This window comes from Streptomyces sp. cmx-18-6 (genome assembly GCF_046548915.1).
Lineage (GTDB): Bacteria > Actinomycetota > Actinomycetes > Streptomycetales > Streptomycetaceae > Streptomyces.
Window position 1 is genome coordinate 170,165 of the sequence record NZ_JAEBEP010000004.1, and the last position, 112,645, is coordinate 282,809.

99 protein-coding genes, 5 tRNA genes and 3 pseudogenes (2 of these 107 cut by a window edge) are annotated in these 112,645 nt (G+C 71.4%); 31 read left to right on the forward strand and 76 right to left on the reverse strand.

Features of this window, described 5'->3' with window-relative positions; all coding sequences use genetic code 11:
• Positions 1 to 26 carry the final stretch of a hypothetical protein gene (locus ACLJPL_RS11465; RefSeq protein ID WP_018509660.1) on the forward strand. 178 nt of this gene lie to the left of the window's left edge, so 26 of the gene's 204 nt are visible here — the last part of the coding sequence; its start codon lies off the left edge, out of view; its stop codon occupies positions 24 to 26.
• A 122-nt stretch (positions 27 to 148) separates the two neighbouring features.
• Here the strand turns inward: ACLJPL_RS11465 and ACLJPL_RS11470 are convergent, their stop codons facing one another.
• The 4 genes from ACLJPL_RS11470 to leuC form a co-directional block, all read right to left on the reverse strand.
• Entirely contained in the window at positions 149 to 793 is a 645-nt protein-coding gene (locus ACLJPL_RS11470; protein WP_411080667.1) for an HU family DNA-binding protein, read from the reverse strand.
• A gap of 142 nt (positions 794 to 935) precedes the next feature.
• Positions 936 to 1,163, reverse strand: a complete 228-nt coding sequence (locus tag ACLJPL_RS11475; protein WP_015611645.1) for a hypothetical protein — start codon at positions 1,161 to 1,163, stop codon at positions 936 to 938.
• 104 nt (positions 1,164 to 1,267) lie between these two features.
• Positions 1,268 to 1,861 (reverse strand): 3-isopropylmalate dehydratase small subunit, encoded by a 594-nt coding sequence (gene leuD / locus ACLJPL_RS11480; RefSeq protein ID WP_411080668.1) that lies wholly within the window; start codon positions 1,859 to 1,861, stop codon positions 1,268 to 1,270.
• A gap of 2 nt (positions 1,862 to 1,863) precedes the next feature.
• Positions 1,864 to 3,291: a 3-isopropylmalate dehydratase large subunit gene (gene leuC, locus ACLJPL_RS11485; RefSeq protein ID WP_411080669.1), complete on the reverse strand. Its 1,428-nt coding sequence runs from the start codon at positions 3,289 to 3,291 to the stop codon at positions 1,864 to 1,866.
• A 174-nt stretch (positions 3,292 to 3,465) separates the two neighbouring features.
• Here leuC and ndgR point away from each other — a divergent pair, with 174 nt between their 5' ends.
• The gene (ndgR, locus tag ACLJPL_RS11490) at positions 3,466 to 4,182 is read left to right on the forward strand and encodes an IclR family transcriptional regulator NdgR (protein WP_003966003.1); all 717 of its coding nucleotides are present in this window, start codon (positions 3,466 to 3,468) and stop codon (positions 4,180 to 4,182) included.
• Positions 4,183 to 4,362: 180 nt separating this feature from the next.
• Here the strand turns inward: ndgR and ACLJPL_RS11495 are convergent.
• The 9 genes from ACLJPL_RS11495 to ACLJPL_RS11535 form a co-directional block, all read right to left on the reverse strand.
• Positions 4,363 to 4,435 (reverse strand) — tRNA-Glu (locus ACLJPL_RS11495).
• Positions 4,436 to 4,455: 20 nt separating this feature from the next.
• Positions 4,456 to 4,527, reverse strand: a tRNA-Gln gene (locus ACLJPL_RS11500).
• A 12-nt stretch (positions 4,528 to 4,539) separates the two neighbouring features.
• Positions 4,540 to 4,612 (reverse strand) — tRNA-Glu (locus tag ACLJPL_RS11505).
• Positions 4,613 to 4,672: 60 nt separating this feature from the next.
• Positions 4,673 to 4,745: transfer RNA gene (locus tag ACLJPL_RS11510), tRNA-Glu, on the reverse strand.
• 38 nt (positions 4,746 to 4,783) lie between these two features.
• A tRNA-Gln gene (locus ACLJPL_RS11515) sits at positions 4,784 to 4,855 on the reverse strand.
• Positions 4,856 to 4,943: 88 nt separating this feature from the next.
• Positions 4,944 to 5,663 (reverse strand): HAD family hydrolase, encoded by a 720-nt coding sequence (locus tag ACLJPL_RS11520; protein WP_411080670.1) that lies wholly within the window; start codon positions 5,661 to 5,663, stop codon positions 4,944 to 4,946.
• A 101-nt stretch (positions 5,664 to 5,764) separates the two neighbouring features.
• Positions 5,765 to 7,249, reverse strand: coding sequence for a glutamate--tRNA ligase (gltX, locus tag ACLJPL_RS11525; protein WP_411080671.1), 1,485 nt, complete (start codon positions 7,247 to 7,249; stop codon positions 5,765 to 5,767).
• Positions 7,242 to 8,027: a fumarylacetoacetate hydrolase family protein gene (locus ACLJPL_RS11530; protein ID WP_097910920.1), complete on the reverse strand. Its 786-nt coding sequence runs from the start codon at positions 8,025 to 8,027 to the stop codon at positions 7,242 to 7,244. The genes gltX and ACLJPL_RS11530 overlap by 8 nt, the downstream gene beginning before the upstream one ends.
• Before the next feature lie 94 nt (positions 8,028 to 8,121).
• Positions 8,122 to 8,304 carry a hypothetical protein gene (locus ACLJPL_RS11535; protein ID WP_411080672.1) on the reverse strand — a complete coding sequence of 61 codons (183 nt, stop codon included), beginning with the start codon at positions 8,302 to 8,304 and terminating at the stop codon, positions 8,122 to 8,124.
• A gap of 588 nt (positions 8,305 to 8,892) precedes the next feature.
• Here ACLJPL_RS11535 and ACLJPL_RS11540 point away from each other — a divergent pair.
• The 8 genes from ACLJPL_RS11540 (at position 8,893) to ACLJPL_RS11575 (ending at position 19,569) form a co-directional block, all read left to right on the forward strand.
• Positions 8,893 to 12,678 carry a nitrate- and nitrite sensing domain-containing protein gene (locus ACLJPL_RS11540; RefSeq protein WP_411080673.1) on the forward strand — a complete coding sequence of 1,262 codons (3,786 nt, stop codon included), beginning with the start codon at positions 8,893 to 8,895 and terminating at the stop codon, positions 12,676 to 12,678.
• A 9-nt stretch (positions 12,679 to 12,687) separates the two neighbouring features.
• A complete protein-coding gene (locus ACLJPL_RS11545) occupies positions 12,688 to 13,101 on the forward strand; it encodes a roadblock/LC7 domain-containing protein (RefSeq protein WP_006127850.1) in 414 nt (137 codons plus the stop codon).
• Positions 13,102 to 13,236: 135 nt separating this feature from the next.
• Positions 13,237 to 13,644, forward strand: coding sequence for a DUF742 domain-containing protein (locus ACLJPL_RS11550; RefSeq protein ID WP_015611637.1), 408 nt, complete (start codon positions 13,237 to 13,239; stop codon positions 13,642 to 13,644).
• Positions 13,625 to 14,206 (forward strand): GTP-binding protein, encoded by a 582-nt coding sequence (locus ACLJPL_RS11555; RefSeq protein WP_003966011.1) that lies wholly within the window; start codon positions 13,625 to 13,627, stop codon positions 14,204 to 14,206. Before ACLJPL_RS11550 ends, ACLJPL_RS11555 begins: the two co-directional genes overlap by 20 nt.
• Before the next feature lie 362 nt (positions 14,207 to 14,568).
• Positions 14,569 to 17,862, forward strand: coding sequence for a nitrate- and nitrite sensing domain-containing protein (locus ACLJPL_RS11560; protein ID WP_411080674.1), 3,294 nt, complete (start codon positions 14,569 to 14,571; stop codon positions 17,860 to 17,862).
• Positions 17,863 to 17,872: 10 nt separating this feature from the next.
• Positions 17,873 to 18,286 carry a roadblock/LC7 domain-containing protein gene (locus ACLJPL_RS11565; protein WP_030125847.1) on the forward strand — a complete coding sequence of 138 codons (414 nt, stop codon included), beginning with the start codon at positions 17,873 to 17,875 and terminating at the stop codon, positions 18,284 to 18,286.
• A 91-nt stretch (positions 18,287 to 18,377) separates the two neighbouring features.
• Positions 18,378 to 19,007, forward strand: coding sequence for a DUF742 domain-containing protein (locus ACLJPL_RS11570; RefSeq protein WP_411080675.1), 630 nt, complete (start codon positions 18,378 to 18,380; stop codon positions 19,005 to 19,007).
• Complete coding sequence (locus tag ACLJPL_RS11575) at positions 18,988 to 19,569, forward strand: GTP-binding protein (RefSeq protein ID WP_014048542.1); 582 nt, start codon at positions 18,988 to 18,990, stop codon at positions 19,567 to 19,569. The genes ACLJPL_RS11570 and ACLJPL_RS11575 overlap by 20 nt, the downstream gene beginning before the upstream one ends.
• An 85-nt stretch (positions 19,570 to 19,654) precedes the next feature.
• On the opposite strand, the gene ACLJPL_RS11580 is transcribed toward ACLJPL_RS11575, so the two are convergent.
• The 3 genes and pseudogenes from ACLJPL_RS11580 to ACLJPL_RS11590 form a co-directional block, all read right to left on the reverse strand.
• A complete protein-coding gene (locus ACLJPL_RS11580) occupies positions 19,655 to 19,858 on the reverse strand; it encodes an acyl-CoA carboxylase subunit epsilon (RefSeq protein WP_411080676.1) in 204 nt (67 codons plus the stop codon).
• Between the two features lie 71 nt (positions 19,859 to 19,929).
• Positions 19,930 to 21,513 (reverse strand): acyl-CoA carboxylase subunit beta, encoded by a 1,584-nt coding sequence (locus ACLJPL_RS11585; RefSeq protein ID WP_411080677.1) that lies wholly within the window; start codon positions 21,511 to 21,513, stop codon positions 19,930 to 19,932.
• A gap of 327 nt (positions 21,514 to 21,840) precedes the next feature.
• A pseudogene (locus ACLJPL_RS11590) lies at positions 21,841 to 25,020 on the reverse strand (endo-alpha-N-acetylgalactosaminidase family protein); the annotation flags it as partial.
• Positions 25,021 to 25,407: 387 nt separating this feature from the next.
• Here ACLJPL_RS11590 and ACLJPL_RS11595 point away from each other — a divergent pair.
• The 4 genes from ACLJPL_RS11595 (at position 25,408) to ACLJPL_RS11610 (ending at position 29,061) form a co-directional block, all read left to right on the forward strand.
• Positions 25,408 to 26,619, forward strand: a complete 1,212-nt coding sequence (locus ACLJPL_RS11595) for a glycoside hydrolase family 64 protein (RefSeq protein WP_411080978.1) — start codon at positions 25,408 to 25,410, stop codon at positions 26,617 to 26,619.
• A gap of 154 nt (positions 26,620 to 26,773) precedes the next feature.
• Positions 26,774 to 27,328: a hypothetical protein gene (locus tag ACLJPL_RS11600; protein WP_411080678.1), complete on the forward strand. Its 555-nt coding sequence runs from the start codon at positions 26,774 to 26,776 to the stop codon at positions 27,326 to 27,328.
• A gap of 119 nt (positions 27,329 to 27,447) precedes the next feature.
• Positions 27,448 to 28,164, forward strand: coding sequence for a peptidoglycan-binding domain-containing protein (locus ACLJPL_RS11605; protein WP_411080679.1), 717 nt, complete (start codon positions 27,448 to 27,450; stop codon positions 28,162 to 28,164).
• 270 nt (positions 28,165 to 28,434) lie between these two features.
• Positions 28,435 to 29,061, forward strand: a complete 627-nt coding sequence (locus tag ACLJPL_RS11610) for a YceI family protein (protein ID WP_411080680.1) — start codon at positions 28,435 to 28,437, stop codon at positions 29,059 to 29,061.
• 189 nt (positions 29,062 to 29,250) lie between these two features.
• Here the strand turns inward: ACLJPL_RS11610 and ACLJPL_RS11615 are convergent, their stop codons facing one another.
• The 7 genes from ACLJPL_RS11615 to ACLJPL_RS11645 all read right to left on the reverse strand — a co-directional run bounded on the left by ACLJPL_RS11615 (position 29,251) and on the right by ACLJPL_RS11645 (position 35,945).
• Positions 29,251 to 30,270, reverse strand: coding sequence for an ABC transporter permease subunit (locus ACLJPL_RS11615; protein WP_411080681.1), 1,020 nt, complete (start codon positions 30,268 to 30,270; stop codon positions 29,251 to 29,253).
• A complete protein-coding gene (locus ACLJPL_RS11620) occupies positions 30,267 to 31,172 on the reverse strand; it encodes an ABC transporter ATP-binding protein (RefSeq protein WP_411080682.1) in 906 nt (301 codons plus the stop codon). Before ACLJPL_RS11620 ends, ACLJPL_RS11615 begins: the two co-directional genes overlap by 4 nt.
• Positions 31,173 to 31,179: 7 nt before the next feature.
• The gene (locus ACLJPL_RS11625; RefSeq protein WP_411080683.1) at positions 31,180 to 31,584 is read right to left on the reverse strand and encodes a GntR family transcriptional regulator; all 405 of its coding nucleotides are present in this window, start codon (positions 31,582 to 31,584) and stop codon (positions 31,180 to 31,182) included.
• 169 nt (positions 31,585 to 31,753) lie between these two features.
• Positions 31,754 to 32,794, reverse strand: a complete 1,041-nt coding sequence (locus ACLJPL_RS11630; RefSeq protein ID WP_411080684.1) for an iron-siderophore ABC transporter substrate-binding protein — start codon at positions 32,792 to 32,794, stop codon at positions 31,754 to 31,756.
• A gap of 124 nt (positions 32,795 to 32,918) precedes the next feature.
• A complete protein-coding gene (locus ACLJPL_RS11635; RefSeq protein ID WP_411080685.1) occupies positions 32,919 to 33,785 on the reverse strand; it encodes an ABC transporter ATP-binding protein in 867 nt (288 codons plus the stop codon).
• 1 nt (position 33,786) lies between these two features.
• The gene (locus ACLJPL_RS11640; RefSeq protein WP_411080686.1) at positions 33,787 to 34,863 is read right to left on the reverse strand and encodes a FecCD family ABC transporter permease; all 1,077 of its coding nucleotides are present in this window, start codon (positions 34,861 to 34,863) and stop codon (positions 33,787 to 33,789) included.
• Entirely contained in the window at positions 34,860 to 35,945 is a 1,086-nt protein-coding gene (locus ACLJPL_RS11645) for a FecCD family ABC transporter permease (protein WP_411080687.1), read from the reverse strand. The genes ACLJPL_RS11640 and ACLJPL_RS11645 overlap by 4 nt, the downstream gene beginning before the upstream one ends.
• Positions 35,946 to 36,193: 248 nt before the next feature.
• Between ACLJPL_RS11645 and ACLJPL_RS11650 the strand changes: the two genes are divergently transcribed.
• Positions 36,194 to 36,766, forward strand: a complete 573-nt coding sequence (locus ACLJPL_RS11650) for an MSMEG_1061 family FMN-dependent PPOX-type flavoprotein (RefSeq protein WP_411080688.1) — start codon at positions 36,194 to 36,196, stop codon at positions 36,764 to 36,766.
• A 47-nt stretch (positions 36,767 to 36,813) separates the two neighbouring features.
• Here the strand turns inward: ACLJPL_RS11650 and ACLJPL_RS11655 are convergent, their stop codons facing one another.
• The 3 genes from ACLJPL_RS11655 to ACLJPL_RS11665 form a co-directional block, all read right to left on the reverse strand.
• Entirely contained in the window at positions 36,814 to 37,305 is a 492-nt protein-coding gene (locus ACLJPL_RS11655; protein ID WP_411080689.1) for a GNAT family N-acetyltransferase, read from the reverse strand.
• A gap of 69 nt (positions 37,306 to 37,374) precedes the next feature.
• Complete coding sequence (locus ACLJPL_RS11660) at positions 37,375 to 37,809, reverse strand: VOC family protein (RefSeq protein ID WP_411080690.1); 435 nt, start codon at positions 37,807 to 37,809, stop codon at positions 37,375 to 37,377.
• A 102-nt stretch (positions 37,810 to 37,911) separates the two neighbouring features.
• On the reverse strand, positions 37,912 to 38,694 hold the full coding sequence (locus ACLJPL_RS11665) for a phosphotransferase enzyme family protein (RefSeq protein ID WP_411080691.1): 783 nt from the start codon (positions 38,692 to 38,694) through the stop codon (positions 37,912 to 37,914).
• A gap of 271 nt (positions 38,695 to 38,965) precedes the next feature.
• On the opposite strand from ACLJPL_RS11665, the gene ACLJPL_RS11670 reads away from it, so the two are divergent.
• On the forward strand, positions 38,966 to 39,448 hold the full coding sequence (locus ACLJPL_RS11670; protein WP_411080692.1) for a hypothetical protein: 483 nt from the start codon (positions 38,966 to 38,968) through the stop codon (positions 39,446 to 39,448).
• Here ACLJPL_RS11670 and ACLJPL_RS11675 read toward each other — a convergent pair.
• Positions 39,425 to 40,015: a TlpA family protein disulfide reductase gene (locus ACLJPL_RS11675; RefSeq protein ID WP_411080693.1), complete on the reverse strand. Its 591-nt coding sequence runs from the start codon at positions 40,013 to 40,015 to the stop codon at positions 39,425 to 39,427. The two genes, ACLJPL_RS11670 and ACLJPL_RS11675, sit on opposite strands and share 24 nt — an antisense overlap.
• Positions 40,016 to 40,162: 147 nt before the next feature.
• On the opposite strand from ACLJPL_RS11675, the pseudogene ACLJPL_RS11680 reads away from it, so the two are divergent.
• Positions 40,163 to 40,390: pseudogene (locus ACLJPL_RS11680) on the forward strand (hypothetical protein); the annotation flags it as partial.
• A 192-nt stretch (positions 40,391 to 40,582) separates the two neighbouring features.
• Positions 40,583 to 41,119, forward strand: a complete 537-nt coding sequence (locus ACLJPL_RS11685; RefSeq protein WP_411080694.1) for a hypothetical protein — start codon at positions 40,583 to 40,585, stop codon at positions 41,117 to 41,119.
• A gap of 12 nt (positions 41,120 to 41,131) precedes the next feature.
• Here ACLJPL_RS11685 and ACLJPL_RS11690 read toward each other — a convergent pair whose 3' ends face one another.
• Positions 41,132 to 41,503 carry a cupin domain-containing protein gene (locus ACLJPL_RS11690; RefSeq protein ID WP_411080695.1) on the reverse strand — a complete coding sequence of 124 codons (372 nt, stop codon included), beginning with the start codon at positions 41,501 to 41,503 and terminating at the stop codon, positions 41,132 to 41,134.
• Between the two features lie 144 nt (positions 41,504 to 41,647).
• On the opposite strand from ACLJPL_RS11690, the gene ACLJPL_RS11695 reads away from it, so the two are divergent.
• Positions 41,648 to 42,478, forward strand: coding sequence for an AraC family transcriptional regulator (locus ACLJPL_RS11695; protein ID WP_411080696.1), 831 nt, complete (start codon positions 41,648 to 41,650; stop codon positions 42,476 to 42,478).
• Between the two features lie 8 nt (positions 42,479 to 42,486).
• Here ACLJPL_RS11695 and ACLJPL_RS11700 read toward each other — a convergent pair whose 3' ends face one another.
• A complete protein-coding gene (locus ACLJPL_RS11700; RefSeq protein WP_411080697.1) occupies positions 42,487 to 43,197 on the reverse strand; it encodes a haloacid dehalogenase type II in 711 nt (236 codons plus the stop codon).
• 158 nt (positions 43,198 to 43,355) lie between these two features.
• Here ACLJPL_RS11700 and ACLJPL_RS11705 point away from each other — a divergent pair, with 158 nt between their 5' ends.
• On the forward strand, positions 43,356 to 43,967 hold the full coding sequence (locus ACLJPL_RS11705; RefSeq protein WP_411080698.1) for a CGNR zinc finger domain-containing protein: 612 nt from the start codon (positions 43,356 to 43,358) through the stop codon (positions 43,965 to 43,967).
• Positions 43,968 to 44,018: 51 nt separating this feature from the next.
• Here ACLJPL_RS11705 and ACLJPL_RS11710 read toward each other — a convergent pair whose 3' ends face one another.
• Positions 44,019 to 45,008 (reverse strand): NAD(P)/FAD-dependent oxidoreductase, encoded by a 990-nt coding sequence (locus tag ACLJPL_RS11710; protein WP_411080699.1) that lies wholly within the window; start codon positions 45,006 to 45,008, stop codon positions 44,019 to 44,021.
• A gap of 80 nt (positions 45,009 to 45,088) precedes the next feature.
• Complete coding sequence (locus ACLJPL_RS11715; protein WP_411080700.1) at positions 45,089 to 45,502, reverse strand: ATP-binding protein; 414 nt, start codon at positions 45,500 to 45,502, stop codon at positions 45,089 to 45,091.
• Positions 45,503 to 45,615: 113 nt separating this feature from the next.
• Between ACLJPL_RS11715 and ACLJPL_RS11720 the strand changes: the two genes are divergently transcribed.
• Entirely contained in the window at positions 45,616 to 46,455 is an 840-nt protein-coding gene (locus ACLJPL_RS11720) for a helix-turn-helix domain-containing protein (RefSeq protein WP_411080701.1), read from the forward strand.
• Positions 46,452 to 46,724 (forward strand): DUF397 domain-containing protein, encoded by a 273-nt coding sequence (locus tag ACLJPL_RS11725; protein WP_411080702.1) that lies wholly within the window; start codon positions 46,452 to 46,454, stop codon positions 46,722 to 46,724. Before ACLJPL_RS11720 ends, ACLJPL_RS11725 begins: the two co-directional genes overlap by 4 nt.
• An 87-nt stretch (positions 46,725 to 46,811) precedes the next feature.
• Here the strand turns inward: ACLJPL_RS11725 and ACLJPL_RS11730 are convergent, their stop codons facing one another.
• The gene (locus ACLJPL_RS11730; protein ID WP_411080703.1) at positions 46,812 to 47,054 is read right to left on the reverse strand and encodes a hypothetical protein; all 243 of its coding nucleotides are present in this window, start codon (positions 47,052 to 47,054) and stop codon (positions 46,812 to 46,814) included.
• A gap of 211 nt (positions 47,055 to 47,265) precedes the next feature.
• Positions 47,266 to 48,150: an NAD(P)-dependent oxidoreductase gene (locus ACLJPL_RS11735; protein WP_411080704.1), complete on the reverse strand. Its 885-nt coding sequence runs from the start codon at positions 48,148 to 48,150 to the stop codon at positions 47,266 to 47,268.
• 163 nt (positions 48,151 to 48,313) lie between these two features.
• Between ACLJPL_RS11735 and ACLJPL_RS11740 the strand changes: the two genes are divergently transcribed.
• Positions 48,314 to 48,931, forward strand: a complete 618-nt coding sequence (locus tag ACLJPL_RS11740) for a TetR/AcrR family transcriptional regulator (protein ID WP_411080705.1) — start codon at positions 48,314 to 48,316, stop codon at positions 48,929 to 48,931.
• Positions 48,932 to 49,016: 85 nt separating this feature from the next.
• On the opposite strand, the gene ACLJPL_RS11745 is transcribed toward ACLJPL_RS11740, so the two are convergent.
• Both ACLJPL_RS11745 and ACLJPL_RS11750 read right to left on the reverse strand, forming a co-directional pair.
• Entirely contained in the window at positions 49,017 to 49,544 is a 528-nt protein-coding gene (locus ACLJPL_RS11745) for a hypothetical protein (RefSeq protein ID WP_411080706.1), read from the reverse strand.
• A 255-nt stretch (positions 49,545 to 49,799) separates the two neighbouring features.
• Positions 49,800 to 50,033, reverse strand: a complete 234-nt coding sequence (locus tag ACLJPL_RS11750; protein WP_411080707.1) for a hypothetical protein — start codon at positions 50,031 to 50,033, stop codon at positions 49,800 to 49,802.
• Between the two features lie 183 nt (positions 50,034 to 50,216).
• On the opposite strand from ACLJPL_RS11750, the gene ACLJPL_RS11755 reads away from it, so the two are divergent.
• On the forward strand, positions 50,217 to 51,224 hold the full coding sequence (locus ACLJPL_RS11755; RefSeq protein WP_411080708.1) for a YdcF family protein: 1,008 nt from the start codon (positions 50,217 to 50,219) through the stop codon (positions 51,222 to 51,224).
• 19 nt (positions 51,225 to 51,243) lie between these two features.
• Here ACLJPL_RS11755 and ACLJPL_RS11760 read toward each other — a convergent pair whose 3' ends face one another.
• The 9 genes from ACLJPL_RS11760 to ACLJPL_RS11800 all read right to left on the reverse strand — a co-directional run bounded on the left by ACLJPL_RS11760 (position 51,244) and on the right by ACLJPL_RS11800 (position 63,174).
• Positions 51,244 to 52,641: a hypothetical protein gene (locus ACLJPL_RS11760; protein ID WP_411080709.1), complete on the reverse strand. Its 1,398-nt coding sequence runs from the start codon at positions 52,639 to 52,641 to the stop codon at positions 51,244 to 51,246.
• 58 nt (positions 52,642 to 52,699) lie between these two features.
• A complete protein-coding gene (locus ACLJPL_RS11765; protein WP_411080710.1) occupies positions 52,700 to 55,258 on the reverse strand; it encodes a glycoside hydrolase family 3 N-terminal domain-containing protein in 2,559 nt (852 codons plus the stop codon).
• Between the two features lie 340 nt (positions 55,259 to 55,598).
• Positions 55,599 to 57,206 (reverse strand): citramalate synthase, encoded by a 1,608-nt coding sequence (gene cimA, locus ACLJPL_RS11770; RefSeq protein WP_411080711.1) that lies wholly within the window; start codon positions 57,204 to 57,206, stop codon positions 55,599 to 55,601.
• 306 nt (positions 57,207 to 57,512) lie between these two features.
• Complete coding sequence (locus tag ACLJPL_RS11775) at positions 57,513 to 58,127, reverse strand: TetR/AcrR family transcriptional regulator (protein ID WP_411080712.1); 615 nt, start codon at positions 58,125 to 58,127, stop codon at positions 57,513 to 57,515.
• A 23-nt stretch (positions 58,128 to 58,150) separates the two neighbouring features.
• Positions 58,151 to 59,182, reverse strand: a complete 1,032-nt coding sequence (locus ACLJPL_RS11780; RefSeq protein ID WP_411080713.1) for an agmatine/peptidylarginine deiminase — start codon at positions 59,180 to 59,182, stop codon at positions 58,151 to 58,153.
• Positions 59,183 to 59,342: 160 nt separating this feature from the next.
• Positions 59,343 to 60,446 carry a branched-chain amino acid aminotransferase gene (locus tag ACLJPL_RS11785; protein WP_411080714.1) on the reverse strand — a complete coding sequence of 368 codons (1,104 nt, stop codon included), beginning with the start codon at positions 60,444 to 60,446 and terminating at the stop codon, positions 59,343 to 59,345.
• 256 nt (positions 60,447 to 60,702) lie between these two features.
• A complete protein-coding gene (locus ACLJPL_RS11790; protein WP_411080715.1) occupies positions 60,703 to 61,749 on the reverse strand; it encodes a 3-isopropylmalate dehydrogenase in 1,047 nt (348 codons plus the stop codon).
• Positions 61,750 to 61,862: 113 nt separating this feature from the next.
• Positions 61,863 to 61,991, reverse strand: a complete 129-nt coding sequence (locus ACLJPL_RS11795; RefSeq protein WP_411080716.1) for a hypothetical protein — start codon at positions 61,989 to 61,991, stop codon at positions 61,863 to 61,865.
• Between the two features lie 265 nt (positions 61,992 to 62,256).
• On the reverse strand, positions 62,257 to 63,174 hold the full coding sequence (locus tag ACLJPL_RS11800) for a LysR family transcriptional regulator (RefSeq protein WP_411080979.1): 918 nt from the start codon (positions 63,172 to 63,174) through the stop codon (positions 62,257 to 62,259).
• Positions 63,175 to 63,293: 119 nt separating this feature from the next.
• Between ACLJPL_RS11800 and ACLJPL_RS11805 the strand changes: the two genes are divergently transcribed.
• Complete coding sequence (locus tag ACLJPL_RS11805; protein ID WP_411080717.1) at positions 63,294 to 64,337, forward strand: NADP-dependent oxidoreductase; 1,044 nt, start codon at positions 63,294 to 63,296, stop codon at positions 64,335 to 64,337.
• A 69-nt stretch (positions 64,338 to 64,406) separates the two neighbouring features.
• Here the strand turns inward: ACLJPL_RS11805 and ACLJPL_RS11810 are convergent, their stop codons facing one another.
• The 4 genes from ACLJPL_RS11810 to ACLJPL_RS11825 all read right to left on the reverse strand — a co-directional run bounded on the left by ACLJPL_RS11810 (position 64,407) and on the right by ACLJPL_RS11825 (position 69,101).
• A complete protein-coding gene (locus tag ACLJPL_RS11810) occupies positions 64,407 to 64,958 on the reverse strand; it encodes a GNAT family N-acetyltransferase (RefSeq protein ID WP_411080718.1) in 552 nt (183 codons plus the stop codon).
• Between the two features lie 147 nt (positions 64,959 to 65,105).
• Positions 65,106 to 66,194 (reverse strand): S1 family peptidase, encoded by a 1,089-nt coding sequence (locus ACLJPL_RS11815; protein ID WP_411080719.1) that lies wholly within the window; start codon positions 66,192 to 66,194, stop codon positions 65,106 to 65,108.
• A gap of 224 nt (positions 66,195 to 66,418) precedes the next feature.
• Positions 66,419 to 68,050: an L-glutamate gamma-semialdehyde dehydrogenase gene (gene pruA / locus ACLJPL_RS11820; RefSeq protein ID WP_411080720.1), complete on the reverse strand. Its 1,632-nt coding sequence runs from the start codon at positions 68,048 to 68,050 to the stop codon at positions 66,419 to 66,421.
• Between the two features lie 70 nt (positions 68,051 to 68,120).
• Entirely contained in the window at positions 68,121 to 69,101 is a 981-nt protein-coding gene (locus tag ACLJPL_RS11825) for a proline dehydrogenase family protein (RefSeq protein ID WP_411080721.1), read from the reverse strand.
• 232 nt (positions 69,102 to 69,333) lie between these two features.
• On the opposite strand from ACLJPL_RS11825, the gene ACLJPL_RS11830 reads away from it, so the two are divergent.
• Complete coding sequence (locus ACLJPL_RS11830) at positions 69,334 to 70,485, forward strand: PucR family transcriptional regulator (protein WP_411080722.1); 1,152 nt, start codon at positions 69,334 to 69,336, stop codon at positions 70,483 to 70,485.
• Between the two features lie 61 nt (positions 70,486 to 70,546).
• Here the strand turns inward: ACLJPL_RS11830 and ACLJPL_RS11835 are convergent, their stop codons facing one another.
• From ACLJPL_RS11835 to ACLJPL_RS11880, 10 genes are all read right to left on the reverse strand, one after another.
• Positions 70,547 to 71,638, reverse strand: a complete 1,092-nt coding sequence (locus tag ACLJPL_RS11835; RefSeq protein WP_411080723.1) for a S1 family peptidase — start codon at positions 71,636 to 71,638, stop codon at positions 70,547 to 70,549.
• 264 nt (positions 71,639 to 71,902) lie between these two features.
• On the reverse strand, positions 71,903 to 72,685 hold the full coding sequence (locus ACLJPL_RS11840; RefSeq protein ID WP_411080724.1) for an isoprenyl transferase: 783 nt from the start codon (positions 72,683 to 72,685) through the stop codon (positions 71,903 to 71,905).
• A gap of 447 nt (positions 72,686 to 73,132) precedes the next feature.
• Entirely contained in the window at positions 73,133 to 73,660 is a 528-nt protein-coding gene (locus ACLJPL_RS11845) for a hypothetical protein (RefSeq protein ID WP_411080725.1), read from the reverse strand.
• A gap of 37 nt (positions 73,661 to 73,697) precedes the next feature.
• On the reverse strand, positions 73,698 to 74,396 hold the full coding sequence (locus ACLJPL_RS11850; protein ID WP_411080726.1) for a hypothetical protein: 699 nt from the start codon (positions 74,394 to 74,396) through the stop codon (positions 73,698 to 73,700).
• A gap of 222 nt (positions 74,397 to 74,618) precedes the next feature.
• On the reverse strand, positions 74,619 to 76,211 hold the full coding sequence (gene serA, locus ACLJPL_RS11855; protein ID WP_411080727.1) for a phosphoglycerate dehydrogenase: 1,593 nt from the start codon (positions 76,209 to 76,211) through the stop codon (positions 74,619 to 74,621).
• Positions 76,212 to 76,528: 317 nt separating this feature from the next.
• Positions 76,529 to 77,530 carry a ketol-acid reductoisomerase gene (ilvC, locus tag ACLJPL_RS11860; RefSeq protein ID WP_411080728.1) on the reverse strand — a complete coding sequence of 334 codons (1,002 nt, stop codon included), beginning with the start codon at positions 77,528 to 77,530 and terminating at the stop codon, positions 76,529 to 76,531.
• 134 nt (positions 77,531 to 77,664) lie between these two features.
• The gene (gene ilvN / locus ACLJPL_RS11865) at positions 77,665 to 78,192 is read right to left on the reverse strand and encodes an acetolactate synthase small subunit (protein WP_096626687.1); all 528 of its coding nucleotides are present in this window, start codon (positions 78,190 to 78,192) and stop codon (positions 77,665 to 77,667) included.
• Between the two features lie 23 nt (positions 78,193 to 78,215).
• The gene (locus ACLJPL_RS11870; RefSeq protein WP_411080729.1) at positions 78,216 to 80,072 is read right to left on the reverse strand and encodes an acetolactate synthase large subunit; all 1,857 of its coding nucleotides are present in this window, start codon (positions 80,070 to 80,072) and stop codon (positions 78,216 to 78,218) included.
• 231 nt (positions 80,073 to 80,303) lie between these two features.
• Positions 80,304 to 83,120, reverse strand: coding sequence for a putative bifunctional diguanylate cyclase/phosphodiesterase (locus ACLJPL_RS11875; RefSeq protein WP_411080730.1), 2,817 nt, complete (start codon positions 83,118 to 83,120; stop codon positions 80,304 to 80,306).
• Positions 83,121 to 83,576: 456 nt separating this feature from the next.
• Entirely contained in the window at positions 83,577 to 84,539 is a 963-nt protein-coding gene (locus tag ACLJPL_RS11880) for a 2-hydroxyacid dehydrogenase (protein WP_411080731.1), read from the reverse strand.
• 325 nt (positions 84,540 to 84,864) lie between these two features.
• On the opposite strand from ACLJPL_RS11880, the gene ACLJPL_RS11885 reads away from it, so the two are divergent.
• Together ACLJPL_RS11885 and ACLJPL_RS11890 are read left to right on the forward strand one after the other, a co-directional pair.
• Positions 84,865 to 85,821 (forward strand): aldo/keto reductase, encoded by a 957-nt coding sequence (locus ACLJPL_RS11885; protein ID WP_411080980.1) that lies wholly within the window; start codon positions 84,865 to 84,867, stop codon positions 85,819 to 85,821.
• Between the two features lie 224 nt (positions 85,822 to 86,045).
• A complete protein-coding gene (locus ACLJPL_RS11890; RefSeq protein ID WP_411080732.1) occupies positions 86,046 to 87,218 on the forward strand; it encodes a PQQ-dependent sugar dehydrogenase in 1,173 nt (390 codons plus the stop codon).
• A 152-nt stretch (positions 87,219 to 87,370) separates the two neighbouring features.
• Here the strand turns inward: ACLJPL_RS11890 and ACLJPL_RS11895 are convergent, their stop codons facing one another.
• From ACLJPL_RS11895 to ACLJPL_RS11925, 7 genes are all read right to left on the reverse strand, one after another.
• Positions 87,371 to 90,532 (reverse strand): helix-turn-helix transcriptional regulator, encoded by a 3,162-nt coding sequence (locus ACLJPL_RS11895; RefSeq protein WP_411080981.1) that lies wholly within the window; start codon positions 90,530 to 90,532, stop codon positions 87,371 to 87,373.
• A gap of 167 nt (positions 90,533 to 90,699) precedes the next feature.
• On the reverse strand, positions 90,700 to 90,888 hold the full coding sequence (locus tag ACLJPL_RS11900; protein WP_411080733.1) for a hypothetical protein: 189 nt from the start codon (positions 90,886 to 90,888) through the stop codon (positions 90,700 to 90,702).
• Positions 90,889 to 91,224: 336 nt separating this feature from the next.
• The gene (locus tag ACLJPL_RS11905) at positions 91,225 to 91,851 is read right to left on the reverse strand and encodes a hypothetical protein (RefSeq protein WP_411080734.1); all 627 of its coding nucleotides are present in this window, start codon (positions 91,849 to 91,851) and stop codon (positions 91,225 to 91,227) included.
• A gap of 48 nt (positions 91,852 to 91,899) precedes the next feature.
• Entirely contained in the window at positions 91,900 to 92,457 is a 558-nt protein-coding gene (locus ACLJPL_RS11910) for a GNAT family N-acetyltransferase (protein ID WP_411080735.1), read from the reverse strand.
• A complete protein-coding gene (locus tag ACLJPL_RS11915; RefSeq protein ID WP_411080736.1) occupies positions 92,435 to 94,675 on the reverse strand; it encodes an MMPL family transporter in 2,241 nt (746 codons plus the stop codon). The genes ACLJPL_RS11910 and ACLJPL_RS11915 overlap by 23 nt, the downstream gene beginning before the upstream one ends.
• A gap of 219 nt (positions 94,676 to 94,894) precedes the next feature.
• Positions 94,895 to 97,000 carry a phosphocholine-specific phospholipase C gene (locus ACLJPL_RS11920; RefSeq protein ID WP_411080737.1) on the reverse strand — a complete coding sequence of 702 codons (2,106 nt, stop codon included), beginning with the start codon at positions 96,998 to 97,000 and terminating at the stop codon, positions 94,895 to 94,897.
• A 118-nt stretch (positions 97,001 to 97,118) separates the two neighbouring features.
• Entirely contained in the window at positions 97,119 to 97,772 is a 654-nt protein-coding gene (locus tag ACLJPL_RS11925; protein ID WP_411080738.1) for a TetR/AcrR family transcriptional regulator, read from the reverse strand.
• A 128-nt stretch (positions 97,773 to 97,900) separates the two neighbouring features.
• Here ACLJPL_RS11925 and ACLJPL_RS11930 point away from each other — a divergent pair.
• Together ACLJPL_RS11930 and ACLJPL_RS11935 are read left to right on the forward strand one after the other, a co-directional pair.
• Positions 97,901 to 98,289, forward strand: a pseudogene (locus tag ACLJPL_RS11930) (VOC family protein).
• 83 nt (positions 98,290 to 98,372) lie between these two features.
• Positions 98,373 to 98,990 (forward strand): dihydrofolate reductase family protein, encoded by a 618-nt coding sequence (locus tag ACLJPL_RS11935; protein ID WP_411080739.1) that lies wholly within the window; start codon positions 98,373 to 98,375, stop codon positions 98,988 to 98,990.
• 93 nt (positions 98,991 to 99,083) lie between these two features.
• Here ACLJPL_RS11935 and ACLJPL_RS11940 read toward each other — a convergent pair whose 3' ends face one another.
• The 10 genes from ACLJPL_RS11940 to ACLJPL_RS11985 form a co-directional block, all read right to left on the reverse strand.
• Complete coding sequence (locus ACLJPL_RS11940) at positions 99,084 to 100,343, reverse strand: SLC13 family permease (protein ID WP_411080982.1); 1,260 nt, start codon at positions 100,341 to 100,343, stop codon at positions 99,084 to 99,086.
• A gap of 241 nt (positions 100,344 to 100,584) precedes the next feature.
• On the reverse strand, positions 100,585 to 102,093 hold the full coding sequence (gene gatB, locus ACLJPL_RS11945; protein WP_411080740.1) for an Asp-tRNA(Asn)/Glu-tRNA(Gln) amidotransferase subunit GatB: 1,509 nt from the start codon (positions 102,091 to 102,093) through the stop codon (positions 100,585 to 100,587).
• 16 nt (positions 102,094 to 102,109) lie between these two features.
• Complete coding sequence (locus ACLJPL_RS11950; RefSeq protein WP_411080983.1) at positions 102,110 to 102,343, reverse strand: hypothetical protein; 234 nt, start codon at positions 102,341 to 102,343, stop codon at positions 102,110 to 102,112.
• A gap of 5 nt (positions 102,344 to 102,348) precedes the next feature.
• Entirely contained in the window at positions 102,349 to 103,851 is a 1,503-nt protein-coding gene (gene gatA, locus ACLJPL_RS11955; protein ID WP_411080741.1) for an Asp-tRNA(Asn)/Glu-tRNA(Gln) amidotransferase subunit GatA, read from the reverse strand.
• Between the two features lie 5 nt (positions 103,852 to 103,856).
• Positions 103,857 to 104,153 (reverse strand): Asp-tRNA(Asn)/Glu-tRNA(Gln) amidotransferase subunit GatC, encoded by a 297-nt coding sequence (gatC, locus tag ACLJPL_RS11960; RefSeq protein ID WP_003966094.1) that lies wholly within the window; start codon positions 104,151 to 104,153, stop codon positions 103,857 to 103,859.
• Between the two features lie 246 nt (positions 104,154 to 104,399).
• Positions 104,400 to 106,559: a putative bifunctional diguanylate cyclase/phosphodiesterase gene (locus ACLJPL_RS11965; RefSeq protein ID WP_411080742.1), complete on the reverse strand. Its 2,160-nt coding sequence runs from the start codon at positions 106,557 to 106,559 to the stop codon at positions 104,400 to 104,402.
• Positions 106,560 to 106,930: 371 nt separating this feature from the next.
• The gene (gene ligA, locus ACLJPL_RS11970; protein WP_411080743.1) at positions 106,931 to 109,243 is read right to left on the reverse strand and encodes an NAD-dependent DNA ligase LigA; all 2,313 of its coding nucleotides are present in this window, start codon (positions 109,241 to 109,243) and stop codon (positions 106,931 to 106,933) included.
• A gap of 40 nt (positions 109,244 to 109,283) precedes the next feature.
• On the reverse strand, positions 109,284 to 110,312 hold the full coding sequence (locus ACLJPL_RS11975; protein WP_411080744.1) for a methionine synthase: 1,029 nt from the start codon (positions 110,310 to 110,312) through the stop codon (positions 109,284 to 109,286).
• Between the two features lie 87 nt (positions 110,313 to 110,399).
• A complete protein-coding gene (locus ACLJPL_RS11980; protein ID WP_411080745.1) occupies positions 110,400 to 111,089 on the reverse strand; it encodes an SDR family oxidoreductase in 690 nt (229 codons plus the stop codon).
• A 64-nt stretch (positions 111,090 to 111,153) separates the two neighbouring features.
• On the reverse strand, positions 111,154 to 111,693 hold the full coding sequence (locus ACLJPL_RS11985; RefSeq protein ID WP_411080746.1) for a TIGR00730 family Rossman fold protein: 540 nt from the start codon (positions 111,691 to 111,693) through the stop codon (positions 111,154 to 111,156).
• Positions 111,694 to 111,788: 95 nt separating this feature from the next.
• Here ACLJPL_RS11985 and ACLJPL_RS11990 point away from each other — a divergent pair, with 95 nt between their 5' ends.
• On the forward strand, positions 111,789 to 112,124 hold the full coding sequence (locus ACLJPL_RS11990) for a DUF427 domain-containing protein (protein ID WP_411080747.1): 336 nt from the start codon (positions 111,789 to 111,791) through the stop codon (positions 112,122 to 112,124).
• A 58-nt stretch (positions 112,125 to 112,182) separates the two neighbouring features.
• Here the strand turns inward: ACLJPL_RS11990 and mnmA are convergent, their stop codons facing one another.
• Positions 112,183 to 112,645, reverse strand: partial view of a tRNA 2-thiouridine(34) synthase MnmA gene (gene mnmA, locus ACLJPL_RS11995; RefSeq protein WP_411080748.1) — the end only. 671 nt of this gene lie beyond the right edge of the window; 463 of the gene's 1,134 nt are visible here — the last part of the coding sequence; the start codon falls outside the window, past its right edge — the gene reads right to left on this strand; its stop codon occupies positions 112,183 to 112,185.

A 112,645-nucleotide genomic window follows, 5' to 3' on the forward strand; every position in this document is an offset into this window, starting at 1 on the left:
CGCTGGTGACGCTCCAGACGTTCTGAGACGTGCCGGCGTTCTGAGACGTGCCGGGTGGGCCGAACGGGGCCCCGGAAAGCCCGCGGGCCGGGCTCCCCCAGAGGGGAGCCCGGCCCGGCGCGTGTGAGGAGCGAGCGGGTGCCCGGTCTCACTTCTTGCGTGCGGTGGCCTTCTTGGCCGTGGTGGTGCGCGCCGTGGTCTTCTTCGCGGGCGCCTTCTTGGCCGTGGCCTTCTTGGCGGGCGCGGTCTTCTTGGCGGTCGCGGTGGCCTTCTTCGCCGGGGTCGCCTTCTTCGCGGCCGGCGTGGCCTTCTTCGCCGTGGCCGTCGTCTTCTTGGCGGTGGCCTTCTTGGCCGCGGCGGTGGTCTTCTTCGCCGGGGCCGTCTTCTTGGCGGTGGCCTTCTTGGCGGCCGACTTCTTGGCGGCGGCGGCCTTGACCGTCGTACGGGCGGCGGAAGATCCGCCCGAGAGGCTGCCCTTGGGGGCCTTCTTCACGGCCACGTCGTTCTTGGGGAGCTTCTTGGAGCCGCTCACCAGGTCCTTGAACCCCTGGCCCGCGCGGAAGCGGGGGACCGAGGTCTTCTTGACCCGGACGCGCTCACCCGTCTGCGGGTTGCGGGCGTACCGGGCCGGGCGGTCGACCTTCTCGAACGAGCCGAAGCCGGTGACCGAGACACGGTCACCGGCGACAACGGCACGGACGATCGCGTCGAGTACCGCGTCGACGGCGTCTGCGGCCTGCTGGCGGCCGCCGACCTTGTCGGCAATCGCTTCTACGAGCTGCGCCTTGTTCACGTCTTCCCCTTCGGAGACATTGCCGGAACGAAACTGTTCAGGCTTTTTCGCACGTTAGGCAGATATATACCGCAAATCAAACACGAAACGGGCTAATCACCCTAGTGCCGCAACGAAGTCGACCGATGCGCAGTTCCACGTGTCAGTCACCTTCGGGGAATCGGCCCTCATCGAGGTCCTTCATCAACCGGTCCAGACGCCTTGCCGCGTCCGGAAGATCGTGCTTCGCCGCGGCCGTGACGACCAGCAGCTTCCGGGACAGCGCCATCCGTACGCTCTCCGGGACTTGCAGTGCACGCACCTTCGCGTGCGCTTCCTTCAATCGGTCGGCGACTTGGCCATAGAGCTTGAGTTGGCTGTCGCGTTCCATGCACCGATTGTGCCATCTGGGGCGAGTTGTCGCCCGAGGGGGGCTCAACAAGCGACTGCGCCCCCTACCCGGAGGCAGGGGGCGCAGTCATGGAAAAGCGCTGCTCAGGCGTCAATTGTACGTGGTTTGTGGGTCGGCCTGGCCGCCTCGTAAGCCGCGATGTCCGCTTCGTTCTGAAGGGTGAGGCTGATGTCGTCGAGGCCGTTGAGCAGTCGCCAGCGGGCGTTCTCGTCCAGCTCGAAGTCGGCGGTGACGCCCTCGGCGCGGACCTGGCGGGACTCCAGGTCGACGGTGATCTCGGCGGTCGGGTCGGCCTCGCTCAGCTCCCACAGGGCGTCGACGACCTTCTGGTCCAGGACGACCGTGAGCAGCCCGTTCTTCAGCGAGTTGCCCCGGAAGATGTCGGCGAAGCGGGAGGAGACGACGGCCTTGAAGCCGAAGTTCTGGAGGGCCCAGACGGCGTGTTCGCGGGAGGATCCCGTACCGAAGTCGGGTCCGGCCACCAGCACCGTGGCGCCCTGGCGCTCGGGGCGGTTGAGGACGAAGTCGGCGTCCTTGCGCCAGGCTTCGAAGAGCCCGTCCTCGAACCCGTCGCGGGTGACCTTCTTCAGCCAGTGGGCGGGGATGATCTGGTCGGTGTCGACGTTGCTGCGGCGCAGCGGGACGGCCCGGCCGGTGTGCGTGGTGAAGGCTTCCATGGCTATCGGACTCCGGCGGGGGTACGGGTGTCGGACAGGTCGGCGGGCGAGGCCAGATGGCCCAGTACGGCGGTGGCGGCGGCGACCTGGGGCGAGACCAGGTGGGTGCGGCCGCCCTTGCCCTGCCGGCCCTCGAAGTTGCGGTTCGAGGTGGAGGCGGAGCGCTCGCCGGGGGCCAGCTGGTCGGGGTTCATGCCGAGGCACATCGAGCACCCCGCGTGCCGCCATTCGGCGCCGGCCGCGGTGAAGACCTTGTCCAGGCCCTCCGAGACGGCCTGGAGCGCGACCCGGACGGAGCCGGGGACGACCAGCATCCGTACGCCCTCGGCGACTTTGCGGCCGTCCAGGATCGAGGCGGCGTTGCGCAGGTCCTCGATGCGGCCGTTGGTGCACGAACCTACGAAGACGGTGTCCACGTTGATCTCGCGCAGCGGCTGGCCGGCGGTCAACCCCATGTACTCCAGGGCCTTTTCGGCGGCGTGGCGCTCCGAGGCGTCCTCGTACGAAGCCGGGTCGGGGACGTCGGCCGACAGCGGCGCGCCCTGGCCGGGGTTGGTGCCCCAGGTGACGAACGGGGCCAGCTCGGCGGCGTCGATGACGACCTCGGCGTCGAACACCGCGTCGTCGTCGGTGCGCAGGGTCTTCCAGTACGCGACGGCGGCGTCCCAGTCCTCGCCCCTGGGGGCGGCGTCGCGGCCCTCCAGATAGGCGAAGGTGGTCTCGTCGGGGGCGATCATGCCCGCACGCGCGCCGGCCTCGATCGACATGTTGCAGATGGTCATGCGGGCTTCCATCGAGAGGTTCTCGATGGCGGAGCCGCGGTATTCGAGGATGTAGCCCTGGCCGCCGCCGGTGCCGATGCGGGTGATGATCGCCAGGATCAGGTCCTTGGCCGTGACGTCCTCGGGCAGTTCGCCGTCGACCGTGATGGCCATGGTCTTCGGGCGGGCCAGCGGCAGCGTCTGGGTGGCCAGGACGTGCTCCACCTGGCTGGTGCCGATGCCGAACGCCAGCGCGCCGAACGCCCCGTGCGTGGAGGTGTGGGAGTCGCCGCAGACCACGGTGGTGCCGGGCTGGGTCAGACCCAGCTGCGGGCCGACCACGTGCACGACGCCCTGCTCGACGTCGCCGAGGGGGTGCAGCCGCACGCCGAAGTCGGCGCAGTTCTTGCGCAGGGTCTCCAGCTGGACGCGGGAGACGGGGTCGGCGATCGGCTTGTCGATGTCGAGGGTCGGGGTGTTGTGGTCCTCGGTGGCGATGGTGAGGTCGAGGCGTCGCACCGGGCGGCCGGCCTGGCGCAGACCATCGAACGCCTGCGGGCTGGTCACCTCGTGCAGGAGGTGCAGATCGATGAAGAGGAGGTCGGGCTCGCCCTCCGCGCGCCGGACAACATGGTCGTCCCAGACCTTCTCCGCGAGTGTCCTACCCATCGCTTTCCCTCCGGCCGGCGTCTTCGCCGGCCCAACTAGAGATTCGGTGCGCCGCCGTCCGGATCCCCGTGCGGGGCGGTGGCTGCGAGCCGTTGTGCGGCCGCCCCTACAGGTTCGCAACTTCCGCCGGAAATTGAACTTGCGTTTCACAGAGTGAGACGCGAGTATCGTCGTATGGACAACTCTAGCGGCGTCGGCGTTCTCGACAAGGCGGCTCTGGTATTGAGCGCCCTGGAGTCCGGTCCGGCCACCCTCGCCGGGCTGGTCGCGGCGACCGGGCTCGCACGACCCACGGCCCATCGACTGGCCGTGGCACTGGAACACCACCGGATGGTGGCGAGGGACATGCAGGGCCGGTTCATTCTCGGCCCCCGGCTGTCGGAACTGGCCGCCGCGGCGGGCGAGGACCGGCTGCTGGCCACGGCCGGACCGGTGCTCACCCACCTGCGCGACATCACCGGCGAGAGCGCCCAGCTCTACCGCCGGCAGGGCGACATGCGGATCTGCGTGGCGGCGGCGGAACGGCTGTCCGGACTCCGGGACACGGTGCCGGTCGGCTCCACGCTCACCATGAAGGCGGGCTCCTCCGCGCAGATCCTGATGGCCTGGGAGGAGCCGGAGCGCCTGCACCGCGGCCTCCAGGGCGCCAGGTTCACGGCGACGGCGCTCTCCGGCGTACGGCGGCGGGGCTGGGCCCAGTCGATCGGCGAGCGGGAACCGGGCGTCGCCTCGGTCTCGGCCCCGGTGCGCGGCCCCTCGAACCGGGTGGTCGCGGCCGTCTCGGTCTCCGGGCCGATCGAGCGGCTGACCCGTCACCCGGGCCGGATGCACGCCCAGGCGGTCATCGACTCGGCCGCCCGCCTGAGCGAGGCCCTGCGCCGCACGGGCTGACCCGTCCGCCCCCGCTCTCTTCTCCCTCTTCCCGGAAGGCCGCCCCAGCGCCGTGGCGGCCCTTTTTCTTACCCCCGCCAACAGCGGTGCGACGCGGGCCACTTGGCCCGGGAAGCCCTGGCCCGGACAAGCGACAAGGCCCTCCACCGAAGTGAAGGGCCTTGTCGTGCCGCTCTGTTGTACCCCCGACCGGATTCGAACCGGCGCTACTGCCGTGAGAGGGCAGCGTGCTAGGCCGCTACACAACGGGGGCGTGGTTACTGCTGACTTGCGCTGGGCTACCAGGACTCGAACCTAGAATGACGGTACCAGAAACCGTAGTGTTGCCAATTACACCATAGCCCATGGTGTGACAAGTACCCCCGACCGGATTCGAACCGGCGCTACTGCCGTGAGAGGGCAGCGTGCTAGGCCGCTACACAACGGGGGCCCTAGCGATCCTGCATCGAGAACGTGGGTGCGACCCAGGTGTTCTCGCGGGAAGGATCTGTACCCCCGACCGGATTCGAACCGGCGCTACTGCCGTGAGAGGGCAGCGTGCTAGGCCGCTACACAACGGGGGCTTGTCCTGCTGGTCTTGCTCGTACTGCTTGGTCTTGCGCTGGGCTACCAGGACTCGAACCTAGAATGACGGTACCAGAAACCGTAGTGTTGCCAATTACACCATAGCCCACTGAAATGCAACCCCTGGAGGGAGTTTCACTTCTGTCCGCGCTTCCCGGCCGGATCTTTCGGCCCGCTCGGGCGGCGCAGAAAGAACATTACCCGAAGGTGTCCGGCGCTCCAAAACGGGTATGGCCCGCCAGCACACCGGGAAGCTGGTCGAGACCGGTGATCGTCACGAGATCGGAGCGCCCGGCCCTGCCCCGCCGGTCGAGCCAGATCCCGGTCAGCCCGGCGGCCACGGCCCCGCTCGCGTCGATGTCCGGCTCGTCCCCCACGTACGCCACCTCGTGCGGCTCCAGCGCGAGCGCCTCGCAGGCCGCGTGGAAGGCGCCGGCCTCCGGTTTGGAGACGCCCAGCTCGACGGCGCAGACCATCGCCTCGAAGCGGTCCCGGATGCCGAGCGTGGTGAGCTTGCGGTGCTGGTGGTCGGTGCTGGAGTTGGAGAGGATCGCGTGCCGGTAGTCGGCCGCCAGCCGGTCGAGGACCGGCAGGACGTCCGGGAAGAGCGTCCAGGCGGCCTCGTAATGCGTCAGATGACCGGCGAACCAGGCGTCGGCCTCGGCGTCCTCCATGGCCCGCGACAGGAACTCCCGCACCCGGTCCCGGCGCTGCCCGAGGAAGTCCGTCTCCCCGGCGGCGACGCGCGCCCAGTGCCGGACGGTGATCGCCGTCCAGGCGTCGAGGGCCTCGTCGACGGTCGCGTACGTATCGGGGAGCCCTTCGCCCTCCAGGTGCTGCCGCATACCGGTGCGGTCGGCGCCCGCGTAGTCGAAGATCGTGTCGTCGATGTCCCAGAGCACGGCTCGGATCGGCATGGACGTCACGGTAGCCGCCCGCGGGCTGCCATGGGAGGCGAAACAGCCGAGGAGGGCCGCAAGCCGGTCGGCCGCGGCCCTCCTCGGGGGTGCTTCGGCGCTTACGCGGCCAGCTTCGCCAGCGCGGCGTCCACGCGGGCCAGGCTCTTCTCCCGGCCCAGGATCTCCAGGGACTCGAAGAGCGGCAGGCCGACCGTGCGGCCGGTCACGGCGACCCGGACCGGGGCCTGGGCCTTGCCGAGCTTGAGGCCGTGCGCCTCGCCGGCGGTGAGGACGGCGTTCTTCAGGGACTCCGGGTCGCTCCAGTCCGCCGCCTCCAGGTTGGCGCGGGCCGTGGTCAGGAGGGGGGCAGGGTCGCCCTTCATCGCCTTGGCCCAGGACGCCTCGTCCTCCACCGGCTCGTCGAGGAACAGGAAGTCGACGTTGTCGGTGATGTCGGAGAGCACCGTGACCCGGGTCTGGGCGTACGGGGCGATCCGCGTCCACTTCTCGGCGTCGAACGCCTCCGGGGCCCAGGGCGCGAACGGGGCCTTCAGCCAGGGGCCGCACGCCTCGGCGAACGCCTTCACGTCGAGCATGCGGATGTGCTCGGCGTTGATGTGCTCGCACTTCTTGAGGTCGAAGCGGGCCGGGTTGGCGTTGACGTCCTTGATGTCGAAGGCCGCGATCAGCTCGTCCACCGAGAAGATGTCGCGGTCCTCGGCGATCGACCAGCCGAGCAGCGAGAGGTAGTTGAGCAGGCCCTCGGGGAGGAAGCCGCGCTCCCGGTAGAGGTTGAGGGAAGCCTGCGGGTCGCGCTTGGAGAGCTTCTTGTTGCCCTCGCCCATGACGTACGGCAGGTGGCCGAAGGCGGGGGTCTCCTTGGCGATGCCCAGCTCGATGAGCGCCCGGTACAGGGCGATCTGGCGCGGGGTGGAGGAGAGCAGGTCCTCGCCGCGCAGGACGTGGGTGATCTCCATCAGCGCGTCGTCGACCGGGTTGACCAGGGTGTAGAGCGGGGCCCCGTTGGCGCGGACGATGCCGTAGTCCGGGACGTTCTCCGGCTGGACGGTGATGTCTCCGCGGACCAGGTCGGTGAAGGTGATCGACTCGTCGGGCATCCGGAAGCGGACGATCGAGCTGCGGCCCTCGGCCTCGTACGCCGCCTTCTGCTCGGCGGTGAGGTCGCGGCAGTGGCCGTCGTAGCCGGAGGGCTTGCCGGCGGCGCGGGCGGCGTCGCGGCGGGCGTCCAGCTCCTCGGTGGTGCAGTAGCAGGGGTAGGCGTACCCGGCGGCGAGCAGCTTCTCGGCGACGTCCTTGTACAGGTCCATCCGCTGCGACTGGCGGTAGGGGGCGTGCGGGCCGCCGATCTCGGGGCCTTCGTCCCAGTCCAGGCCCAGCCAGCGCATCGAGTCGAGCAGCTGGCGGTAGGAGTCCTCGGAGTCGCGCGCGGCGTCGGTGTCCTCGATCCGGAAGACCAGGGCGCCCTGGTGGTGCCGGGCGAAGGCCCAGTTGAACAGGGCCGTCCGGACCAGGCCCACGTGGGGGTTGCCGGTCGGGGAGGGACAGAAACGGACGCGGACCGGAGCCGCTGGTGCGTTAACCACGCTTGATCACCTTGTTGGTGAGAGTGCCGATGCCTTCGATGGTGACGGCGACCTCGTCGCCGACGTGCAGGGGGCCGACCCCTGCGGGGGTGCCCGTGAGGATCACGTCGCCCGGGAGCAGCGTCATGGCCTCCGTGATGTGGACGATCAGGTCCTCGACGGAGCGGACCATGTCGCTCGTGCGGCCGAGCTGCCGCTGCTCGCCGTTGACCGTCGCCTGGATGGTGAGGTCGTGGGGGTCCACGTCGGTCTCCACCCAGGGGCCCAGCGGGCAGGAGGTGTCGAAGCCCTTGGCGCGGGCCCACTGCTTCTCGCGCTGCTGCACGTCGCGGGCGGTGACGTCGTTGGCGCAGGTGTAGCCGAGGATGACGTCCTTGACCCGCTCGCGGGGGACCTCGCGGCACATGCGGCCGATCACGACGGCGAGCTCGGCCTCGTGGTGCAGGTCGTTGGAGAAGGAGGGGTACTCGATCGCGTCGCCGGAGCCGATCACCGAGGTGGTGGGCTTGAAGAAGGTGATGGGCGCGTCGGGGACCTCGTGGCCGAGTTCGGCGGCGTGCTCCGCGTAGTTGCGGCCGATGGCCACGACCTTGTTGGGGAGCACGGGGGGCAGCAGCCGGACCTTGTTCAGCGGGACCTTGGTGCCGGAGAGCTCGAAGTCGGCGTACGGAATGCCCTTGATGATGTCGAGGACGAGGTCACCGGATTCCACGGTGCCCTGCCCCTCGACGGCGCCGAAGGCGACATTGCCGTCGATGGAGAACCTGGCGATGCGCACGGGATGCTGTCGCCCCTCACTTGCTGGCTGACTGAAGACTGACGCTCCAGGCTAACGCCGCGGGAGGGGCACAGCTCGCGTATCCCGGCGGTGGCTACTGGGCCGCCGCGACCGGGGCTTCCATGAGGATGGTGCGGCGCGGGTTGGCCGTGACGGTGGGCAGTTCGGCGGCGTGCTCCGGCCGCTCCGGCGTGCGCAGCGCCTGGGCGTCCTCGAGGTGCGCGAGCGTGGTGCGCCGGGGGTTGGCAATGTTGCGGAACATCGTCGTGGTCTTCATCTGCCGTCAGGACCCTGTCGGTTCGGGCGTCGCCTCGGCGGCGCCGGCTTGTCGGATTCGCCATCCCTGTAAAGCGTCAGGCTAAACATCCGATTCCCTGCCGCAGTCCGGATGAGACGGCGATCATCATGTGAGTTTGCTCACGAGTTAATCGACAATTGACCTATTCCGGGCAGGTGATCATGGTGCGAGAAACGGACATTACCCCACTGAATCCACTATTCCGCTCCTGATCATCGCTACTGGGACACCCCCCACCCCTAAGCGACTCCTCCCGAATGGTCCGCTTTACACACGATCACGCTGCACGTCTCGTTACTCATTCATCACAACGTGTCACCCAGGTCACAGCCCGGTACACGGCCCTTGTTGGAGATCCTGCACTGTGCTGGAATTCCACGCACCGCCGCGGGTTTCTGACCGGCGCACCGGAGGCGCGACGCAGCGCCGAGCGGCGGCGGGAGGGGGAAAGAAGTACGCCGGTCACTCAACGACCACCATGGGGCGCGTCCAGCGCCCCACGACGCCGACACCGTTCTTGTCCGTCTACGCGCGGACGGAACGCCTGGTCCAGAGGTTGCGACGCTAGTGCAGGGACGTTTCAAGAGGGATGGCAGCGCTCCGGCGGAACAGGAGCCGCGCGGCGGGACCGACCGCGGTTCCTCGCCCCAGCACGCCCAGAACCCCGGGCCGGCCGCTGCCGGCGACAACGGCGACCGCGCGCAGCGCCCGGGCTCCACGACGAGTGGCGGTGACGGGCAGAACACGTCCGGAGAGTCCCGCGGCCCGGTCGACACGGGCTCGCGAATAGCACTCCGTAACTGGCGCATCAGTACGCGACTGATCTCGCTCCTCGCCCTGCCCGTGGTCGCCGCGACCACCCTGGGCGGTCTGAGGATCAACGAGTCCATGACCGACATGCAGCAGCTGGAGCACATGCAGCTGCTGACCAAGATGACCAAGCAGGCGACCTCGCTCGCCCAGGCTCTCCAGGTGGAGCGCGACCAGTCCGCCGGTCCGCTGTCCAACAAGGCCAAGGCGACCGACTACAAGGTCTCCCAGCCCCGCGAGAAGACCGACCGGGCCAAGGACACGTTCCTCGACGCGACCAACGAGATCGGCGACTTCGAGAACGACGACGCGCTGGAGAGCATCCACGCGAGCGTCGCCCAGATCGCCTCCCAGCTCGGCGACATCCGGTCGATCCGCAAGTCGGCGTACGAGGACGGCGCGCCGAGCCTCAACACCATCGACCAGTACAGCCAGCTGATCACCTCGCTGCTCAGCCTGTCCCAGGACATGGCCCAGGCGACCAGCAACCCCGAGATGATCAAGCGGACCCGGGCCCTGGCGGCGTTCTCCTCCGCCAAGGAGTACGCCTCGGTCCAGCGGGCGATCATCGCGGCCGCGCTGCCCGGCGGCTCGGTCAAGGAACCGCACCTCAACGAGAACGACAAGCAGTTCGGCTCCAACGCGCTCGACAAGGAGACGCGGGCCGTCAGCTCGTTCAAGGCGATCTACGGGTCGACCGGGCAGAGCGCGGTGGACCTGATGGCTCCGCTGGACAACGGCAACAACCCCGAGATCAACGCGGCGAACATGTACGCCAAGCAGATCCTCGACACCCCGAACGGGATCGAGGGGGCGCGGGTCCGCTCGTACATGGACTGGTACGACCAGAGCTCCACCAAGATCGACGCGATGAAGACCATCGAGACCACCCTCCTCAGCGACATGGAGGCCAAGGCGCGCGAGCTGCGCGAGGCGTCCCAGCGCGAGGCGATCGTCAACGGTGCGGTCATCCTCATCGTGCTCGGGGTCTCGCTGGTCGGCGCGTTCGTGGTGGCCCGCTCCATGATCCGCTCGCTGCGCCGCCTCCAGGACACCGCCACCCGGGTCGCCCAGGACCGGCTGCCCGAGCTCGTCAAGCAGCTCTCCGAGACCGACCCGCAGGACGTCGACACCTCCGTCGAGTCGGTCGGCGTGCACTCCCGGGACGAGATCGGCCAGGTGGCCGCGGCCTTCGACGACGTGCACCGCGAGGCCGTCCGCCTCGCCGCCGAGCAGGCCCTCCTGCGGGGCAACGTCAACGCGATGTTCACCAACCTCTCGCGGCGTTCGCAGGGCCTCATCCAGCGCCAGCTCTCGCTCATCTCCGAGCTGGAGTCGCGCGAGGCCGACCCGGACCAGCTCTCCTCGCTCTTCAAGCTCGACCACCTCGCGACCCGTATGCGCCGTAACGGCGAGAACCTCCTCGTCCTCGCGGGCGAGGAGCCCGGCCGCCGGTGGACCCGCCCCGTCCCGCTGGTCGACGTGCTCCGTGCCGCCGCGTCCGAGGTGGAGCAGTACGAGCGCATCGAGCTGTCCGCCGTGCCCGCCACCGAGGTCGCGGGCCGCGTCGTCAACGACCTCGTGCACCTGCTCGCCGAGCTGCTGGAGAACGCCACGTCGTTCTCCTCGCCGCAGACGAAGGTCCGGGTCACCGGTCACGCGCTGCCCGACGGCCGGGTGCTGGTCGAGATCCACGACACCGGCATCGGCCTCTCCCCCGAGGACCTCGCGGCGATCAACGAGCGGCTCGCGCAGCCGCCCACCGTGGACGTCTCGGTCTCCCGCCGCATGGGCCTGTTCGTGGTCGGCCGGCTGTCGCTGCGTCACGGCATCCGCATCCAGCTGCGCCCCTCCGACTCCGGCGGCACGACCGCGCTGGTCATGCTCCCCGTCGACGTCGCCCACGGCGGCAAGCAGCCCCCGTCCAAGCAGGGCCCCGGCCAGCAGCCCGGCGGCCTGCTCGCGGGCAACGGCAACGGAGCCGCGGGCGGCCAGCGCGCGGGCCTCGCCGGCGGTCCGGGCGCCAAGAGCCTCGGCTCCGCCCCCGGCGGCCAGCGCGGCCAGGTCGGCGCGGGCTCCGGTCCGCGTGCCGCCCTCCCCGCGCGGGACAACGGCCCCGGCCGCCCGCAGGGCCAGCAGAACAACGGGCCCCAGAACAACGGCCCGCAGAACCCGGGCGGCCCGAACCAGGGCGGCCAGCCCTTCCCCGGCCAGGAGCCGCAGCGCCAGGGCGGCGGCCTCTCCGGCGCGTTCGGCAACGGCGCCCGGCTCGGCGCGCGCGGCGGTCAGGGCGATGCCCCCGGCCGTACGGAGCCGGGTCAGCCCAACCTGTTCGGGCACGGCGCTCCGGCCTCCCCCGGGCAGAACGGCCGTCCGGGCCCGTTCGCCCCGCAGAACCAGCAGTTCCAGCAGAACCAGCAGGCCCAGCAGAATCAGCAGCCCCGGCCGCAGAACCAGCAGGGCCCCGGTGCTCCGCAGCCCCAGCAGGCCCGGCACGAGCAGAACGGCCCCGGCGGCCAGGGCGGTTACCAGCAGCCCGGCGGCCCCGGCCGTCAGCTGCCGCCGACCGGCGGTCCGCGTCCCGAGCTGCCCGGGGGCGGCCCGCAGGCACAGCGCCCGCAGGCCACCAGCTGGGGTGCGGACGCGCCGCGCGGTCACGAGGAGCACGACGCGACCGGGCAGTTCCCCCGGCCCTCGGGCCCCGGCCAGGACCAGGCGTTCAACGCCCCGCCGAACCAGCGGCCGCAGACCGGCCGCCAGGACCCCGGAGCGACCTCCGAGTTCGCCCGGCCGGACTTCTCCGCGCCGCAGGCCCCCCAGGGCCAGCAGTACGGCCAGTACCAGACCCCGCAGCCCCAGGACCCGGCGAGCACCGCGCAGTTCGCGCGGCCCGACTTCGGTGCGCCGGTCCAGCCGAACCAGGGCCAGCAGCTGCCCGCACCGCGTCAGCGCGGCCGGGACGGCAACGAGTTCGGCGCCCCGCGCCCCTCGGCGTCCCCGGCGGGCGAGGCCCCGCGCCGCCCCGCGCTGCCCCAGCAGCCCCACCAGCCGGAGGCCCTGCCGCCGGCCGGTCCCGGGGACGGGCGTACGCCGCTGTACGACACCCTGGAGACCAACTGGTTCCACGGACCCGGCCAGGGCGGCCAGCAGGGCGCCGAGCCGCAGGCGCCGGCCGCTCCCGAGCCCACCGGCGTACCCGTTCCGCCCGCGCCCCAGCGTGGTGCGGCCGACACCTCGGTCACCAGCTCCTGGCGGGCCTCGCCCAACGACGAGCTCGTACGACAGGCCGAGCGGGTCAAGAAGCCGGCCGCCGGCGGGGTCACCACCTCCGGGCTGCCCCGCCGCGTTCCCCGCGCCAATTTGGTGCCGGGGACCGCTCAGCAGCAGAATCACCAGTCCGGACCTCAGGTTTCGCGTGCGCCCGATGACGTACGCGGTCGTCTGACCAATCTCCGCCGGGGCATCCAGCAGGGTCGGCAGGCCAACAACGGCCAGTCGACCGGCAGCATCCATCTCGGCCCCACTCACCAGCAGGAGCGTTAGTTGAGCCCCATGAGTCAGGCCGCACAGAATCTGAACTGGTTGATCACCAACTTCGTGGACAACACCCCAGGGGTGTCCCACACGGTGGTGGTCTCCGCCGATGGCCTGCTGCTGGCGATGTCCGAGGGATTCCCGCGCGACCGCGCCGACCAGCTGGCGGCCGTCGCCTCCGGTCTGACGTCGCTGACCGCAGGCGCCTCCCGGATCTTCGAGGGCGGCGCCGTCAGCCAGACCGTTGTGGAGATGGAGCGCGGATTCCTCTTCCTGATGTCCATCTCCGACGGATCCTCACTGGCCGTCCTCGCCCACCCGGACGCCGACATCGGTCTGGTCGGCTACGAAATGGCCCTCCTGGTCGACCGCGCGGGCACCGTCCTCACGCCCGACCTGCGCGCCGAGCTCCAGGGCAGTCTGCTTCACTAGGCGGCCGCCCAGTGGATTCACGACACGATCCCCTCAGGTAATGCCCACAACCCTCACCCGTCAGGCCGCCTTAGTCCCCCCACCGGCCCCTTGCAGACGGCAAGCCGAGACCCTGCTGTCACGCCCGGAGGATTCATGACCCCGCCACCCGCCTCACCCGATCCGTACGGCGCACTGCACCACGCGTCGTACGACGAGGGAGGCGACCAGCCGCTGGTTCGTCCTTACGCCATGACCGGCGGCCGGACCCGGCCGCGCTACCAGCTCGCGATAGAGGCACTGGTCAGCACGACAGCAGACCCGGCGCATCTGGGAACACTGCTTCCCGAGCATCAGCGGATCTGCCACCTGTGCCGTGAGGTCAAGTCGGTGGCGGAGGTCTCCGCACTGCTGTCGATGCCGCTCGGCGTCGCCCGCATCCTCGTGGCGGACCTGGCGGAAGCCGGCATGGTGGCCATCCACCAGCCGGGCAATGGAGAGGCCGGCGGCGCGCCGGATGTGACACTGCTCGAAAGGGTGCTCAGTGGACTTCGCAAGCTCTAGCGGCGGTACGGGCCGCGCCACCACCTCGGCGAAGATCGTGGTGGCGGGCGGTTTCGGCGTGGGCAAGACCACGTTCGTCGGGGCCGTTTCGGAGATCAACCCGCTGCGCACCGAGGCCGTCATGACGTCCGCGTCCGCGGGCATCGACGATCTGACCCACACCGGGGACAAGACGACGACCACCGTCGCCATGGACTTCGGACGCATCACGCTCGACCAGGACCTGATCCTGTACCTCTTCGGTACGCCCGGTCAGGACCGCTTCTGGTTCATGTGGGACGACCTGGTCCGCGGCGCCATCGGCGCCGTCGTCCTCGTCGACACCCGCCGCCTCGCCGACTGCTTCCCCGCCGTCGACTACTTCGAGAACAGCGGACTCCCCTTCGTCATCGCCCTCAACGGCTTCGACGGACACCAGCCCTACACCCCCGACGAAGTCCGCGAGGCACTCCAGATCGGACCGGACGCGCCCATCATCACGACGGACGCCCGGCATCGTGCGGATGCCAAGAGCGGCCTGATCACGCTGGTCGAGCACGCACTGATGGCCCGCCTGAAGTAGTCCTCGCCCGTAGTCGTAAGTCGTTTTCGGCATACGGAAGTTGCAGTACTCGCGCGGGGGCGGCCTGTGTCGTTTGACACGATCCGCCCCCGTGTTCATAACGTTTCGACAGAGAATTGCCCCGGCACCGCCACCCGATGCATCCATCTGGTGCCACTGCGCTCACATGAGCCCCGCCTTTTGACGGGGCTCGCTCTTTATGCCCGTTTTATCTGAGGCGTGGGCCACTTGGAATGATCAATTCCGAGTGTTTGGAACGGGACGCGTCCCCGTGCTGCAATTCGACGAACTCCCGAGTAGTACGGCCCTGAACGAATAATCCGGCACAACGTAGGTGCCGACGCCGAGAGGTTGTTGGTCGAGTGAGGCGAAGCAACGAGAGCTCCGCGGCGCAGCCCGAGCGGGGCAACTTCACCCCGCCGTCGCGCGCCGCGGTGTCGCCTGCGCAGGCGCCCGAACCGGAGCCGGCCGGTGGCAGCACGAGCCGGTTCTCCCCGCGCAACTGGCGCGTGGCCACCCGGCTGAACGCGATCCTGCTGATCCCCGTCGTGGTCGGCCTGGTCATGGGCGGCTTCCAGGTGAAGGGCTCCATCGACACCTGGGGCGAGGCGCAGGAGGCCGAGAAGATCGCGCGCGTCGTGCGGGCGGCCTCGGACTACGGTCAGGCGCTCCTCGACGAGCGGGACCGCACCGCACAGCCGCTGCTCTCGGGCGACCGGGACGCCGCCGTCATCGAGCAGACCCGGGCCTCCACCGACGAGGCGCGGACGCAGTTCGAGGCCGCCGTGGCGAACATGCCCGCGAAGCCGGGCCTGGAACGGCGTCTGAAGCTCTTCAAGGGCGAGGAGCCCAAGCTCCCCGAGCTCCGCAAGATGGCCTACTCCCAGGCCCTGGACCCGGTGAAGACCGAAGAGGGCTACACCCAGGTCCAGCACTCGCTGATGGAGTTCTCCAACGAGCTCGGACTCGGCACCGGCAACATCACCAGCTACGGCCGCACCGTCTACGCGATCGAGCTGGCCAAGGCTGCAGAATCGCTTCAGCGCTCCATCGGCATGCACCTGCTGGTGCGCCCGAGCAAGGATCCCGGCAAGTACAGCGACCAGCTGAAGGCGTTCGGCTCGTACAACTACATGGAGCAGATCGCGCTCGGCGAGTTCAACTCGGGCGGCACCCAGGCGGACGTGGACCGGCTCAAGCAGGTCATGGCCGGCAAGGCCGCCGAGGGCGCCCGGCAGATCAAGGCCGCCAAGGAGCGGGCGGAGGCCGCGGGCAAGCCGTTCGTGGCGCCGCCGAGCATCGACGGTTCGGTGTTCGACGGCATGGCCCAGCAGATCGGCCAGGGCCAGGAGCCGAAGGCGCTGGCGGCCAAGGGCATCACGCCCGAGACCTGGATGGCCGCCGCCACCGCCAAGTTCGAGGGTTACGCCACGATCGAGGACGAGCTCGTCACCAAGGCGGTGAACGAGGCCGCGAAGATCTCCTCCGACGCCAAGCGGGACGCGATCGTCAACGGTCTGGCCGTCGTCATCGCCCTGCTGGCCGCCTTCATCCTGGCCGGGCTCATGGCCCGCCAGATGAGCCGCTCGATGCGCCAGCTGCGTACCGCCGCCTTCGGCATCGCCGAGCAGCGCCTGCCCTCCCTCGTCGACCAGCTCTCCCGTACCGACCCCGGCCGGGTCGACACTCGGGTGCAGCCGATCCCGATCACCACCCAGGACGAGATCGGCGAGGTCGCCCGCGCCTTCGACCAGGTGCACCGCGAGGCGGTCCGGCTCGCCGCCGAGCAGGCCATGCTGCGGGGCAACGTCAACGCGATCTTCACCAACCTCTCGCGCCGCAACCAGTCGCTCATCGAGGGTCAGCTCACCCTCATCACCGACCTGGAGAACAACGAGGCCGACCCGGACCAGCTGGAGAGCCTCTTCAAGCTGGACCACCTGGCCACGCGTATGCGCCGCAACGGCGAGAACCTCCTCGTCCTCGCGGGCGAGGAGCCCGGCCGCCGCTGGGACCAGCCGGTGCCGCTGGTGGACGTGCTGCGCGCCGCCTCCTCCGAGGTGGAGTCCTACGAGCGCATCGAGCTGTCCGGCGTCCCCGAGGCCGAGATCCACGGCCGGGCCGTCACCGACCTCGTGCACTTGCTGGCCGAGCTGCTGGAGAACGCCACCACGTTCTCCTCGCCGCAGACCAAGGTCAGGGTCACCGCGACGCGGCTGCCGGACGGCCGGGTCATGGTCGAGATCCACGACAAGGGCATCGGCCTCACCGCCGAGGACTTCGCCGACATCAACCACAAGCTGGCCAACCCGCCGACCGTGGACGCCGCGGTGTCCCAGCGCATGGGCCTGTTCGTGGTCGGCCGGCTGGCGGACCGGCACGGCATCCGGGTCCAGCTGCGCCCCTCGGGCGAGCAGGCCGGAACCACGTCGCTGGTCATGCTCCCCGACCCCATCACCCACGGTGGCAGCGGCGACTTCGTCGGCGGGCAGGACGACTTCACCGTCTCCTCGATCATTCCCGAGCAGCAGAACTCCTTCGAGCCGGCCCCGCAGCACGGCCAGATGCGCACGGCGGCGGAGCTCGGCTTCGACGACTCGCGCTACGAGCTCCCGGCGGACTCGAGCCGGCTCGACCCGGTCAACCGTTCGCTGATGCGCGAGGAGCGCAGGGCGGCGCTGGAGGCCCAGACCGGCCCCGGCGGCCCGTTCCCGGACGGCTCCCAGGATCACCAGTACGGGCAGGAGCCGTACGCCCAGGACCAGCACGCCGGCCAGGACCAGTACAGCGGCGGCCAGGACGGCTACAGCGGCGGGCAGCAGGGTTACGCGCCGGACTCCTACGGCCAGAACCAGTACGGCCAGGACTCCGCGCAGCAGTCCCAGGCCCCGTACAACGCCCCGTACGAGCAGCAGAGTTACGGCTCCGAGGACGGCTACCCGCAGCGGCAGGAGCAGGCGGACGGGACCGAGCCGCAGCCTCAGGAGGGCTATGCGGAAGCGGCATATGCCGCTCCGGGCGAGCAGCAGGGCCCCTACACCGACCAGTACGCAGCCGCCGGCGACCAGTCCCACCAGGACGATTGGCCCGTTCAGAGCGGTTACCAGAGCGCTTTTGAGCCGGTTCAGCAGACCGAAGCGGAATCTGGTCCGAGCGCTCCCGCGCCGACCCGGGAAAGCGTAGGCTTCGACCGTCCGGGCGCCACCCCGAACGTCGGCCACGAGCTGACCGAGGCGGGTCTCCCGCGCCGCGGCGGTGCGCAGCACTGGCAGCCGGGCGGCGGCAGCGACCGGTCCGCTTCGACTCCCGCCGCGACTCCGGTTCCGCAGCGGCAGCCGCAGCGGGAGGAGCGGCAGGCCCCGCAGACGGACGGAAACGGCACCGAGGACTGGCGCTCGACGAACGACGAGCGCTGGGTGCGGGCCGAGAAGCTCCGTGAGCCGAAGGCGGGCGGAATCACCCCCTCCGGCCTCCCCCGGCGCGTGCCCAAGGCCAACCTGGTCGAGGGCACGGCGGAGCAGACCCAGCAGGGCGGCCCACAGGTCTCCCGCGCCCCCGAGGACGTCCGCGGCAGGTTGAGCAACCTGCGGCGCGGCATCCAGCGGGGACGCAGCGCGGGGTCGGACACCAGTACCACCTACAACCAGGAGCGTTAGTGTGAGCCCGATGAGCCAGGCGGCGCAGAATCTCAACTGGTTGATCACCAACTTCGTGGACAACACCCCCGGGGTGTCCCACACGGTGGTGGTCTCCGCCGACGGACTCCTGCTGGCCATGTCCGAGGGATTCCCGCGCGACCGCGCCGACCAGCTGGCGGCCGTCGCCTCCGGTCTGACGTCGCTGACCGCAGGCGCCTCCCGGATCTTCGAGGGCGGGGCGGTGAACCAGACCGTTGTGGAGATGGAGCGGGGATTCCTCTTCCTGATGTCCATCTCGGACGGGTCGTCGCTCGCCGTTCTCGCCCACCCGGACGCCGATATCGGTCTGGTCGGGTACGAAATGGCCCTCCTGGTCGACCGCGCGGGCAGCGTCCTCACCCCGGACCTCCGTGCCGAGCTTCAGGGAAGTCTGCTCAACTAGTAGACAAGACAGTGCGTTTCTCGCCACCGCGCCATAAGGTGCGGTGGCGCGGCCCCACTGGGATCGGCGACCGGTAGTCGGAGGAGGAAACGTGGCAGCACCCACAGGCGGACACCCTTACAACGGTGATCAGAGGGTTCCGGGTGAGCACGGTGACAACCGTTTCGGCTTCCCCACCGCATCCGGCGGTCAGGGCCCGGGGCAGTCTTATCAGCCATATCAGCAGCAGCCGCACCAGGGCGCCCACGGCGATCAGGGTTCGCAGTGGCCCCCGCAACAGCAGCAGCCGGGGTCTGCGTGGCCCCAGCAGCAGCCGCAGCAGCCCCGCGTCCAGCCGGTGCAGCAGCGGCGGGCTCCCGAGCCCGCCCAGCCCGCCGCGCACAACCCGCTGGTCCGTCCGTACGCCATGACCGGCGGCCGGACCCGGCCGCGTTACCAGCTCGCCATCGAGGCGCTGGTCAGCACCACGGCCGATCCGTCCCGGCTGCAAGGGCAGTTGCCCGAGCACCAGCGGATCTGCCGGCTCTGCATCGAGATCAAGTCGGTGGCCGAGGTCTCGGCCCTTCTCTCGATCCCCCTCGGCGTTGCCCGTATCCTCGTCGCCGACCTGGCCGAGGCCGGACTCGTCGCCATCCATCAGCCCGGCGGCGACGAGACCGCCGGCGGCCAGCCAGATGTGACACTGCTCGAAAGGGTGCTCAGTGGACTTCGCAAGCTCTAGCGGCGGAGCGGCCCGCTCCACTACCTCGGCGAAGATCGTGGTGGCAGGGGGCTTCGGCGTGGGTAAGACCACGTTCGTCGGGGCCGTTTCGGAGATCAACCCGCTGCGCACCGAAGCCGTGATGACGTCCGCGTCCGCGGGCATCGACGATCTGACCCACACCGGGGACAAGACGACGACCACCGTCGCCATGGACTTCGGACGCATCACCCTGGACCAGGACCTGATCCTGTACCTCTTCGGTACGCCGGGCCAGGACCGCTTCTGGTTCATGTGGGACGACCTGGTCCGCGGCGCCATCGGCGCCGTCGTCCTCGTCGACACCCGCCGCCTCGCCGACTGCTTCCCCGCCGTCGACTACTTCGAGAACAGCGGACTCCCCTTCGTCATCGCCCTCAACGGCTTCGACGGACACCAGCCCTACACCCCCGACGAAGTCCGCGAGGCACTCCAGATCGGACCGGACACCCCGATCCTGACGACGGACGCCCGCCACCGCGCCGACGCCAAGAGCGCGCTCATCACGCTGGTCGAGCACGCGCTCATGGCCCGCCTGCGCTGAGGCCGCCTGCTGTACGTACGCGGAAGGGCCCCGCACTCCTCAAGGAGTGCGGGGCCCTTCTCGTACCAGCGGGCGAAGCCTGGGGTCAGCCCTGCCAGCTGTGCGGCGCGCGGAAGCCCGGCGTGCGCTCCAGGCGACGCCAGCCGGCCGTGTCGCGGCCCCGGCGGTCGGGGGCGGACGGCTGGGCGGCGGCGCGGGCCATCAGGACGGCGGTGATGGCCGCCAGCTCCTCGGGGGCGGCGTGCCCCTTCTCGACGCGCAGGACGGACTCGGCGGAAGTCAGGCTCATGGTGGGGTGTCTCCGTCTTCTCGGCAGGGTGTCGTGGACCGTGCGGCGGATCGCGCCGTCGCGGTGGGCGACTACTGCGGGGGGTTGCCGTGCTTGCGGGACGGCAGGTCGGCGTGCTTGTTGCGGAGCATGGCGAGCGAGGCGATGAGCACCTCGCGGGTCTCGGCGGGGTCGATGACGTCGTCGACGAGGCCGCGCTCGGCCGCGTAGTAGGGGTGCATCAGCTCGGCCTTGTACTCCTTGACCATGCGGGCGCGCATGGCCTCGGGGTCCTCGGCGTCCGCGATCTGGCGGCGGAAGATGACGTTGGCCGCGCCCTCGGCGCCCATCACCGCGATCTCGTTGGTGGGCCAGGCGTAGGTGAGGTCGGCTCCGATGGACTGGCTGTCCATGACGATGTACGCGCCTCCGTATGCCTTCCGCAGGATCAGCGAGATCCGGGGCACGGTGGCGTTGCAGTAGGCGTACAGCAGCTTGGCGCCGTGCCGGATGATCCCACCGTGCTCCTGGTCGACGCCCGGCAGGAAGCCGGGGACGTCCAGAAGGGTGATGATCGGGATGTTGAAGGCGTCGCACATCTGGACGAACCGGGCGGCCTTCTCGGACGCCTCGATGTCCAGCACGCCGGCCAGCGCCTGCGGCTGGTTGGCGACGATGCCGACGACCTGGCCGTCCAGACGGGCCAGCGCGCAGATGATGTTGCGGGCCCAGCGCTCGTGGATCTCCAGGTAGTCGCCGTCGTCGACGAGCTCCTCGATCACCTGGTGCATGTCGTACGGGCGGTTGCCGTCCGCCGGGACCAGGTCCAGCAGGACGTCGCCGCGCCGGTCGGCCGGGTCGTCGCTCTCCACGGTCGGCGGGTTCTCGCGGTTGTTGGAGGGCAGCATCCCGATGAGGTAGCGCACCTCGGCGATGCAGGTCTCCTCGTCGTCGTACGCGAAGTGCGCGACGCCGCTCGTCTCGGCGTGCACGTCCGCGCCGCCGAGGCCGTTCTGGGTGATCTCCTCGCCGGTGACCGCCTTGACGACGTCCGGTCCGGTGATGAACATCTGCGAGGTCTCGCGGACCATGAAGACGAAGTCGGTCAGCGCCGGGCTGTAGGCCGCGCCGCCCGCGCACGGGCCGAGCATCACGCTGATCTGCGGGATGACGCCGGAGGCGCGGGTGTTGCGCTGGAAGATGCCGCCGTAGCCGGCGAGCGCCGAGACGCCCTCCTGGATACGGGCGCCCGCGCCGTCGTTCAGGGAGACCAGCGGCGCACCGGCCGAGATGGCCATGTCCATGATCTTGTGGATCTTCGTGGCGTGCGCCTCGCCCAGCGCCCCGCCGAAGATCCGGAAGTCGTGCGCGTACACGAAGACCGTGCGGCCCTCGACCGTGCCCCAGCCGGTGATGACACCGTCCGTGTACGGCTTCTTGGCCTCCAGGCCGAACCCGGTCGCCCGGTGCCGGCGGAGCTGCTCGACCTCCTTGAACGAGCCCGGGTCCAGCAGCAGCTCGATGCGCTCGCGCGCGGTCAGCTTGCCCTTGGCGTGCTGCGCCTGGGTCGCGCGCTCGCTGGGTCCGCGCCGCGCCTGCTCGCGCAGGGCCAGCAGTTCGGCCACCCGGCCACGCGTGTCGCTCGGCTCACCCTGGGTTTCGTCCACAACGGTCATGCATCGACCCTACGAACCCCGACCCAGAAATCGTGCCGTCCACTCCGCACAGTCTCCTGCCCGGTTTCGTGGTGGGAGTGAACAGAACCCTCACGCCATGCAGGCGATCCACCAGCGAAACGGCCCCGTGCGTTGTGAGAACCCTACAGAGGCGTGGTGTGCTGTGGGCCACATGCCGCAGGGGCGCGGGCCGTGCGGCACCGAGGGGGCCCGAAGGCCCCCTCAGTATGGCGCAGCACCGTCGCCCGCTGCTTCACCGCGCCTCGACCGCTGTTCGACCGCTGTTCAACCTCCGCGGTGGAAGCGGGCGTTGCCCCAGTCGTCGCGGTCGTCGCCGGAGGTCGCCCTGACGGTGTTCGCCGCGCCCGGCTGCCGGGGCCCGGCGTCGGCGGCGAGCGTCCCGCAGACGGCTTCCTGCCCGGCGGGGGCGGGCCCGAGGTCGGTCACGGTGAAGGCGTCGAGCACGAAGTCCGCGCCCTCGGGCGCCCCGGCCCGCTTCCGCAGCCCGGTCCAGGCGTCGCCGCAGCCGGCGGTGAGGGTCTGGCTGAAGCGGACGGTGGTGCGCTGCTGCCCGATGGGGGTGGCGCGGGTCTCGGTGGAGGACGCCTTGCCGCCGGTGATCCGGTCGTAGCCCTCGACCCAGGTGTAGGCCCCGGCGTGGCTGGACTGGTAGTCGAACTCGACCCGGTAGCGGTGGCCGTCCTTCATCGGGACGGTCCAGGGGGCGGTGCGGTAGACGAGCCCGGTGTTCTCCTCGTGGGACTTCAGGGACTCCTTGCCGCCGAGCACGTCGTCGATCAGCTTCCCGTTCCAGCCGGACCGGGTGTACGGGGCGTTCAGCTGGGAGACGCTGGTGCGGGGGTCGGTGGAGCCGCCCGCGTCGCCCTTGAGGAAGGGTCCCCAGCCCTGGTCGACCGCCTCGAAGTCCTCGTACGCCACGGTGCCCGGCCGGGTCGCGGGGTCGTTCTCGACGATCCGCACGTCATCGGCGCGGACCCTTGCGGGGGAGCCCGCCGCCGCCTCGACGCGCAGGGTGGTGCGGCCGTTCGCGGGGGCGGTGAAGGTGACCTTGGCGCGCTGGAAGTAGGCGCCGTGCCAGTCGGAGGCGGCCACGAAGTCCTTCGCCGTGGAGCGTTCGACGGTCACCGAGCCGCCGCCCGCGCTCAGCACCGTACGGCGGGTCCTGCCGGGCTCGACCTCGATGAGTGCGGACGCGGTGTAGCGCTTGCCGGGCCTGAGTCCGGTGACGGGCTGGGCGAGCGCGGCCGTGGCGGAGCCGGTGAGGGCGGCGCTGTTGCGGCCCTGCTCGTCGGTGTCGCGGGCGACGGCGCCGGTCTTCGTCCAGTCGTTCAGGGCGCGGTCGTTGAAGCCGGGGTCCTTGAGGGGCGTGCCCTGGCCCCAGGCGACGGGGGCTTCCTTCGGTGCGCGGTCGGGGTGGAGGACGTAGGGCCGGCCGGCGGTGGCGGTCAGCGTGATCTTCCCGTTGGCGGCGGGACGGACGGTGGCGACCTCCTCCCGTCCGTTGTCGCTCAGCTCGTAGACCGTGTACGGGCCCTTGCCCGGCACCTCCCAGGTGCTCGTGCCGCCGGTCCGGCTGTAGTGGTAGAGCTTCTTGCCGCCGTCCCACGGAAGCAGGTAGTCGGTGCCGCTGAGCACCTTGCGGCCCTGGTCGTAGAAGGTGCGCTCGCCGTTCTCGACCGTGCCGCGCACACCGCCGGTGAAGGTGATGTCGTCGCCGTCCCAGCGGGTGATCCGCTGCTGCTGGAGGTACTTGGCGGGGAGGTTGTTCTGCCAGATGTTGGCGGTGAAGGCGTTCCAGTCGGTCTCCCCGGTCCAGCCCTCGAAGTCCTCCAGGACGCTCTGGCCGAGGACCGGGTGCTTGTTCCAGACGTCCTTCTCGCTGTTGCGGATGAACCGGATGATCTGCGAGTTGAGGCCCTTGTTCGTGGCCCCGCCGTAGTTCAGGTCGTTGGCCCAGTGCGACCAGAGGGAGGCGCGCTCGAACTTGTCGGCCCACTCCGTGCCCACCGTCCAGCCCTGCTTCTGCACGGACTGGATGGTCTTGTCGGCGATCCAGCCGTGGGTGTAGTAGACGTCGATGTAGAGGAAGCTGAGGTTCTCGTCGGTCTCGTCGCGCAGTTGCTGGAAGCGCTTCGCCAGGTCGCCGCTGTTGAGGTCGCGGCGCTGGTCGATGTAGTAGCTCTGGTTGAGCCAGTTCCAGCCCGGCCTGGTCTTGTCGACGAGCTGCTCGCTGAAGGCGTTGGCCTCCGGGTAGGACTCGGTGGCGTTGACGTGGACGCCGAAGGAAGCGCCCCACTTCTTGCCGTTCCTCAGCAGGGTGTTGAGGTCCTTGAGGCCGCCGGCGCGCTTGTTGTAGTTGCCGCCGTAGTCCGGGTGGGCGGAGTCGTGGCCCTCGGAGCCGTACCCCTTGAGGACGGCGAGCTGGCCGAGGCCGTCCGTGGCCCGCGAGATCCGCTTGACGTCGTCCAGGGTGCGCAGGAAGGGGTGGGTGGCCTGGCTGGCGAAGTTGAACGGGATGTGGGTGACGACCCGGTCCGCCGTCTCCTCGCTGCCCGGCGCGGTGACGCCGATGGAGCGGAAGGCGATGGCCCCGTCCTGCCAGTCGACGACCCGGTCGCCGTTGGCGTCCGGGGTGACGACGATCTTGGCCCAGGGCAGGTCGTCCCCGCTCTCGGGCTCGGGCGCGCCCGCGCCCCGGTAGGTCCACTGGCCCGAGCCGACGCCGACCCGGACGCTCCCGTCCGCCTCGGTGCGGGCCTGTCGCCAGAAGCGGGCGTCGTCGCCGCCGGTGGGGCCGGAGGGCTTGTCGTAGGAGGAGTTGGACTCGACGGCGGCGGCGAGCGAATCGGTGTTGAGGAGGGCGTAGGAAGCGCCGAGGGGTGCGGGGTCCGGTGCGGTGTCCCCGGTGACCTTCGCGAAGACGTCGGCGGTGCGGGTGGAGTCCGGGTCGAGGGTCGTGAACGCGGTGGCCGCGCCGGGCTCGGTGGAGCCGACCGAGATCAGGTCGTGCCCGGGGATGTCGATGGTCCCGACCCGGAACGCCGCGGTGTCGCGGACGGCGGTCACCTTGAAGGTGGTGGCGCGCCCGGAGACGGTGAGCGAGGCGTCGATCTCGACGCCGGGGAGGTCAGGGAAGGCGAGGGTGTAGCGGGCGGAGGAGCCGTTGGTCTTCGGTGCGGCCTTGAGTTTCACCGTGCGGGCGCTGCCGTTGAGGGTGACGGCGGTGACCGGCCGCGTACTGCCGAGGAGCCGCTTGCCGCTCGCCCGGTCGGTGTACGAGAGGACGCGCGGGAAGTCGTCGGCCACGGCGACGGCGAGGTGGGGGGAGCCGATGACGGCGGACGCCGCATCCGGTTTCGCGGCCCCGGCCGGCGCGGGGGACGGATCGGCGGCGGCTGCGGCGGGGAGGGCGGCGGTCCCCAGGAGCGCCAGGACGGCGACTGAGGCGACGGCGACCGGGCCGGTGGAGGGGAATCTTGGCGACATGGCCCCTGAGTAGTCGCCCTGTCGGGACACCGTCAACGAATGTCCCGGCCGGGGGCCGTCTCCGTCCAACAACCCCGGTCCGTCAGTCCAAGTGGCGCGTACGGGGCGATGGCCCGCCGCTCGTTCACCTCTTGGCCGAAGCCGTCTCCGTACGGTCACGGTTCGCACCCGACCGGTTCCGGCAAGTACCGCTTCCGGGCGTCGAGTTGTGAAGACTCCGCATTTTTGAGAGCGCTCTCAGTCACACCTATTGACGACCCCTGCGCCTCTGGCGAGAGTGGTGCGCACCCGCAGACACCCCCACTGTCCGGTCTCTCCCCACGCCACCCCCACCGACCCGTCTGCGGCCCCCACACCTTCGGGAGTTCCCTCGTGATTTCGCGCAGAATGTTCCTGACCGGCGCCGCCGCCACAGCCACCGCCCTGACGTACCCCGCCTGGGGCGCCGCCCTCAGCCCGCGCGCCTCCGCCGCCCCCGCCACCTGTGAACTGGCCCTGGAGAACAAGTCGTTGCCCGGCACGGTGTACGCGTACGTCACCGGCCACGAGCTGGGCACCGACCGCTGGGTGCTGCTCCGGCCGAACGGCGAGGTCTACCGCCCCGACTCCCCCGGCGCCCCGCAGACCCCGCTCCCGGTGGACTGCGCGATCCCGCTGAAGGGCGCGGGCGCGGGCCCGGTCGTGCTGACCCTGCCGCAGATGTACGGGGCGCGGGTCTACTTCGTCCGCGACGACAAGCTGGACTTCTACCTCAACCCGGGCCCCTCCCTGGTGGAGCCCGCCTTCGCGACGCCCACGGACCCGAACTACGGGCGCACCTGGTCGTTCTGCGAGTTCACCTTCAACACGCAGCAGCTGTACTCCAACATCAGTTACGTCGACCTGGTCACCGCCCTCCCGATCGGCCTGACGCTGGAGGGCGACGGGACGCACACGGTGGCCCCGCTCCCGGACGGCGCGGTGCAGCGGATCGCGGACGACCTCACCGCGCAGGCCGCCGCCGACGGGCAGCCGTGGGACAAGCTGATCACCCGGGGCGACGACGGCAAGGTGCTGCGCGTCGTCTCACCGCAGAACATCATGGCCCCGTACTTCGACCGGCCCGCCGAGATGCCGTTCCGGGACCTGTTCGCCGCCCAGATCGACGAGGTCTGGGCGAAGTACCGCTCCGAGGACCTGCGCATCGACCTCCAGGGCGGCCGGGGCACGCTGGCCGGCCGGGTCAGCGGGGACGCCCTCACCTTCGAGGGCGGCCATACGTTCACCAAGCCGGAGTCCAAGGACGTCTTCACCTGCAACCACGGGCCGTTCACCAACAACCCGGGCGACTCCGACGACAAGAAGGCGATCCTGGCCCGGCTGGCGGCGGGCTTCAACCGCTCGATCATGCTGAGCCACCCGAGCCAGCCCAACGGCACGACGGTGTCGGACTACTACCGGACGCCGGTGACCAACCACTGGTCCCGGGTGGTCCACGCCAACAGCCCGATCGGTTACGCGTTCCCGTACGACGACGTCCGCCCGGACGGCGAGCCGGACGTCTCGGGCGCGGCACACGACGGGAACCCGCGCCGCTTCACGGTGAGCGTGGGGTCCTGAGGGATCTGCGGGCTTGCCCAGGGCGGCCCGCCGGCCCTGAGAGCGATGACGGACAATGGAGCGCCCCCTTTCCCGTACCTTCTCGTACGCGGCGGGGCGGGCGCTTCCGTCCGCGCGCCAGCCGCCGGAGCCCGCCGCGTCGAGAGTGCAGGCCATGCCCGATCAGGACACCAGGAGCAGGGCCGACCGATGCCTGGCAGCGGTGGAGGCAGCGCCGGCCGCGCTCTACCAGATCCTGCATCGGTCCGTTCTCAGGATTTTCGAGCGGGGACGGAGATCGCCGATATTCGACGTGGACACGACCGCGTGGATTCGGCAGGCCCAGCGGGGTGAGAGCGATCCCGAAGAGGCTTTCGACATGTTCCGCCACTCGGCCGAGTGCTGGGCCCTTATGACCGGCTTCGGGATCATGGCCGGAATGCTGTTGGACTACCTCTTCGGCGTCTCGTTCGACCTTGTGGTCACGCTCGTCCTCTCGACAGGTCCCGCGTTCGCTCTGATGTCCGGTGTCGACGCGCTGAGGGCCAGGTCGGAGCAGAGGCGGACCACCAGGACGGTGAGGTCGAAGAAGGGGAAGGGAAGGAAGCAGACGAGAAGGGCGCGGATGCTGAAGGAGCGTACCTACACTCCCCTTTCCCACCGGTGGCTCGTCCTCGTCGCGGGTGTCGCCCTGCTGACGCCGATCTGGCTGTCGATCTTCTTCGCCTGAGTCGACTGACGACCGCACCCGGTAAGGGTGAACGCTCGAACAAAATACCAGGGCCGCCGCCAATCACCCTTCCGTCCAGCATTCTTGACTTACCCTCCGGACCATCGGAACCGTGCCTTATGCGCACGTACAGAATTCCCCGCGTCCCCCACCGCCTGCTCGTGGCGACGGCGGCCGCCGGCCTGCTGCTCACCCTCCCCGGAGCGGCCCACGCCTCACCCACCCCGCCCGGATCCGACTCCGGAGCCGGGTCCGGGTCCGCCGATACGGCCGACGCTCCCGGCGCTGACGGCCTGCGCGCCTTCCAGCAGCAGTACGGGCTCACCCCCACCGGCCTCGTGGACACCGCGACCGCCCACCTCCTCAAGGTCGCCCCGGACAGCGAACTGCGGGCGCATTTCGCCGACCCGTCCGACCTCGGCCCGGAACAGCTCGCCCACGCGCGGACCGTCATCGGCGTCGGGAAGGGGGCGGACATCTCCGAGCAGGGGCAGGTGATCGCCCTGATGACGGCCATGCAGGAGTCGAAGTTCGTCAACTACACGAAGCCGGTCGACCACGACTCGCTCGGCATCTTCCAGCAGCGCCCGAGCATGGGGTGGGGCACGGCGAAGCAGATCACCCACGTCCCGACCTCGTCGAAGTCCTTCTACGGGCTGCCCTCGCCGACGAGCAACCCGGGGCTGCTCCAGATCGACGGCTGGGAGTCGATGGACCCGGGCGCGGCGTGCCAGGCGGTGCAGCGGTCCGCGCATCCCGACCGGTACGCGCAGTGGGAGCAGTTCGCCCGCGACCTGCTGGAGCGGGAAGGGCCGACAGTCGACCCGATCGCCTGACCGCAGGACCGCACGACCGCACGACCGCACGACGCGGCTGGCCCGCCCGACCCGCCTGATGGCACGACGGTCCCACCGCCTGATGTGACGGGGCGGGCCCCCTCCACCCCGGGGCGGCCCGCCCCCGCCCCCGCCCCTCCTCGGACCCAATATGTTGAAAGTTGAACAAGACAGAGCTACAGTCAATCTCGTTGAAGATTGAACAACTCGTTCGACGCGTCTGCCGTCCTTCTGTGCCGCACCGCTCGAACACGTCCCCGAGGAGGAGCCATGGCTCTGTTCAACCGCAAGTCGACCGCCGCCACCCCGACCGCCGTCATCGAGGCCCCCGCGGTGGACCCGGCGCTGGCCGCCCTGACCGGCGTCTACACCATCGACCCGGCCCACAGCAGCATCGGCTTCACGGTCCGGCACGCGATGGTCACCAACGTGCGCGGCTCCTTCGGCGAGCACGAGGGCACCCTCACCCTGGACGGCGCCGACCCGGCGAACTCCTCCGCCTCCATCGACGTCAAGATCGCCGGCATCGACACCGGCATCGCGGACCGCGACGGCCACCTGGTCAGCGGCGACTTCTTCGACGCGGAGAGGTTCCCCCTGATGACGTTCCGCTCGACGCGTGCCGAGCAGCTGGGCGGCGACGCGTACCGGATCACCGGCGACCTGACCATCAAGGACGTCACGCGCCCGCTCTCCATCGACCTGGAGTTCAACGGCTCCGCCACCGACGTCTACGGCAACGAGCGCGTCGGCTTCGAGGGCAGCGCCGACATCCTGCGCTCCGACTGGGGCCTGACCTGGAACGCGGCGCTGGAGACGGGCGGGGTCATGGTCAGCGACAAGGTCAAGCTGAACTTCGACATCTCCGCGATCAAGGCCGCCGCCCCGCAGGCGTGAGCGGATCCCGCTCCGGGCCCGCCGGCCCCGCAGGCGTGAGCGCGGGCCGCACGGGACAGCCGTAGAGTCGGGGATGCGGCCGAAGCCAGTTGCGTTGGCTTCGGCCGCATCCTCATGCCGTGCGCTCCGCGCTCGCGGCGCCCGTCGCCTCAGGCGGCGCGCTCCGTTCACCTCAGGCGGCGCGCCCCGTCACCTCAGGCGGCGGCGCAACCACCAGGCGCAGAAGCCGGCGAGCAGGCCGGACAGGGCCAGGAAGACACCGGTCTCGATCCACTGGAAGGCCCAGTAGCGATCGGCCGGCTGGTAGGCCACCTCCACATGGAGGTCCGACTCGGCGAAGCAGCCCATGGGTTCGACCTCGCGCAGGGCACAGCCCTCCGCGCCCCGGACCTCCTGGCCCGCCGCGTCGCGGACCGGGACGTCACCGGAGGTCACCCATGCGCCGGCCCTCGCCAGGCCCACCTTCAACTGCGCGGTGTCACCGTCGCCCGTGAGCATGATCTGCCGGGCGCCCCACACTCCCCCGGCGTCCGAGGCCGAGGAGGGGGCGGCGAGCGAGCTGAGGGCGACGTCCGTGCGCTCCGGGGTCATGTAGTGCGGGCGGAGCACGTACGGCACGAGGACCTGGACCGCGATGAACAGCGCGAGCGTGGCGGCCATCGCGGGGACCGTCCTGCGGATCAGCAGTCCGGCGGCGGCCCCGGCCGTGAAGGCGAAGGCCGCGTACGCGAGCGGGACGACGCCCCGGCCGTCGAAGAGCAGAGGCGTGAAGCGGTCGCTGTTGACCTGGTCGAGCGGCGACGCCCACCAGGTCACCATGGCGCTGAGCAGCCCCGTGACGGCCACCGCGGCCAGTCCGACCGCGGCGAGTTTCACGACGAGCCAGCGCGTGCGGCTGATGCTCTGGTTCCAGATCAGCCGGTGGGTGCCGGTCTCCAGCTCCCGGGCGATCAAGGGGGCTCCCCAGAAGATGCCCATGAGGCCGGGGGCGGCGATCAGGAGGCCGGTGACGAAGTAGGACAGGACGTCGTACTGGGTGACGAACGCGTTCCTCGCCGAACCGCAGTCGGCCCCGCAGCCGGCGACGGTGCTGTCGTACGTGTCCCGGATCTGCGTTCCGGTGATCAGGAGCGCCGCGGCGACCGCGACGAGCGCGGCGAGGGCCACGATCGCCTGGACGCGGTACTGACGCCAGGTGAGCCAGATCATCGCTGCGCCTCCTGTGCGGACCGGTGGGCGGCGGAGGCCGGGGCGGGGGCCCTGCCCTCGGCCATGTACGTGAGCACCAGGTCCTCCAGGTCGAGGGGTTCCAGAATCCAGCCGGGATCGTGGACGGGGGTTTCGGCCCGCACGATGAAGGTGCTCTGCCGTTCGGTGTGCGTGGCCTGGAGCACCCGCATCCCTGCCGGCAGGCTCTCCGCCTCACGGCGCGCGGTGGTGAGGCGGAAGTGGCTGCCGAGCAGGTCGTCGACGTCCCCGGCGACCTGGACCCGGGAGGCGACCAGGGACACGAGGTGGTCGCAGACCCGTTCCAGGTCGGAGACCAGGTGCGAGGAGAGGATGACGGAGGTGCCGTGCTCGGCGACGTACTCCATCAGCCCCTGGAGGAACTCGCGCCGGGCCAGCGGGTCCAGGGCGGCGACCGGCTCGTCCAGGATCAGCAGGTCGGGGCGCTTCGACACGGCCAGGGTCAGGGCGACCTGGGCGCGCTGCCCGCCGGAGAGCCCGCCGACCCGCTGGGCGGGGTCCAGGCCGAGGTCCCGTATGCGCGTCTGCGCCAGCCGGGCGTCCCAGCCGGGGTTGAGGCGGGCCCCGAGCTTCAGGTGGTCGGCGACGGAGAGCCCGGCGTACGTGGGCGTGTCCTGGGCGACGAAGCCGACGCGGGCCAGCTGTGCCGGGTCGGACGCGGGGCGTCCGCCGAGCACCTCGATGGTGCCGGAGGTCGGGGTGATCAGCCCGCAGGCCAGTTGCAACAGGGTGGACTTTCCGGCCCCGTTGGGGCCGACCAGGCCGACGACGCGACCCGCCGGCACGCTGATGGTGCAGTCCGTGAGCGCCTGGCGGCGGCCGTACCGCTTGCCCAGACCTCTGGCTTCCAGGATGACGGTCATGGTGCGGTCATCGCTCCTCTTCGGTGGATGGGGGTTCGGAGTGCGTGCGGAAGGTGCTCAGGAACAACGCCTCGATGCTCTCCTCGTCCAGACCGGCGCTCCGGGCCCGGTCCAGCCAGTGGCGCAGCTCCTGCCGCAGGGGCTCGTGCTCGGACAGGGACGCGTCGCTGAGGGTGCTGGACACGAAGGTGCCGACGCCGGGCTTCTTGGTGACCAGGCCCTCGTACTCCAGCTCGCGGTATGCCTTGAGCACGGTGTTGGGGTTGATCGCCACCTTGGCCGCGACCTCCTTGACCGTGGGCAGCCGATCCCCCTCGAAAAGCAGGCCGAGCCGCATGGCCCGCCGCACCTGGTGGACGAGTTGCAGGTACGGCGAGACGCCGGACCGGGCATCGAGGTGAAACTCGATCACCGTCTCCTCTATTCATCTAGGTTGCTAGCACTATAGGACTCTAGCTACTGAGTGTCTGTCAACTGCCCGCCGGACGCGGGCGCCTACGAAACCAGCCGCAGAGCATACGAAAAGGGCGGCACGGATGTGCCGCCCTCTCCTGCCGCCCCGCCCTGCGGGTCGGGAACTCCTACTTCTTGACCTTCTCCGCGAACAGCGGCACGACCTTCTCCAGGGCGTACGAGACGGAGAGCACGGAGTCCGTGGCGAACGCCTGGGAGATGCCCTGGTCGTCGAAGACCAGGGAGTGCCCGGCCTTCACCGCGGGGACCGCCTTGTACAGCGGGTCGTCGCCGATGTCCTTGGCGGGGATGCCGATCGGGGTCATCACGACGAGGTCGGCGTCGAGGAGATCCAGGTTCTCCTTGGAGACGGGGACGGAGAAGCCCTCGCCGGCCTTGGCCTCGATGGCCGGGTTGTTCGTGAAGCCGAGGCGCTCGACGAAGTCGACCCGGCCGGTGCCGCCGACGTACGCGCCGTATCCCTCGGACGTGCGCGAGCCGAGCGTGATCGTGGCGTCCTTGAACTCGGGGTGCGCCTTCGCGGCCGCCTCGAACTTCTTCCCGGTCTCCGCGATGAGCTCCTTGCCCTTGTCGGGCACGCCCATGGCGGCGGCGATCATCGTGGTCTGCTGCTCCCACGAGATCTTGTACTGGTCGCCGCCCTTCGGCACGCCCACGGTCGGGGCGATCTTCTTCAGGGTGTCGTAACGCGTCTGGTCGCCACTGGACTTGGTGTCCAGGATGAGGTCCGGCTGAAGGGAGGCGATCTTCTCGAACTCCGGCTCCAGCGTGCCGATGAGCTGCGGGCTCTTGTCGTACATGCCCTTGGCCCAGGGGCCGACGCCGTCGCCGCCGAACGGCAGCCAGTCGCTCGCCCCGACCGGCTGGCCGCCGAGCGCGAGGACCGTCTCGGCGTCGCCCCAGCCGAGCGCCACGATCCGCTTGGGCTGCTTGTCGACGGTGACCTCGCCGAACTTCGTCGCGACCTTGGCGGGGAAGGCGCCCTCGGACGCGCCGCCGGAGGCGGAGGGGGACGAGGAGGTGTCGGAGTCGTCCGACGAGCCGCAGGCGGTCACGCCGACGAGCAGGGCGGCGACGGCGGCGGCCAGCAGGGCGGGGGTGCGGCGGGAGCGCCGGGCGCGCGGGGCGCGGGAAGCGGAAGCGTTCATACCCATGAGGTTAGCCTCACCTAATGACAACGGTGCCATCGGGCGGCACGTGAGGCGCGTGGGGCACGTCCGGGCCCCGGCCCGGATCCGCGTGGCCGCCGCCGGCCCCGCGCTGCCGCCCGGGTCAGGCCACCGGTCCCTTCACATGGTGGCGGCCCAGCGGCACCACCATCGGGGTGGCCGACGCCGGGTCCTCGATCACCGAGCAGCGCATCCCGAAGACCTCGCCGACCAGCTCCTCGGTCACGATGTCGACCGGCCGCCCCTCCGCCAGGATCCGCCCCTCCTTCATGGCGATCATGTGGTCCGCGTACCGGCAGGCCAGGTTGAGGTCGTGCAGGACGGCCACCATGGTGACGCCGCGTTCCCGGTTGAGGTCGGTGAGCAGGTCCAGGACGTCGAGCTGGTGGCTGGCGTCCAGGAAGGTGGTCGGCTCGTCGAGCAGCAGGATGTCCGTACGCTGCGCCAGGGCCATCGCGATCCACACCCGCTGGCGCTGTCCGCCCGAGAGCTCGTCCACCGGCCGGTCGGCCAGTTCCAGTACGTCGGTGGAGAGCAGCGCCCGCGCGACCGCCTCGTCGTCCTCGGCGGACCAGCGGCGGAACCAGCCCTGGTGCGGGTAGCGGCCGCGCCCGACCAGGTCGGAGACGGTGATGCCCTCGGGCGCCGTGGGGCTCTGCGGCAGGATCCCGAGCACGGAGGCGACCTCCTTGGTCGGCATCTCCTGGATGGACCGGCCGTCCAGGAGCACCGCCCCGGCGGAGGGCGCGAGCAGCCGGGCCATGGCCCGCAGCAGGGTGGACTTCCCGCAGGCGTTGGGGCCGACGATGACCGTGATCCGGCCGGGCGGAACGGTCACGCTCAGACCGGCGACGATCTCCCGGTCGCCGTAGCCGAGCCGGACGTCCCGGGCTTCCAGAGTGTGCTCAGCCACGACCGGGCCACGCCTTTCGTTGTCGTCCTGCGTCTCGTTCTTCTCGTACGCCGTCATCTCAGCCCCCGCCGCCCACGCGGTTGGCGCGGGCCAGGAGCAGGAGCAGGTACGGCGCGCCGATGATGCTGGTGACCACGCCCACCGGCAACTGGACGGAGGGCAGCATGTGCTGGGCCCCGAAGTCCGCGACGAGGACCAGCAGCGCGCCGGTCAGGGCCGCGTGCGGGAGCGCCGCGCCCCGCCCCGGGACCAGGCGGCGGGCGATCGGCGCGGCGACGAAGGCCACGAACCCGACCGGTCCGGCCGCCGCCGTGGCGACCCCGGCCAGTGCGGTGGCGCAGCCGAGCAGGGCGAGCCGGCTGGGCTCCACCCGCGTACCGAGTCCGGCGGCGGCGTCGTCCCCGAGCTGGAGGGGGCGCAGCGCGTGGGCGGCGAGGGCGGTGAGGGGCACGAGGAGGCAGAGCGCGCCGAGCAGCGGCCAGACCTGGCCCCAGGAGCGGCCGTTGAGGCTGCCGGCCAGCCACAGGAAGGCTTCCTGCGCGTCGGCGACGTCCGAGCGGGCCATCACGTACCAGACCACGCTGGACAGGCCCATGCCGACGCCGATCCCGATGAGCACCAGGCGCTGCCCGGCGATGCCCTGCCGCCAGGCGAGCAGGTAGATGGCGGCTCCGGCGGTCATCGAACCGGCCAGGGCGCTCGCGGAGAGGGCGAGCCCGCTGACCTGGAAGAGGAGGGCGGAGGCGACGGCGACGACGCTGGCTCCGGCGCTGATGCCGATGAGGTCCGGGCTGGCGAGGGGGTTGCGCAGCACGGTCTGGAAGACGCCTCCGGAGAGCCCGAACGCGGTGCCGACGAGGACCGCGAGGAGGGCGCGGGGCAGCCGCAGCTCCAGGATGACGAACCGCGAGCCGCCGTCGCCGCCCCCGAGGAGGGTCTCGACGACCTTCGCCATCGGCATGACCATGTCCCCGACGCTGAGCGAGAGGCCGAACACGGCGACCGCGGCGACGAGCAGGCCCGCCCCCACGAGCACGGAACGCCGGCGCCCCCGACCTCGTACGGCGTGGATCTGCCGTACGGCGTCGGCGAGCGGGTCCGCGGTGGCTTCCTTGCCGACCGGGGCCGCGTTCACAGTTCCACCAGCTTCCTGCGCCGGACCAGCCAGATGAAGGGGATGCAGCCGATGGCGGCGGTGATCACGCCGACCTGCACCTCGCCCGGCCGGGCGATCACCCGGCCGACGACGTCCGCGACGAGCAGCATGATCGGCGCGAGGACCATGCTGTACGGGAGCACCCAGCGGTAGTCGGGCCCGGTGATGAGACGGGCGGCGTGCGGTACGGCGAGGCCGACGAAGCCGATGGGCCCGGCGACGACGGTGGCGGAGCCGCAGAGCACCACCACGGCGAGGGCGGAGACCAGCCGGGCCGCGCCGACCCGCTGGCCGAGACCGCGCGCGAGGTCGTCGCCGAGGGAGAGGGCGTTGAGCTGCGGCCCGAGGGCCAGGGCGAGTACGGCCCCGACGAGGATGAAGGGGGACACCTGCCACAGCACCTCGGAGCTGCGGGCGGTCAGCGCCCCGAGCTGCCAGAACCGGAACTGGTCGTAGCTCCCCCGGTCCTGGAGCAGGATCGCGTTGGTCACCGAGGTGAGGATGGCGCTGGTCGCGGTGCCCGCGAGGGCGAGCTTGACGGGGGTCGCGCCTTCGCGGCCGAGGGAGCCGACCCCGTACACCAGGAGGGCGGCGAGCAGCGCGCCGAGGAAGCCGAACCAGATGAACTGGGTGGCGACGGTGAAGCCGAACAGGGTGATCGAGCAGACGACGGCGACGGACGCGCCGGCGTTGATGCCGAGGAGCTGGGGGTCGGCCAGCGGGTTGCGGGCGACGCCCTGCATGACGGTCCCCGCGAGCCCGAGGGCCGCACCGGCGAGGAGCCCGGCGACGGTGCGGGGGATGCGGACCTCTTGGAGGATGAGGTGGCCCTTGACGGTGAGGTCGGGGTCGAGGACGCCGGGCAGCACCTCGCTGAAGGGCACGTTCCCGGAGCCGACGGCGAGGCTCGCCAGCACGGCGAGCAGGAGTACGGCGAGGGCGGCCAGGAGCCCGAGGGCGAGGACGGGCCGGCTGCGCGAGGGCCGCGCTTCCTTCTTCTGACCCTTCGTGCGGGCCGGTCCCTTCGTCCCCTTCGTGAGCGCGACGGTCGAGCCGTTCACAGCCGGGCCGTTCACAGCCGGGCCGCTCACGGCCGGACCGCCGGGGCGGCCGGGTCGGCGGGAATGCGGTGGTGCACTGTTCTGGTCCCTCACCCTTGCACGTGTAAGCGCCCTCGCGCGCCGACCCGGACGGCCGGTCCCACCCGGGCCACCCCGGCCGGAGAACACGGGGGAGCCCAAAGTAAGGTCACCCTAACAGTGCGGGTCCGCCGCCGCGCTGACGCACCCCACGAAGCACGGAGCCCCCCTTGCCGTACGCCGCCGACACCGCCGCCCCCGCCTCCGGCCCCCCGGCCTCCGGCCCGCTGGCCGGGGCCGTGCCCCTGGGCTCGGCGGACGAGCTGCGCGAGATCCTGGGGACCCCGCACCCGATCGTCATCGACAAGGTGCACGACCGGCTGACCGACGACGACCTGGACCTCCTGGCCCGCTCCCCGTTCTGCGCGGTCTCCACGTCCGACGCGTCCGGCAACTGCGACGTCACCCCGCGCGGCGACGGCCCCGGCTTCACCCACGTACTGGACGCCGGAACCCTCGCCCTGCCCGACCGCCCCGGCAACCGCCGCGCGGACAGCTTCCACAACATCCTGTCCAACCCGCACGTGGGCCTGCTCTATCTGATACCCGGCGCGATGGACGTCCTCCGCGTCAACGGCCGCGCCCGCATCCTCACGGACGCCCCGTTCTTCGACGCGATGGCGGTGAAGGGCCAGCGCCCGAAGCTCGCGATGGTCGTCGAGATCGACGAGATCTTCCGCCACTGCTCGAACGCGCTGCGGCGGTCGGGGGTGTGGGCGTCGGAGACGTGGGAGACGGCGTAGCCGCCGACGTGCGGGCGGGTCACGGAGAGAGCGACCCCCTTACTCACTCACTCCAGCTTGAAGATCAGCTCCGTGACGGTGGCCCGGCGTCCGGGAGCGAATGAGTCCTCGCTGCCGACACGCACGAACCCGGCCCGCTCCAGCACCCGGACGGAGCCGGAATTGTCCTCCACGACCCGGGCGTGGATCGGCCGCTCCGTCACCTCGCCGAGCAGCGCCACGACGGCCGCGGTGGCCACGCCCCGGCCCCACCAGTCCTTGCGGATCCAGTAGGTCAGCTCCGTGTCGCCCTCGATCGGGAAGGTGGCCACGCTGCCGACGACCTCACCGCCGATCTCGATGACCCGGTTGACGACCGCGTCGTCGGCCAGGATCTTCCGGTACTTCTGCCGGAATGCCTCGGCGTCGTGGGCGGTCTTGGCATCGGTGAAGGCCGCAAGCCGCTGAGCGGCCTCGTCGAGCTGGATCTCGAAGAGCGCCGGGATGTCGTCCTCGGTCAGGGGTCGCAGTGAGATGTCCCTGGCCACGCCGTCAGTCATCATGCCTCCGTGTCGAAATGAGCGTCGAGGTCCCCGGGAGACGGCTCCCGTCGCGGTCTCGGAGAGTCCTCAGTCGAGGCAGAACTCGTTGCCCTCGATGTCCTGCATCGTGATGCACGACTCGTTGACGCCATCGGCGCGCTGCGTCAGCACGTGTTTCGCGCCGAGCGCCATCAGCCGTGCGCATTCGGCCTCGAGTGTGGCCAGGCGCTCGTCGCCCACGAGCCCGGCGCCGGCCCGCACACAGAGATGCACCCGGTTCTTGACGACCTTGCCTTCGGGAACTACCTGGAAAAGCAGGCGCGGCCCCACACCCGAGGGATCAGTGCACGCGAAGTAGTTCGCCTGCTCCTCCGGCGGCAGCGAGTGGTGGTACTCCTCCCATGTGGCGAAACCCTCCGGGACCGGTGGTACGACGTACCCCAGCACCTCACACCAGAAGGCGGCGAGACGCGCAGGTTCCGCGCAGTCGAAAGTCACTTGGAACTGCTTGATCGTTGACACCGGCGCACGATAACAGGGGTTCTGCTCATCTCCCTGGGCGGGTGATTCCCCACGTTGTCCGGAGGATGGTCCCTGCCATCCGCTGCTGTACGGAGGACAGGCTCACCCGGCGAGCAGGGCGTGCACCCACTGGTCTTCGCGTCGCTCGATGTATTCGGCGTCATTTCGCCAGATGTCACCGTGGCCTTCGGCCCACAGCCTTGCCCAGGGTTGAACGCCTTGGGCTGTCTGATCTCGCAGGAAGTCGTGCATGGAACGCGTACGGCGTCCCAACAGAGGGACCAACCCACGGCGTTCGGACTCATCGAGACCGTACGCGTCGGCGAACACTCGCAGTCGTTCCGCCGCGTCCGGGCGCTGCCGGTCCGGATGTGCGGACAGCGGGATGAACCCGTGAACGGCGTATGCGACATCCCACAGACGAGAGCCGGGACCTGCTGAGTCCCAGTCGATGAAGGCCCACCGCGTCTCGTCCGCGACCACGAGGTTCCAGGGGGCCAGGTCGTTGTGGGCGATGATGTCGCTGCCCTCGGGAGGGATCAGCGTCTGCCACCGCGCGTCGGACGGGGGCGTGAAGTCCTGCACGGCATCGTGGAATTCGCGGATGAGGCGTGCGACGCGAGCCAGTTGCCGAGCGGGGTCCATCAGCGAGAACCGGTGGGGCCAGACCACGTCTCCCGGCATGAAGGTCAGGACCTCACGTCCTTGATCGTCCATGCCGAGCGGGCGAGGCGCCGCGCCGAATCCCACCTCGTCCAGGTGGGCGAGCAGGGCATGCACGGAGGGAGTCCACGGTCCGGCCGGACGACGGACGGTGTCTCCGATGCGGACGACTCCATCACTGACGTTGCCGCCGGGCAACGGCTGTTCATCATCGCGCTGCATCGAACCAGTGTGTCGGACCAGCTCGCTCTGATCACCTCATTATTGATCCGAAATGCTGTGGTTTCCGGCTCGTTGACGGTGTGTCAGTGCTCTGGTGGGGATGCGCGGGCCTGGTCGCCGGAGCTGGACCCGCGGTGCATGGGGCAGCCGGCCTACCGGCTCCGGATGCATCTCCGCCAAGGGCCGACCCCGCCCACTGCCGACTGCGGGGGCGGTGGGATGATCCAGAGGCGGTTTCCCGCTGCGGGAGACCGCCTCTGGAGGGGAGATCATGAAAGTCACGTTCGGCAAAGCCACATTGGGCAGTGCCCTCTTCTACGCCCTGAACGTCACCGTCAGCTCATCGCTGATCGGCCTGGCCGTCGACAAGGCCCTGGCCTCCTTCGAGGAAGGCCCCTGGGACCCGCTGCTCTACGGCGAGCGCAGCGACCTGATCTTCCCCGCCGCCTGCCTGATCGCCCTGACGGCGGCCCGCTTGTTCCTTCCCCCCGCGCCCCGTTGGAAGGCCGCCATCGTCGACAGCAGCCTCTATCTGCTGCTGCTCCTGGCCTGCTACGGCGCGGTCCTCATGACGGACGGCAGCAACGCGGGCGAGGCGATCGGCGGGGCGTTCTCCGTCGCGCTGCTGGCCATGTTCACCCTCCAGCTCCCCGCCGCCTGGGCTCTGATCGCCTGGACCACCGGCCACCTCGCCACCACCGGGCCCCGCCGGGAGCAGAGCCCGGCCGCGTCACCGGCCGGTGGGCTTCTTTGAGGGCTTCATGGCCCAGGCGGTCATCTCGTCGAGCATTTCGCGGTTGATCGCACCCGATGAGGAGGATGCGATCTTCTGCCGGGCGTCGATGACGAAGGTGTAGGGGACCCCCCGGGACTGGATGATGCCCTTGGGCATGTCGAGGGTGGATTTGCCCAGGGGGTCGTGCAGGTTCGGGTAGGTGACGTCGAAATCCCGGACGAATGCCTTCGAGGCGCCGATGTCGCTTCCGTGATTGATGCCGACCACGACCACCCCCTTGTCCTTCATCGACTTCTCGAAGTCGACGAGCATGGGCGTCTCCAGACGGCACGGCCCGCACCAGAACGCCCAGGCGTTGACCACGACCGTCTTGCCCCGGTAGTCCGACAGTCGAAACGGCTTCCCCTCGACCGTCTTCCCCTTGATATCCGGAACCTTGGGACGGTCCTTCGCATCAATAGTCATCACCCCCCTGTCGGACACGCGGTAGCCGGTCCGCTCCGGCCGGTCCGGCGCCAGGACGGCAAAGGCGACACCGCCCACCACAACGGCAGCCACGGCGGCGGAGACGTAAACACGTTTCACAGGTCAATTCCTCGTTCGGGCAGAAAGCTTGCCGCTCATCCTCTCAACGTTCCCTCCGCCTCCGCGCGTTGGGGTAATGCCCCCAGGGACAGTGCCCCGAGAGCCACCGGGAATTGAGTATGCGGCTGCGCGGCATGGGCGATCATGCGGATATTCCGGGACGCCTGGGAGAACACCAGCAACGTCACCGCCGTGCCCCCGGACTTCTGGTTCGATGCCGCCCAGTACGAAGCCGAACTCGCCAGGGCCGCAGCCGACCGCAGCGGGGAAGAGCCGGTGGACACCATCGCCCGGCTGCTTCATCGGACCCTCGCGGACAGCGGCTGGTTCGAGCGGTGGGGCTGCGTCCTCACGCATGCCTGCCCACGACGCGAGGGAGGAGCAAGCGCGGCAGGAAGCCGACTCAAGGCCGGCCGAGAGCGACTGACGGCGGTCGCCCGCCCCCCTCGGGTCCTCGTCACTCCGTCGACGTAAAAGGTGATGAGCCGCCTCCTCCCGCCGCGTCGGCCCTCTACTGTGCGGACCAACGCCGCGCTGCCCACCGCAGCCCACCTGAGGAGGACACCCGTGTCATCGCCCTATGACCCCGAGCACGCTCCCGCCGGTGATGTGGGCGCAGCCCTCCTGCTGATCGACTCCCGGCTCAAGAGCATTCACTCCGGCAGGACGGAGACCGATCCCGAGGAGAAGGAGTTGATGGACCAGTTCACCGCGTCACTGGGCCCCAAGGGCGCCAATGACGTGCTGGACGGCGCGTGCACGCTCATTTTCATGTTCATGACGTGGCTGCGGAAGGCCCACGAGGAGCACGAGAAGGACGTCATCGAATACGTGGTGCCCACGCTCGTGGCCACGCTGCGCATGATGCCCCGGAGCATTCCGCCCGAGGCCATCCCCACCATGGCCGGCCTGGTCATCGCCGCGGGCACCGGCCTGAGCCCCAACCTCTGGCGGAAGCAGTACGGGCAGTGGACGAAGGCCGAGATGAATCCTCTCGAAGCCACCGCCTTCCTCCTCGCGGAGCACATCAACCGCATCGCCGACGACCCGGACTTCGCCACCCGCCTCATCACCGAAGCCCTGTCCCAGGCCGAAGAGGAGTGACGCGCCGGCTGATCAGCCGAGGTTCTCCGCCGCCTTGGTCATCGGCCCGCCCGCGTCACCCGTGTTCATGGTCCCCGCCGGTTCGAGCAACAGGATCGCGGTCTCCTCCTCCGCCACGGGGCAGTGTTCGACTCCACGGGGAACGACGAACAACTCCCCTGGTTCCAGAGTCACATCGCCGTCCCTGAGCTGGATGATGAGCCGCCCGCTGACGACGAGGAACAACTCATCGGTGTCCTCGTGGGTGTGCCAGACGAACTCCCCCTTCAGTTTGGCCAACTTGACCTCGTAGTCGTTGACCACCGCCACCTTCTTCTGCGACCACAAGTCGCTGAACTGGGCGAACTTCTCAGCGAGATTGACGGGAACGGCTGACGCGGGCATACGGCGTCCTTCCTCGGAAGCGGGTACCGCAAGTACAGGGGAGCAGGTACCGGGCGGGCCTGGCGGGAGCAGCCCCTCAGGCCCTCCAGCCCGGTGTGACGAGCCTGCCGCGCCGCGCCCCGGCGAGTCTTGTACGTTCCTGACATGCCCGCCGCCCGCCCCCGTACGTTCGTCAACGCCTGGAAGCCATCGGTCCCGGGAATCACCGAGGTCTTCCACGCCCACTTCACCGACCACGCGTACCCGGCCCACACCCATGACACATGGGACCTGATGATCCTCGACGAGGGCTCAGTGGACTTCGCGCTCGACCGTCGCCGCCACGGGGCGTCCGGCAGCGCCCACGTCCTCCTGCTGCCTCCCGGCGTGCCCCACGACGGCCGGACCGTCACCGAGTCCGGATTCCGCAAGCGCAACCTCTACCTCGACGACTCCGTACTCCCGCAGCGTCTGGCCGGCCGGGCGGTGGACACTCCGCTCCTCGACGACGCGCTGTTGCGCCACCGGATCGGCCGCCTGCACGCGGCTCTCGTCCGTGCCGAGGACGGGTTCGAGGCCGAATCCCGGCTCTCGTTCGTCCGGGAACGGCTCCACTTCCACCTCGCGGGGCTCCAGCCCCGCCCGCCGGGGCGGGAGGCGAACCGGATCGCCTCCGAGCTCCGACAACTGCTGGACGCACGGACCCGCGCGGGCCTTTCCCTGCACGAGGCCGCGGCCATCCTGCACGCCCACCCCACCCACCTGATCCGCTGCTTCAAGCAGACCTACGGCCTGCCGCCGCACGCCTACCTCACCGGCAAGCGCATCGAACACGCGCGTCGCCTCCTCCTCGACGGTCTGCGACCCGCCGAGGTCGCCACGGCCGTGGGGATGCACGACCAACCCCACCTGAACCGGCACTTCGTACGCCACGTCGGCACCACGCCCGCGCGCTACCAGCGGGCCCGCTCCGGTGCGTACCCGCCCACCCCCTGAACCCGGGCTCAGCCGTGGGCGCGGTCGAGTTGGTCGGCCAGGTGGCCCAAGTCGTCCGCGTACAGGTCGAATCGGTCCGACGGGGAGGGCGGGTCACCGACCGGGCGGGCGACGTAGGCGGTGCGCAGGCCGAGGCGTTGTGCGCCGCGCAGGTCCCAGGCGTGGGCGGCGACCATGAGCAGTCGCTCCGGCGGGCGTCCGGAGACGGTGACGGCCAGCCGGTAGACCGCCGGGTCCGGTTTGTACGTACGGGAGTCCTCGGCCGACAGCGCCTGGTGCCAGCGCAGTCCGGCGTGGGCGTTGAGGCCCAGCAGCGCCGTCCGGCTCGCGTTGGAGAGGCCGATCAGCGGGAACCGCTCCGCGAGCCGGGCGAGCCCCGTCACCGTGTCGGGCCACGGCGGGAGCCGGCGGGCCGACAGCGCGAGCGCCGCCACGGCCGCCGGGTCGTCCACTCCGGCCGCGTCCGCGACGAGCCCGGCCGCCTCCCGGTCGAGCACGTCGCTGGCGACGTAGGGCCGCCCGTCGTCCTCGGCCATACGGCGCTGCTCGCGCTCGATGTGCCGCTGCCACAGCGCCAGGAGCCGATCGACCTCGGCGTCGTCGAGCGAGGGGGCGAGTTCGCGGATGCCGGCCCGGAGACCGGCGGGTTCGTCGACGAGTGTGCCGAGTACGTCGAACACGACCGCGTCGATCTCCAGCTCCGGGATCGCCTTCGGCATGGTTGAGGTCTCCTCCGTGAAGCAGGGGCAGGCAGGTGGCAGGGCACTCCTCGCCCGTACAGCGCTGCGCAGCACCTCGTGTAAGGGTTAAAGTCGCTGTTAGCCGAACGTAGTACGGAGTCCGTCAGGGACGCAAGGGACACAGGGGGGCGCAAGAGATGTACGTCGCGCTGGACGACTACCCCTGGGCGGCGGGGGTCGCGACTGAGCTCGTCAACACCACCGCCGAGGTGTGGCGCGGCGACGACCGCCTCCCCGATCTGGCCGCCCTCATCGCGTTCACCGACCTGCACGACGCCCCCGGCGACCTGTCCCGGCTCGCCCGCCGCGCACGCGGCGCCGACCTCCACGCGGTCCACGCCCTGCGGACGACCGTGCGCGGCCTGATCGACCACCCCGACCGCGACCGCCTCCTGGCCGGAGCCACCACGCTCACCTCGCCCGCCCGGGGCGTCACCCTGGTCCCCGATCCCGCACGCGGGAGCCGCACCCGCTGGGCCCTCCCCCTGAGCGAGGGAGCGACCGTCGCGGACGCCCTCTCGCTGATCTGCGGCGTGGGCGTCCTCGGGGTCGTCCACACCCTCGGCGAGCAGCGTTTCCGCCCGTGCTCCGCGCCCACCTGCCGGGGTGCGTTCATCGACACCACCCGGCCCGGCAGCCGCCGCTACTGCATGCCCGGCCTGTGCGGCAACCGCGTCAACGTCACCAACCACCGCGCCCGCCGAGCGGCGACGCGCGACCGACGCCCCACCTCCGAACAGTCCCCCTGAGCAGGATCGCCGACCGGAGTCCCTGAGCGGGCGCCCGGCCGCCGCCCGCGCTCAACTCCGCCGTACGGCAACCGCGTTACGCGTGTCCTCCGCGATCAGGTCCCCGTTGACCCCCGCCGCCGCGCGAAGGCCCCCGGCGACGGAGCCGACCACCTGTTCCATGAGGCTCGTGACGTTGCCCGCCGCCCAGACGCCGGGCACCTCCGTCGCACCGACCGGGTCGGTCGCGATGTACGTACCGACCACCTCGCCGCCCATCTCCTGCGCGACCGGGACCAGCCCCAGGGATTCGAGGACGGCCGAGCGGGCGGTGAAACGGGCCTGGACCACCAGCGCCTCGCGCGCAACGACCCGGCCGCCCGCCAGGCGTACGCCGGTGAAACGGTCGTCGTCCGCGATCTCCAGGCCCGTCACCTCGCCGTCCACGACGGCCACACCCCGTGCGGCGAGCTGCTCGTACTCCTCGTCCGTGGGCTCAGGTCCGGTGTGGCGGAAGAGCGTCACGTCATCGCTCCACTGCCGCCACATCAGCGCCTGATGTACGGAGAGGGGGCCGACGCCCAACACCCCGATCGGGCGGTCCGCCACCTCGCGGCCGTGGCAGTACGGGCAGTGCAGCACCTCCCGCCCCCAGCGCTCCGCCAGGCCGGGCACGGGCGGCAACTCGTCGACGAGCCCCGTCGTCACCAGCAGCCTGCGCGCCTCCACCGCGGAACCGTCCTCCGTCACCACCCGGAAGCCCCGCTCCCCCGGCAGCCGCTCCGCCGACAGCACCCGGCCCTCGACGATCTCCGCGCCGTACCCGGCGGCCTCGCCCCGGCCGATCGCCAGCAGTTCGCCGGGCGGGGTGGATTCGCGCCCCAGGTAGTTGTGCACGTGGGACGCGGGGGCGTTACGGGGCTCCCCCGCGTCGATCACCAGCACCGAGCGCCGGGCCCTCGCCAGGGTCAGCGCCCCGCTCAGGCCGGCCGCCCCGCCGCCCACGATCACCACGTCGTACCGCTGCTGCTTCATGTCGCTCACGTCCGTCCTGCTCGCCATGCGGACCACCTCCGGTCCATGGCGGAGAGGGTGCGCTCAGGACAGCCGCAGCGACAACTATGTTTGCCGAAGCGGCAAGGTCACTCCGTCGCGAACTCGCACCACACGACCTTGCCGGGGTTCCGCTCCATCACGCCCCACTTGTCCGCCAGCGCCTCGACCAGCAGCAGCCCCCTGCCTCCCTCGTCCTCGGGGCTCGGGTGAGTGGGCGACTGGCAGACCTCACCGCCGCCGCTGTCGTGCAGCTCGACCCGGATCATGCTCTCCAGTCGCTCCAGGTAGATGTGCACCTTGAAGCCACGCCCCGGCGGCACGCCGTGGCGAAGGGCGTTGGTCGCCAGTTCGGTTACGCAGAGCAGCACGTCGTCGGCGCGCTTCTCGCACTCCCAGTCGATCAGCGTCTTGCGGGCGAACCTGCGTACGACCGGGATCGACCTGCGCTCACGGCAGTAGAAAGCCTGTCGGAAATACGGGAGTTGGGTTGTCTCGTTCATGCTTCGACGCTCACACAACGTCACTACGCTGATGCAGAGCGGAAGGCCGTACAAAACAATTTGTACGGGTTCTGACGGGTAGACAGCGGCACCGAACGGGGGAGAGCCCTCTCATGCAACCGGGAAAGCAGAGCGGCATCAGGCGGGTTACTTCGTGGCAACTGGTCGGGGCGCAGTTGGCCCACTTCCGCAAACTCGCCGGCCTGACCCAGGCCGCCCTGGCCGAGCGGGTCAAGGTGGGCGAGGACACCATCTCCTCGATCGAGCAGGGGCGGCGGGCCCTCCAACTGGACCTGGCCACCCAGCTCGATGAACTACTGGACACCAAGGGCGCGTTGCGGATCGCCGTGGCCAAGATTCCCAGGAAGGAGCGCTATCAGGCGCTGGTCAAGGACTTCGTGCAGTACGAGCAGGACGCCGTGAGCCTCTTCTCGTACCAATCACAGCTCATTCCGGGGCTGCTCCAGACCGAGGCATACGCGCGCTTCATCTTCGACTGCAACTACCCACCGCTCGAAGAGGAGGAGATCGAGAAGCGGATGACGGACCGTCTCAACCGCCAGAAGATTCTGGAGCGTAAGCCCCGGCCCATCCTCCACTTCATCCTGGAGGAGAGCATCCTGCACACTGAGCTCGGCGACCCCGAGGTCATGCGGGAACAGCTTCTCCATCTGCGGCGCTGCATGGATCTACCGTTCGTCACCATTCAGATCATGCCCCGCAACACTCCTCAGCACGCGGGACTCGCGGGGCCGCTCGTCCTGCTGGAGACCCCCGACCACGACCAGCTCGCCTACATCGACGGCCAGCTACGCGGAGAGCTGTACGACGAGCCAGCCGACGTCAGCGCTCTTATGCAGAGGTATGGGATGCTGCGTTCCCAGGCGCTCACCGTCGAGGCAAGCGCCCGGCTACTGGACGCACTGCTCGCAGCCCTGCTTGGAGAGACATGAACCGCGCAGCCCACCCCGTCTCCCGCTCCGCCGCCCTCCACTGGTTCAAGTCCAGCTACAGCAACGGCGACGGCGGCGCATGCCTCGAAGTCGCCTATGACTGGCACAAGTCCAGCTACAGCAACGGTGACGGCGGCGACTGCGTCGAGGTCGCCGCACATCCCTCCGCCGTCCACATCCGCGACTCCAAGGTGACCGACGGCCCCATCCTCACCGTCGAGCCCGCCGCCTGGGACGCCTTCGTGCACGGCAGCACCGCCGCCCTCTGAGCCGTAAGCACGCACTCGGCACACGAACCGCCCCACCCCCGGCCATGCGGCCGGAAGCGGGGCGGTTCTCGTTATGTGCGGGTCGGGTCAGTACCGCACCCAGAGCTCGTACACGCCGGGCTTGCCCGCGAACGGGTTGCAGATGAACACGCGGCTCCAGAGGGCGTTGTCAGCGCCGGCGTTCCCGACCGCCTGGCACTCCGCCAGGCTGCCGTGGTGGCTGCGGAGCCAGAAGCCGGGGCCGGTCGCGGAGGCGGTGGCGGCCGTGCCGAGGACCATCGCGGCCGCCGCCGCAGCGGTGACCGCGAGCGTGGTGATACGTCTACGCATGTCGGTAACTCCGTTTTCAGTCAATGCACATGACCGTGCATCAGTGAACGAGTAGAGCCGATCCGATCAGCGCGCGCCGCCGAGAGAAAGCTAGCGAGCGGCACACCCCCGCGCAATAGGTCTGGACCAATAAGGCGTCGCATATGCCCCCCTGCCGTAAACCTGCGTCCGACCCTCTATCAGGACGCGGGCGGCCGGGTCCGGCGTGGGGCTACTTCCCGGGCTTGCCCATCACGTCCACCAGGGACGAGAAGCTGTCCGCGCCGTGGCCCGCGTCCATGCCCCGCCGGAACAGGTCCACGACGGCCGCCGGGAGGGCCGTGTCCACGCCCACGTCGGCGTTGGTCCGGAGGACGTGCTCGACGCTCGCCATCCCCATGGCCAGGCGGTCGACGTCGCCGACGTGCACTCCGGCGTCGATGCGTTCGGCGTAGAAGGCGGAGAGCTGGGAGAGGGTGTCCGCCGTCTCGCGGGCGGTCGGGAGAATATCGGCCGCCGTCAGGCCGTTCGCCCGGGCGAGGGCGACGGCCTGCCAGTAGCCCAGCATGGAGGTCCAGAACATGCCCACGCCGATCTGGTAGAGGAGCGCGGCCAGGCCCGGGTCCTCGCCCCGGTGGTCGACCTGGCCCGTCAACGCTTCGAGGACCGGCCTGTGCCGGTCGAACACCTCGCGCGGCCCGCTGTAGAAGGTGGACGACTCGGGCTGCCCGATGCCCGAGGGCGCCGAGTTGACGCCGCCGGTGAGCTGCGCGGCTCCTCGCTCGGCCGCCAGGCGGGACCCCGCGCGGGCCTCCTCGGGCGTGGCGGAGGTGAGGTTGACCAGGACCCGGCCCTTCAGCGCGGACGCGGCGGGCTCCAGTACGGCGTCGACGGCCGCGTAGTCCGTGAGGCTGAGGATGACGACCTCGTTCGCGGCGACGGCAGCGGCCGGGCTCGACGCGAGGAACGCGCCCCGGGCCACCAGGTCGTCCGCGCGCGAGGCGGTGCGGTTCCACAGGGTGACCGCGTACCCGCGGTCGAGGAGGGCCTCGGCCATCGCCAGGCCCATGGGACCGAGCCCGATGAGGGTGACCGACTGCTGTGCGCTGCTGCTCATGGCATGACCTCCGGAAGGACGGAAGAAGGGGTGGGAGAGGGAGTGGAAGAAGGGCGGGAAGCCGCTCGGCCGCCACTAAAACGAACGCTCTATTCAGGGCTTGCCCAAAAGCTAGCACAGCGCTAGAACGAACGCTCTACCTAATGCCCGCTACAGTGACGGCATGCAGACCAGCACCCGGGACCGGATCGTCGTGGCGGCCGCGCGCCTCCTCCAGCGGCAGGGCTACGTCGGCACCGGCATCAAGCAGATCGCCACGGAGTCGCAGGCCACGCTGGGGTCCATCTACCACCACTTCCCGGGCGGCAAGGAAGCCGTCGCCGTCGCCGCGATCCGGTACAGCGGCCAGGAGTTCGCGGACCTTCTCCGGGAAGCCCTGGACAGCGAGGCCGACCCGGCGAACGCGGTGCAGTCCTGTATGCGGCAACTCGCCACCGGGCTCCGCGAGTCGGGCTGGGTCGACGGCTGCCCCGTCACCGCGGCCGCCCTGGAGACGCTCGGGGCCGAATCGGAGATCCAGCAGGCGTGCGCCGACACCCTGAACAGCTGGGAGGGGCTCGTCCGCGACAAGTTGCTGAGCTGCGGGTTCGCGGCCCAGGACGCCCGGGAGCTCGCGACCACCGTGATCAGCGCGGTGGAGGGGGCCGAGGTCACCGCCCAGGTCAACCGCAGCGAGGAACCCCTCCTGGCCACAGGCCGGCAACTCGCGCGCCTCCTGCGCTCGTACGAGGCGGGCGCGCCCCGCCCGTTCGCGTCCCGCCCGTTCGCGCCCCGCCCGTAAAGGCTGCGGCCACTGACGAGCCGCTACCGAATGGCGACGGCCGCGCGGCCACTGACCAGCGCCGCTCGGAGCGGCGGCGGCACGCTCACTGCCCGCCGAGCCGGAGCAGGACCACCACATACAGGCTCGCGGCGCACGTCAGCAGCAGGAAGGCGCGCACCGTGTGTCCGACGAGCCCCCGCCCCCGGGCCAGACCCAGACGCGTACGGGCCGCACGGCTCACCCGGGGGGCCGGCACGCCTCGGGCCGCGTTCGCGTCCGCCTTTTCCACGGCTCGGCGCAGCTTCGCCGTGCTTCTCTTCGTCGTGATGCCCAGGCGCACACCGTGGGCGTCCCGCACCTCCAGGGTGTGACGGGCGCCGCCGGTCGTGAAGGTCGTCAGCAGCCGGACGGTGACGATCCGGTTCAGGTCGAGGGAGCGTTCGCCGGTCAGGGTGCGGGCCCGCAGATGCGACGAGGTGTGCTGGAACGGGGCGCGCTCCACGATCAGTTCGGGGCAGAGGACGCAGACGACGATCAGGCCCAGCAGACCGAGCACGATCGGCGTGCCCTCGGGGAGCACCCCCGCCCGGGCCAGCCCGTGGCCGGCGAAAGGCAGCAGGAGAACCGTCACTGCGAGGCCCGTCGCCACCCGCGCACGCACCACGCCGCTGCCTGCGGCCGGTCTCGAATCCGCTTCCACCGATGCCCCCGTCTCTGTCGACAGGCACCATCATGCGGGCCGGGCAGCCGTTCACGCATTGCCGGATCCCGGCAGTCTTCAGACCGCAGGACGGGAGGGGAGGAGGCAAGGGAAGGAAGGCAGGGGTCAAAAGAAGGGGGCGGAGGGGGCGGCCGGTCTGCCGCCCCCTCCGCCCGCCGCCTCAGCTCAGGTCGTGCGGGTCTCGGAGACGGTCGTGGTCACCGCGCCGGCGGTGGAGGAGGTCGCCCCCGTCGCGCCCTCGACCAGCTTGCCGAGGTCGCCGACGGTGTCCAGCGCGCCCACGCTGACGGGCGGTTCGGCCGCGTGGGCCGTGTCGCCGCCCCCGGGGGGCGGGCTGATCGCGGCGATGACCGCTCCGGTGGCGAGGGTGACGGCGGCGAGTACGCTTCGCTTCTTCATGCCGGGTTCAACGGCTTGACGCCCGTAAAGGGCACGCCTCGTTTCGCCAGGACCGACAGCCGTCCGCCCCCCGCCCCGTCCCGCAGGGCGGCCGCCGCGGGAACGGCCCCCTCCGCCCACGCCTCACCACCCGGAGGGGCAGCCGCCGTTCGCCCGTCCCACCGTGCCGCCTACGCTGAGCGGATGGTGGTCTACGCCCCGGCGGCGCTCCTCTTCCTCTTCTTCTGCGCGAGCGTGCTGCACGACCGCAGGAAGTTCAGCAACGCGGTGGTCCTGGGCCTGGCCGTGCTCTGTGCGGCGGCTGCCTGGCTGTACCGGCTGATCAGCTCCGGGACGGCGTCGGGGACGGTCGCCGCGTGGTCGCTGCTCGTCCTGGGCGCGCTGGCCGTCCTCGTGCTGACGTGCTTCCTGTTCCTCAACGGCGTACAGATGCTGCGCAAAGAGGGCAGGAGCCCCTCCAACCTGCTCTCGCTGGTGGCCGCGTTCGCCGTCCTCGCCGTCGTCGCGCTGCTCGTCGCGGCCGTGAGCCTGCGTACTCCGGTGCTGGTCGGGGTGGCGACGGCGGCCGGTGGGCTGGCGGTGTACTTCTCGTTCCTGTTCCTGTGCTTCGTCTGTTACGCGTTCCTCTACGGGCGGCTCCGCGTGCGCCGCAAGGCCGACTTCGTGGTGGTGCTGGGGTCGGGACTGGTGGGCGGCGCCACCGTGCCGCCGCTCCTGGCGAGCCGGCTCCGGCGGGCCCGGGAGGTGCACGCGCGGCTCGCGCGGCGCGGCGGCTCCCCGGTGCTCATCACCTCGGGGGGCCAGGGGCCGGACGAGGACGTGCCCGAGTCGCACGCCATGGCCGACCACTTGGTGGCCGAGGGTTTTCCGGCCCACCTCATCGAGCGGGAGGACCGGTCCACGACGACGGAGGAGAACCTGCGGTTCAGCAAGGCCATCATGGAGGCGGCGAAGCCGGGCTACCGGTGCGTCGTCGTCACGAACAACTACCACGCCTTCCGCGCCGCCCTCACCGCCCGCCGGATGCGCATCCGGGGGCAGGTGGTGGGCTCGCCCACGGCCGCGTACTTCTGGCCGAACGCGACCCTCCGCGAGTTCGCCGCGATCCTCGTCGACTACAGGCGGACCAACGCGGTGATGTGTCTGCTGATCGTCCTGGGCGGGGCGGCCGTCTGGTGGTCGCTGCGGTAGCGGGAGGCCGCGGGGCGGCTCAGAAGCCGCCCCCGTCGAACCCGCCGCCGAAGCCCCCGCCGTCGCCGAAGCCGCCTCCCCCGCCGAAGCCTCCGCCGTCCCCGAAGCCCGAGGAGTCGAAGTCGGAGCCGGAGACGTCGCCGCCGCCCCATTCGCCGCCCGCGCCGCCGCCGAAGTCCCCGCCGCCGTACTCGGAGGCGTACGCCGGGGTCGCGAGCATCGAGCCGAGCATGGTGCCCATCAGGAGGCCGGGGAGCATGCCGCCGCCGAAGTAGCCTCCGGCCCACGGGCCGTAGGCCGGGCCCGCCTCCCAGTAGGGGCGGCGGCTGCCGTCGCCCACGTCGACCGTACGGCTCATCGGGTCCTCGCCCCGGCTCAGGCGCACCTCGTCCGCGCCGCAGACCGGGACCTCGCGGGACGCGCCGCCGGAGGGGGTCCAGAGCACGTCGGTGACCGAGGGGCCGTGGCGCGGGTCGAAGAAGCAGGGCGGGCGGCGGGCCGGGAGCTCCTTGCCGGTGCGGCGGGCGTCCAGGACCGCGAGGGAGTAGCGGCCGTCCTCCAGGGACTGGGTGACTCCGCGGACGTCCGAGGGGTGCTGGGCCTTGGCCATTTTGGTCTTGGCGCTCTCGTAGGAGTCCAGGGCCCGTTCGTAGTCGGTGCGCATGGTGTCGTCCGCGCCCGGTTCGGCGGGGTGGAAGTCCAGGCGTTCCAGGGTCTCGCCGTACGCGGTGATGTCCTCGTCGACGACGACCCGGAGCTTGTCGAGGGCCGCCCGCTCCTCTTCCTCCTTGCGGAGGCGGTTGCGGCGGGAGACCGCGTAGACGCCCGCGCCGCCCGCCGCCAGCAGGGCGCCGAGCGTGATCAGGCCGCCGACCGGGGCGCCGGTGTCCTCGGCCGCGCCCTGGCCGCCGGACCAGGAGGCGGGGGCGGTGCCCCGGGCCTGTTCGACGGCACGGTCGACGAAGGCGTTGAGCTGGGAGGTGGCGTCTGTGGCGGTGGCGGGGTTCTTCACGGACGCGGTCAGGTTCTCGACCGCACGGGTGGGCATGACCTGCGGGTCCGCCCCGGCGCTGAAGCCGTCGCCGAGCCGTATGGCGTAGACGCCGGTGATGCCGGTGTCGCTGCGCAGCGTAGGGAGGAGGCCCTCCTCGGGGAAGGCCGCGGTGTCGGGCAGGACGGCGACGAAGACCGGCTTGTCCGCGTTCTGGATGGTGGCTTCCAGGGCCTTCTCGTCAGCGACGGAGAGCTGATCGCGGGCGGCCGGGTCCACATAGACCGGGTCGTCGCGCAGGGCCTGGGCGGCGTCGTCGATGGTCGCGGCGGGGGCGGCCGACGCGGAGGAGGTCAGGGCGAGAGCAGCCGCTGCGATGATGAGCAGCAGGCCCGCCAACAGCGTGGGGAGAAGCCTTTTCCTCATACTTAACGCTACTCCAGGCGGGCGACGAACGCCGTCGCCCGCCTGGAGTCCTTGATCGTCACGCGGCTCGGTACGCCGTACGGAGCTTGGCCACCGCTGCCGTCAGGTCGCCGGTCAGCAGCAGGTGGTCCGCCTCCGCGAACGGCTTCGAGACCGCCTGCGTGAACGTCCCGCCGATCTTCCGCTGGACCAGCAGCCGGGCCCGGTCCACGATCGCCCTGCCCGCCGGGGCCTTCCCCGGACCGGCCTTCTCCGCCACCCGGGCGGCGGCGGCGAGGGCGGCGAGGGTCGCATCGCCGCCGGCCGGGGGCTCGGTGAGGGTGGTCAGGCCCCAGCCGTACGGGAACTGCGGGTCGTACACCGTGTCCCCCACGTTGACCGGGAGCTGCGCCGGTGACCTCGGCCAGGTCACCGGGAGCTGTCCGGTGAAGGCCCGCCTGCCGTAGAGGACGTCGGCCACGCCGTCGCCCTCGGAGCCCGGCAGCCAGGAGGCCACCAGCGCGTCGATCTTCCCGAGCCGGTCCCCCACGAGCTGCGGGCGGCCCGAGACGATGAGGACCGCGCACTCCATGGCCGCGCACACCTTGTCGACCGCTGCCTGGTCGGCCGCCGTCAGCTCCAGGTCGTGGCCGTTGCCGACGTCCCCGACGCCTTCGGCGTACGGGGTCTCGCCGACGACCACCACACCGACGTCGTACCCTTCCGTGGCGGCGGAGGCGTCGCGCGAGTACGTCAGGGAGCCGGGGTTCCCCGCCGCCTTCCTCATGCCCTCCAGGATCGTCGTGCCCGGGGTGATCCTCCCGGACGAGCCCTGCCAGCCGATCGTCCAGCCACCGGCCTGGTTGCCGATGTCGTCGGCGTTGGACCCGGCGACGTACACCTTCCGGTTCGGTTCGAGCGGGAGCACCGCTCCGTCGTTCTTCAGCAGGACCTGCGACTTGGCGACCGCCTCACGGGCCACCGCGCGGTGCTCGGCCGAGCCGACCGTGCCCAGGTGGGTGGTGTCCGCGTACGGCTTCTCGAAGAGGCCCAGGCGGAACTTCTGGGTGAGGACGCGGGACACCGCGTCGTCGATCCGGGCCCGGCTGATCCGGCCGGCCGCGACCTCCTCCTTCAGCGTCCTGGTGAACTCCTGGTACGCCGTCGGGACCATGATCATGTCGAGTCCGGCGTTGACCGACGTACGGACGTCGCTCGGGTAGTCGCCGGGGATCTGGTCGATGGCCTGCCAGTCGCTGACGACGAAGCCCTCGAAGCCCATCCGGTCCTTGAGGATTCCGTTGATCATCCCGGCGTCGGCGTGCGTCTTCACCGGACCCCGGCCGTCGCCCAGGAGGTCGAGCGAGGAGTACGAGGGCATGACCGTGCCCACGCCCCGCCTGACCGCCTCCGCGAACGGGGAGAGGTGCACGGCCTCCAGCTCCTGGCGGGTGACCTTGGTGACGCCCTGGTCGATCGTGTACGAGCCGGTGGTCGCGGAGCCGTACTCGGCGCCGCCGTCCCCGACGAAGTGCTTCGCGCTGCCGAGCACCTTGTCGTTGCGGTGCAGGTCCTTGCCGGAGGGGCTGCCCTGCATGCCCCGGATGACCGTCTCCATGGCCTCGACCAGCGCCGGGTCCTCGCCGAACGCCTCGTACGACCGGCCCCAGCGCTCGTCGCGGGTCACGCAGACGCACGGGGCGAAGTCCCACGGGACGCCGGTGGCGCGCACTTCCTTCGCGGTGACCGCGCCCGTCCTCTCGGCGCTCTTCGGGTCGCGGCCCGCGCCGATGCCGATGTTGTGCGGCATGATCGTCGCGCCGACGACGTTGTTGTGGCCGTGCACCGCGTCCACGCCGTAGATCAGCGGGATCTGGAACCGCGTCGCCCGGGTCCGCAGTTGGTAGGCGTCGACCATCTCGGCCCAGGCGGCGGCGGTGTTGGGGGTGGGGGCCGAGCCGCCGCCGGAGAGCAGCGAGCCGAGGCCGTACGCGGCGATGTCGCCGGGGGTGCGCAGGGCGTTGCGTTCGGCCTGGGTCATCTGGCCGGCCTTCTCGGCCGGGGACATCCGCGCCAGCAGGTCCGCGACGCGCTGCTTCACGGGCAGCTCGGCGTTCTGGTACGGGAGTCCGTGGGCGTCGATGACCACCTGCGGGTGCTCCGCCGGGGCCTTGGCTCCGGTGACGGTCAACCGGACCGGGATCGTCCTCGCCTCGGCCGCCTCGGCCGCCCTCGCCGTGCGGACGGTCACCGTGTGAGTGGCGCCGGAGGCGGTTCCGGCGGGGAAGGTGTGGCTGCCGGTGACCGGGGTGTAGTCCTGGCCCGGCCGCGCCGTGCCGCCCCGGGTGGCGTACGTGACGGTGACGGGTTCCTCGGTGGGGGCGGAGCCGGTGGTGGCGACGGAGAGGGCGATGGCCGCGCTGTCGCCGTTCCGCACCGGGTGGACCGCCGCGTCGGTGACCACGCTCGCGGTGAGCGCCGGGGCGGCCCTGCCGTAGAGCTCGACGGCGTCCAGGGCGAAGGTCCCGGGGGCTCCGCCGAGCAGGGTGGCCAGGACCGCGACGGCGGCCAGGGCGGCCGTGACGGGTCCGCTTCTGCCCTTGCGGGGACGGGGGCGGGGGCGCGGTGTGCCGTGCATACGGGCTGCTCTCTCTTCTCGGGGGACGGCGCGAACGCCTTGCCGCAGCGCGAGGAAGGAGTGGAGGAGCCCGTCGCTGTGAGGGGGGTGGCGGGGGCCGCGGCAGATCTCCGCCGCGCCCGCCCCTCCACGATGCGGCCCCCGTACCTGATCGCGATCCGGTCCGGGAATTCGATCAGCAGCGGGATGCCGGGAGTGGTGAACACGGCAGGGAAGCCGAGCTGTTCCCTCGACCGGGCGAGCCGCAGCAGGCTCCGCCGCCGCGCGGAACGCGGCGGAGCCGCCACCCGCGAAGGGCGGCGGCTCCAGTGAGCGAGAGGACGGGGGGCCGGGCTGCGGGCTACTCGGCGGGGTCGATGCCCGCGCGCAGCAGACCGTAGGTGTACGCGTCCTCCAGCGCCTGCCAGGACGCGGCGATGACGTTCTCCGCGACGCCGACCGTCGCCCAGTCGCCCGTTCCGTCGCCGGTGGTGATCAGCACCCGGGTGGTGGACTCGGTGCCGGTGCGGCCCTCCAGGATGCGGACCTTGTAGTCGACCAGCTCCAGCTTGGCGAGCTGCGGGTAGATCCGCTCCAGGGCGACGCGCAGGGCCCGGTCCAGGGCGTTGACCGGGCCGTTGCCCTCGGCGGTGGCGACGATCCGCTCCCCCTTGGCCCAGAGCTTCACGGTGGCCTCGTTGGCGTGGGTGCCGTCCGGGCGGTCCTCGACGATCGCCCGCCAGGACTCCGTACGGAAGTAGCGCCGGGCCCTGCCCTCCACCTCGGTGCGCAGCAGGAGTTCGAAGGAGGCGTCGGCGGCCTCGTAGGTGTAGCCCTGGAGTTCGCGCTCCTTGACCCGCTCCACGACCCGGCCGACCAGCACGCGGTCGTCGCCGAGGTCGACGCCGAGCTCCTTGCCCTTGAGCTCGATGGAGGCGCGGCCCGCCATGTCGGAGACCAGCATCCGCATGGTGTTGCCGACCAGCTCCGGGTCGATGTGCTGGTACAGGTCCGGGTCGACCTTGATCGCGGAGGCGTGCAGCCCGGCCTTGTGGGCGAAGGCCGAGACACCGACGTACGGCTGGTGGGTGGAGGGGGTGAGGTTGACGACCTCCGCGATCGCGTGCGAGATCCGGGTCATCTCGGCGAGCGCGCCCTCGGGCAGCACCTTCATGCCGTACTTCAGTTCCAGGGCGGCGACCACGGGGAAGAGGTTGGCGTTGCCGACGCGCTCGCCGTAGCCGTTGGCCGTGCACTGGACGTGGGTCGCGCCGGCGTCCACGGCGGCCAGGGTGTTGGCGACGGCGCAGCCCGTGTCGTCCTGTGCGTGGATGCCGAGCCGGGCCCCGGTGTCCGCGATGACGGAGGAGACGACGGCCTGGATCTGGGCGGGGAGCATCCCGCCGTTGGTGTCGCAGAGGATGACGACCTCGGCGCCCGCCTCGTACGCGGTGCTCACCACGGACTTGGCGTACGCGGGATCGGCCCGGTAGCCGTCGAAGAAGTGCTCGCAGTCCACGAAGACGCGGCGGCCCTGTTCGCGCAGGTGGGAGACGGTGTCGCGGACCATCTCCAGGTTCTCGTCCAGGGTCGTGCGCAGGGCCAGCTCCACATGCCGGTCGTGCGCCTTGGCGACCAGGGTGATCACCGGGGCCCCGGATTTCAGGAGCGCCTTCACCTGGGGGTCGTCGGCCGCGCTGCCACCGGCCCTGCGGGTCGCGCCGAACGCCACGAGCTGGGCGTTCTCGAACGCGATCTCCTGCTGGGCCCGAGCGAAGAACTCCGTGTCACGCGGGTTGGCGCCCGGCCAGCCGCCCTCGATGTACCCCACGCCGAAGGCGTCCAGGTGCCGGGCGATGGTCAGCTTGTCCGCGACCGTCAGGTTGATGCCCTCACGCTGAGCACCGTCGCGCAGTGTGGTGTCGAAGACATGAAAACTGTCGTCGGTGGCGTTGGCCTTGGTGGTCATGCTGATCTGGCTCCTGTCGGATGAGTGGACCGGATGATCTGGTTCCACTTGCCTCATCATCCCGCGTGCGCGGTCCCGGCCGGGGTGCGGACCGGAAAACAAAAAACCCCTCGCGGGTGCGAGAGGTCTGCGCGCGGGTCTGGGGCACGGTGGCCGCGCCGTACGGGGTGGTACGGGACGGTCACTGCGGACCGGCGCGCCTGCTGCCCATAATCATGACGAACGAGGACACGGCAGAAGTCTCGCACAGTGACGCGTCCGTGACGGTGGTGTCTCAGGATTCGGTCGTGACGCTGGTCGCATCGCTCAGTCAGCGCCCTGCGTCAGCGCCTCGTCCAGGAACTCCGCCGTCTGTACGAGCACCCGCTCCCGGCCCGCCCCCGGGATGCCCACCGTCACATGGACGCTGAAGCCGTCCAGCAGGGCCCGCAGCCGGGTCGCGTACCGGTCGGCGTCCACCGCCCGGAACTCCCCGCGCGAGGTCCCCTCGGCGAGCAGCGCCACCAGGTCCCGGTGCCAGGCCCCCTCGATGGCGGCCTGCCGGGCGCGGGCCTCGTCGTCCGCGTTCTGCGAGCGGCCCCAGACCTCCAGCCAGAGCGTCCAGTGGGGGTCCCGGTGCCCGGCGGGGAGGTACAGGTCGATGTACGCGTCCAGCCGCTCGCGGGCCGTCCCCGGGCGGGCGAGCAGGGCGCGGCGCTCGGCCCCGAGGCGGTTCTCGCTCCACTCCAGGGTCTGGAGCAGCAGTTCGTCCTTGGTGCGGAAGTAGTAGAGCAGGTGGCCGCTGCTCATCCCCACCTCACGCCCGAGCCCGGCCATGGTCAGCCCGTCGAGCCCGTGCTCGGCGATGGTGGCCATCGCGGCGGCGAGGACGGCCTCGCGGGGCGGGGCGGCGTGGTGGGTGCGGCGGGGGGCGCGGGGCATGGGACCGGGCTTTCGGAGGGGTTTCAGATCGCGGGCTGCTGCTGGGTGACGCAGTGGATGCCTCCGCCGCCGGCAAAGATCGTACGGGCGTCGACGAGGGTCACCGTACGGTCCGGGAAGAGGCCCCGGAAGATCGCGGCGGCCTCCTCGTCGCGCGGGTCGTCGAAGGCGCAGAGGACCACGCCGCCGTTGCAGAGGTAGTGGTTGATGTAGGAGTAGTCGACCCACTCCCCGTCCTCGTCCCGGAGCACGGTGGGCGCGGGCACCTCGATCACCTCCAGCGGGCGTCCCCTGGCGTCCGTGGCGGCCCGCAGCACGGCCAGCAGCTCCCGGGTGACCTCGTGGTCGGGGTGGGCCGGGTCGGGCTGGACGTGGGCGACGACAGTGCCCGGGCGCACGAAGGCGGCGACGATGTCGACATGGCCGAGCGTGCCGTACGTCCCGTAGTCGCCGGTCAGCCCGCGCGGCAGCCAGATCGCCTTCTCGGTGCCCAGGCGGGCGTGGATCTCCGCCTCGACCTGCTCCCTGCTCCAGCCGGGGTTGCGCTCCTTGCCGAGCTGGACGGTCTCGGTGAGCAGGACGGTGCCCTCGCCGTCCACGTGGATCGCGCCGCCCTCGTTGACGAGCGGGGAGCTGTGCGCGGGGACGCCGGTCAGTTCGGCGACGGCCCGGGCGATGTGCTGGTCGCTCTCCCAGCGGGCCCAGCCCTGCGCGCCCCAGCCGTTGAAGGTCCAGTCGACGGCGGCGAGCGTGCGGCCGTCCGTGACGAAGGTAGGGCCGATGTCCCGCATCCAGGCGTCGTCGAGCGGGCGGACGGCCAGCTCGACGTCCGGGCCGAGCAGGGCGGCGGCGCCCTCCTCCTGCCCGGGGCCGACGACCATGGTGACCGGCTCGTGGCGGCGTACGGCGCGGGCGACGGCGGCCCAGGCGTGCCGGGCCTCCGCCAGCTCGGCGTCGGAGGCGAAGGTGGGGTTGGGGCCGGGCCAGGCCATCCAGGTGCGCTCGTGGGGGGCCCACTCGGGAGGCATGCGGAAGGGGGCGGGGGTGGCGGGCATGGGGACTCCTGGTCGCAATGGTTAGAGTGTCACTCTAACCACGGGGTGCGGCTGTACGGAAGTTTCTTGCGGATCCCCTGGAGCGGCGCTCTATTCGCGGGTACGGAAAAGGCCGCACCGGCGGGGAGCCGGGTGCGGCCTGTTCCGGAGGCGGGAAGCCCTAGCCGAGCGGGTGCATCCAGCCGTGGGTGTCCTCGGCGATGCCGCGCTGGATGTCCAGCAGGCGGTCGCGCAGCTTCATGGTGACCTCGCCGGGCGTGCCGTCGCCCTGGTTCCACTCGCCGCTCGCGGTCTTCACGATGCCCACGGGCGTGATGACGGCGGCGGTGCCGCAGGCGAAGACCTCGGTGAGCGTGCCTTTCGCGGTGTCGTCGCGCCACTGGTCGATGGAGACGCGGCCCTCCTCGGAGCCGTAACCGAGGTCGCGGGCGACCTTGAGGAGGGAGTCGCGGGTGATCCCGGCGAGGAGGGAGCCGGTGAGGGAGGGCGTGATGATCTTCTTGGAGCCGTCCTTCTGCTCGTACACGAAGTAGAGGTTCATGCCGCCGAGCTCCTCGACCCACTTGTGCTCGACGGCGTCGAGGTAGGCGACCTGGGCGCAGCCGTGCTGGGCGGCCTCGGCCTGGGCCAGGAGGGAGGCCGCGTAGTTGCCGCCGGTCTTGGCGTCGCCCACGCCGCCCGGGACGGCGCGGACGCGGTTCTCGGAGAGCCAGATGGAGACCGGCTTCACCCCGCCGGGGAAGTAGGCGCCGGCGGGCGAGGCGATGACCAGGAACAGGTACTCGTTGGCCGGCTTCACCCCGAGGCCGACCTCGGTGGCGATCATGAAGGGGCGCAGGTACAGCGACTCCTCCCCGCCGTGCGCGGGAACCCACCCCTTGTCCTGCTGCACCAGCGCGTCGCACGCCGCGATGAACGTCTCGACGGGCAGCTCGGGCATGGCGAGCCGGGCGGCGGAGCGCTGGAAGCGGCGAGCGTTGGCGTCGGGGCGGAAGGAGGCGACCGAGCCGTCGGGCTGGCGGTACGCCTTGAGCCCCTCGAAGATCTCCTGCGCGTAGTGCAGGGTCATGTTGGCCGGGTCCAGCGACAGCGGGCCGTAGGGGACCAGCTCGGCGTCGTGCCAGCCGCGGCCCTCGGTCCAGCGGATCGTCACCATGTGATCGGTGAAGTGCCGGCCGAATCCGGGGTTGGCCAGGATCGCCTCGCGCTCCGCGTCGGACAGCGGGTTCGAGGAGGGCTTGAGCTCGATCGTGGGCGTCGTCATGAGTGCGTGTCCTTCACCGGTCTTGTGTGTGATGGACCGCGCCCACGCCCGTCTCGGCCCGGCACTTTCCGGCCAGGTCCTAGGACGTCCGAGCTTCACCGCGAGCCGCGGCCCCGCGTTCGATTATCTCTCGCGGGGGCCCGGGCACGAAATGGCGGGAGTGCGGTCCAGGGGTCGATGGTGGCACCCGGGGGCCGCACAGGTGAAGCCGCCGGGCGCTGATGCGACCCGGCGGCTTCGAAGTGGAGTCGTCGGGTCAGCTCGCTACGCGTACCGCGAGCGCGTCACCGATCTGGTCGGTCGTCCGCGTGGCAGCGGCCCCGTCGCGCTCCGCGAGGTCGGCGGAGACGGCGTCCTCGATGCGCAGGGCCTCGGCCTCGTAGCCGAGGTGGCGCAGCAGGAGGGCGACGGAGAGGATCGTGGCGGTCGGGTCGGCCTTGCCCTGCCCGGCGATGTCGGGGGCGGAGCCGTGGACCGGCTCGAACATCGACGGGAACGCGCCCGTCGGGTTGATGTTGCCGGAGGCGGCCAGGCCGATGCCGCCGGTCACGGCGGCGGCGAGGTCGGTGAGGATGTCGCCGAAGAGGTTGTCGGTGACGATGACGTCGAAGCGCTCCGGCTGGGTGACGAAGAAGATCGTCGCGGCGTCGACGTGCAGGTAGTCGGTGCTGACCTGCGGGTATTCGGCGGCGACCCGGTCGAAGGTGTTCTTCCACAGGTGTCCGGCGTAGACGAGGACGTTGTTCTTGTGGACCAGCGTCAGCTTCTTGCGCGGGCGGGCGGCCGCGCGCTCGAAGGCGTCCCGGACCACGCGCTCGACGCCGTACGCCGTGTTGACGCTGACCTCGGTGGCGACCTCGGCGGGGGTGCCGGTGCGCAGCGAGCCGCCGTTCCCGGTGTACGGGCCCTCGGTGCCCTCGCGGACGACGACGAAGTCGATGTCGGGGCGGCCGGCGAGCGGGGTCGCGGTGTTCGGGAACAGCTTGGAGGGCCGCAGGTTGATGAAGTGGTCGAAGGCGAAACGCAGCTTCAGCAGCAGCCCGCGCTCCAGGACGCCGGAGGGCACGGACGGGTCGCCGATCGCGCCGAGGAGGATGGCGTCGTGGTTCTTGAGCGCCTCCAGCTCCGCGTCCGGGAGGGTGTCGCCGGTGCGGTGCCAGCGCTGGGCCCCGAGGTCGTACTCCTTGGTCTCCAGCTTCACATCCTGCGGGAGCACAGCGTTGAGGACCTTGAGGCCCTGGGCCACGACTTCCTGGCCGATTCCGTCACCGGGGATCACTGCGAGATCGATGCTGCGAGACATGACGGAAGCCTAACGGTGCGTCCCACCCCATGACATACTGCGTCCAGCATGTGGACGGGCGCGTGCGGGCGTACGGGCGTGCGGGCGTACAGAAGTGCGGGCGGGCCGGCGGCTCAGTGGCCGGTCGAGCCGCCGTTGTCCCGGCGGTCCAGGGCGCGCTGGAGGGCGGCGGCGGCGTTCTTGCGCTCCGCCTCGGCCTGGCGGGAGGCGTGACGGACGCGGCGAGCGGTGGTGTTGGCCATGGGGATCGACTCCTTGAGATCGCGTGGATGGTCGAGACCGGGACGCGGGTGCGGGCGGCGGACCGCTGGGCGGTCGCGGAGCCGGGCGGGCATCACGGTGTCGAGGTACCGAAATCGGATTTCGAGGCGCCGGAAGGAGCGGGGAGCGTACGCCGCAGGGGTTACCTGCTTCAGGGCGTGCGCCCGCAACCGCCACAGTCGCTCGATCGAGCGATTCGTTCGGCTCCTACAAAGTTAGGACAGCCGAGCCGCTCTGTCTCCACAGTTACTCGGGCTTCCTACTATCTGAGACGGCCGCAGATCCGCGCTCCGCCCGCAGCTCCCGGATCAGCGCCCGCACGGCGAGGGATCGTGCCTGCTCAGGAGTGGTGACATAGCCGATCGAACGGGTCGGGCGGTCCGATCCGAGAGCGGTGATCTGAATGCCGTCGGGTGCTCCGTACAGGGACAGACCGGGCATGATCGCCATACCCAGACCGCGGGAGACCATCGAGAGCACCGCTCCGTCGTCCTCGGCCTCCACCGTCGCCCGAGGGATCCATGCCTGGGCCGCCCACCAGTCGCGCGTGTACGAGGTGCAGTTCTCGGCCCAGTCGACCAGCGGCAGCGTCCGGGGCGCGGCATGCCCGGCCGGATGCACCAGGGAGTACTCCTCCTCCAGCAGCACCCCGCCGACCAGTTCGGGCGGCGTCGGCGAGGCGGTCCCGATCGTCACGACGGCCAGATCGGCCCGCCCGTCCAGCACCTCGCCGGCCGTGCCGCGCCCCAGCTCACGCACCATCCGCACCACCGGCTCGATCCCGGGGTGGCGGGTGGTGAGGCGTTCCAGGGCGGGCGGCAGCAGATGGAGGGCGGCGCTGCGGAACGCGGCGATCCGCAGCGGTCCGCTCACCGTGTCCGCGCCGCCGGGCCCGGCGGCGATCCCCCGCGCCTCGTCGCCCATCACGTCGAGCAGGCGCAGGACGCGCCGGGCGTGCCCGGCGACCGCGTCACCGGCCGGGGTCGGCGTGGCCCCCCGGCGGCCGCGCTCGAAGAGGAGGACCCCGATCCTGCGTTCGCTGGTGCGGACGGAGTGGGAGACGGCGGACTGGGTCATGCCGAGTTCGCGGGCGGCGGCGGAGAATCCGCGCGCGTCGGCGACGGTGACGATGATGCGGAGTTCGTGCGGGGCGAGGTCGGTCATCGTGCCGCCCCCGCCCGGCGCGGTGCGAGGTCCCACCCATGAAAGCTGCTCATGGAAACGATTCTTCCATCGATGAGGCCCTCTGCCCGACCGCCGTTTTCCCTTCTACCGTCAGCGGCATGACGACACAGCGCACCAGCCGCCCCGGTTCCTCCGCCCACTCCATCGCCCGTACCCTCCACCTCGCCGCCCGCCCGGACGGCTTCCCCACGGCGGACCTCTTCGCCGTCGAGGAGTCGCCCGTGCCGGAGCCCGCCCCCGGCACGGCGGTGGTGGAGAACCTCTACCTCTCCGTGGACCCGTACCACCGCGAGGCGATGGAGGAGGGCGGCTGGGAGCTCGGCGTCCCGCTGGAGGGCCGCACCCTCGGCCGGGTGACGGCCTCCCGCGCCCCGGGGTTCGCGGAGGGGGACCTCGTCCTGCACCGGAAGGGCTGGCGGACCCATGCCGTGGTGGCCCCCGGCGAGGGCGGGGCGCGCAAGGCCCCCTCGTACGACGGGATTCCGCTCACCGCCTACCTCTCGATCCTCGGCGGCACCGGGCTCACCGCCTATGTGGCGCTGACCCGCACGCTGGAGTTCCGGGCCGGCCAGGATCTCTTCGTCTCGGCGGCGGCGGGCGGGGTCGGCACGGCGGTGGGGCGGATGGCCCGGCTGCTCGGCGCCGGGCGGATCGTCGGCAGCGCGGGAACGCCCGCGAAAGTGGCCCGGCTGACCGGTGAGCTGGGCTTCGACGCGGCGTTCGACTATCACGACGGGCCGGTCGGGGAGCTGCTGGCGAAGGCCGCGCCGGAGGGCATCGACGCCTATGTCGACAACGTCGGCGGGGACCATCTGGAGGGCGCGATCTCGGTGCTCCGGGACCACGGGCGGATCGCCTGGGTCGGCGCCATCTCCCAGTACCACTCGCTGCACGAGCCGCCGGCCGCCCCGCGCAACCTGTTCGACATCGTGGAGAAGAGCCTGCGCCTGGAGGGCGTGCTGGTCCGCAACTACTCCGACGTGCAGGCGGAGTTGGAGGAGTTCCTGGTCCCGCATCTCCAGAGCGGGGTGGTCGTGCCCGATGTCACGGTGGTGGACGGCTTCGAACAGACGGTGGAGGGGTTCCTCGGGATGCTGCGGGGCGAGAACACCGGCAAGATGCTGATCCGGATCGCCGACTGAGGCCCTGCGGGGGGCTGTTGTCCCCTTCCCCGTCGTGGCGCCAGGTCTCGCGTCACGGCAGACCTCGCCTCACAGCACGTCGCCGTCGCGCCAGTCGAAGGTGAGCGGGTGGCCGGCCGGGGGCAGGGAGTGGCCGGCCGCCGCCCGGACGTAGGTGCTGCCCTCCTCCTCCGGCAGCGCGACCGTCCCCTGCGGGCCGAGGGCGGCGAGGCCCCCCGGCCACACCTGCCAGCCGCGCGCCGCGTACAGGGCCGCGCCCGCGTCGGACGCGGACAGCGCGCCGAACTCGTACGCCCCGTCGACGACCCGTTCCAGCGCGGCCATCACCCGGTGGCCGAGCCCCTGGCGGCGGCGGCCGGGGCGGACGGCGACGGCTTCGACGTATCCGGCGCGCAGCGAGCGGCCGTCGTGGAGCACCCGGCGCTGGACGATGGAGCCGTGGGCGATCAGAAGCCCCCCGGTGTCGCGCACCAGGGCGTGGACGCCGCCGAGGGCGTGCTCCCAGTCGTCGTCGCCGAAGTCGCCGTCGAAGGCGGTGTCCAGCAGGGTGCGGATCTCGTCCCGTACAGCCGCGGTCAGCTCATAGGTGTGGGCGGCGTGCACCGCGGGGAGCTCGGTCATGCCACCAGTTTCCCAGGCACCCGCTCCCACCAGGCACGCAGGGGCGATTCGGGGGGCTCCCCGCCCGGACCGGGGTGCGCGGCAGGTCCGGGCGGGGAGCCGGGGCGGGGGCGGGGCTCGTACGGGTCACGGAGGGCCGGTACGGGCTCAGTACACCGCGACGCCGTACGCCGAGAGCGCCTCCACCACCGGCTGGTGGATGGCCGAGCCGCTGGTACCGGAGCAGCCGGAGCTGCCGGAGTGGATGCCGAGGGCGACGGTTCCGGCGAAGTGGGCGCCGCCGCTGTCGCCTCCGGCGGAGCAGGCGGTGGTGCGGACCATGCCGTAGACGGGCCCGTCGCCGTAGTTGACGGTGACGTTGACGGCGGTGACCGTGCCGGAGGTGACCTTGGTGGTGGAGCCGCTCTTGCGGATCGCCTGGCCGACGACGGCGTTGGCGGCGGAGGTGATGTCCTGGGTGGAGCCGTTGTAGAGGTCGACGGTTCCGGCGGGCGATGAGCCGTCCGTGTAGCGGACGATGCCGTAGTCGTTGGTCGGGAAGCTGGTGCCCTCGCGGACGCCGACGACCGAACCGCCCGAGGCGGCGGACCAGTTGGCGGAGATGTTGGTGCAGTGCCCGGCGGTCACGAAGTAACGGGCCCCGCCCTTGGTGACGTTGAAGGCGGCCGAGCAGCGGCTGCCGCCCCCGTAGATGGCTCCGCCGCCCAGCACCTCGCGGTCGAAGACGCCGGGTACGCGGCTGATGCTCACGGCACCGCCGAGCCGTTTCGCGACGGCTTCGAGGCGGGCCATGTCCCGGGCGGAGACGGAGGAGTCGGCCTCGACGGCGACCTGGTTGGTGCGCGGGTCGACGCCCCAGGAGGTGCCGGTGATCTTCGCCTCGGCCTCCAGGGTCTCCATCGCGGCGTCGAGCCGGTCGGCGCTGCGGGCGACCCGGCGCACGGTGGCCCCGGCGGCGCGGGCGCGTTCCTCGGCCCGGTCGGTGGTGACGGTGACGACCAGGTCGCCGGTCCTCGCGTCGAGGTAGCTTCCGGCGGTGTCCGCGCCGAGCGTGCGTTCGAGGGAGGCGTCGAGGGCGTACGCGGACGGGGAAGGCGTCGCCGGGGCGGCGGCGGGATCCGGCGCTCGGACGGCGGCGTGGACGTCCGTCGCGGTGGCGGGGGTCGCGCCGAGGCCGACGACTCCGGCGACGAGCAGCAGGGAAAGGCCCAGGCGGGCACGGGAGTTGCGTCTCATGGGGGGAACTCCTTCTCGGGTGACGTGTGGGGACGTACCGAGAAGGAATTTGACATGTTCATTACCTACACCACAAGACCGCGTGACCCGGCGACGGGCGTGGCGCACAGGGAAACCGCCCCCCGTCCGGCTGGGGGGCCGGTCGGGGGGCGGTGCTCGGGGGGCGGTCCTCCGGGGAGGGCCTGGGGTCCGGGGCGTCGTGCTGCGGCGTCCCGGGGCGGGTGTCAGCCCTGGTGGGGGTAGGTGTAGTCGGTCGGCGGGACCAGCGTCTCCTTGATGGCCCGGGTCAGGGTCCAGCGCTGGAGGTTCTGCGGAGCGCCGGCCTTGTCGCAGGTGCCGGAGGAACGGCCGCCGCCGAAGGGCTGCTGGCCGACGACGGCGCCGGTCGACTTGTCGTTGATGTAGAAGTTGCCCGCGGCGTAGCGGAGCTTGTCCATCGTGTACGCGGCGGCCGCGCGGTCGCCCGCGATGACCGAGCCGGTCAGCGCGTAGTCGGAGACCGACTCCATCTGCGCCAGCATGGCGTCGTACTGGTCGTCCTCGTACACGTGGATCGCGAGGATCGGGCCGAAGTACTCGGTCGTGAAGACCTCGTTCTCGGGGTCGGAGCACTCGATGACGGTCGGGCGGACGAAGTAGCCCACCGAGTCGTCGTAGGTGCCGCCGGCGACGACGGTGCACGTCGGGTCGGACGCGGCGCGGTCGATCGCGGCCTTGTTCTTGGCGAACGAGCGCTCGTCGATGACGGCCCCGATGAAGTTCGTCAGGTCGGTGACGTCGCCCATCGCGATGGAGTCCACCTCGGCGGCGAACTCCTCCTTGAAGCCGGAGTTCCAGATGGAGGCGGGGACGTACGCACGCGAGGACGCGGAGCACTTCTGGCCCTGGAACTCGAAGGAGCCGCGGGTCAGCGCGGTCTTCAGCACGGCGCGGTCGGCGCTCGGGTGCGCGACGACGAAGTCCTTGCCGCCGGTCTCGCCGACGAGCCGCGGGTAGGTGCGGTACTTGGCGATGTTGTTGCCGACCGTCTTCCACAGGTGCTGGAAGGTGGGGGTCGAGCCGGTGAAGTGGATGCCGGCCAGGTCGCGGTGGTTCAGCGCCACCTCCGAGACGGCCTTGCCGTCGCCGGTGACCAGGTTGATGACGCCCTTGGGCAGACCGGCCTCCTCCAGGAGCTGCATCAGCAGCACGGCGGCGTGGGTCTGGGTCGGGGACGGCTTCCACACCACGACGTTGCCCATGAGGGCGGGGGCGGTGGGGAGGTTGCCCGCGATGGCCGTGAAGTTGAACGGCGTGATCGCGTAGACGAAGCCCTCCAGCGGGCGGTGGTCCATGCGGTTCCACACGCCCGGGGAGTTCGCCGGCGGCTGCTCGGCGAGGATCTGGCGCGCGTAGTGCACGTTGAAGCGCCAGAAGTCGATGAGCTCGCAGGGGGTGTCGATCTCGGCCTGCTGGGCGGTCTTGGACTGGCCGAGCATGGTGGAGGCGGCCAGCGTCTCGCGCCAGGGGCCGGCCAGCAGCTCGGCGGCGCGCAGGATGATCGCCGCGCGGTCGTCGAAGGCCATCGCGCGCCAGGCCGGAGCGGCGGCGAGGGCCGCGTCGATCGCGTCCTGGGCGTCCTGCTCGGTGGCGCCGGCGAAGGTGCCGATGACGGCCTGGTGGTTGTGCGGCTGTACGACGTTCACACGCTCGCCGCCGCCCATCCGCTTCTCGCCGCCGATGGTCATCGGCAGGTCGATCGGGTTCTGGCTGAGCTCCTTGAGCTTCTCCTCCAGGCGGGTGCGCTCGGCGGAGCCCGGGGCGTAGGAGTGGACCGGCTCGTTGACCGGCGCGGGGACCTGGGTGACGGCGTCCATGAGTGCCTTGTCTCCTTGGTGTCGGCGGGGAGGATGGGTGGTTCGGCCGGGGCCGGTCCAGCTCGGGGGCTCAGCCCTTGGTGAGGACCGAGCGGGCGAAGAACAGCAGGTTGGCCGGCTTCTCCGCGAGGCGGCGCATGAAGTATCCGTACCAGTCGGTGCCGTACGCCGTGTAGACGCGCATCCGGTGGCCCTCGGCCGCGAGCCGGACGTGCTCGTCGCTGCGGATCCCGTACAGCATCTGGAACTCGTACTCGTCCAGTTTGCGCCCGGCCTGGCGGCCCAGCTCCTGGGCGATGGCGATGAGACGGGGGTCGTGGGACCCGATCATCGGGTAGCCCTCGCCCTCCATCAGGACCCTGGTGATGCGGACGTACGCCTTGTCGATCTCGGCCTTGTCCTGGTACGCGACGGAGGCGGGCTCCTTGTAGGCGCCCTTCACGATGCGCACGCGGCTGCCGGCGGCGGCCAGGCGGCGGGCGTCGTCCTCGGTGCGGAAGAGGTAGGACTGGATGACGCAGCCGGTCTGCGGGAAGTCCTTCCGCAGCTCCTCGTGGATGGCGAACATCGAGTCGAGGGTGGTGTGGTCCTCGGCGTCCAGGGTGACCGTGGTGCCGATGGCGGCGGCGGCCTCGACGACGGGCCGGACGTTGGCGAGGGCGAGCTCGTGGCCGCCCGGGAACGCGGGGGCGGGCCCGGAGGGCTCTCCGTCGAGGGCGGCGGCGGGTGACGGGAGGGACTGGCCGAACATCGACAGCTTCACGGACATCTCGGCGCGGGGGCCGAGGTCCAGGACCTTCAGCCGGTCGACGAGCTCCAGATAGGCGTCACGGGCGGCCTCGGCCTGCTCGCGGGTGGTGATGTCCTCGCCGACGACGTCGAGCGTGACCTCCAGGCCCTTGTCCGCGGCGTCCTCGACGATCGGGACGACCTGGTCGACGCTCTCCCCGGCGATGAAGCGGTCGACGACCTGCTTGGTGCCGGGCGCGGCCGAGACGAACCGGCGCATCTTGTCGCTGCGGGACGCGGCGAGAATCACGGGACCCAGCACGGGGCACCTCCACGAATGTACGGACGAGGGGCCGTAACGGTACGCACATGAACGTAGGTGAACGCATATGAACGAACACGAACGCACATGAACACACTGGTACGGCACGGATAACCACTGTGAAATCTAGGCACCCCTCGAAGCCTGGGCCATCGACACCTGTCACGCATCCGTGGCCGCCATCTCAGACATCTGTCTGAAGAAGCGCGGGGCGGGGTGCGAGAATGGCCGGGTGACAGGCGATTACCAGGAACTGGTCGACGAGCTCTCCGCCCTCCTCGGCGCCCCCGCCACCCTGGAGAACCGCGATTTCGGCCTGGTCGCCTTCGGGGCCCACGACAGCGACGACGACACGGCGATGGACCCGGTCCGCACCCGCTCGATCCTGACCCGCCGCTCCACCCCCGCCGTCCGCGCCTGGTTCGAGGGCTTCGGCATCACCCGGGCGACCGGCCCGGTCCGCATCCCCGCCGCGCCGGAGGCCGGGGTCTTCCGGGACCGGGTCTGCCTTCCGGTACGCCATCGGGGGGTCGTCCTCGGCTACGTCTGGCTCCTCGACACCGACCCGGGGCCGTCCGACGAGCAGCTGGCCGCCGCGATGGAGGTGGCCGCGCGGATCGGGGCGCTGCTCTTCGACGAGGCGCGGGCGGGCGCGGACCTCTCGCGGGAGTTCGGCGCGGTGCTCGCGGCGGGCCCGGGGCGGGGCCACGACTCGGCGGTGGCGGCGCTGCGGGAGGCGCTGGGCCCGGACGCGGAGGGGCTGCACGCGGTGGTGTGCGTGAGCCCGTGGGCCGACGACACCCCTTCGGTCCGTACGGTGGCGTCGGCGGCGGCCCTCGCCGCGGTCGCCGCTCCCGGGGCGGCCCCGGGGGCCCTGGCACTGGCGGCGCTCGTCCGGCTGCGCTCCCCCGAGCGCCTGGACCCGGCGACGAGCGCCGCCGACCGGCTGCGCACGGCGGCGGGCCCGGCCGCCACCGGGGGGATCGCGACGCCCCGCCGGGGCCTGGACGCGCTGGCGGCCTCCTGGCGGGAGGCGGTGGCGGCGGCGCGCGCGGCCCGGGCGGAGAGCCGCTTCGGCCCGGTCGCGCGGTGGTCGGCGATCGGCCCGTACCGCCTGCTGACCGCGCTCCCGGGCGCCGGCACCGCCCCCGGGGACCCGGCGGTCGCCACCCTGCTGACCCCGCTGCACAAGGAACTGGCCCGCACGGCCGAGGTGTTCCTCGACTGTGCGGGCCAGGCGAGCCGCACGGCGGCCGAGCTGGGCATCCACCGCCAGACGCTCTACTACCGCCTCTCCCGGGTCCAGCAGATCACCGGCCTCGACCTCAACGACGGTGAGGACCGGCTGCTGCTGCACATGGCGCTGAAGGGCGCGCGGCTGTAGTGCCGGCCGGCGGGCTCGCCCAACGGGTGCGCGGGTTCACGCGCGCACGGATCCGGCGGGCTCAGTAGACCTTGAGGCCACGGTTGTTGAGCACTTTCTGCACCGGGTGGTAGAAGGACGACCGGTCGGACTGCGCGTCCGAATCGCCGCAGGGCTTATCCACGTAGTTCCCGGCGGAGCTGATCCCCAGCGCGGTGGTCCCCGTGAACAGGGCTCCGCCGCTGTCGCCGCTCTTGAGGCACAGGCTGGTCTTGATCATATGGCGCAGTGATACGCCGTCGCCGTAGTTGACGGTCATGCTCGGCACCAGCACCATGCCGACCAGGTCCTGGCTCATGGTTCCCACCCGCTTGACCTTCTCCCCGTCGTAGGCGTAGCGGGAGTTCGTGATCTGGCCCTCCGTGCCGTTCTTGTACTGGATGACCCCGTAGGGCTTGACGCTGGAGTTGCGGTACTCGACGACGGCCTGGTCGCCGCCGTCTCCCCCGTAGCCGAAGCTGACCTGACGGCCCAGGCTGATGTGCCCGTTCGTCCGGGACCAGTCGTAGAAGCCGCCGAGCATGCAGTGCCCGGCGGTGAGGAAGAATTTCTTCCCCGCGTTGTTCTGGACGTTGAACGCGGCGCTGCAACGCCTCCCGTTCGAGGTGATCCCGATACCGCCCCGCATCTCGTAGGTGGCGGCCGGCTCCACCGTGCCGGTGACCCTCTCGATGCGCACCGCGTCACCGTGGGCCGCGGCCAGCTCCTCGATCCGGGCCAGGTCGGCGGCGGGCACTCCGTCGTAGATCTCGACGGACACCTGGTTCGTGCTCGGGTCCATGCCCCACGCCGTGTTGGCGATGACCGGCAGCTGGTCCAATTCCTCCTGTACGGAGTCGAGTTCGGCCGCACTGTGGTCGACGATCTCCGGCGTGCCGCCCGCGCTCTCGACCGCTGCCGCGGCAGCCCGGTCGGTGACCCCCACGACGAGGCGGTCGTCCCGGTAGTAGACGCCGGCGGTGCGGTCGTCTCCCAACCCGGCGGCCAGGCTGACCGCTTCGGCCGGCTCGGTGATCGGCTTCGGGGCCGCAAACGCGGCGGGCGTCAGGAGCGCCGAGAACAGGCAGCCCATCACCACGGCCGTGAACGTGTGGCGTATTCGTCGTCTTCGCATGTGGTTTCCCCCCACTGGACGAGAGGCGCGTCCCATCGGCGGAACGTGCCTCTCGCAGAGTGCGGACATGGGATGACGCACAGATGAACGAAGCAGTCCGGAATCCTCAACTCCTTTGCAACAACAAATAGTTGAAGAGTGCCGGCACCTCGGTCGGCAGGTGCGGCGCCTCGCGGCGCTGCCGCCCGGACGGCGAACAGTTCGCGCGGCCGGGCCGCCCACCGGACGCCGGTCGGTGAGACCGCGCCGGGGGCCGGGGGGCGGTCACTTGCCGAAGCGGCGTTCCCGGTTGGCGTACGAGCGCAGGGCGCGCAGGAAGTCCACGTGCCGGAAGGCCGGCCAGTAGCAGTCGACCCAGTGCATCTCGGCGTACGCGGACTGCCAGAGCAGGAAGCCGGAGAGCCGCTGCTCCCCGGAGGTGCGGATGATGAAGTCGGTGTGGTCGGAGATCGGCGAGTAGAGGTGGCGGGAGATGTCGTCGATCCCGAACCGCGCGACCAGCTCGGCCGGGTCGCCGCCGGCCGCCATGTGCTCCTCGAAGGCGCTCTTCACGGCGTCGACGATCTCGCGCCGGCCGCCGTAGCCGACCGCCACGTCCACCTTGAGCCCGCCGCGGCCGGTCGTCGCGGCGGTGGCCTGCTTGAGCACCTGGGCGCTGGTGCCGGGCAGCATGTCCAGCGAGCCGATGACCTGGACCTCCCAGTCGCGGCCCTCGGCGGTGATGTCCCGGACGGTCTCCTCGATCACCTCGATCAGGGGGCCGAGTTCCTCGGCGGGGCGGCCGAGATTGTCGTCGGAGAGCATGAAGAGGGTCACGTGCTCGATGCGGGCCGCCGTGCACCATCCGAGGAACGTGGTCACCTTGGCGCCGCCCGCCCGGTACCCCTCCCGGACGTCCGTGTGCCCGGCCTTCCGCGCCCAGCGCCGGTTGCCGTCGACCATGATCCCGACGTGCTGCGGGCGCGGCAGCCCCACCAGGGTGCTGGCGAGCCGACGCTCGTACACCGCTTCGATGGGCCGCCGGAGGAACAGGGGGAGCAGCTTCATGGGAACTCTCTCCATCACAGGACGGCCGGCGTCGAAGGACCCTATCAGCGGCCTCGGACACCCCGGCGGGTCCGGGGCACGGCCCCGCTCGCGGTCGACCACGGGCCGGTGGCGGGTGGTTGGTGGTTGGTGGTTGGTGGTTGGTGGCGGGTAGTTCGTGAGCGACGGTGCGAGCGAGTGGTCAGCCTCGTCGCCGGTGGTACAGCCGGTTGAGCTTGACGAAGACGAGCGCGCCGAGGAAGCCGACGATGTTCAGGACGGCGAACGCCGCCACGATCGCCCAGAAATGTTCCATGAGGATCCCCGTGGTCGAAGGTGCGGCCCTGAGCGACTCAAGCGCTTCGAGGTCTCCCGGGGCCTGGAAGACGGTCTGTTCGGAGCGGCGACCGATGCGGGGCCGGGCCCGACCGGCTTCGGGTCACGGTCTCTTACGGGTGTGGGCCCCGCTCACCATGCTGCCATTCCGCCGACCCCCGGGTCACCCCCTTCACCGACCAGAGCCGCCAGCACCAGCGGCGCGTCGCCGTCGCTGTGGCCGACCGTCACGGCGAACCAGCGGCCGGCGGGGCCGACGGGGCCCCAGACGGTGAGGTCCCCGTACAGGTCCTGGGAGAACAGCGCCTCGAACAGCGGCCCGACGGTGCCGCCCGTCTGCCGCTCGTGCACCGCCGTGTGCACCTGGATCGTGCGGTGGGGGCCCCAGCGGCGGTCCAACTCATCGGCCAGGGCGACGAGATGCCCTTCGGCGGCGTCCTCCGCGTCGTTCCACTCCCTGCCGTACACGCCGGTCAGCGACGGGCCCTCCCAGAGCGGCACGATACGGAAGCCCGCGCCATCGGTGGCCGACCACTCGCCCGTCAGTGGGACGCCCCGCGCGACGGTGGGGCCGGTGGAGCGTACGGGAGCGGCGAGGAGCTCCTCGGCCTCGGCGACCGCCCGGGCCCTTTGGAAGGGCTCCCCCGCCCGGGAGGTCACGGGGAGACCCGGGCGGTCACCGGGGCGGTTCCGCGGGTCACAGGACCGGCCGGTCCATCGGGCGGGGCAGCGGCGCCAGGGCCCCCGCCTCGCGCAGGCGCTCGCACGCACGCACCACGGCCGCGGTGTCGCCGGGGGCCCCGATGCTCAACAGCAGCCCGCCGCCGGGGAGTTCCTGGCGGACCGCCTCCAGGTCGTCCGGTACGAGCGCGGCGCGGGCCGGGGAGAGGTAGCCCGCGCGGCCCACGGTCGGGTCTGCGACCGAGAACCCGGCCTCGTCCTCCAGCGCGTCCAGCACGTCGTCGTCGCTCACATCGCCGAAGTCCGGCTCCCACACCCGGGCGATGAGCGCGAGGATGTCCTCCTCGGGGACGGGCGCGTCGTCCGGCGCGTGGAGCACCACCGTGAGCAACTGGAGCACGAACTCCGTTTCACCGCCCGCCAGTCCGCTGACCTCCGCCTCCCAGCCGGGCGTCCGCGTGCCGACGAGCCGGAGCCCGACGCCGGTCAGGTCCGACCAGTCGCTCGCGTCCCGCGCGCGGTGCAACGCGCCCAGCAGGGCGTCCCGGTCGGCCGTGATGGCGGTCGCCGGTCCGTCCGCGTGGACCTGGCTCCAGGCGTCCGCCGCCTGTGGAACCAGCTCGGCGAAGCCCTGGAGGGTCTGCCGCCACCGCTCGGCCAGGACCTCGACCGGCTCCGGCCGGGGGCCCCAGAAGCCCCGCACCATACATCGCACGCTGATCTCACTCCTCCGTCGCCGTACCGCTCCGGGCCGCCCACGCGTGCAGGCTACTCGGCGCGGCGGACCGATCGGCACGGCGGAGCGCACGCCGGGCCGATCGGACCCGGGCAGCGACGTACCCGGCACCCGGGACTCCCGTACAGGACGAGGAGCCCGGCTACCGGGTACGGGGCGGGGTCGTGCGGGTCGGTCGGTGAGGTTCGTCGTGCGGGTGCGTCAGTCGGTGAGGTTCACCGAACGGGCCGAGGACGCGCCGATCTCGTCCGCGATCTCCGTCAGCACCGTCTGCGGAACGGTGTCGTCCACCGTCAGGACGACCAGCGCCTCGCCGCCCGCGGCCGCCCGCGAGACCTGCATGCCCGCGATGTTCAGCCCGGCCTCACCGAGGATCTTGCCGACCGCGCCCACGACACCGGGACGGTCCTGGTAGCGCAGGACGACCATGTGGTCCGCGAGGGCCAGGTCCACGTCGTGCTCACCGATGGCCACGACCTTCTGGAGGTTCTTCGGGCCCGCGAGCGTGCCGGAGACCGCGACCTCCTGGCCGTCCGAGAGCGTGCCGCGCACGGTGACCACGTTGCGGTGGTCGGGCGACTCGGAGCTGGTGGTGAGGCGGACCTCGACACCGCGCTCCTGCGCGAAGAGCGGGGCGTTGACGTAGGAGACGGTCTCGTCGACGACGTCCTCGAAGACGCCCTTGAGCGCCGAGAGCTCCAGCACCTTGACGTCGTGCTGGGTGATCTCGCCGTACACCTCGACGTCGAGGCGGGCCGCGACCTCGCCCGCGAGCGCGGTGAAGATCCGGCCCAGCTTCTCCGCGAGCGGCAGGCCGGGGCGCACGTCCTCGGCGATGACGCCGCCCTGGACGTTGACCGCGTCCGGGACCAGCTCACCGGCGAGCGCGAGACGGACGGACTTGGCGACCGCGATGCCCGCCTTCTCCTGGGCCTCGTCGGTGGAGGCGCCCAGGTGCGGGGTGCAGACGACCTGGTCGAACTGGAAGAGCGGGGAGTCCGTGCAGGGCTCCTTCGCGTACACGTCGAGGCCGGCGCCGGCGACGCGGCCCTCCTTGAGGGCGGAGTACAGCGCCTCCTCGTCGACGATCCCGCCGCGCGCGGCGTTGACGATGCGCACCGAGGGCTTCACCTTGTGCAGCGCCTCGTCCCCGATGAGACCGAGGGTCTCGGGGGTCTTGGGCAGGTGCACGGTGATGAAGTCGGCGACCTCCAGGAGCTCGTCCAGGCTGAGGAGCTTGACGCCCATCTGCGCGGCGCGGGCCGGCTGGACGTAGGGGTCGTAGGCGACGATCTTCATGCCGAAGGCCGACATGCGCTGCGCGACCAGGACGCCGATGCGGCCGAGGCCGACGACGCCGAGGACCTTCTCGCTGAGCTCGACCCCGGTGTACTTGGAGCGCTTCCACTCGCCGTTCTTCAGGGCGGTGTTGGCCTGCGGGATGTTGCGCGCGGTGGCGACGAGCAGCCCGCAGGCGAGCTCGGCGGCGGTGACGATGTTGGAGGTCGGGGCGTTGACGACCATCACGCCGGCCTTGGTGGCCGAGGAGACGTCGACGTTGTCCAGGCCGACGCCCGCGCGGGCCACCACGCGGAGCTTCTTCGCGGCGGCGATGGCCTCGGCGTCGACCTTCGTGGCGGAACGCACCAGGATGGCGTCGACGTCGGCGATCGCGGGGAGCAGCTGGGCGCGGTCCGCGCCGTTGCAGTGCCGGATCTCGAAATCCGGACCCAGGGCGTCGACCGTGGCGGGCGACAGCTCTTCAGCGATGAGTACGACAGGTTTCGAGCTCACGTGAGTCCTCACAAGTCCAGTGCGGACGGCCGTCCCGACGGCCGCAGGCGGTGGAGGGGCTAGCCGCGTGGTAGACGCACGACACTGTGGGCCCTGACGCGTGTATGTGTTGAGCAGTGTAGTGGTGCGAAGGGCTGTCCACTGCGCCCCGGTGGAAGGATCACCCGCACGAGGGTGGACGTGGTGCACACCCGTACGGAACCACCGCTTCCGCGACCGGCCCGCACCCGGATCCCGCAGTGACACGGGGGTGCGAGGCGGCTGGTGCGGTACGGAGCGGGGCGGGCCCATGCGGACCCGCCCCGCTCCCCCGAGGCTTACGCCTCTTCGTCGTTCACCCAGCTCATGAGCTTGCGCAGCTCACGGCCCGTGGTCTCCAGCAGGTGGTCGCTGTCGGCCTTCTTGTACTCGTTGTACTTGGGCAGACCGTTGTGGTACTCGGCCATCCACGCCTTGGCGAAGGTGCCGTCCTGGATCTCGGTCAGGACCTTCTTCATCTCGGCCTTGGTGGCGTCGGTGATGATCCGCGGGCCGGTGACGTAGTCGCCCCACTCGGCGGTCTCCGAGATGGACCAGCGCATCTTCTCCAGGCCGCCCTCGTACATGAGGTCGACGATGAGCTTCAGCTCGTGCAGACATTCGAAGTACGCGATCTCGGGCTGGTAGCCCGCCTCGGTCAGCGTCTCGAAACCGGCCTTGACCAGGGCGGCGGTGCCACCGCACAGGACGGCCTGCTCACCGAAGAGGTCGGTCTCGGTCTCCTCGGTGAAGGTGGTCTTGATGACGCCGGCGCGGGTGCCGCCGATGCCCTTGGCGTACGACAGGGCCAGCTCCAGGCCCTTGCCCGAGGCGTCCTGCTCGACGGCCACGATGCAGGGAACGCCGCGGCCCTCCTCGTACTGGCGGCGGACCAGGTGGCCGGGGCCCTTGGGGGCGACCATGCAGACGTCGACGTTGGCCGGCGGCTCGATGAAGCCGAACCGGATGTTCAGGCCGTGGCCGAAGAACAGGGCGTCGCCGTCCTTGAGGTTGTCCTTGACGGACTCCTCGTAGACCTGGGCCTGGATCGGGTCCGGGACGAGGATCATGATGACGTCGGCCTCGGCGGCGGCCTCGGACGGGGTCACCACGCGCAGGCCCTGCTCCTCGGCCTTGGCCTTGGACTTCGAGCCCTCGTGCAGACCGACGCGGACGTCGACGCCGGAGTCGCGGAGCGACAGCGCGTGGGCGTGGCCCTGGCTGCCGTAACCGAGAACCGCGACCTTGCGGCCCTGGATGATGGACAGGTCGGCATCGTCGTCGTAGAACAGCTCGGCCACTGGGTCTTCTCCTTGGTGTGCAGGTGTTGCGTCCCACCGTACGGCGGGGTGCGTCGTTACGTTGTCGGGTCTCGCCATGCGAGCGGCTGGAGCCCCGCTCCCGTACCGCTGGGGCCTCTCGGGAGGAGGGGGCCCTAAGCGGAGCGGTCGAGGGCGCGCAGGGACCGGTCGGTGATCGAGCGCGCGCCGCGCCCTATGGCGATGGTGCCGGACTGGACGAGCTCCTTGATGCCGTACTGCTCCAGCATCTTGAGCATCGCCTCCAGCTTGTCGGCCCCTCCGGTCGCCTCGATCGTGACGGCCTCCGGGGAGACGTCGACGGTCTTGGCGCGGAACAGCTGGACGATCTCGACGATCTGGGAGCGGGTCTCGCTGTCGGCGCGGACCTTCACCAGGACGAGCTCCCGCTGGATCGCGGCGGCGGGCTCGAGTTCGACGATCTTCAGGACGTTGACCAGCTTGTTGAGCTGCTTGGTCACCTGCTCCAGGGGCAGGTCCTCGACATTCACGACGATGGTGATGCGGGAGATGTCGGGGTGCTCGGTGGTGCCGACCGCGAGCGAGTCGATGTTGAAGCCGCGGCGGGAGAACAGGGCGGTGATCCGGGCGAGGACACCGGGCTTGTTCTCGACCAGGACGGAGAGCGTGTGCTTGCTGGACATGGAGTCGTGTCTCTCTCTGTCTCTCAGTCGTCTTCGTTGTCGCCGAAGTCGGGGCGGACGCCGCGTGCGGCCTGGACCTCGTCGTTGGAGGTGCCCGCGGCGACCATCGGCCACACCATGGCGTCCTCGTGGACGATGAAGTCGATCACGACGGGGCGGTCGTTGATGGAGTTGGCCTCTTCGATGACCTTGTCCAGGTCGGCCGGGTCCTCGCAGCGGATCGCGTAGCAGCCCATGGCCTCGGACAGCTTGACGAAGTCCGGGACGCGGGTGCCCTTGGCGGGCTGGCCGTCGGTGTCCGTGCCGGAGTGCAGCACGGTGTTGGAGTAGCGCTGGTTGTAGAAGAGGGTCTGCCACTGGCGGACCATCCCGAGCGCGCCGTTGTTGATGATGGCGACCTTGATCGGGATGTTGTTGAGCGCGCAGGTGGTCAGTTCCTGGTTGGTCATCTGGAAACAGCCGTCGCCGTCGATGGCCCAGACCGTGCGGTCGGGCATGCCGGCCTTGGCGCCCATGGCCGCCGGGACCGCGTACCCCATCGTTCCGGCGCCGCCGCTGTTGAGCCAGGTGGCGGGCTGCTCGTAGTCGATGAAGTGGGAGGCCCACATCTGGTGCTGGCCGACGCCCGCCGCGAAGATCGTGCCCTCGGGGGCGAGCTTGCCGATGCGCTGGATGACCTGCTGCGGGGAGAGGCTGCCGTCCTCGGGCAGGTCGTAGCCGAGCGGGTAGGTGTCGCGCCAGCGGTTGAGGTCCTTCCACCAGGCGGTGTAGTCGCCGGTGTTGCCCTCGGTGTGCTCGGCCTGGACGGCCTGGACCAGGTCGGCCAGGACCTCGCGGGCGTCGCCCACGATGGGGACGTCGGCCATGCGGTTCTTGCCGATCTCGGCCGGGTCGATGTCGGCGTGGACGATCTTGGCGTACGGGGCGAAGCTGTCCAGCTTCCCGGTGACGCGGTCGTCGAAGCGGGCTCCGAGGGCGACGATCAGGTCGGCCTTCTGCAGCGCGGTGACGGCGGTGACCGCACCGTGCATGCCCGGCATTCCCACGTGCAGCGGGTGGCTGTCGGGGAACGCGCCGAGCGCCATCAGGGTGGTGGTGACGGGCGCTCCGGTCAGCTCCGCGAGGACCTTCAGCTCGGCGGTGGCCCCGGCCTTCAGGACGCCGCCGCCGACGTACAGCACGGGGCGCTTGGCCTGGGTGATCAGCTTCGCGGCCTCGCGGATCTGCTTGGCGTGCGGCTTGGTCACCGGGCGGTAGCCGGGCAGGTCCATCGCCGGCGGCCAGCTGAAGGTGGTCTTCGCCTGGAGGGCGTCCTTGGCGATGTCGACGAGGACCGGTCCCGGGCGGCCGGTGGAGGCGATGTGGAAAGCCTCGGCGATGGTGTGCGCGATGTCCTCGGCCTTGGTGACCAGGAAGTTGTGCTTGGTGATCGGCATCGTGATGCCGCAGATGTCGGCTTCCTGGAAGGCGTCCGTGCCGATGGCGGCGGAGGCCACCTGGCCGGTGATCGCGACCAGCGGCACGGAGTCCATGGCCGCGTCGGCGATCGGGGTGACCAGGTTGGTGGCGCCAGGGCCCGAGGTGACCATGCAGACGCCGACCTTGCCGGTGGCCTGCGCGTAGCCGGTGGCCGCGTGGCCCGCGCCCTGCTCGTGGCGGACCAGGATGTGGCGGACCCGGGTGGAGTCCATCAGCGGGTCGTACGCGGGGAGGATGCAGCCGCCGGGGAGGCCGAACACGGTGTCGGCGCCGACTTCCTCGAGAGAGCGGATGAGGGACTGCGCGCCCGTGACGTGCTCAACGATGGCGGACGACTGTCCGCCGGTACGGGCGCGCGGCTGCGGGTGGTGGGCCCCGGTGGCCTGCTCGGTCATCGGCATTCTCTTCTCGAAGCTGAGGGTTTACGCGGGTGTGGTGCGGCGGCTGTTTTGCAGCGTTTTGAGCGTGTCGGTGCAACAAAAAACCCCTCGTGCCGTGAGGCAGGCGAGGGGAGCGCGTCGGGAGTGGTCCGCAGAGTGTCATCGAGTGACCCTGCTTCAGCCGACGCGCTTTCCAAGTACGAGAATTCGGGTGCGCATGGCATTGACCCTCTCTCCGGCACGCATGAAGTGTCAAGTGGGTGGGACGGGCGTCTCAGTATGTGAGCCGGTGAGCAGCGGGATCGAGCCGCCCGCCATGACCGGCCGGGGGCCCGGAACTCCTGGTACGGGGAACTGTCCGCGCACCAGCGCGCGGCGGAGCCGGTACTCGTCGAGCGGGCCGGAGAAGGCCATCCCCTGGCCGTGGGTGCAGCCCATGGCGCGCAGCGCGAGGACCTGCTCGGGGACGTCGACCCCGTCCGCGACGGACTGGAGGCCGAGGTCGCAGGCGATCCGCAGCAGCCCGCTGGTGATCTTGTGCAGCCTGGCGGATTCGACCACCCCTTCGACCAGGTTCCGGTCGAGTTTCAGTACGTCGATGGGGAGGCGGCGCAGCGCGTTGATCGCGGCGAAACCGCTGCCGAAGCCGTCGAGCGCGATCCGCACGCCGAGGCGGCGCAGGGCCACGAGCCGCTGCTCCAGCTCGTCGAAGGGGACCCGGGGGTCGCTGTCGGCGACCTCGATCATCAGCGCACCCGAGGGCAGCCCGTGCCGGGTGAGCAGCGCCTCGATGGAGCCGAAGGGCAGGGCCTTGTCCACCAGCCGGGTGGCGGTGAGGCGTACGGAGACGGCGACGGGGTGGCCGGCCCTGGCCCGGTCGGCGGCCTGCTTGACGGCCTCCTCCAGGAGCCAGCGGCCCAGTTCGGCGGTGCGGTCGTCGTCGCCGGTGACCCGCAGGAACTCGGCGGGCGTGAACAGGATGCCCTGGGCGGAGCGCCAGCGGGCCTGGGCGGCGACGGCGGCCACGGAGCCGCTGGCGAGGTGCACGACGGGCTGGTGCAGCAGGGCGAACTCCCCCTCGCGCAGGGCGGTGCGCAGCCGGGTGGCGAGCTCGGAGCGGCGTACGACGTCGGCCTGCATCTGGGGCGCGTACAGCTCGACGCGGTCCTTGCCGCCGGCCTTGGCCCGGTACATGGCGAGGTCCGCGTTGCGCATGAGGTCGGTGGGGCTGATGCCGGGCTCGGCGAAGGCGACGCCGATGGACGCGGCCACCCGGACCTCGCTGGCGCCGATCCGGTAGGGCTGGGAGAGGGTGAGGCGGAGCCGCTCGGCGATCTCGTGGACCTGGTACTCCCGGGCGCCCTGGTCGCGGGTGCCGTCGCCCATGATGAGGGCGGCGAACTCGTCGCCGCCGAGCCGGGCCGCGGTGTCCCCGGCCCGGACGGACTCCTGGAGGCGGCGGGCGGCCTGGATGAGCAGCTCGTCGCCCGCCTGGTGGCCGATGGTGTCGTTGACCGCCTTGAAGCCGTCGAGGTCGATGAAGAGCACGGCGGTGCCGGGGTCGCTGGAGCGGCGTCCGCCGAGGGCCTGGCGGACCCGGGCGGTGAACAGGGCGCGGTTGGGCAGGTCGGTGAGCGGGTCGTGCTCGGCGTTGTGCTGCAACTGGGCCTGGAGCCTGACCCGCTCGGTGACGTCCCGGCTGTTGAGGAGCAGGCCGCCCTGGTGGCGGTTGACGGTGGACTCGACGTGCAGCCAGTCGCCGGCCCCGGAGCGGAAGCGGCACTCGATGCGGGTGGTGGGCTCCTCGTGGGGCGGCGCGGCGAGGAAGCGCCGCACCTCGTGGACGACCCGGCCGAGGTCGTCGGGGTGGATGATCGAGGAGAGCTCCGCGCCGACGAGGTCCTCCGCCTCGCGCCCGTACACCCCGGCGGCGGCGGGGCTGACGTAGCGCAGGGTGCCGCTGGGGGCGGCGATCATGATGACGTCGCTGGAGCCCTGCACCAGGGAGCGGAAGTGGTTCTCCTTCTGGGCCAGTTCCTGGGTGAGGGAGATGTTGTCCAGGAGCATGATCCCCTGGCGGACGACCAGGGCGAGGACGACCGTGCAGCCGGTGAGGACGACGACCCGGTCCACCCGGCGGCCCTCGACCACGTTGTACAGGATGCCCAGGGTGCAGACGGCGGCGGCGAGATACGGGGTCAGCGCGGCCAGCGACCCGGCGATCGGGCGGCTGGTGGTGCGCGGCGGCCCGGGACGGTCGGCGCCGGGCGTCCGGCGTACGCCCCAGGGGGCGTAGGCCAGGAGCAGCGAACCGGCGAACCAGCCGGCATCCAGCAACTGGCCCGAGTGGTACGTGGAGCGCAGCAGCGGCGAGGTGAAGACCGCGTCGCTCAGGACGGTCAGCGCCAGGGCGGCGATCGCGGTGTTGACCGCGGAGCGGTTGGCCCCGGAGCGGCGGAAGTGCAGCGCGAGCACCATGGAGACGAGCACGATGTCGAGCAGCGGATAGGCCAGCGAGAGGGCCGCCGGGCCGACACTGGCCTCCTCGACGCCCGCCATGTGCGCGGTGTGCGCGAGGGCGAGGCTCCAGGCGAGGGTCAGCAGGGAGCCGCCGATCAGCCAGGCGTCCAGGGCCAGGCAGACCCAGCCGGCCCTGGTGACGGGCCGCTTGGCGAGGACGAGCAGTCCGACGATGGCGGGCGGCGCGAAGCAGAGGAAGAAGGCGTCGGCCGCGGACGGGCTGGGCACGGGGACGCCGAGCACCACCTCGTACCACCCCCAGACGGCGTTTCCGCAGGCCGCCATGAGGGAGGAGACCGAGAACAGCAGCCAGGCCGGGCGCAGTCGGCGGGCGCTCGCCCGGGCGTAGAGGAAGCAGGAGACGGCGGCGGTCAGCGCCGCTGCGGCGAGGCCGAAGTCGCCCATGAAGCGGGCCAGTTCCGGCGAGCCCCAGCCGACCGCCGCGCCGATGGAATACCCGGCGCAGACGACCCCGAGCAGGATCCGGGACCGCAGGCCCGTGGAGCCGGAGGCGGGGCGCGGCGAGAGCCAGGTCCCCAGCACGCTCACCGGAGGGCTCCCCGGCCCGGCCCCGGAAGGTCCGGTCGCCCCGGCGTCGGGCGTCCGGTCCGCGTCGTCCGCCGCCGCGCACCGCGCACCGCCGCCGGGGCCGCCGCCGGCAGGGATCCAGGCAGCCGCCGCGCACGATGCGCCGAGGGGTCGCTCGGGTGGGGGCTCCGGGGGAATTCCAGCCATCGGCGGACGCCGCGCTCCGGGCGCGCCGATGGCCGCCGCGGCCCGCCCCGCCGCCTGGGATCGTCTCTCCGTGGCCAGCACATCGCCCGTCGCCCCCTCGCGTTCCGATGCTCCCCCCGCACCGCCCCTTCCACGGCGCAGCCCCCGGTCCGGACGATACACCAGGTCCGTCACGCAGGGCCATAGCCTCTCTACGCTCCGTGACGAAATGCGAGGTGGGCGGCACTGTCCGCATCCGAAGGACGCCTCAGCGTGGCCAGTTGGGACGGGTCAGCCGGTGGTGCTGACGACGTTCCGCACCGGCTCCCCCGCCGCGAAACGGGTGAGCTGCGCGGCCAGCAGCCGCTTGGCGCGTGGTTCGAACGCCGAGGTGCTGCCGCCCACATGAGGTGTGATCAGGACATTCGGAGCATGCCAGAGAGGATGGCCGGACGGCAGCGGTTCGGGGTCGGTGACGTCGAGCGCCGCCCGCAGCCGTCCGGATTCCAGTTCGGACAAAAGGGCCTTGGTGTCCACGACCCCGCCCCGGGCGACGTTGACGAGAAGGGCCCCGTCCGGCATCGCGGCGAGGAACTCGGCGTCCACCAGCCCTTGTGTGGAGGGGTTCAGCGGGGTGGAGAGGATGACCACGTCGGCCTCGGGCAGCAGGGCGGGCAGGTCGTCGAGCGTGTGTACGGGACCGCGCGCGGTGGTCCGGGCGGAGCGCGCGACGCGCACCACCCGCGCGCACTCGAAGGGCGCGAGCCGGTCCTCGATGGCGGAGCCGATGGAGCCGTACCCCACGATGAGGACGGACTTGTCGGCGAGCGCCGGGTAGAAGCCGGACCGCCACTCCTCCTCGTCCTGGCCGTGGACGAACCCGGGGAACCCGCGCAGCGAGGCCAGGATCAGCGCGAGCGTCAGCTCCGCGGTGGACGCCTCGTGCACCCCCTTGGCGTTGCACAGGCGTACGCCGGCGGGCAGCAGACCGAGCCCCGGCTCCACGTGGTCGATGCCCGCCGAGAGCGTCTGCACCACCTGGACGACGCTCATCGCGCCCATCGGCCGTACGGCGATCTCCGAGCCCTTCATGTACGGGACGACGTAGTACACGCAGTGCGCGGGGTCGCCGGGGTAGTCCGGGCCGCCGTCCCAGAAGAGGTAGTCGAGACCTTCGGGAAGGCCGTCGATCTCCTCGGCGGGAAAGGGCAGCCATACATCGGCACGCGTCGCGCCGGAAGTCGTCGCAGTCATGGTCAGGAGGCTATGCGACGGGTGTGCGAGCGCTCCAGGACGGCTGATCGAAATCGCGGCCGGGCCAGAGGTTAGGGTCTTTCGTTTGGATCAGGCCGGATCAGGGAGCGGGGTCCGGTGCGTGCGGCTGCAAGGCGGAGGATTGAGGCATGGCGGAGCCATGGTGATTGACGACAACGCGGCAGGTGTGCGTGCCGGGGCACGCGAGCCCGGCATGATCAAAACGAGAGGCCCTGGTTTGGGGTGCGGTACGGCCCCGTGACCGCGGGAACGAAAGGGGTTCGGGGAGTTGGAGCGCAGGACTATCGGTGCGTCGGGGCTCGCCGTGGGCGCGGTCGGTCTGGGCTGCATGCCGATGAGCTGGGGCTACAGCGCATCGCAGCAGCGCGGGGACCGTTCCCTGCGTACGGTGCACGCGGCGCTCGACGCGGGTGTCCGGCTGCTCGACACCGCGGACATGTACGGCCCGTTCACCAACGAGCTCCTGGTGGGGCGGGCGCTGAAGGGCCGCCGGGCCGAGGCGTTCGTCTCCACCAAGTGCGGTCTGCTGGTGGGTGATCAGCACATCGTCGCCAACGGGCGTCCCGGTTATGTGCGACGGGCCTGCGACGCGTCGCTGCGGCGGCTCCAGACCGAGGTGATCGACCTGTACCAACTGCACCGGGCGGACCCCGAGGTGCCGGTCGAGGAGACCTGGGGCGCGATGGCGGAGCTGGTGGGCGCGGGCAAGGTGCGGTCGCTGGGACTGTGCGCGGTGGGGGCGCGCGCTCCGCGCCGGTCGGGCGCCGGGCCGCATGCGGGAACGATCCGCCAACTGGAGCGGATCCAGCAGGTCTTTCCGGTCAGCGCGGTGGAGGCGGAGCTGTCGGTGTGGTCGCCGGAGGCGCTGGGCGAGCTGCTGCCGTGGTGCGCGGCGCGCGGGGTCGGGGTGCTCGCCGCGATGCCGCTCGGCAGCGGCTATCTGACCGGGACCTTGAAGCCCGGGCAGGGGTTCGAACCCGAGGACCTGCGGGCCAGGCATCCCCGGTTCACGGCCGAGATGATGGCGGCGAACCAGCCGGTGGTGGCCGGTCTGCGGCGGATCGCCCAGCGGCGCGGGGCGAGCGTGGCCCAGGTGGCGCTGGCGTGGGTGCTGCGGCAGGGTCCGCATGTGGTGGCGGTGCCGGGGACCAAGCAGGAGCGGTGGGCGGTGGAGAACGCGCGGGCGGCGGAGGTGGAGCTGGAGGAGGCGGACCTGGCGGAGATCGCCGCCCTGCCTCGGGCGCGCGGGTCGTGGGACTGAGCGGGTCGCGGGGCGCGCGGGTCGTGGGACGGAGCGCGCCGGGGGGCGGGGCCGGGCGCCGGGCGGGAGATGGCGGGACAATGGGCCGCACCGGGAACTCCGGGCGGGGCCGTGGTGCGGGTACAGGCAGTGCGGACAGGTAGTACGGAACAGGTAGTCAGGCAGCCGTCGAAAGGATCGGTTCAGTGCGCGGTGCTGTGTTCGGATCTGTTCAGTCCCCCGCGATGCGCAGGGGGGTGGTGGCCGCGCTGGCGACGGCCTCGCTGCTCCTGTCCGCCGCGTGTTCCACCGGCGGGGAGGGAAGCTCCGCCGGACCGGGCGCACCCTCGCCGACCACCGCCGCCCCGGGCTCCGGCTCCCCCTCCCCGAGCGCGTCGGCCGATCTGCCGCCCGCCAAGGGCGCGGCGAAGGTCGTCTCCACGCTGACCGAGGAGCTGAAGTCGCCCTGGGGACTGACCCCGCTGCCGGGCGGCGATCTGCTGGTCGCCTCGCGCGACGAGGGGACGATCCACCGGATCGACGGCGAGAGCGGCAAGAAGACGCTGCTGGGCACGGTGCCCGGGGTGTCGCCGGCGGGTGAGGGCGGTCTGCTGGGTCTCGCCGTCTCCTCGACGTTCGGCGCGGACGAGTTGGTGTACGCCTACTTCACCACCACCTCCGACAACCGGATCGTGCGGATGCAGTACGACGAGAGGCGGCCGGCGGGCCAGCAGCTCGGCGCGCCGGACACCATCCTGCGCGGCATCCCCAAGGGCAGCATCCACAACGGCGGCCGGATCGCGTTCGGCCCGGACAAGATGCTGTACGCGGGCACGGGCGAGATCGGGGACACCGGGCTCGCGCAGGACAAGGAGTCGCTGGCGGGCAAGATCCTGCGGATGACCCCGGACGGGGAGCCGGTGCACGGCAACCCGGAGGCGGACTCGGTGGTGTATTCGTACGGGCACCGCAATGTGCAGGGGCTCGCCTGGGACGCGCGGAAGCGGCTGTGGGCGGCCGAGTTCGGCCAGAACACCTGGGACGAACTGAACCTGATCAAGCCCGGCGGCAACTACGGGTGGCCCGAGGTTGAGGGCGAGGAGGGCGAGGACGGGTTCATCGACCCGGTGGCCCAGTGGAAGACCTCCGAGGCGTCGCCCAGCGGCATCGCGTACGCCGAGGGCTCCATCTGGATGGCGGGGCTGCGCGGCGAACGGCTCTGGCGCATCCCGCTCTCCGGCGACTCCGCCGGGGAGCCCCTGGCGGACCCCCAGTCGTTCCTGGACGAGAAGCACGGCCGGCTGCGCACCGTCGTGAGCGCGGGCAGCGACCGGCTCTGGCTGGTCACCAGCAACACGGACGGCAGGGGGACCCCGAAGGCGGGGGACGACAGGATCCTGCTGGTCGAGGTGGAGTAGGCACGGGACCCGGGCGCCACCCGCGCGGCAGGGCGGAGGGAGCACGACCGCGTTCGGTTTCTTCGAGGAGCCGGGCCCCGGCAGCGCCGGGCCGCCCGAGCGCTCATGAGCGGTCTTCACGAGGTCAGCGGGGTTTACGGGGTCAGTGGGGTTTACGGGGTCGGGTAGAGGCGCAGGCGGTGGGCCAGGGCCGCCGCCTCGCCGCGGGTGGCGACGCCAAGCTTGGCCAGGATGTTGGAGACGTGCACGCTCGCGGTCTTCGGCGAGATGAACAGCTCCTCGGCGATCTTCCGGTTGGTGTGCCCGGCCGCGACCAGCCGGTGCACGTCCTGCTCGCGCCGGGTCAGCCCGAAGGACTCCGCGGCCGCGATCGCGGGGGCCTCCTCCGTGGCGGAGTGCGGCCGGGGGCCGTCTCCGGTCGGGTCCCCCGCCGCGTCGGCGGGTGCGGCCAGGATCGCCGGGTGGATCTCCGCACCGGGGGCGGGGTCCGGGGCGTCCAGGGCGATCCGGGCGCGGGCCGCCAGTTGTTCGACCGCCTCGGCCAGCGGGCGGGCCCCGAGCCGTCCGGCGACGGTGTGGGCGCTGTGCAGCAGGGCCGTGGCGGTGGACCGGTCGCCGGGGGCGATGAGCAGCGCCTCGGCCCAGCGGTGGTGGATCTGGGCCAGCTCGTACGGGCGGCTGAGCGGGACGAACGCGGCTGCGGCGCGCGCCCAGTGCTCCGGGGTGTCGGCGCCCTCCGCGCGGGCCAGTTCGGCGTCGATCACCAGGCCGTGGGCGGCCCAGACCGGGACGAGGAGCGGCAGGTTCTTGACGTACCGGCGGATCAGGTCCAGCATCGCCGGCCGCCCCGGTTCGGTGGCGGGCAGCCCGCGGGCGTCCGCCTCGATCGCGGCGGCGGCCCGGAGCAGCGGCAGCGCGTACCGCTGGGTGCCCGGCGGGAACTCCCGCTGGGCCAGCTCCTCGAACGCCGCGCGTGCCTGGGCGGTCCGGCCCTGCGCCGCGGCCAGCAGCATCGCGTGCCGGACGGGGTCGATGACGTGCTGGGGCTGCGGGTCGCGGGCCCCGAAGTACTGCCGGGACAGCGCGAGCTGCGCCTCTCCCTCGGCGAAGTCCCCTCGTGCGATGGCCAGTTCCGTACGGCGGGCCGCCACGAGCCCCTTGGACTGGGCGGACAGCGCCATCCGCTCGCCCGCGTCGGCCGCCGCCTCGCTCTGCGCCCAGTGCCCGAGGGAGAACAGGGAGTGGGCCTGGTTGGTGTGCACCCAGGACTCGGAGTCGGCCAGGCCGTGGCTGTGACAGACCTCGATGCCGTGGTCGGCGGCGGCCACGGCCTCCAGCGAGCGGCCCATCGCTTCGAGCGATGACGGCAGGTTGATGTTGGCCCGGCCCAGCAGGTGGACCAGGTGCAGTTCGTCGGCGCGGTCCCGGACGGCGTACATCTCGGCGAGTCCGTCCTCGATGCCGCCCGCGTCGGCGGTGAGCCAGCCGCGGGTGAGCCGGGCGTTGAGCTCGATGTACTCGTCGCCGACCAGCCGGGCGTACTCCACGGCCCGGTCGGCGTCGGCCATCGCCTGCGGTCCTGGCTGGTGCAGCGCCCGCCAACTGGCCACGTTGGCCAGGACGTCGGCGTGCACGGCGGACGGCGGCAGGCCCCGGACCAGCTCCTGCGCGGTGGCGAGCTCATCCCATCCGGTGCCCCGGTCGAGCCCCTGCATCAGCCGGGTGCGCTGGACCCGGAACCAGGCTTCGCGCAGCGGGTCGGGCTTCGCGGCCAGGACCCGCAGGGCCTTCTTGGAGATGGCCAGGGCGCGCTTGGGCTCGCCGCCGAAGCGGGCGGCGACGGTGGCCTCGGCCATCACGTCGAGGTAGCGCGTCGGCGTGTTCGCCGGGTCGCAGCCGGCCGGCGGGTAGACCTCGGCGTAGTCGAAGGGGCGCAGGGTGTCGCGCACCGCGTCGGGCACATCGTCCCAGAGCTCCATCGCCCGCTCCAGGAAGCGCAGTTGCTCGTGGTAGGCGTAGCGCCGCCGGGCCTCGACGGATGCCTGGAGCACGGCGGGCAGGGCCTTGGCGGCGTCGTGGGCGGCGTACCAGTAGCTGGCGAGGCGGGTGGCGCGCTCGTCGTCCCGGACCAGGGACGGGTCGGCCTCCAGGGCTTCGGCGTACCGGCGGTTGACGCGGGTCCGCTCGCCGGGGAGGAGGTCGTCGCTGACGGCCTCGCGGACCAGGGAGTGCCGGAAGCGGTAGCCGTCGCTGTCGGGGGCGGGTTGCAGCAGGTTGGCGCCGACCGCGGCGCGCAGCGCCTCGTTGAGGTCCTCCTCGCCGAGTCCGGCCACGGCGGCCAGGAGTTCGTGCTCGACGAAGGAGCCGCCCTCGGCGACGACCCTGGCGACCCGCTGGGCGTGCTCGGGAAGCGCCTCGACGCGGACGAGCAGGAGGTCGCGCAGCGAGTCGCTGAGGCTGGAGCTGTCGTCGCCGCATTCCAGGGAGCGGGCCAGCTCCTCGACGAAGAAGGCGTTGCCGTCGGAGCGGTCGAAGATCTCGTCGACCAGGGCGGCCCCGGGCGCGACGGCGAGGATGCCGGTGAGCTGCCGGTCGACCTCCGTGCGGCTGAACCGGTCGAGCTCGACGCGGGCGACGGTGCGCAGCCGGTCCAGCTCCGCGAGGAGCGGGCGCAGGGGGTGGCGGCGGTGGAGGTCGTCGGCGCGGTAGGTGCCGACGACCATGAGGCGGCCGCTGCGCAGGGTGCGGAAGAGGTAGGCGAGCAGGTGCCGGGTGGAGGCGTCGGCCCAGTGCAGGTCCTCCAGGACGAGGACGACCACCCGGTCGGCGGAGATCCGCTCCAGGAGCCGGACGGCGAGCTCGAAGAGGCGGGCGGTGCTGTGCTCGTCGGTCGCGTCGCGGTCGGCCTCCCCCAGTTCGGGCAGGATGCGGGCCAGTTCGCCCTCCTGCCCGGCGAAGGCGGCGGCCATCTCCTCGGGCAGCGTGCGGCGCAGGGCGCGCAGAGCGGTGGTGAAGGGCGCGAACGGCAGCCCGTCCGCGCCGATCTCCACACAGCCGCCGACCGCCACCACGGCGTCGCGGCGGCCCGCCCGGCAGAGGAACTCCTCCACCAGACGGGTCTTGCCGACGCCCGCCTCACCGCCGATCAGCAGCGCCTGCGGCTCTCCGGCGGTGGCACGGGCGAGCGCTCCGGTGAGCCGGGCGAGCTCCTCGGAGCGTCCGACGAACTCGGGGCTGACTGACCTGGTCTCCACGGTGCCGAGCATCGCATAGGCGGGCGAGGCGGCGGCACTGGTTTCCCACATGGTGATCATGGCCCCTGGATCGTCCGGGGCGGCCGCGACGGTCCCCGTGACGGCCCCCGGGGTGTCCGGGCCGACCGTGACGGCCCCGGAACCGGCCGTGGCGGCCCCCGGACTGTCGGGGGCCGCCGTGGCTGCGGCGCCGGCCCCGGAGGGCCCCGCCCGCTCCGGCCGCCGGCTCATCGCCAGGCGGCGACGTGGAGGAGGAAGCGTCCGCGGCCCCGCCTCACCCGCCCTCCGGGGTCGTCGCTCCCGGAGAGGCGGCGGTCGGCCCGGCGGGCGAGGCGGACGTGCCGGGCCTGGCGCTCGGCGTCGGCGCGGCGGATGAGTTCGGCGGAAACGGCTTGGTGCAGCCCGTACTCGTACATGCGGTTCTCCCTGGTTCTGCCGGTGTCGACAGCGGTGGGGAGCCGGTGGGCCGGTCGGCCTGGGCTCTTCCGCTGTGCCTCCACCGTCGTCGGCCAGGGGGGTCCGCCGCATCGGGCGAGTGCCGCATCTTCGCCGGTCCGGGGGCCTTAGGCGCGGGCGGGCGACGCCTTAGGGCGTCAGGTATTCCCTGAGCGCCCCAGGAACTCGGGCGCTCAGGCCCTCGGATCCGCGAAGCGCTCAGGCACTCTCAGGGCTTCGGGCCCGCTCGGGTCCTCGGTCCCTCCCAGCGCCCCGGGCCCTCCGTCAGCTCCGCGCCTCAGGTCCCCGTCGACGGGTCAGCCCGCCGGTACGCCCGCGACGGGCAGGGCGAGGAACAGGTCGAAGTACATGCCCACGGAGATCAGGACGCCCAGGGCCCCGAGGGCGACGCCGGCCAGCGCGACGGCCCGGACCCAGGCGGGCTGCGGGCGCTCGGCGGGGGTCCCGAAGGCGGGGCGGACCAGGACGAAGACGCCGACGAGCAGGGCCAGCACCGCGAAGACGCCGTTGCCGAGGGCGGTGGCGTGCCAGGCGTCCCCGTAGATCTCGGAGATCTGCTGGGCGGGGCTGCCGCCGCCGGACGTCTTGATCTGGCCGATCAGCGTCTCGCGCTCGGCGGCGACCCGGCTGCTCCAGGCTCCCGTCAGGGCCACGATGCCGAGGGCGGTGGAGACGACGGCCGCCGCGCCCGCGCCGACGCCGTGGCGCGCCTTGGCGAAGGGGTCGTCCGCCAGGTCGTCGTCGCCGTGCCCGGCCTCGGCGAGGGGGTCGGTCTCCGGAGTCCCGTCCGGCTCGTCCGCGGCCGCCTTCGACGGCTCGGCGGCGTCCTCCGTAACGGCGTCGTCGGTGCTCGTGGCGTCGGTGTCGTCGGCGGGCGTGGTCGTCTTGGAGAGGCCGGTCGGCTGGGAGGGGGTGGTGTTCATGTGCCGCACGCTAGGGGGCCCGGATGAGAGCCCCCTTAACGCCGGGGCTCAGCGACCGCTGCGGGCCCGCCATTCCGGGGCGAGGACGGACCAGATCTCCGAGTCGTGGCGTACGCCCCGGTAGAAGTAGTTCTGGCGGATCACGCCGTCACGGGTCATCCCGAGCCGCTTGGCGACGGCGATCGAGTTGGTGTTGGCGGCGGAGGCGTCCCACTCCACGCGGTGCATGCCGCGCTCGTATACCGCCCAGTCGATGAGGCGCTCGGCGGCGCGGGTGATCAGGCCGCGGCCCTGGGCGGCGGGCTCCAGCCAGACGCCGATCTCGCAGTTGCCGGAGGCCGCGTCGAAGGTCGGGAACAGGACGCCGCCGACGAGCGTGCCCTCCAGCCAGATGCCGAAGAGCCGCCCGGTGTCCGCCGCCTGCTTCTCCGCGTACCGCTGGAGCAGGGCGCGCGCCGAGTCCAGGTCGGTGGCGTAGGAGGCGAACGGAACCCACGGGTCCACCAGGTCGCGGGCCCGGTCCATATGGGCGAGGAACTCCTCGGCCTGCCAGATCTCCAGCGGGCGCAGCTCCGCCTTGTCGTCACCCAGGGATATGGCGAACATCATGCTCCTCCTCCGTCAGCACGGCACCCTCTTCCGTGCCGCGCGCCTCGGGGATCTTCGCATAGTCCACCTCGGAGTCCGGCGGCTCGATGCTGATCCGGGGCAGCCTGCGGTCCAGCCAGCCGGGCAGCCACCAGTTCGCGCCGCCGAGCATGTGCATCAGGGCGGGCACCAGGAGGGTGCGCAGCACGAAGGCGTCCAGAGCGACGGCGGTGGCCAGCGCGATGCCGAACATGGCGATCACCCGGTCGCCGCTGAGCACGAAGGCGAGGAAGACGGAAATCATGATGACGGCGGCGGAGTTGATCACCCGGCTGGTCTCGGCGAGGCCGACCCGTACCGAGCGCCGGTTGTCGCCGGTCTCCAGCCACTCCTCGTACATCCGGCCGACCAGGAAGACCTGGTAGTCCATGGAGAGGCCGAAGAGGACGGAGACCATGATCACGGGGAGGAAGGGTTCGATGGGCCCGGCGCTGCCGAGGCCGAGCAGTTCGCTTCCCCAGCCCCACTGGAAGACGGCGACGACGACGCCGAAGGAGGAGGCGACGGCGGCCACGTTCATCACGGCGGCCTTGACCGGGATGCCGATGGAGCGGAAGGCCAGGAGCAGCAGCAGACAGCCGAGGCCGATGACGACGCCGACGAAGAGGGGCAGCTTGCCGACGATGATCTCCGCGAAGTCGTCGTAGCTCGCCGTCACCCCGCCGACGTACGTCTCCAGCGAGGTCGTCTCCTTCACCGGCGGGAGCACGTCCTCGCGGATGCGGTCGACGAGCTCGCTGGTCTCCTGCGACTGGGGCGCGGAGTCGGGTACGACGGTGAGGAAGGCGGTGTCGCCGCCGCCGTTGTAGGTGACCGGGCCGACCGAGGCGACGCCTTCGGTGGTACGGAGCTTCTCGGGCAGCGAGTCCAGGGCGAGCCGGTCGTCCGCCCCGTCGAGCTGGGCGGCGATGGTGAGGGGGCCGTTGACGCCGGGGCCGAAGCCGTCGCCGATCAGGTCGTACGCCTGCCGGGTGGTGGCGGTGGCCGGGTTGTTGCCCTGGTCGGAGGTGCCGAGGTGGAGGCCGAGCGCGGGCAGGGCGAGGACGGTCATGACGACGGCCGCGATCCCGCCGAGCAGCCCCGGGTGGCGCTCCACGAACGCGGACCAGCGGGCGGCGAAGCCGGTGGGCAGCTCGGGGCGCGGCCCGTGCTCGGCGAGCCGGCGGCGTTCGCGGCGGCTGAGGGCCCGCATCCCGATGAGGGAGAGCAGGGCGGGCAGCAGGGTGACGGAGGCGGCCACGGTCAGGACGACGGTGAGGGAGGCGGCGATGGCGACGCCGTTGAGGAAGCTGAGCCGCAGGATCAGCATGCCGAGCAGCGCGATGCAGACGGTGGCCCCGGCGAAGACGACCGCGCGACCGGTGGTGGTGACGGCGTTGCGCGCCGCTTCGTCGACCGCCATGCCGCGCCGGAGCCCTCTGCGGTGCCGGGTGACGATGAACAGGGCGTAGTCGATGCCGACGCCGAGCCCGATGAGCATGCCGAGCATCGGCGCGAAGTCCGCGACGGTCATCACGTGCCCGAGCAGCACGATGCCCGCGTAGGCGGTGCCCACGGAGACCAGGGCGGTGGCGATGGGCAGCAGGCTGGCGGCGAGCGAGCCGAAGGCGAGGAAGAGGACCACGGCCGCGACGACCACGCCGACGGCCTCGGCGATGTGGGCGGTGGGCGCTTCGGTGAGGGCGACGGCGGTGCCGCCCAGTTCGACCTGGAGCCCGTCCGCCTCGGCCGCCTTCGCGGTGTCCACGAGGGCCTGGGCCTGGGCGACGGGGATCTCGTCGGCGGGGCGGTCGAAGGTGACCGTGGCGTAGGCGGTGCGGCCGTCCTCGCTGATCTGGCCGGTCCCGGCGGCGTCGTAGGGACCGGTGACCGCGCCGACGCCGGGCAGGGCGTCGATCGCGTGGAGGGTGCGGGTCATCGTCTGTTCGACGTCGGCGGCCCGGACCGTGGAGCCGGTGGTGTGCCAGACGACCGTGTCGGTGTCGCCGCCGAGGTCGGTGAAGCCGCGCGACAGGAGCTCGGTGGCCCGGCCGGACTCCGTGCCGGGCACCTCGTAGTCGTTGGAGTACGCGGAACCCGCGAACCCCGCCGCGGCGGCTGTGCCGCCGAGGGCGGCGAGCCAGATGAGGACGGCGAGCAGACGGTGCTTGATGCACCAGCGGGCGATGGCGGCCAACGGACGAGCTCCCTGCGGGTTCGTGGACCTTTACCCGCAGATGGATGGATCTGCCCGTAAACGTCGTATGACCTGGTGCCCGCCACTCTGTCAGCAGAAAGAGATCCTTTGTCCCTTTCGTGGCCATGGTCACAGGGCTTGATCTGCTCCCTACACGGCACAGGACGGGCCACGGACCGGCCCGGCGACCTGCCGTGAACGACCCGGTAAGCGTGGAGGTCAGCCGGAGACGCTCGCCCGGCCGTTCTCGATGTGCCCCATGAGCCGCCGCCGGAAGCCGTCCTCCCCGTCGACCGTGACGGCGAGGTCGTACCAGCCGTGCGCGTCGGCCGCCGAGTGCACGACCGTACGGTGGCGGCCCGGCTTGACGGTGATGCGGCGGGTCCAGTCCCGCAGGTCGTCCGGGTCGACGTAACCGAGCGGCCTCACCAGGAAGGTCAGGTTCCGGCGGCCCGTGTTGCGCAGGGTCAGATGGAGATCGCGGTCACGGGCGTCGATCCGGGTGCCGACCTCGGCGCTCCCCCCGGCCGGCCCGGCGAACTCGCGCCGGAAGCCGTTCGGCCCGGTGACCGTGAACCGGTACGCCTCCCCCGTCACCGGCACGGTCCAGTGCCCCGCGCCCCGGACGTCCTGGTGCCGCGGGGCCTCGAACCCACCGGCGTACGGGTAGAGCGTGAAGTGCGCCGAGGACCGGCCGCTGTTCGCCAGCTCCACCCGCAGCGCGCCCCCGGTCCCCCGCCTGACCTGCGCGTCCGGCTGGTACGGCAGCGGGCGCGCCGGGCGTGCGCCGGGCTCCTGCTCCGGGAGGCGCTGGACGGCCGGGGGCCTGGGCTGCCAGCGGCCGGTGAGCGGCGGAATCGTCCCGGGCTGCTGGAGGGCGGGCCGCCGCCGGGGCCGGGTGAAGTCGAAGGCGGAGGTGAGGTCGCCGGTGACGCGGCGTCGCCAGTCGCTGATGTTGGGTTCCCTCACGCCGCTCCAGCGCTCCAGGAAGCGGATGACCGAGGTGTGGTCGAAGACCTCCGAGCAGACGTACCCGCCGACCGTCCACGGCGAGACGACGAGCAGCGGCACCCGGATGCCGAGGCCGGTCGGGCGGCCCTCCCACTGCTCGTCGGTCACCTCGGGGGGTGCGACGGGCGGCGGCACATGGTCGAAGAAGCCGTCGTTCTCGTCGTAGTTGATCAGGACGGCGGTGTGCCGCCACACGTCGGGGTTCTTGCCGAGCGCGTCGAGGATCTTGTAGACGATGGTGGCGCTGTGCACCGGCGAGGAGACGCTCGGGTGCTCGGAGTCGATCGCCGAGGGCACCAGGTAGGAGACCTCCGGCAGCGTCCCGGCGGCCACGTCCTTGGCGAACTCGTCGGCCAGCGTCCCGGTCGGCACCCGGCGCAGCCCGCGCTCGAACAGGCTCCGCTCCTGCCGGCCGAGGGTCGCGACGCCCTCCTCCAGCAGTCCGAGCAGCCGTTCCCGCTCGGCCCCGGACGCGCCCCGGACCCTGGCGTAGAACGCCTCCATGTACGCAGGGCCGCCGGTGCGGGCGAGCGCCTTGCGGGCGACGGCCTTGAAGGTGGCGTAGAACTCGATCTGGTTGTCGGTGAAGTTCTCCCACTCCGTGTACGTCCGCCAGCTCCGCCCCGCCTTCTCCAGCCGCTCGGCGTAGGTGGACCAGTCGTAGCCGGGATGGCTGCCCTCGCTGTACGCGTCGTTGCCCACGGCCCGCTTCCCGTTCGCCTCGAAGCCGGTCCTGCCGCTCCAGAGGTGGTTGCGGTTGGGGCTGGTGGAGGTGTGGATCGAGGAGTGGTAGGCGTCGCAGACGGTGAAGGTGTCGGCCAGCTCGTAGTGGAGCGGGATGTCACGGCGGTCGTAGTACGCCATGGTCGCGGCGGTCTTCGCGCTGATCCAGCCGTTCATCCAGCCGCCGGCCCAGGCTTTCGCGCCGCCGTTCCAGGAGTGGTCGAGGGCCCCGATGTACTGCAGGTCCTTCTTCTGCTCCTCGGCCGCGCCGCGCACCGGGAAGGGCAGCACGGTGGCCCCGGACGCGCCGGGCTGCTCGAAGACGGTGCCGCCGGTGGGCAGTTCGATGGCGTTGCGGTCGCCGAAGCCGCGTACACCGCGCAGGGTGCCGAAGTAGTGGTCGAAGGAACGGTTCTCCTGCATGAGGATCACCACGTGCTTGATGGCTCCGAGCCCTCCGGACCCCGCGTGGGCGGGCTGCGCGGCGATGGCTGCCTGGAGCGACGGCGGCAGGAACGATCCGGCCGCAGCGGCGCCGAGCGCGCCCCCGCCGAGGGCGAAGAGCCGCCGCCGTGACATGTCCGTGGTCAAAAGAGCCTCCCGTATCCGGTGGTTACAGCCGGGAAGCTAGTCAGGGCGGGTGGCGGCGGGAAGGACTGCGTACGACCTGGTGGTGAACGTCCAGGAGGCCGGACGAGCGACGCCCGGATCACGACGCGGCGTAATCGGCGAGCGAGGGTTCCAGCATGCCGAAGGCGCTGTCCGCCTCCGCGGTGACGGTGGAGGAGATCCGGGCGTCGTCCCGGCCGGCGAGGGTGAGTTCCTGGATGCGCTGGAACAGGGTGCGGTGCACAGCGCCGAGCAGGGCGGCGGCGGCCCGGGGGGCGATGTCGTCGCGGGGTACGCCGGTGGCCTCGGCCAGGGCGTCGGCCAGGGCTGCCTCGCGCAGGTCGTGGAGGTCGCGCAGGCGGGCGGAGAGGGTGGGGCTGTCGGCGATCATGCGGGCGAAGTCGGGGCCGGAGAAGCCGACGACCGGTTCGCCGGCCGCGACCGCGTCGCTGAAGGCGCGGCGCAGTGCCGTCAGGGCCGACTCACCGGCCCGGCGGTCGGTCACGGTGCGGGCCAGGGAGGCGATGAAGGCGTCCTGGTGGTCCAGGGCCAGGTCTTCCTTGCGCGGGAAGTAGTTGGTCACCGTCCTCTTGGCGACCCGCGCGGAGGCGGCGATCTCGGCGATGGTGGTCCGCTCGAAGCCCTGGGCGAGGAAGAGGCGCGTGGCATGGTCGGAGATGAGCTGCCGGGCCTCCTGCTTCTTCGATTCCCGCAGGCCGGCAGGGGGCGCAGGCGAGGCGGCGTCAGTAGTCATGAGGCAATCTTACGCCCGTAACATTTTTATGTTGTCGGTATCGAGAGGTCCTGGGTAAGTTTACGCCCGTCGCAAGATTTCTACGGCCTTCCGCCGCGCCCTCCCGGGAACCACCGAGGAAGAACACCTTGCAGATCACCGCCTCCACCGTCTCACTCACCGTCGACGACATCGCCGCCTCCCACCGGTTCTTCACCACCCACCTCGGCTACACCGAGCAGGCCGCCGTCGACGGTTTCGTCTCCCTGGCACGCCAGGACGCGGCCGTCGACATCGTCCTGATCGCCCGAGGCAACCAGGTGCTGCCGGCCGACCAGCGCGACCAGCACGCCTCCGGCCTGATCCTCGCCTTCACCCGGCCGACATCCAGGCCGAGGAGCAGCGGCTGCGCACCGAGGGCGTGAAGATCACCATGCCGCTGCGCGAGGAGCCCTGGGGCGAGCGGCTCTTCCAGATCACCGATCCCAACGGTGTCGTGGTCCAGTTCATCGAGTGGACGACGCCGGACGCCTCCTGATCACCCGACTGCGGCCGGCAGGGCCCCGCCTCGGCCGGCACCCCTCACCCCGTCCGACACCAATGACCTACGAAGGGTTCTCCATGCGCAAGCTCGTGTACTGCGTCGCCACCACGCTCGACGGTTTCGTCGCGGGTCCCGACGGCTCCGACCCCACCGGCCCCGGCGGCTTCTGGTCGCCTGCGGAGAGCTATATCCAGCACCTCGTCGACGAGTACCCGGAGACTCTGCCCGGGCCGGCCCGGGCCGCCCTTGGCGTCACTGCCGAGGGCACCCGGTTCGACACCGTCGTCGAGGGGCGCAAGAGCTACGAGATCGGCCTCGCGGCCGGCGTGACCGACGCCTTCCCCCACCTCAGGCACCTGGTCTTCTCCCGGACACTGACCGAGAGCCCGGACCCCGGCGTCGAGCTCGTCGCCGACGACCCGGTGGCAACGGTGCGGGAGCTGAAGCGGATCGACGGGAAGGACATCTGGCTGATCGGCGGCGCTGCACTGGCCGGCGCGCTGTACGGAGAGATCGACCGTCTGGTCGTCAAGCTCAGCCCGCTCACCATCGGCTCCGGCATACCGCTCTTCGGGCGGACCGCAGCCTTTGAACCCGCCCTATGGGAGCTCAGCGACCACACCGTCCTCCAGGGCGGAGCAGCCTTCCTCACCTATGAGCGGGGCCACCACGCTCCGCAGGACGCCGGCGAGTAGCCGAAGGGACCGCACTGTCCGGTATGCCTGTGCCGCGGCGACTCCCGCCACGGCACAGGCATACCGGACGTGACGGGCCATCCACGCTGAAGCTCACACCCCGATGAGGTGCAGCGACCCCCACAGCGCGAGCGTCGAGGCGAACAGCGTGGCCGGTACGGTCGCGAGTCCCAGCCGGGTGAAGCGGCCCAGTTCGGGCGCGTCCCCGTGGGCGTGCAGGATGCGCCGCCACAGGAGCGTGGCGAGAGAGCCGACGTACGTGAGGTTGGGGCCGATGTTCACCCCGATCAGGGCCGCGAGCAGCGGTCCGGGGCCGGCCGCCGCGACGATCGGGAGCAGGGCGAGGATCGCGGGCAGGTTGTTGATCAGGTTGGCCAGCAGCGCCGCGACCACGGCGACGCCGAGCAGTGCGGGGAGCGTGTCGCCCTCGGGCAGGACGGCGGCGATGCCGGAGCCGAGCCCATTGTCGACGACGGCCTTGACGACGACGCCGAGGGCGAGGACGAAGAGGCAGAACAGCGGGTTGGCCGAGCGCACGACGGCGAGGGGTGTGGTCTCCCGCTTGGCGAGCGCCCGTACGGCGAGCACGGCCGCGCCCGCGAGCGCCGCCCACAGGGGCTCGGCCCCCGCGAACGAGGTGACGACGAACCCGGCCAGGGTCAGCCCCAGCACCACGAGCGTGAAGACGGGGACCGGCGTGCGCTCGGCCTCCGGGTCCGGCGCGTGCGCCCCGGCGGCCAGGTCGGCCCGGAACGCGCGGCGGAACACCGCGTACTCGACGGCCATCGCGGCCAGCCACGGCAGCGCCATCAGCGCGGCGAACCGGGTGAAGGAGAGGCCGCTCGCGGTGAACGCCAGGAGGTTGGTGAGGTTGGAGACGGGGAGCAGGAGGGACGCGGAGTTGGCGAGGTGCGCGCAGGCGTAGACGTACGGGCGGGGCCGTGCGCCGACCCGGGCGGCGGTGGCGAGGACGACCGGGGTGAGCAGGACGACGGTGGCGTCCAGACTGAGGACGGCGGTGATGAGGGAGGCGACGACGAAGACCCCGCCGAGGAGCGGCCGGGTCTGCCCCCGGCAGGCACGGGCCACCAGATCCCCCGCCGCCCGGAACAACCCCTCGTCGGCGCAGAGTCGGGCCAGCACCAGGATCGCGGCGAGGAACCCGACGACCGGGAGCAGCTCCCCCGCCTGGTCCCGCGCCTCGGGCCAGGACACCGCCCCCACGGCCACCACGAGGACGACGGCGGGCACGGCGACGGTCGCCTCCGGCAGGCCCCGGGGGCGTACGACGGCGAAGGCGAGGACGCCCAGGAGGAGGGCGAAGGAGACGAGCTCGGCGGCGACGGTGTTCAGGGGGCTCTCCGGACCGGCGAAAGGGGCGACGCACCTGTAGAGGGGGCGGCGCACCGTGGAAGGGGCGACGCACCCGTAAAGAAGGCGACGCACCGTACAAGGCGCGACGCACCCGTAAAGAAGGCGACGCACCGTACAAGAGGCGACGCACCCGTAAAGAAGGCGACGCACCCGTAGAAAGGGCGGCGCACCCGTAGTCGTACGGGTGCGCCGCCCTTTCAGGACGTGATCGGCCGGAGGGTCAGCCCTCGACGCCGAGCTTCTCCAGGATCAGCTCACGCACGCGCGCCGCGTCCGCCTGGCCCCGGGTCGCCTTCATGACCGCGCCGACGAGCGCGCCCGCCGCCGCGACCTTGCCGCCGCGGATCTTGTCCGCGATGGCCGCGTTGCCCGCGATGGCCTCGTCGACGGCCGTGGACAGCGCGCCCTCGTCCGAGACGACCTTCAGGCCGCGCTTCTCGACGACGGTGTCCGGGTCGCCCTCGCCCGCGAGGACACCCTCGATGACCTGGCGGGCCAGCTTGTCGTTGAGGTCGCCCGCGGCGACGAGCGCGGCCACCCGGGCGACCTGCGCCGGGGTGATCGGCAGCGCGTCCAGGCCGCGGCCGGTCTCGTTGGCGTTACGGGCCAGCTCGCCCATCCACCACTTGCGGGCCTGGTCCGAGGGTGCGCCCGCCTCGATCGTGGCGACGATCAGCTCGACCGCGCCCGCGTTGAGGATGGACTGCATGTCGTGCTCGGAGACGCCCCACTCCTCCTTGAGCCGGGCGCGCCGCAGCCGGGGCAGCTCGGGGAGGCCCTTGCGGAGCTCCTCGACCCAGTCGCGGGCGGGTGCCACCGGCACCAGGTCCGGCTCGGGGAAGTAGCGGTAGTCCTCGGCGTTGTCCTTGATGCGGCCGGCCGTGGTGGAGCCGTCCTCCTCGTGGAAGTGCCGGGTCTCCTGCACGATCGTGCCGCCCGAGGACAGCACGGCGGCGTGCCGCTGGATCTCGAAGCGCGCGGCCCGCTCGACGGAACGCAGCGAGTTCACGTTCTTCGTCTCGGAGCGGGTGCCGAACGTCTCGGTGCCGTTGGGCCGCAGCGACAGGTTGACGTCGCAGCGCATCTGGCCCATCTCCATGCGCGCCTCGGAGACCCCGAGGGCCTTGATCAGCTCGCGGAGCTCGGCGACGTACGCCTTGGCGACCTCGGGGGCGCGGGCGCCCGCTCCCTCGATCGGCTTGGTGACGATCTCGATGAGCGGGATGCCGGCCCGGTTGTAGTCGAGCAGGGAGTGGGACGCGCCGTGGATACGGCCGGTGGCGCCGCCGACGTGCGTCGACTTGCCGGTGTCCTCCTCCATGTGGGCGCGCTCGATCTGCACCCGGAAGATCTCGCCGTCCTCCAGCTGGACGTCCAGATAGCCGTCGAAGGCGATCGGCTCGTCGTACTGGGAGGTCTGGAAGTTCTTCGGCATGTCCGGATAGAAGTAGTTCTTCCGGGCGAAGCGGCACCACTCGGCGATCTCGCAGTTGAGCGCGAGACCGATCTTGATGGCCGACTCGACACCGATCTCGTTGACGACCGGCAGCGCGCCGGGCAGTCCGAGACAGACCGGACAGGTCTGGGAGTTGGCGCCCTGCTGAAGCTCCGTGGAGCAGCCGCAGAACATCTTGGTCTTGGTGCCGAGTTCGACATGGACTTCGAGGCCCATGACGGGGTCGTAGGACGCGAGCGCGTCCTCGTACGACACCAGGTCGGTGACAGTCACGGTGAAACTTTCCCTCTCAGCCCAGCAGGACGTCTTCGTCGCCCAGACGCTTCAGTTCGCGATACAGGATCGCGAGTCCGGTGACGATGGCGGCAGCGGAGACGGCCGCGTCGACGAGACGCAGCACGTCGTTGTCGTGGCGGGCGAGCTTCGCCTGCTTGGCGACGCTGATCGCGCCGAACGCGGTACTGCCGAGCGCGACGTACAGCCCGGTCTTGGACTTCTTGAAGTTACTGGCCTTCTTTGCCATGGCAGTCACAGCGACGGAGCCTCCTCAAGCAGCGGGTGCCCCCACTTTTCCACGAAGGCGGCCTCGACGGCCGCTCCGACCTTGTAGAGCCGGTCGTCCTTCATGGCGGGGGCGATGATCTGTAGTCCGACCGGCAGGCCGTCCTCCGGGGCCAGGCCGCAGGGGAGCGACATGGCGGAGTTGCCGGCCAGGTTGGTGGGGATGGTGCACAGGTCCGCGAGGTACATCGCCATCGGGTCGTCGGCGCGCTCGCCGATCGGGAAGGCGGTGGTCGGAGTCGTCGGGGAGACGATCACGTCGACCTGCTCGAACGCCTTCTCGAAGTCCTGGGTGATCAGGGTGCGGACCTTCTGGGCCGAGCCGTAGTACGCGTCGTAGTAGCCGGAGCTGAGCGCGTACGTGCCCAGGATGATGCGGCGCTTGACCTCGTCGCCGAAACCGGCCTCGCGGGTCAGCGCGGTGACCTCCTCGGCCGACTTCGTGCCGTCGTCCCCGACCCGCAGGCCGTAGCGCATGGCGTCGAAACGGGCCAGGTTGGAGGAGCACTCGGAGGGCGCGATCAGGTAGTACGCCGAGAGCGCCAGGTCGAAGGACGGGCAGTCCAGCTCGACGACGTCCGCGCCCAGCGACTTCAGCAGCTCGACCGACTCGTCGAAGCGCTGGAGCACTCCGGCCTGGTAGCCCTCGCCGCGGAACTGCTTGACGACGCCGACGCGCATCCCCTGTACGGAGCCGTTGCGCGCGGCCTCGACGACCGGCGGGACCGGGGCGTCGATGGAGGTCGAGTCCAGCGGGTCGTGGCCGGCGATCGCCTCGTGCAGCAGCGCCGCGTCCAGGACCGTGCGGGCGCAGGGCCCGCCCTGGTCCAGGGAGGACGAGAAGGCGACCATGCCGTAGCGGGAGACGCCGCCGTAGGTGGGCTTGACGCCGACCGTGCCGGTGACGGCGGCGGGCTGGCGGATGGAGCCGCCGGTGTCCGTGCCGATGGCGAGCGGGGCCTCGTAGGAGGCGAGGGCGGCGGAGGAGCCGCCGCCGGAGCCGCCGGGGATGCGGGTGAGGTCCCAGGGGTTGCCGGTGGGGCCGTAGGCGCTGTTCTCGGTGGAGGACCCCATGGCGAACTCGTCCATGTTGGTCTTGCCGAGGATGACGACGTCGGCGGCGCGCAGCTTCTGCGTGAGCGTGGCGTCGTACGGCGGGACCCAGCCCTCGAGGATCTTGGAACCGACGGTGGTCGGCATGTCCTTCGTGGTGAAGATGTCCTTCAGCGCGAGCGGGACGCCGGCCAGCGGGCCGAGCTTCTCGCCCGCCTCGCGCTTGGCGTCCACGGCACGGGCCTGGGCGAGCGCGCCCTCGCGGTCGATGTGCAGGAAGGCGTGGACCTTCTCGTCGACCGCGTCGATCCGGGCGAGGTGGGCCTCGGTGACCTCGACGGCGGTGAGCTCGCCGGAGGCGATCCTCGCGGCGATCTCGGCCGCGGTGAGCTTGATGATGGTGCTGTGGTCCGTCATGGCGGTTAGTCCTCCCCCAGGATCTGCGGCACCTTGAAACGCTGCTGCTCCTGGGCCGGGGCGCCGGAGAGCGCCTGCGCGGGGGTGAGCGACGGACGGACCTCGTCCGCGCGCATGACGTTGGTCAGCGGCAGCGGGTGGGAGGTCGGCGGTACGTCTTGGTCGGCGACCTCGGAGACGCGGGCGACCGCGCCGATGATGTCGTCGAGCTGACCGGCGAAGTGATCGAGCTCTTCGCCCTTCAGCTCCAGACGCGCCAGCCGGGCGAGGTGGGCGACCTCCTCGCGCGTGATGCCAGGCATGCAGCGATCCTCAGGGGTTGGTGTGTGGTTTTGGCCCCAATCCTATGGGGTCGCCCGAGGGCGGGTACCCCACCCCGAACGGCCCACCCGTTTCGGGGGGCCGTGAGCCGTTTCGTACGGGGCCGGGACCCGTCCCGTACGAGCGCGGGCACAGCTTCCGCACGGGGCGAGCACCTTTTCGTACGGGGCCGGGCACCGCTTCCGGGCGGGGCCGCGAATCCTTTCGTACGGGGCCGGGGCCGGGTCTCAGGTCGTCGCCGGGCCCGAGATCGCGCGCCCCTGGGCCGGGTGCGGGTGCTGCTCGGCGTCGGGCTTCCCGTTCGCCGCGGCAGCGGCCGCCTGGGCCTCCAGCTCGGCGGGGCGCCGCCAGCCGTGCTCGCCGCGCGCCCGGAGCCAGGCCGTCGTCTCCTGGGGCGGCATCGCGGCCGCCACCAGCCAGCCCTGCACCGCGTCGCACCGCAGGTCCCGCAGCCGCTCCCAGGTCTCGTCGTCCTCGACGCCCTCGGCGACGACGACCAGGCCGAGCGAGTGGGCCAGGTCGATCGTGCAGCGGACGATCTCCGCGTCCTCGTGGTCGACCGCGAGCCGGGCCACGAAGGACCGGTCGATCTTCAGCTCGCTCACCGGCAGGCGGCGCAGGTGGACCAGGGAGGAGTAGCCGGTGCCGAAGTCGTCCAGGGACATCTTCACGCCGTGCGCGGTGAGTCCGGCGAGGGTGTCGGCGGCCCGCTGCGGGTCCTCCAGCAGCACGTGCTCGGTGATCTCCAGCTGGAGCGCCGAGGCGGGCACGCCGTGCCGGGCGAGCCGGGCGGCGACCCCGCCCGCGAAGCCGGGGGTGTGGACGTCGCGCGGGGACACGTTGACCGCGACCGGCACGGACAGGCCCTGCGCACGCCACCGGGCGACCTGGGCGAGCGCCGTCTCCAGCACGTACTCCGTGAGGTGCGGCATCAGCCCGGAGGACTCCGCGATGGCGATGAACTCGTCCGGGGGGACCCGGCCGCGCTCCGGGTGCACCCAGCGCACCAGCGCCTCCAGACCGGCGACCTGCCCGTCGAAGCGGACCTTGGGCTGGTAGTGCAGCTCGACGTCGCCCGCGTCCAGCGCCCGGCGCAGATCGCCCAGGAGCCCCAGCCGGTCGGGGGTGTTGCTGTCCCGCTTCGACTCGTAGACCTCGACGCCCGTGCGGTCGCGCTTGGCCTGGTACATCGCGACGTCCGCGCGGCGGAGCAGGCCCTCGGCGTCCAGCGCGTGGTCCGGGTAGACGGCGACCCCGGCGCTGGCCTCCAGCACGAGGATCAGCCCGTCCAGGTCGAGCGGCGAGGACAGCTCGGCGACCAGATGGCGGGCCACCCGCTGGGCGCTGGTGGTCGAGTCGGCCTGCGGCAGGAGTACGGCGAACTCGTCGCCTCCGAGCCGGGCCGCCTCCGCGCCGGGCGGCAGGGCCAGCCGCAGGCGTTCCGCGATCTGGAGCAGCAGCCGGTCGCCGGCGAGGTGGCCGAGGGTGTCGTTGACCGCGCGGAAGCGGTCCAGGTCGATCAGGACGAGCCCCGACCGGGTGCCGACGCTCTCGGCGTCCTCCAGAGCCGACCAGGTCCGCTCCAGCAGCCACTGGCGGTTGGGCAGACCGGTCAGCGGGTCGCGCAACTGCTCCTCGGCGCGGGCGCGGGCGATCCAGAGGGTGGAGTCCAGGGCGATCAGCGGCACCGCGAAGAGCGGCAGCACGACGGGCATGGACGTGGCGACGACGCAGATCAGCGGGGCGAGGCCGAGCAGGGCGACGGCGACGAGGCCCTGGCGCAGCAGCGCCGTACGGGCGATGGTGGGCAGTCCGCCGTGCTGGGGCGCCCTGGCGTACCACAGCAGGACCCGGGTGACGAGCAGATACGTGGACGCCGTCAGGAGCAGTTCCGGTACGGCGGCGATGCCCCAGTCGAGTGGCAGCCAGGGGTCCTCCACGGTCGGCGCCACGCCGAACGCGGCCAGCACGAGCGCCGCCGCCGCGATGCCGAGGATGTCCACCGCGCCGTGCAGGAGCCCCTGCCACCAGCGGTGCCGGCGGGCGCTCCCGACGAGCACCACGACGACCAGGCTGACCAGGCCCGCCGGCAGCCAGCCGTAGAGCAGCAGCACGGCGAGGGTGAGGGCGGCCCCGGAGCCGGTGCCGCCCCACCACCGGTCGCGGCCGAGCGCGACCAGGTGGCCGACGATGATGCCGGTGAGCACGGCGAGCGACCAGCCCACCGCCCCGTCCGGGAAGAGCGCGTGGCCGTCGCGCACCGTCCGGTAGAGCCCGGTGGCCAGAAGTAACGCCGCGATCCCGATGGCGGCGGCGCCCACGGGGGACGTGAGCCCGACGAAACCTTGCAGCCGCGACACCGGGGCGGCGCTCTCGGTCGGTTTCATTCCGTCCCTCTCACAGCCGGCGGTGCCGAAGTCCCTCGGTGGCCCCCGCTCCGGTGCTCCGACGGCCCCGGACGGGCGGCCGTGCACCGGCGGGCGCTACCCCTCAACAGTAGGCCGCCAAAGGCTTCCAGGGGCAGCGCTCTACCGCTCTCGCCGAATGCGAACCGGCTGCCCATCACCATCTGGTATGCGCCGAACGGGTGATGCGGAGAGGCCGTTCGGGGTCCGACCGACCCTTCTTCGCACCTCTGCCCCGATTCTTCCCTTCTGGAGCCGCGCCACGCCGGGGCCGCGTCTCGAAGACGTCTCGATCCGGCGAACAGCGGGTGCCCGGGCGCGGCGCGCGGAGTGAGCGGGTCCGGTGCGGGGCGCTACTCCTCGGTGGTCTCCGGTTCGGGGGTCGCGGTCTCCGGTTCGGAAGCGGCGGTCCGCGGTGCGGGGGGCGCGGATTGCAGTTCGGCCGTCGCGGCCTCCGGTTCGGGAGTCGCCGGCTCGGGCGCCGGCAGGGCCGCTTCCCGTGCGGCGTCCGGGCCCTGTGCGAGCAGGACGGCGAACCCCTCCTCGTCCAGCACAGGGACCTTCACCTGCATGGCCTTGTCGTACTTGGAGCCGGGGTTGTCTCCGACGACCACGAAGGCAGTCTTCTTCGACACCGATCCGGTGACCTTCGCCCCGAGGGCCTGAAGCGCCTCCTTCGCGCCGTCCCTGGTGTAGGCGGTGAGGGTGCCGGTGACGACGACGGTGAGTCCTTCGAGGGGGCGGGGGCCCTCGTCCTCATCGGCTCCCTCGTCGGCCATCCGGACCCCGGCCTCGCGCCATTTGCGCACGATCTCGCGGTGCCAGTCCTCGGCGAACCACTGCTTGACGGAGGCGGCGATGGTGGGGCCGACGCCGTCCGCCGCTGCGAGCTCCTCCTCGCTCGCCTCGTCGATGCGGTCGATGGAGCGGAACTGGCGGGCCAGCTCCTGCGCGGCGACCGGGCCGACGTGCCGGATGGACAGCCCGGTGAGGACGCGGGCCAGCGGCGCTTCCTTCGCGGCGGCGATGCCCTCCAGCATGGCCACGGCGTTCTTCTTCGGCTCGCCCTGCTGGTTGGCGAAGACGGTCGCGATCTTCTCCTCGCCGCTCTTCGGGTCGCGCTTGGGCAGGCCGCTGTCCTGGTCCAGGACATACGCCCGGATCGGCAGCAGCTGGTCGATGGTGAGGCCGAAAAGGTCGCTCTCGTCCCGCAGGACCGGCTCCGCGGGCTCCAGGGGCCGGGTCAGGGCGGCGGCGGCGACATAGCCGAAGTGGTCGATGTCCAGGCTCTTGCGCCCGGCGAGGTAGAACACCCGCTCGCGCAACTGGGCCGGGCAGGTGCGGGCGTTGGGGCAGCGGAGGTCGATGTCGCCCTCCTTCATGGGGCGCAGCTCCGTATCGCACTCGGGGCAGTGGGTCGGCATCTCGAACGCCTTCTCGGTGCCGTCGCGCAGGTCGACGACGGGGCCGAGGATCTCCGGGATGACGTCGCCCGCCTTGCGGATGACCACGGTGTCGCCGATCAGGACGCCCTTGGCCTTGACCACGTTCTGGTTGTGCAGGGTGGCGAACTCGACTTCGGAACCGGCCACTTCGACCGGCTCGACCTGGGCGTACGGGGTGACGCGGCCGGTGCGGCCGACGCCGACGCGGATGTTGACCAGTTTGGTGTTGACCTCCTCCGGGGCGTACTTCCAGGCGATGGCCCAGCGCGGGGCGCGGGAGGTGGAGCCCAGCCGTCCCTGGAGCGGGATCTCGTCGAGCTTGACGACGACCCCGTCGATCTCGTGCTCCACGGAGTGCCGGTGCTCGCCGAAGTACGCGATGAACTCCCGTACGCCGGCGAGGGAGTCGACGACCTTGTTGTGCTGGGCCGTGGGCAGGCCCCACGCGTGGAGGAGGTCGTACGCCTGGGAGAGGCGGTCGATGGCAAGGCCCTCGTGGGCTCCGATGCCGTGCACCACCATGTGCAGCGGGCGGGTGGCGGTGACCTTCGGGTCCTTCTGGCGCAGCGATCCCGCCGCCGCGTTGCGCGGGTTGGCGAAGGGCTTGTCCTCGGCCGCCACCAGCCGGGCGTTCAGCTCCTCGAACGCCTCCATCGGGAAGAAGACCTCGCCGCGGATCTCGACCAGGGCGGGGATGTCCTCGCCCTTCAGGCGGTGCGGGATCTCCGCGATCGTGCGGACGTTGGGCGTGATGTCCTCGCCGGTGCGGCCGTCGCCGCGGGTCGCCGCCCGGGTCAGCCGGCCGTGCTCGTAGGTGAGGTTGACGGCGAGCCCGTCCACCTTGAGCTCGCACAGGAAGTGGTGGTCGGGCGTGCCGACGTCCTTGGCGACGCGCTCGGCCCAGGAGGCCAGCTCCTCGTCGTCGAAGGCGTTGTCCAGGGAGAGCATGCGCTCGCGGTGCTCCACGGAGGTGAACTCCGTGCGATAGGGGCCCGCCACCTTCTGGGTCGGGGAGTCCGGCGTGCGCAGCGCCGGGTGCTCGTCCTCCAGTCTCTCCAGGGAACGCATCAGCCGGTCGAAATCGCCGTCGCTGACGACCGGCTGGTCCTTCACGTAATACCGGAAGCGGTGCTCCTCGACCTGCTCGGCCAGCAGCGCGTGCTCCTCGCGCACGTCTGCCGGAATCGAGCTCTCCTGCTCCACCCGCTGTTCGCCGGCCATCGTCCCGTCCTCCCGTTTGCCCGTCGTCCCGTCGTGCCCGTCACTCAGGGTTGTCCGCGAGCGATCGCGCCGCTCTGGAGCAGTGGTCGAGTGCGGTGCGGGCGTGCGCGGGCGACGCCCCCGCGAGACCGCACGACGGAGTGATCACGACGGACTCGGCGAGAGTCCCCGGATTCAGCCCCAACCTGCTCCACAACGTCCTGACGCCCATGACGCTACCGCCCGGGTCTGACAATGCGTCCGAGGCCGCTTCGGTGGACGGGACCACGCCCAGGAACAGCTGGGTGGAGCCTTCGACGGCTTCCCCGATCGCCTCCTCCTCACGCTCGGTGAGCAGCGAGAAATCGAACGAGATTCCGTCGGCCCCGGCCCTGCGCAGCAGCGCGAAGGGCGCCTCGGGGGCGCAGGAGTGGACGATCGTCGTCCCGTCCTCGCCCGCCGCGGCCAGCACCTCGCGCAGGGTCGCCTCCACGACCTGCCGGTCGACGGCGCGGTAGGTGCGATAGCCGCTGGCGGAGCGGACCCGGCCCAGCAGGACGGCGGTGAGGGAGGGCTCGTCCAGTTGGAGCACGACCTCGGCCCCGGGCAGCCGGCGGCGTACGTCTGCGAGGTGGGCGCGCAGCCCCTCGGCCAGCGATCCGGCCAGGTCGCGGCAGGCTCCGGGGTCGCCCAGCATGGCTTCGCCGCCGCGCAGTTCCAGCCCGGCGGCCAGCGTCCACGGCCCCACCGCCTGGACCTTGAGCAGGCCCTCGTACCCCTGGGTGAACTCCTCCAGGGCGTCCAGGTCCTCCCCCAGCCAGGAGCGGGCGCGGCGGGTGTCGCGGCCCGGCCGGTCGCTGATCCGCCAGCCGCTCGGCTCGACGTGTCCGTACATCTCGACGAGCATGCCGACGGTCCGGCCGATCATGTCCGCGCCGGGCCCGCGTGCGGGCAGCTCCGCCAGATACGGCATGCCCCGGCCGTCCGCGAAGGACCCGGTGACGGTCTTCGCCGCCTCCCTCGCGTCACCCCCGGGCATCGACCCGATCCCGGTCGCCGGACACCCGCTGAACTTGCTCTTCTCGCTCACCCGGGAAGCCTACGGTCCCGGGCGGGCGCGCGACGCGCACGGGTGGCCGGGGCCGGCGGAGCCCGAAAAGCGCTGGGGTGGCCGGGGTCAGCGGCCGGGGCGGACCGTGAGGTCGTTCACCTCGGCGTCGCGCGGCAGGTCGATCGCCATCAGGATCGTGGTGGCCACCGACTCGGGGTCGATCCAGCGGGCGGCGTCGTACTCCTTGCCCTCCTGCTGGTGGACCTTGGCCTGCATGGGACTGGCGGTGCGCCCCGGGTAGACGGAGGTGACGCGCACCCCGTTGCCGCGCTCCTCGTGGCGCAGCGAGTCGGCCAGCGCCTTGAGGCCGTGCTTGCTGGCGGCGTACGCGCTCCACTCGGCGTGGGCGTTGAGCCCGGCTCCGGAGTTCACGAACAGGACGTGCCCCTGGGCGGCGCGCAGCTGCGGGAGCAGGAGGCGGGTGATCTCGGCGGGGGCGATCAGGTTGGCGTTGAGCTGGAAGTGCCAGGACTTGGGGGTGAGCTCCCCGACCGTGCCGAGTTCGACGACGCCCGCGATGTGCAGCAGGGTGTCGATCTGCCCGGGCATGGCCTGCTGGCCGAACGCCCAGGAGAGCCGGTCGGGGTTCCCGAGGTCGCCGACGAGCGTGCGCGCGCCCGGGTAGCGGTCGGCGAACTCCTTGGCGCGGCCGGCGTCGCGGGCGAGGAGGACGAGGTCGTCGCCGCGCTCCAGGAGACGGCGGGCGACAGCGGCCCCGATGCCGGAACCGGCGCCGGTGATGAGGTGGGTAGGCATGGGGCGATCCTAGGACCACCCGCCCCGGTCGCTGTCGGCCGCCGGACTCCTCCGGCGGGCCGCGTCACTGGAGACCGGCGGACTCCTCCAGGTAGGCGAGCGCGCCGACGCCGTCCTTGGCGAAGAAGACCAGCTCGGTCAGGGGCACCGGGAGGAAGCCCTCGTCCTCCATCCGCTGGAACTGCTCGCGCAGTCCGTCGTAGAAGCCCGCCGTGTTGAGCAGGACGACCGGCTTGGTGTGCTTGCCGTGCTTCTTCAGCTCCAGGATCTCGGTGGCCTCGTCCAGCGTCCCGGTCCCCCCGACCATGATCACGACGGCATCCGACTTCGCCAGGAGGAGGGCCTTGCGCTCCGCGAGGTCGCGGGCGATGACCATCTCGTCGGCGTCGGTCCGGGCCTTCGCCGCGAGGAAGTCGACCGACACCCCCACGAGCCGCCCGCCCGCCGCCTGCACCCCGTCCGCGACGACCTTCATCAGGCCGCTCTCCGAACCGCCCCAGACCAGGGTGTGCCCGCCACGGCCCAGCAGCTCGGCGAACTCGCGGGCGGGCACGGTGTAGCGGTCGTCGAGGTCGGCGGCGGAGAGGAAGACGCAGATGTTCATGGAGTCACCGTACGACCCGCCTCGGACACTCCCCCGTTCCGGGGAAGGTTCAGGGGATGGGGAAGATTCCCGGCCCGTACGCCGCTGAGACGGGTATGACTTCCACCCGAGGACACCACATCACCGTCGAGCCGGTCACCGAGCACGTCCGGGCGGTGCACGACGGCCAGGTGCTCGCCGAGAGCCGACGCCCGCTCGTCCTGCGCGAGACGGGCTGTCCGGACCGCTACTACCTGCCGCCCGAGGACGTCCGCACCGAGCTGCTCACGCCTTCGGAGACCACCACCCACTGTCCGTTCAAGGGGGACGCTTCCTACTGGTCGCTGCCGGACGCCGCCGACCTCGTCTGGGCCTATCCGGAGCCGAAGCCCGAAGTGGCCGCGATCAAGGACCACTTCTGCTTCTACGCCACACAGACGGTGGCCGACTGAGCCGGTCGCCCTCTCAGGGCGCGTTCCCGTGCGGCGTCCGCCGCACGGGAGGGCCGGGTCAGCCCGCCGCGACCCGCTCGCGGCGGACCGTCGTCGCGATGGTCGCCGAGCCGACGACCCTGCTGCCGTCGTACAGGACGACCGCCTGGCCGGGGGCCACGCCCCGTACCGGCTCGGTGAAGGTGACGTTCAGCTCCGTGCCGTCGACCAGCTCGGCCGTCACCTCGGTCTCGCCGCCGTGGGCGCGGAGCTGGGCGGTGTACGTCCCCGGGCCGGACGGGGGCGTTCCGCACCAGCGGGGCCTGATGGCCGTCAGGGACGTCACGTCGAGGGCTTCGACGGGGCCCACGGTGACCGTGTTGTTCACCGGGGAGATGTCCAGCACGTAGCGCGGCTTGCCGTCCGGGGCGGGGTGGCCGATCTTCAGGCCCTTGCGCTGGCCGATGGTGAAGCCGAACGCGCCGTCGTGGGTGCCCAGCTTCGTACCGGACTCGTCCAGGATGTCGCCCTCGGCCGGGCCG

Coding starts and splice junctions, on each gene's coding strand:
- ACLJPL_RS11880 (WP_411080731.1), bottom strand. CDS start 84,539: ATGACTGCGACGACTTCCGGCGCGACGCGTGCCGATGTATGGCTGCCC.
- ACLJPL_RS11475 (WP_015611645.1), bottom strand. CDS start 1,163: ATGGAACGCGACAGCCAACTCAAGCTCTATGGCCAAGTCGCCGACCGA.
- ACLJPL_RS11905 (WP_411080734.1), bottom strand. CDS start 91,851: ATGAACACCACCCCCTCCCAGCCGACCGGCCTCTCCAAGACGACCACG.
- leuD (WP_411080668.1), bottom strand. CDS start 1,861: ATGGAAGCCTTCACCACGCACACCGGCCGGGCCGTCCCGCTGCGCCGC.
- ACLJPL_RS11630 (WP_411080684.1), bottom strand. CDS start 32,794: ATGAACGCTTCCGCTTCCCGCGCCCCGCGCGCCCGGCGCTCCCGCCGC.
- ACLJPL_RS11565 (WP_030125847.1), top strand. CDS start 17,873: ATGAGCCAGGCGGCGCAGAATCTCAACTGGTTGATCACCAACTTCGTG.
- ACLJPL_RS11765 (WP_411080710.1), bottom strand. CDS start 55,258: ATGCACGGCACACCGCGCCCCCGCCCCCGTCCCCGCAAGGGCAGAAGC.
- ACLJPL_RS11720 (WP_411080701.1), top strand. CDS start 45,616: ATGCAACCGGGAAAGCAGAGCGGCATCAGGCGGGTTACTTCGTGGCAA.
- ACLJPL_RS11705 (WP_411080698.1), top strand. CDS start 43,356: ATGTACGTCGCGCTGGACGACTACCCCTGGGCGGCGGGGGTCGCGACT.
- ACLJPL_RS11580 (WP_411080676.1), bottom strand. CDS start 19,858: ATGAGCCTGACTTCCGCCGAGTCCGTCCTGCGCGTCGAGAAGGGGCAC.
- leuC (WP_411080669.1), bottom strand. CDS start 3,291: ATGGGTAGGACACTCGCGGAGAAGGTCTGGGACGACCATGTTGTCCGG.
- ligA (WP_411080743.1), bottom strand. CDS start 109,243: ATGGCCGGCGAACAGCGGGTGGAGCAGGAGAGCTCGATTCCGGCAGAC.
- ACLJPL_RS11840 (WP_411080724.1), bottom strand. CDS start 72,685: ATGAAGCTGCTCCCCCTGTTCCTCCGGCGGCCCATCGAAGCGGTGTAC.
- ACLJPL_RS11935 (WP_411080739.1), top strand. CDS start 98,373: ATGCGCAAGCTCGTGTACTGCGTCGCCACCACGCTCGACGGTTTCGTC.
- ACLJPL_RS11810 (WP_411080718.1), bottom strand. CDS start 64,958: ATGACCGAGCTCCCCGCGGTGCACGCCGCCCACACCTATGAGCTGACC.
- gatA (WP_411080741.1), bottom strand. CDS start 103,851: ATGACGGACCACAGCACCATCATCAAGCTCACCGCGGCCGAGATCGCC.
- ACLJPL_RS11805 (WP_411080717.1), top strand. CDS start 63,294: ATGACGACACAGCGCACCAGCCGCCCCGGTTCCTCCGCCCACTCCATC.
- ACLJPL_RS11715 (WP_411080700.1), bottom strand. CDS start 45,502: ATGAACGAGACAACCCAACTCCCGTATTTCCGACAGGCTTTCTACTGC.
- ACLJPL_RS11985 (WP_411080746.1), bottom strand. CDS start 111,693: ATGAACATCTGCGTCTTCCTCTCCGCCGCCGACCTCGACGACCGCTAC.
- ACLJPL_RS11775 (WP_411080712.1), bottom strand. CDS start 58,127: ATGCCCCGCGCCCCCCGCCGCACCCACCACGCCGCCCCGCCCCGCGAG.
- ACLJPL_RS11655 (WP_411080689.1), bottom strand. CDS start 37,305: ATGACTGACGGCGTGGCCAGGGACATCTCACTGCGACCCCTGACCGAG.
- ACLJPL_RS11750 (WP_411080707.1), bottom strand. CDS start 50,033: ATGAAGAAGCGAAGCGTACTCGCCGCCGTCACCCTCGCCACCGGAGCG.
- ACLJPL_RS11755 (WP_411080708.1), top strand. CDS start 50,217: ATGGTGGTCTACGCCCCGGCGGCGCTCCTCTTCCTCTTCTTCTGCGCG.
- ACLJPL_RS11520 (WP_411080670.1), bottom strand. CDS start 5,663: ATGCCGATCCGAGCCGTGCTCTGGGACATCGACGACACGATCTTCGAC.
- ACLJPL_RS11815 (WP_411080719.1), bottom strand. CDS start 66,194: ATGAGACGCAACTCCCGTGCCCGCCTGGGCCTTTCCCTGCTGCTCGTC.
- ACLJPL_RS11870 (WP_411080729.1), bottom strand. CDS start 80,072: ATGCCGATGACCGAGCAGGCCACCGGGGCCCACCACCCGCAGCCGCGC.
- ACLJPL_RS11600 (WP_411080678.1), top strand. CDS start 26,774: ATGCCCGATCAGGACACCAGGAGCAGGGCCGACCGATGCCTGGCAGCG.
- ACLJPL_RS11620 (WP_411080682.1), bottom strand. CDS start 31,172: ATGACCGTCATCCTGGAAGCCAGAGGTCTGGGCAAGCGGTACGGCCGC.
- ACLJPL_RS11735 (WP_411080704.1), bottom strand. CDS start 48,150: ATGAGCAGCAGCGCACAGCAGTCGGTCACCCTCATCGGGCTCGGTCCC.
- ACLJPL_RS11670 (WP_411080692.1), top strand. CDS start 38,966: ATGAAAGTCACGTTCGGCAAAGCCACATTGGGCAGTGCCCTCTTCTAC.
- ACLJPL_RS11990 (WP_411080747.1), top strand. CDS start 111,789: ATGACTTCCACCCGAGGACACCACATCACCGTCGAGCCGGTCACCGAG.
- ACLJPL_RS11795 (WP_411080716.1), bottom strand. CDS start 61,991: ATGGCCAACACCACCGCTCGCCGCGTCCGTCACGCCTCCCGCCAGGCC.
- ACLJPL_RS11785 (WP_411080714.1), bottom strand. CDS start 60,446: ATGACGACGCCCACGATCGAGCTCAAGCCCTCCTCGAACCCGCTGTCC.
- ACLJPL_RS11835 (WP_411080723.1), bottom strand. CDS start 71,638: ATGCGAAGACGACGAATACGCCACACGTTCACGGCCGTGGTGATGGGC.
- ACLJPL_RS11965 (WP_411080742.1), bottom strand. CDS start 106,559: ATGAAACCGACCGAGAGCGCCGCCCCGGTGTCGCGGCTGCAAGGTTTC.
- ACLJPL_RS11545 (WP_006127850.1), top strand. CDS start 12,688: ATGAGTCAGGCCGCACAGAATCTGAACTGGTTGATCACCAACTTCGTG.
- ACLJPL_RS11980 (WP_411080745.1), bottom strand. CDS start 111,089: ATGCCTACCCACCTCATCACCGGCGCCGGTTCCGGCATCGGGGCCGCT.
- ACLJPL_RS11790 (WP_411080715.1), bottom strand. CDS start 61,749: ATGTCTCGCAGCATCGATCTCGCAGTGATCCCCGGTGACGGAATCGGC.
- ACLJPL_RS11700 (WP_411080697.1), bottom strand. CDS start 43,197: ATGCCGAAGGCGATCCCGGAGCTGGAGATCGACGCGGTCGTGTTCGAC.
- ACLJPL_RS11900 (WP_411080733.1), bottom strand. CDS start 90,888: ATGTACGAGTACGGGCTGCACCAAGCCGTTTCCGCCGAACTCATCCGC.
- ACLJPL_RS11550 (WP_015611637.1), top strand. CDS start 13,237: ATGACCCCGCCACCCGCCTCACCCGATCCGTACGGCGCACTGCACCAC.
- ACLJPL_RS11535 (WP_411080672.1), bottom strand. CDS start 8,304: ATGAAGACCACGACGATGTTCCGCAACATTGCCAACCCCCGGCGCACC.
- ACLJPL_RS11950 (WP_411080983.1), bottom strand. CDS start 102,343: ATGGCAAAGAAGGCCAGTAACTTCAAGAAGTCCAAGACCGGGCTGTAC.
- ACLJPL_RS11895 (WP_411080981.1), bottom strand. CDS start 90,532: ATGATCACCATGTGGGAAACCAGTGCCGCCGCCTCGCCCGCCTATGCG.
- ACLJPL_RS11780 (WP_411080713.1), bottom strand. CDS start 59,182: ATGCCCGCCACCCCCGCCCCCTTCCGCATGCCTCCCGAGTGGGCCCCC.
- ACLJPL_RS11665 (WP_411080691.1), bottom strand. CDS start 38,694: ATGCAGCGCGATGATGAACAGCCGTTGCCCGGCGGCAACGTCAGTGAT.
- ACLJPL_RS11925 (WP_411080738.1), bottom strand. CDS start 97,772: ATGACTACTGACGCCGCCTCGCCTGCGCCCCCTGCCGGCCTGCGGGAA.
- ACLJPL_RS11635 (WP_411080685.1), bottom strand. CDS start 33,785: ATGACGGCGTACGAGAAGAACGAGACGCAGGACGACAACGAAAGGCGT.
- ilvN (WP_096626687.1), bottom strand. CDS start 78,192: ATGTCCAGCAAGCACACGCTCTCCGTCCTGGTCGAGAACAAGCCCGGT.
- ndgR (WP_003966003.1), top strand. CDS start 3,466: ATGGACAACTCTAGCGGCGTCGGCGTTCTCGACAAGGCGGCTCTGGTA.
- ACLJPL_RS11910 (WP_411080735.1), bottom strand. CDS start 92,457: ATGTTCGCCATATCCCTGGGTGACGACAAGGCGGAGCTGCGCCCGCTG.
- ACLJPL_RS11800 (WP_411080979.1), bottom strand. CDS start 63,174: ATGACCGACCTCGCCCCGCACGAACTCCGCATCATCGTCACCGTCGCC.
- ACLJPL_RS11740 (WP_411080705.1), top strand. CDS start 48,314: ATGCAGACCAGCACCCGGGACCGGATCGTCGTGGCGGCCGCGCGCCTC.
- ACLJPL_RS11710 (WP_411080699.1), bottom strand. CDS start 45,008: ATGGCGAGCAGGACGGACGTGAGCGACATGAAGCAGCAGCGGTACGAC.
- pruA (WP_411080720.1), bottom strand. CDS start 68,050: ATGGACGCCGTCACCCAGGTCCCCGCGCCGGTCAACGAGCCGGTCCAC.
- ACLJPL_RS11760 (WP_411080709.1), bottom strand. CDS start 52,641: ATGAGGAAAAGGCTTCTCCCCACGCTGTTGGCGGGCCTGCTGCTCATC.
- ACLJPL_RS11605 (WP_411080679.1), top strand. CDS start 27,448: ATGCGCACGTACAGAATTCCCCGCGTCCCCCACCGCCTGCTCGTGGCG.
- ACLJPL_RS11890 (WP_411080732.1), top strand. CDS start 86,046: ATGCGCAGGGGGGTGGTGGCCGCGCTGGCGACGGCCTCGCTGCTCCTG.
- ACLJPL_RS11595 (WP_411080978.1), top strand. CDS start 25,408: ATGTTCCTGACCGGCGCCGCCGCCACAGCCACCGCCCTGACGTACCCC.
- cimA (WP_411080711.1), bottom strand. CDS start 57,206: ATGACCACCAAGGCCAACGCCACCGACGACAGTTTTCATGTCTTCGAC.
- ACLJPL_RS11730 (WP_411080703.1), bottom strand. CDS start 47,054: ATGCGTAGACGTATCACCACGCTCGCGGTCACCGCTGCGGCGGCGGCC.
- gatC (WP_003966094.1), bottom strand. CDS start 104,153: ATGCCTGGCATCACGCGCGAGGAGGTCGCCCACCTCGCCCGGCTGGCG.
- ACLJPL_RS11690 (WP_411080695.1), bottom strand. CDS start 41,503: ATGCCCGCGTCAGCCGTTCCCGTCAATCTCGCTGAGAAGTTCGCCCAG.
- ACLJPL_RS11725 (WP_411080702.1), top strand. CDS start 46,452: ATGAACCGCGCAGCCCACCCCGTCTCCCGCTCCGCCGCCCTCCACTGG.
- ACLJPL_RS11695 (WP_411080696.1), top strand. CDS start 41,648: ATGCCCGCCGCCCGCCCCCGTACGTTCGTCAACGCCTGGAAGCCATCG.
- ACLJPL_RS11585 (WP_411080677.1), bottom strand. CDS start 21,513: ATGACCGTTGTGGACGAAACCCAGGGTGAGCCGAGCGACACGCGTGGC.
- ACLJPL_RS11610 (WP_411080680.1), top strand. CDS start 28,435: ATGGCTCTGTTCAACCGCAAGTCGACCGCCGCCACCCCGACCGCCGTC.
- ACLJPL_RS11615 (WP_411080681.1), bottom strand. CDS start 30,270: ATGATCTGGCTCACCTGGCGTCAGTACCGCGTCCAGGCGATCGTGGCC.